The organism is Stutzerimonas degradans, from assembly GCF_024448505.1.
Classification (GTDB): domain Bacteria; phylum Pseudomonadota; class Gammaproteobacteria; order Pseudomonadales; family Pseudomonadaceae; genus Stutzerimonas; species Stutzerimonas degradans.
Window position 1 is genome coordinate 275523 of sequence record NZ_JAMOHV010000002.1, and the last position, 110741, is coordinate 386263.

Annotated in this window: 112 protein-coding genes and 7 pseudogenes (2 of these 119 cut by a window edge); 21 read left to right on the forward strand and 98 right to left on the reverse strand. The window is 63.0% G+C overall.

Annotated features, from left to right (window positions below; all coding sequences use genetic code 11):
• From mobH to NAV27_RS04185, 3 genes are all read right to left on the reverse strand, one after another.
• Positions 1-321: the beginning of a MobH family relaxase gene (mobH, locus tag NAV27_RS04175; RefSeq protein ID WP_058147908.1), read on the reverse strand. Its footprint begins 1530 nt before the window's first position; only the first 321 of its 1851 coding nucleotides appear in the window; the start codon lies at positions 319-321; its stop codon lies beyond the left edge, outside the window.
• A 202-nt stretch (positions 322-523) separates the two neighbouring features.
• Complete coding sequence (locus NAV27_RS04180; protein ID WP_017462894.1) at positions 524-1444, reverse strand: nucleotidyl transferase AbiEii/AbiGii toxin family protein; 921 nt, start codon at positions 1442-1444, stop codon at positions 524-526.
• On the reverse strand, positions 1437-2195 hold the full coding sequence (locus NAV27_RS04185; RefSeq protein ID WP_017462895.1) for a type IV toxin-antitoxin system AbiEi family antitoxin domain-containing protein: 759 nt from the start codon (positions 2193-2195) through the stop codon (positions 1437-1439). Before NAV27_RS04185 ends, NAV27_RS04180 begins: the two co-directional genes overlap by 8 nt.
• 222 nt (positions 2196-2417) lie before the next feature.
• Between NAV27_RS04185 and NAV27_RS04190 the strand changes: the two genes are divergently transcribed.
• Complete coding sequence (locus tag NAV27_RS04190) at positions 2418-2786, forward strand: DUF3742 family protein (RefSeq protein WP_017462896.1); 369 nt, start codon at positions 2418-2420, stop codon at positions 2784-2786.
• A 28-nt stretch (positions 2787-2814) separates the two neighbouring features.
• Here the strand turns inward: NAV27_RS04190 and NAV27_RS04195 are convergent, their stop codons facing one another.
• The 19 genes from NAV27_RS04195 to NAV27_RS04285 all read right to left on the reverse strand — a co-directional run bounded on the left by NAV27_RS04195 (position 2815) and on the right by NAV27_RS04285 (position 21154).
• Positions 2815-4347, reverse strand: coding sequence for a conjugal transfer protein TraG N-terminal domain-containing protein (locus tag NAV27_RS04195; RefSeq protein ID WP_017462897.1), 1533 nt, complete (start codon positions 4345-4347; stop codon positions 2815-2817).
• 15 nt (positions 4348-4362) lie between these two features.
• Complete coding sequence (locus NAV27_RS04200; RefSeq protein WP_003292115.1) at positions 4363-4716, reverse strand: hypothetical protein; 354 nt, start codon at positions 4714-4716, stop codon at positions 4363-4365.
• Positions 4713-6119 carry an integrating conjugative element protein gene (locus NAV27_RS04205; RefSeq protein ID WP_041106825.1) on the reverse strand — a complete coding sequence of 469 codons (1407 nt, stop codon included), beginning with the start codon at positions 6117-6119 and terminating at the stop codon, positions 4713-4715. The genes NAV27_RS04200 and NAV27_RS04205 overlap by 4 nt, the downstream gene beginning before the upstream one ends.
• A gap of 10 nt (positions 6120-6129) precedes the next feature.
• Positions 6130-7074, reverse strand: coding sequence for a TIGR03756 family integrating conjugative element protein (locus tag NAV27_RS04210; RefSeq protein ID WP_031688110.1), 945 nt, complete (start codon positions 7072-7074; stop codon positions 6130-6132).
• On the reverse strand, positions 7071-7514 hold the full coding sequence (locus NAV27_RS04215; RefSeq protein ID WP_016446147.1) for a TIGR03757 family integrating conjugative element protein: 444 nt from the start codon (positions 7512-7514) through the stop codon (positions 7071-7073). The genes NAV27_RS04210 and NAV27_RS04215 overlap by 4 nt, the downstream gene beginning before the upstream one ends.
• Before the next feature lie 143 nt (positions 7515-7657).
• Positions 7658-8176: a hypothetical protein gene (locus tag NAV27_RS04220; protein WP_017462901.1), complete on the reverse strand. Its 519-nt coding sequence runs from the start codon at positions 8174-8176 to the stop codon at positions 7658-7660.
• A gap of 149 nt (positions 8177-8325) precedes the next feature.
• Entirely contained in the window at positions 8326-11289 is a 2964-nt protein-coding gene (locus NAV27_RS04225) for an HsdM family class I SAM-dependent methyltransferase (RefSeq protein ID WP_018076246.1), read from the reverse strand.
• Complete coding sequence (locus tag NAV27_RS04230; RefSeq protein WP_016446149.1) at positions 11286-11762, reverse strand: MerR family transcriptional regulator; 477 nt, start codon at positions 11760-11762, stop codon at positions 11286-11288. Before NAV27_RS04230 ends, NAV27_RS04225 begins: the two co-directional genes overlap by 4 nt.
• A gap of 190 nt (positions 11763-11952) precedes the next feature.
• Positions 11953-12447: a RadC family protein gene (radC, locus tag NAV27_RS04235; protein ID WP_003140985.1), complete on the reverse strand. Its 495-nt coding sequence runs from the start codon at positions 12445-12447 to the stop codon at positions 11953-11955.
• Between the two features lie 195 nt (positions 12448-12642).
• Positions 12643-13386: a DsbA family protein gene (locus NAV27_RS04240; protein ID WP_016446150.1), complete on the reverse strand. Its 744-nt coding sequence runs from the start codon at positions 13384-13386 to the stop codon at positions 12643-12645.
• 13 nt (positions 13387-13399) lie between these two features.
• Complete coding sequence (locus tag NAV27_RS04245) at positions 13400-16288, reverse strand: conjugative transfer ATPase (protein WP_102827452.1); 2889 nt, start codon at positions 16286-16288, stop codon at positions 13400-13402.
• Positions 16288-16722 carry a TIGR03751 family conjugal transfer lipoprotein gene (locus NAV27_RS04250; protein WP_102827453.1) on the reverse strand — a complete coding sequence of 145 codons (435 nt, stop codon included), beginning with the start codon at positions 16720-16722 and terminating at the stop codon, positions 16288-16290. Before NAV27_RS04250 ends, NAV27_RS04245 begins: the two co-directional genes overlap by 1 nt.
• A complete protein-coding gene (locus tag NAV27_RS04255) occupies positions 16703-18136 on the reverse strand; it encodes a TIGR03752 family integrating conjugative element protein (RefSeq protein WP_102827454.1) in 1434 nt (477 codons plus the stop codon). The genes NAV27_RS04250 and NAV27_RS04255 overlap by 20 nt, the downstream gene beginning before the upstream one ends.
• Complete coding sequence (locus NAV27_RS04260) at positions 18133-19047, reverse strand: TIGR03749 family integrating conjugative element protein (RefSeq protein ID WP_160524675.1); 915 nt, start codon at positions 19045-19047, stop codon at positions 18133-18135. Before NAV27_RS04260 ends, NAV27_RS04255 begins: the two co-directional genes overlap by 4 nt.
• Positions 19044-19736 (reverse strand): PFL_4703 family integrating conjugative element protein, encoded by a 693-nt coding sequence (locus NAV27_RS04265; protein WP_045633949.1) that lies wholly within the window; start codon positions 19734-19736, stop codon positions 19044-19046. Before NAV27_RS04265 ends, NAV27_RS04260 begins: the two co-directional genes overlap by 4 nt.
• On the reverse strand, positions 19733-20143 hold the full coding sequence (locus NAV27_RS04270; RefSeq protein ID WP_045633950.1) for a TIGR03750 family conjugal transfer protein: 411 nt from the start codon (positions 20141-20143) through the stop codon (positions 19733-19735). Before NAV27_RS04270 ends, NAV27_RS04265 begins: the two co-directional genes overlap by 4 nt.
• 12 nt (positions 20144-20155) lie before the next feature.
• Positions 20156-20524 carry a TIGR03745 family integrating conjugative element membrane protein gene (locus tag NAV27_RS04275; RefSeq protein ID WP_045633951.1) on the reverse strand — a complete coding sequence of 123 codons (369 nt, stop codon included), beginning with the start codon at positions 20522-20524 and terminating at the stop codon, positions 20156-20158.
• Positions 20525-20546: 22 nt separating this feature from the next.
• The gene (locus tag NAV27_RS04280; protein WP_003294214.1) at positions 20547-20786 is read right to left on the reverse strand and encodes a TIGR03758 family integrating conjugative element protein; all 240 of its coding nucleotides are present in this window, start codon (positions 20784-20786) and stop codon (positions 20547-20549) included.
• Positions 20783-21154, reverse strand: a complete 372-nt coding sequence (locus tag NAV27_RS04285) for an integrative conjugative element protein, RAQPRD family (RefSeq protein ID WP_045633952.1) — start codon at positions 21152-21154, stop codon at positions 20783-20785. The genes NAV27_RS04280 and NAV27_RS04285 overlap by 4 nt, the downstream gene beginning before the upstream one ends.
• 463 nt (positions 21155-21617) lie before the next feature.
• Here NAV27_RS04285 and NAV27_RS04290 point away from each other — a divergent pair, with 463 nt between their 5' ends.
• Positions 21618-21953, forward strand: coding sequence for a transposase (locus tag NAV27_RS04290; protein WP_081262894.1), 336 nt, complete (start codon positions 21618-21620; stop codon positions 21951-21953).
• A gap of 206 nt (positions 21954-22159) precedes the next feature.
• Here the strand turns inward: NAV27_RS04290 and NAV27_RS04295 are convergent.
• The 11 genes and pseudogenes from NAV27_RS04295 to NAV27_RS19215 all read right to left on the reverse strand — a co-directional run.
• Positions 22160-22267 (reverse strand): annotated as a pseudogene (locus tag NAV27_RS04295) (IS5/IS1182 family transposase); the annotation flags it as partial.
• Between the two features lie 118 nt (positions 22268-22385).
• A pseudogene (locus NAV27_RS04300) lies at positions 22386-23368 on the reverse strand (transposase); the annotation flags it as partial.
• Between the two features lie 222 nt (positions 23369-23590).
• The gene (locus NAV27_RS04305) at positions 23591-23944 is read right to left on the reverse strand and encodes a hypothetical protein (protein ID WP_011005926.1); all 354 of its coding nucleotides are present in this window, start codon (positions 23942-23944) and stop codon (positions 23591-23593) included.
• A 404-nt stretch (positions 23945-24348) separates the two neighbouring features.
• On the reverse strand, positions 24349-25746 hold the full coding sequence (locus NAV27_RS04310) for an OmpP1/FadL family transporter (RefSeq protein ID WP_102827455.1): 1398 nt from the start codon (positions 25744-25746) through the stop codon (positions 24349-24351).
• Between the two features lie 112 nt (positions 25747-25858).
• Positions 25859-26959, reverse strand: a complete 1101-nt coding sequence (locus NAV27_RS04315) for an NAD(P)-dependent alcohol dehydrogenase (RefSeq protein WP_045633711.1) — start codon at positions 26957-26959, stop codon at positions 25859-25861.
• A 195-nt stretch (positions 26960-27154) separates the two neighbouring features.
• Positions 27155-28204: a 2Fe-2S iron-sulfur cluster-binding protein gene (locus NAV27_RS04320; RefSeq protein ID WP_045633710.1), complete on the reverse strand. Its 1050-nt coding sequence runs from the start codon at positions 28202-28204 to the stop codon at positions 27155-27157.
• A gap of 153 nt (positions 28205-28357) precedes the next feature.
• Positions 28358-29467, reverse strand: a complete 1110-nt coding sequence (gene xylM, locus NAV27_RS04325; RefSeq protein WP_088137674.1) for a xylene monooxygenase subunit XylM — start codon at positions 29465-29467, stop codon at positions 28358-28360.
• 27 nt (positions 29468-29494) lie between these two features.
• Positions 29495-30958, reverse strand: coding sequence for a benzaldehyde dehydrogenase (locus NAV27_RS04330; RefSeq protein ID WP_045633709.1), 1464 nt, complete (start codon positions 30956-30958; stop codon positions 29495-29497).
• A gap of 31 nt (positions 30959-30989) precedes the next feature.
• Positions 30990-31598 carry a zinc-binding dehydrogenase gene (locus NAV27_RS04335; RefSeq protein WP_232249139.1) on the reverse strand — a complete coding sequence of 203 codons (609 nt, stop codon included), beginning with the start codon at positions 31596-31598 and terminating at the stop codon, positions 30990-30992.
• 39 nt (positions 31599-31637) lie between these two features.
• Positions 31638-32036: pseudogene (locus NAV27_RS19190) on the reverse strand (alcohol dehydrogenase catalytic domain-containing protein); the annotation flags it as partial.
• A gap of 744 nt (positions 32037-32780) precedes the next feature.
• Positions 32781-33072 (reverse strand): annotated as a pseudogene (locus tag NAV27_RS19215) (transposase); the annotation flags it as partial.
• Positions 33073-33132: 60 nt separating this feature from the next.
• Between NAV27_RS19215 and NAV27_RS04345 the strand changes: the two are divergent.
• Positions 33133-34170 (forward strand): IS5 family transposase, encoded by a 1038-nt coding sequence (locus NAV27_RS04345; protein ID WP_045633708.1) that lies wholly within the window; start codon positions 33133-33135, stop codon positions 34168-34170.
• A 161-nt stretch (positions 34171-34331) separates the two neighbouring features.
• Here the strand turns inward: NAV27_RS04345 and NAV27_RS04350 are convergent.
• Positions 34332-35271 (reverse strand): annotated as a pseudogene (locus NAV27_RS04350) (ISL3 family transposase); the annotation flags it as partial.
• A gap of 64 nt (positions 35272-35335) precedes the next feature.
• On the reverse strand, positions 35336-37090 hold the full coding sequence (locus tag NAV27_RS04355) for a sigma-54-dependent Fis family transcriptional regulator (RefSeq protein ID WP_256055289.1): 1755 nt from the start codon (positions 37088-37090) through the stop codon (positions 35336-35338).
• A 460-nt stretch (positions 37091-37550) separates the two neighbouring features.
• Here NAV27_RS04355 and xylS point away from each other — a divergent pair, with 460 nt between their 5' ends.
• Positions 37551-38516, forward strand: a complete 966-nt coding sequence (gene xylS, locus NAV27_RS04360; protein ID WP_045633706.1) for a XylDLEGF operon transcriptional activator XylS — start codon at positions 37551-37553, stop codon at positions 38514-38516.
• Positions 38517-38718: 202 nt separating this feature from the next.
• Here xylS and thmT read toward each other — a convergent pair whose 3' ends face one another.
• From thmT to NAV27_RS04520, 32 genes are all read right to left on the reverse strand, one after another.
• Complete coding sequence (gene thmT / locus NAV27_RS04365) at positions 38719-38910, reverse strand: 2-hydroxymuconate tautomerase (protein ID WP_004575912.1); 192 nt, start codon at positions 38908-38910, stop codon at positions 38719-38721.
• 48 nt (positions 38911-38958) lie between these two features.
• Positions 38959-39753, reverse strand: coding sequence for a 2-oxo-3-hexenedioate decarboxylase (dmpH, locus tag NAV27_RS04370; protein ID WP_045633705.1), 795 nt, complete (start codon positions 39751-39753; stop codon positions 38959-38961).
• On the reverse strand, positions 39750-40790 hold the full coding sequence (dmpG, locus tag NAV27_RS04375) for a 4-hydroxy-2-oxovalerate aldolase (RefSeq protein ID WP_045633704.1): 1041 nt from the start codon (positions 40788-40790) through the stop codon (positions 39750-39752). Before dmpG ends, dmpH begins: the two co-directional genes overlap by 4 nt.
• 12 nt (positions 40791-40802) lie before the next feature.
• Complete coding sequence (locus NAV27_RS04380) at positions 40803-41726, reverse strand: acetaldehyde dehydrogenase (acetylating) (RefSeq protein ID WP_045633703.1); 924 nt, start codon at positions 41724-41726, stop codon at positions 40803-40805.
• A gap of 14 nt (positions 41727-41740) precedes the next feature.
• Entirely contained in the window at positions 41741-42526 is a 786-nt protein-coding gene (gene dmpE / locus NAV27_RS04385; RefSeq protein ID WP_045633702.1) for a 2-oxopent-4-enoate hydratase, read from the reverse strand.
• 11 nt (positions 42527-42537) lie between these two features.
• Positions 42538-43386 carry an alpha/beta fold hydrolase gene (locus tag NAV27_RS04390; RefSeq protein WP_045633701.1) on the reverse strand — a complete coding sequence of 283 codons (849 nt, stop codon included), beginning with the start codon at positions 43384-43386 and terminating at the stop codon, positions 42538-42540.
• A 10-nt stretch (positions 43387-43396) separates the two neighbouring features.
• Positions 43397-44857, reverse strand: a complete 1461-nt coding sequence (locus tag NAV27_RS04395) for a 2-hydroxymuconic semialdehyde dehydrogenase (protein WP_045633700.1) — start codon at positions 44855-44857, stop codon at positions 43397-43399.
• Positions 44858-44891: 34 nt separating this feature from the next.
• A complete protein-coding gene (locus NAV27_RS04400) occupies positions 44892-45815 on the reverse strand; it encodes a catechol 2,3-dioxygenase (RefSeq protein WP_045633699.1) in 924 nt (307 codons plus the stop codon).
• Positions 45812-46150 (reverse strand): 2Fe-2S iron-sulfur cluster binding domain-containing protein, encoded by a 339-nt coding sequence (locus NAV27_RS04405; RefSeq protein WP_045633698.1) that lies wholly within the window; start codon positions 46148-46150, stop codon positions 45812-45814. The genes NAV27_RS04400 and NAV27_RS04405 overlap by 4 nt, the downstream gene beginning before the upstream one ends.
• Before the next feature lie 144 nt (positions 46151-46294).
• Positions 46295-47071 (reverse strand): 1,6-dihydroxycyclohexa-2,4-diene-1-carboxylate dehydrogenase, encoded by a 777-nt coding sequence (locus NAV27_RS04410; protein ID WP_045633697.1) that lies wholly within the window; start codon positions 47069-47071, stop codon positions 46295-46297.
• Between the two features lie 114 nt (positions 47072-47185).
• Complete coding sequence (benC, locus tag NAV27_RS04415) at positions 47186-48196, reverse strand: benzoate 1,2-dioxygenase electron transfer component BenC (RefSeq protein WP_045633696.1); 1011 nt, start codon at positions 48194-48196, stop codon at positions 47186-47188.
• Between the two features lie 9 nt (positions 48197-48205).
• On the reverse strand, positions 48206-48694 hold the full coding sequence (gene benB, locus NAV27_RS04420; RefSeq protein ID WP_045633695.1) for a benzoate 1,2-dioxygenase small subunit: 489 nt from the start codon (positions 48692-48694) through the stop codon (positions 48206-48208).
• Positions 48695-50050, reverse strand: coding sequence for a benzoate 1,2-dioxygenase large subunit (gene benA / locus NAV27_RS04425; protein WP_045633694.1), 1356 nt, complete (start codon positions 50048-50050; stop codon positions 48695-48697).
• Positions 50051-50230: 180 nt separating this feature from the next.
• Complete coding sequence (locus tag NAV27_RS04430; RefSeq protein WP_045633693.1) at positions 50231-50980, reverse strand: TIGR03747 family integrating conjugative element membrane protein; 750 nt, start codon at positions 50978-50980, stop codon at positions 50231-50233.
• Positions 50977-53133 carry a type IV conjugative transfer system coupling protein TraD gene (gene traD / locus NAV27_RS04435; RefSeq protein ID WP_102827456.1) on the reverse strand — a complete coding sequence of 719 codons (2157 nt, stop codon included), beginning with the start codon at positions 53131-53133 and terminating at the stop codon, positions 50977-50979. Before traD ends, NAV27_RS04430 begins: the two co-directional genes overlap by 4 nt.
• A gap of 8 nt (positions 53134-53141) precedes the next feature.
• Positions 53142-53675 (reverse strand): integrating conjugative element protein, encoded by a 534-nt coding sequence (locus tag NAV27_RS04440; protein WP_102827457.1) that lies wholly within the window; start codon positions 53673-53675, stop codon positions 53142-53144.
• The gene (locus tag NAV27_RS04445) at positions 53672-54292 is read right to left on the reverse strand and encodes a lysozyme family protein (RefSeq protein WP_102827458.1); all 621 of its coding nucleotides are present in this window, start codon (positions 54290-54292) and stop codon (positions 53672-53674) included. The genes NAV27_RS04440 and NAV27_RS04445 overlap by 4 nt, the downstream gene beginning before the upstream one ends.
• Complete coding sequence (locus tag NAV27_RS04450; RefSeq protein WP_045633807.1) at positions 54277-54996, reverse strand: TIGR03759 family integrating conjugative element protein; 720 nt, start codon at positions 54994-54996, stop codon at positions 54277-54279. The genes NAV27_RS04445 and NAV27_RS04450 overlap by 16 nt, the downstream gene beginning before the upstream one ends.
• Before the next feature lie 9 nt (positions 54997-55005).
• Entirely contained in the window at positions 55006-55653 is a 648-nt protein-coding gene (locus NAV27_RS04455; RefSeq protein WP_045633806.1) for a hypothetical protein, read from the reverse strand.
• On the reverse strand, positions 55650-56219 hold the full coding sequence (pilL2, locus tag NAV27_RS04460) for a PFGI-1 class ICE element type IV pilus protein PilL2 (protein WP_045633805.1): 570 nt from the start codon (positions 56217-56219) through the stop codon (positions 55650-55652). The genes NAV27_RS04455 and pilL2 overlap by 4 nt, the downstream gene beginning before the upstream one ends.
• A gap of 198 nt (positions 56220-56417) precedes the next feature.
• The gene (locus NAV27_RS04465) at positions 56418-58691 is read right to left on the reverse strand and encodes a helicase-related protein (protein WP_160524656.1); all 2274 of its coding nucleotides are present in this window, start codon (positions 58689-58691) and stop codon (positions 56418-56420) included.
• Between the two features lie 99 nt (positions 58692-58790).
• The gene (locus tag NAV27_RS04470) at positions 58791-59096 is read right to left on the reverse strand and encodes a hypothetical protein (protein WP_102827460.1); all 306 of its coding nucleotides are present in this window, start codon (positions 59094-59096) and stop codon (positions 58791-58793) included.
• Positions 59097-59197: 101 nt separating this feature from the next.
• Positions 59198-60307 carry a DUF6094 domain-containing protein gene (locus tag NAV27_RS04475; RefSeq protein ID WP_102827461.1) on the reverse strand — a complete coding sequence of 370 codons (1110 nt, stop codon included), beginning with the start codon at positions 60305-60307 and terminating at the stop codon, positions 59198-59200.
• Positions 60308-60372: 65 nt separating this feature from the next.
• A complete protein-coding gene (locus tag NAV27_RS04480; RefSeq protein ID WP_003141029.1) occupies positions 60373-61023 on the reverse strand; it encodes a hypothetical protein in 651 nt (216 codons plus the stop codon).
• Positions 61024-61108: 85 nt separating this feature from the next.
• Positions 61109-61474: a hypothetical protein gene (locus NAV27_RS04485; protein ID WP_041104397.1), complete on the reverse strand. Its 366-nt coding sequence runs from the start codon at positions 61472-61474 to the stop codon at positions 61109-61111.
• Positions 61475-61563: 89 nt separating this feature from the next.
• Positions 61564-62175, reverse strand: coding sequence for a DUF3275 family protein (locus tag NAV27_RS04490; protein WP_034080686.1), 612 nt, complete (start codon positions 62173-62175; stop codon positions 61564-61566).
• Positions 62176-62229: 54 nt separating this feature from the next.
• Complete coding sequence (locus NAV27_RS04495) at positions 62230-62781, reverse strand: STY4534 family ICE replication protein (RefSeq protein WP_004255052.1); 552 nt, start codon at positions 62779-62781, stop codon at positions 62230-62232.
• Positions 62782-63125: 344 nt separating this feature from the next.
• Entirely contained in the window at positions 63126-63491 is a 366-nt protein-coding gene (locus tag NAV27_RS04500) for a DUF3085 domain-containing protein (protein WP_041104392.1), read from the reverse strand.
• A 63-nt stretch (positions 63492-63554) separates the two neighbouring features.
• Positions 63555-64352 carry a hypothetical protein gene (locus NAV27_RS04505; protein WP_058147921.1) on the reverse strand — a complete coding sequence of 266 codons (798 nt, stop codon included), beginning with the start codon at positions 64350-64352 and terminating at the stop codon, positions 63555-63557.
• Between the two features lie 290 nt (positions 64353-64642).
• Positions 64643-65359 (reverse strand): DUF5983 family protein, encoded by a 717-nt coding sequence (locus tag NAV27_RS04510; RefSeq protein WP_041104388.1) that lies wholly within the window; start codon positions 65357-65359, stop codon positions 64643-64645.
• 250 nt (positions 65360-65609) lie between these two features.
• The gene (locus NAV27_RS04515) at positions 65610-66002 is read right to left on the reverse strand and encodes a hypothetical protein (RefSeq protein ID WP_023443919.1); all 393 of its coding nucleotides are present in this window, start codon (positions 66000-66002) and stop codon (positions 65610-65612) included.
• 24 nt (positions 66003-66026) lie between these two features.
• Entirely contained in the window at positions 66027-66278 is a 252-nt protein-coding gene (locus NAV27_RS04520; protein WP_023443920.1) for a hypothetical protein, read from the reverse strand.
• A gap of 480 nt (positions 66279-66758) precedes the next feature.
• Here NAV27_RS04520 and NAV27_RS04525 point away from each other — a divergent pair, with 480 nt between their 5' ends.
• Positions 66759-67817: a hypothetical protein gene (locus NAV27_RS04525; protein ID WP_162839967.1), complete on the forward strand. Its 1059-nt coding sequence runs from the start codon at positions 66759-66761 to the stop codon at positions 67815-67817.
• A gap of 545 nt (positions 67818-68362) precedes the next feature.
• Here the strand turns inward: NAV27_RS04525 and NAV27_RS04530 are convergent.
• The 13 genes from NAV27_RS04530 to NAV27_RS04590 form a co-directional block, all read right to left on the reverse strand.
• Positions 68363-70378, reverse strand: a complete 2016-nt coding sequence (locus NAV27_RS04530) for a DNA topoisomerase III (protein ID WP_023443922.1) — start codon at positions 70376-70378, stop codon at positions 68363-68365.
• 294 nt (positions 70379-70672) lie between these two features.
• Positions 70673-71056, reverse strand: a complete 384-nt coding sequence (locus tag NAV27_RS04535) for a single-stranded DNA-binding protein (RefSeq protein WP_004362284.1) — start codon at positions 71054-71056, stop codon at positions 70673-70675.
• Positions 71053-71601 carry a DUF3158 family protein gene (locus tag NAV27_RS04540; protein WP_058147922.1) on the reverse strand — a complete coding sequence of 183 codons (549 nt, stop codon included), beginning with the start codon at positions 71599-71601 and terminating at the stop codon, positions 71053-71055. Before NAV27_RS04540 ends, NAV27_RS04535 begins: the two co-directional genes overlap by 4 nt.
• Complete coding sequence (locus NAV27_RS04545; protein ID WP_058147923.1) at positions 71598-72386, reverse strand: PFL_4669 family integrating conjugative element protein; 789 nt, start codon at positions 72384-72386, stop codon at positions 71598-71600. The genes NAV27_RS04540 and NAV27_RS04545 overlap by 4 nt, the downstream gene beginning before the upstream one ends.
• Positions 72387-72574: 188 nt before the next feature.
• A complete protein-coding gene (locus NAV27_RS04550; RefSeq protein ID WP_234463209.1) occupies positions 72575-73435 on the reverse strand; it encodes an OST-HTH/LOTUS domain-containing protein in 861 nt (286 codons plus the stop codon).
• A gap of 130 nt (positions 73436-73565) precedes the next feature.
• Positions 73566-74759 carry an STY4528 family pathogenicity island replication protein gene (locus tag NAV27_RS04555; protein ID WP_058147925.1) on the reverse strand — a complete coding sequence of 398 codons (1194 nt, stop codon included), beginning with the start codon at positions 74757-74759 and terminating at the stop codon, positions 73566-73568.
• 3 nt (positions 74760-74762) lie between these two features.
• Positions 74763-75323, reverse strand: coding sequence for a DUF2857 domain-containing protein (locus tag NAV27_RS04560; RefSeq protein ID WP_010792177.1), 561 nt, complete (start codon positions 75321-75323; stop codon positions 74763-74765).
• A gap of 17 nt (positions 75324-75340) precedes the next feature.
• Entirely contained in the window at positions 75341-76996 is a 1656-nt protein-coding gene (locus NAV27_RS04565; protein ID WP_058147926.1) for a ParB family protein, read from the reverse strand.
• Positions 76989-77246, reverse strand: coding sequence for a hypothetical protein (locus NAV27_RS04570; RefSeq protein ID WP_058147927.1), 258 nt, complete (start codon positions 77244-77246; stop codon positions 76989-76991). The genes NAV27_RS04565 and NAV27_RS04570 overlap by 8 nt, the downstream gene beginning before the upstream one ends.
• A complete protein-coding gene (locus NAV27_RS04575) occupies positions 77230-78096 on the reverse strand; it encodes a ParA family protein (RefSeq protein ID WP_058147928.1) in 867 nt (288 codons plus the stop codon). The genes NAV27_RS04570 and NAV27_RS04575 overlap by 17 nt, the downstream gene beginning before the upstream one ends.
• 40 nt (positions 78097-78136) lie before the next feature.
• A complete protein-coding gene (locus NAV27_RS04580; protein ID WP_058147929.1) occupies positions 78137-78355 on the reverse strand; it encodes an AlpA family transcriptional regulator in 219 nt (72 codons plus the stop codon).
• A gap of 141 nt (positions 78356-78496) precedes the next feature.
• Positions 78497-79255, reverse strand: a complete 759-nt coding sequence (locus NAV27_RS04585; protein WP_003454930.1) for a hypothetical protein — start codon at positions 79253-79255, stop codon at positions 78497-78499.
• A gap of 539 nt (positions 79256-79794) precedes the next feature.
• Complete coding sequence (locus NAV27_RS04590; protein ID WP_058147930.1) at positions 79795-80703, reverse strand: LysR family transcriptional regulator; 909 nt, start codon at positions 80701-80703, stop codon at positions 79795-79797.
• A 139-nt stretch (positions 80704-80842) separates the two neighbouring features.
• Between NAV27_RS04590 and NAV27_RS04595 the strand changes: the two are divergent.
• Positions 80843-81272: pseudogene (locus tag NAV27_RS04595) on the forward strand (transposase domain-containing protein); the annotation flags it as partial.
• A gap of 135 nt (positions 81273-81407) precedes the next feature.
• Here the strand turns inward: NAV27_RS04595 and NAV27_RS04600 are convergent.
• Entirely contained in the window at positions 81408-81668 is a 261-nt protein-coding gene (locus NAV27_RS04600) for a transposase (RefSeq protein ID WP_139274210.1), read from the reverse strand.
• Between the two features lie 284 nt (positions 81669-81952).
• Here NAV27_RS04600 and mads1 point away from each other — a divergent pair, with 284 nt between their 5' ends.
• The 12 genes and pseudogenes from mads1 to NAV27_RS04660 all read left to right on the forward strand — a co-directional run bounded on the left by mads1 (position 81953) and on the right by NAV27_RS04660 (position 96156).
• Positions 81953-82234, forward strand: a complete 282-nt coding sequence (mads1, locus tag NAV27_RS04605) for a methylation-associated defense system helix-turn-helix domain-containing protein MAD1 (protein ID WP_058147932.1) — start codon at positions 81953-81955, stop codon at positions 82232-82234.
• A gap of 35 nt (positions 82235-82269) precedes the next feature.
• Positions 82270-82839 carry an Hsp20/alpha crystallin family protein gene (locus NAV27_RS04610; RefSeq protein WP_008906266.1) on the forward strand — a complete coding sequence of 190 codons (570 nt, stop codon included), beginning with the start codon at positions 82270-82272 and terminating at the stop codon, positions 82837-82839.
• A 94-nt stretch (positions 82840-82933) separates the two neighbouring features.
• Entirely contained in the window at positions 82934-85783 is a 2850-nt protein-coding gene (gene clpK, locus NAV27_RS04615; RefSeq protein ID WP_058147933.1) for a heat shock survival AAA family ATPase ClpK, read from the forward strand.
• Between the two features lie 16 nt (positions 85784-85799).
• Positions 85800-87230, forward strand: coding sequence for a cardiolipin synthase (gene cls, locus NAV27_RS04620; protein WP_058147934.1), 1431 nt, complete (start codon positions 85800-85802; stop codon positions 87228-87230).
• A 27-nt stretch (positions 87231-87257) separates the two neighbouring features.
• Positions 87258-89141: an ATP-dependent zinc metalloprotease FtsH gene (gene ftsH / locus NAV27_RS04625; RefSeq protein ID WP_073672020.1), complete on the forward strand. Its 1884-nt coding sequence runs from the start codon at positions 87258-87260 to the stop codon at positions 89139-89141.
• A pseudogene (locus tag NAV27_RS04630) lies at positions 89138-89266 on the forward strand (hypothetical protein); the annotation flags it as partial. The gene ftsH and the pseudogene NAV27_RS04630, both read left to right, overlap by 4 nt.
• 142 nt (positions 89267-89408) lie before the next feature.
• A complete protein-coding gene (locus tag NAV27_RS04635; protein WP_197931614.1) occupies positions 89409-90560 on the forward strand; it encodes a PAS domain-containing protein in 1152 nt (383 codons plus the stop codon).
• Positions 90484-92217, forward strand: a complete 1734-nt coding sequence (locus NAV27_RS04640; protein WP_197931597.1) for a putative bifunctional diguanylate cyclase/phosphodiesterase — start codon at positions 90484-90486, stop codon at positions 92215-92217. Before NAV27_RS04635 ends, NAV27_RS04640 begins: the two co-directional genes overlap by 77 nt.
• 186 nt (positions 92218-92403) lie before the next feature.
• Entirely contained in the window at positions 92404-92895 is a 492-nt protein-coding gene (locus NAV27_RS04645; protein WP_058147936.1) for a phosphate-starvation-inducible PsiE family protein, read from the forward strand.
• Positions 92873-93838 (forward strand): zinc metalloprotease HtpX, encoded by a 966-nt coding sequence (locus NAV27_RS04650; protein ID WP_058147937.1) that lies wholly within the window; start codon positions 92873-92875, stop codon positions 93836-93838. The genes NAV27_RS04645 and NAV27_RS04650 overlap by 23 nt, the downstream gene beginning before the upstream one ends.
• A 24-nt stretch (positions 93839-93862) precedes the next feature.
• Complete coding sequence (locus NAV27_RS04655) at positions 93863-95014, forward strand: S1C family serine protease (protein ID WP_058147938.1); 1152 nt, start codon at positions 93863-93865, stop codon at positions 95012-95014.
• A gap of 233 nt (positions 95015-95247) precedes the next feature.
• Positions 95248-96156 carry a LysR family transcriptional regulator gene (locus NAV27_RS04660; RefSeq protein ID WP_003141085.1) on the forward strand — a complete coding sequence of 303 codons (909 nt, stop codon included), beginning with the start codon at positions 95248-95250 and terminating at the stop codon, positions 96154-96156.
• Between the two features lie 286 nt (positions 96157-96442).
• Here the strand turns inward: NAV27_RS04660 and nadS are convergent, their stop codons facing one another.
• From nadS to NAV27_RS04725, 13 genes are all read right to left on the reverse strand, one after another.
• A complete protein-coding gene (gene nadS / locus NAV27_RS04665; protein WP_003286995.1) occupies positions 96443-96733 on the reverse strand; it encodes a NadS family protein in 291 nt (96 codons plus the stop codon).
• 5 nt (positions 96734-96738) lie between these two features.
• Positions 96739-97053 (reverse strand): type II toxin-antitoxin system RelE/ParE family toxin, encoded by a 315-nt coding sequence (locus tag NAV27_RS04670; RefSeq protein WP_017244792.1) that lies wholly within the window; start codon positions 97051-97053, stop codon positions 96739-96741.
• Between the two features lie 44 nt (positions 97054-97097).
• Positions 97098-98105 carry a phage integrase gene (locus NAV27_RS04675; protein WP_232249058.1) on the reverse strand — a complete coding sequence of 336 codons (1008 nt, stop codon included), beginning with the start codon at positions 98103-98105 and terminating at the stop codon, positions 97098-97100.
• Positions 98105-99382, reverse strand: coding sequence for a phage replication initiation factor (locus NAV27_RS04680; protein ID WP_102827464.1), 1278 nt, complete (start codon positions 99380-99382; stop codon positions 98105-98107). Before NAV27_RS04680 ends, NAV27_RS04675 begins: the two co-directional genes overlap by 1 nt.
• Positions 99383-99525: 143 nt before the next feature.
• Positions 99526-100710: a zonular occludens toxin domain-containing protein gene (locus NAV27_RS04685; RefSeq protein WP_102827465.1), complete on the reverse strand. Its 1185-nt coding sequence runs from the start codon at positions 100708-100710 to the stop codon at positions 99526-99528.
• A gap of 12 nt (positions 100711-100722) precedes the next feature.
• The gene (locus NAV27_RS04690) at positions 100723-101049 is read right to left on the reverse strand and encodes a DUF2523 domain-containing protein (protein WP_102827466.1); all 327 of its coding nucleotides are present in this window, start codon (positions 101047-101049) and stop codon (positions 100723-100725) included.
• Positions 101049-102512, reverse strand: coding sequence for a virulence factor TspB C-terminal domain-related protein (locus tag NAV27_RS04695; RefSeq protein WP_232249060.1), 1464 nt, complete (start codon positions 102510-102512; stop codon positions 101049-101051). Before NAV27_RS04695 ends, NAV27_RS04690 begins: the two co-directional genes overlap by 1 nt.
• Positions 102513-102662: 150 nt before the next feature.
• On the reverse strand, positions 102663-102872 hold the full coding sequence (locus tag NAV27_RS04700; RefSeq protein WP_102827467.1) for a major capsid protein: 210 nt from the start codon (positions 102870-102872) through the stop codon (positions 102663-102665).
• Positions 102873-102882: 10 nt separating this feature from the next.
• Positions 102883-103098 (reverse strand): hypothetical protein, encoded by a 216-nt coding sequence (locus NAV27_RS04705; RefSeq protein WP_015277797.1) that lies wholly within the window; start codon positions 103096-103098, stop codon positions 102883-102885.
• Positions 103095-103271, reverse strand: a complete 177-nt coding sequence (locus tag NAV27_RS04710; protein ID WP_180981387.1) for a hypothetical protein — start codon at positions 103269-103271, stop codon at positions 103095-103097. The genes NAV27_RS04705 and NAV27_RS04710 overlap by 4 nt, the downstream gene beginning before the upstream one ends.
• Positions 103272-103286: 15 nt before the next feature.
• Positions 103287-103646: a hypothetical protein gene (locus tag NAV27_RS04715; RefSeq protein WP_180981388.1), complete on the reverse strand. Its 360-nt coding sequence runs from the start codon at positions 103644-103646 to the stop codon at positions 103287-103289.
• A 489-nt stretch (positions 103647-104135) separates the two neighbouring features.
• Positions 104136-104456 carry a lysogeny maintenance protein PflM gene (pflM, locus tag NAV27_RS04720; RefSeq protein ID WP_102827469.1) on the reverse strand — a complete coding sequence of 107 codons (321 nt, stop codon included), beginning with the start codon at positions 104454-104456 and terminating at the stop codon, positions 104136-104138.
• Positions 104457-104495: 39 nt separating this feature from the next.
• Positions 104496-104711, reverse strand: a complete 216-nt coding sequence (locus NAV27_RS04725; RefSeq protein ID WP_102827470.1) for a helix-turn-helix domain-containing protein — start codon at positions 104709-104711, stop codon at positions 104496-104498.
• 102 nt (positions 104712-104813) lie between these two features.
• Between NAV27_RS04725 and NAV27_RS04730 the strand changes: the two genes are divergently transcribed.
• Genes NAV27_RS04730 through NAV27_RS04740 form a run of 3 tightly spaced genes read left to right on the forward strand, consistent with a single transcriptional unit; the run spans position 104814 to position 106773 of the window.
• Positions 104814-105236, forward strand: a complete 423-nt coding sequence (locus tag NAV27_RS04730; protein ID WP_102827471.1) for an Arc family DNA-binding protein — start codon at positions 104814-104816, stop codon at positions 105234-105236.
• 42 nt (positions 105237-105278) lie between these two features.
• Positions 105279-106037: a hypothetical protein gene (locus NAV27_RS04735; protein WP_102827472.1), complete on the forward strand. Its 759-nt coding sequence runs from the start codon at positions 105279-105281 to the stop codon at positions 106035-106037.
• 7 nt (positions 106038-106044) lie between these two features.
• Positions 106045-106773 carry a hypothetical protein gene (locus tag NAV27_RS04740; protein ID WP_146029390.1) on the forward strand — a complete coding sequence of 243 codons (729 nt, stop codon included), beginning with the start codon at positions 106045-106047 and terminating at the stop codon, positions 106771-106773.
• A 208-nt stretch (positions 106774-106981) separates the two neighbouring features.
• Here the strand turns inward: NAV27_RS04740 and pcaD are convergent, their stop codons facing one another.
• The 4 genes from pcaD to NAV27_RS04760 all read right to left on the reverse strand — a co-directional run.
• Positions 106982-107770 carry a 3-oxoadipate enol-lactonase gene (gene pcaD / locus NAV27_RS04745; RefSeq protein WP_102827737.1) on the reverse strand — a complete coding sequence of 263 codons (789 nt, stop codon included), beginning with the start codon at positions 107768-107770 and terminating at the stop codon, positions 106982-106984.
• Between the two features lie 154 nt (positions 107771-107924).
• A complete protein-coding gene (pcaF, locus tag NAV27_RS04750; protein ID WP_102827474.1) occupies positions 107925-109130 on the reverse strand; it encodes a 3-oxoadipyl-CoA thiolase in 1206 nt (401 codons plus the stop codon).
• Positions 109127-109915 carry a CoA-transferase subunit beta gene (locus NAV27_RS04755; RefSeq protein ID WP_102827475.1) on the reverse strand — a complete coding sequence of 263 codons (789 nt, stop codon included), beginning with the start codon at positions 109913-109915 and terminating at the stop codon, positions 109127-109129. Before NAV27_RS04755 ends, pcaF begins: the two co-directional genes overlap by 4 nt.
• A protein-coding gene (locus NAV27_RS04760; protein ID WP_102827476.1) for a CoA transferase subunit A crosses the window boundary here: on the reverse strand, positions 109915-110741 show its 3' portion. 25 nt of this gene lie beyond the right edge of the window; the window shows 827 of its 852 coding nt (coding positions 26-852); its start codon lies off the right edge, out of view; it ends in the stop codon at positions 109915-109917. The genes NAV27_RS04755 and NAV27_RS04760 overlap by 1 nt, the downstream gene beginning before the upstream one ends.

The following is a 110741-nucleotide window of genomic DNA, read 5'->3' on the forward strand; positions in this document are numbered from 1 at the left end:
CAGTTTCAGCGCATAGGCGACGATCTCCAGGCCGTGGTCCAGCATGCCGCCCGGATAGGCGTGGTGGTGGTTCTCGGAGGCCGGGAACTGCTGGACCAATTCGGCGTAGCGCTCCAGTGGGGCGAGGTAGAGCGTGGCGAACTGCCGGCGCGAGAGCGATGTGCGCTGCCAGATGTGTTCCAGCAGTTTCTGCCGACGCGGCGTGGTCAGCAGCGATGCGGCCGACTCCGGCCGCATCGCCCCTTTCGGAGTTTCGATGGCGGATGTGGGCGGTGTGCCGGCGGCGGGTGGCACCCTTTTGCGCTGGAACAGCGAGAGCATGGCGAACCCCGGATGACGGGCTGCTCGGGGCGCCTTTTGGCCTTTTCAGGATAGGGCCTTTCCCCTTGGCGCCCTTCCTTTGCCCCTTCCCAGCCCTTTGGCCTTTGTCGGAAGCCTTTGGGTATAGGGCCGCTGCTTCGTGGATGCCACGATGAATGCGGCATGGGGCAATCCCGGCAAGTGGGGCGCTGCGGGATGTTCGTCAGCTCTGGCCCAAGCCGGTGTCGAGGGCGGCGGATTGCGCTGCGAAGTCGTCGGGACGGCGCTTGCGGAAGGTTTCGAGATTGGCGAGCTTCCAGCGCAGTGCCGGCAGTTGCGCGGCGTGCTGGCACTGCACCAGCGACCAGTCCGGTTCTGCGCGCGCCAGCCCGCTCAGAAACTGCTTGTGCGCGGTGTTCAGTCGCTGTGGCAGCTCGCGCCGCATCCTGGCGCGAGCGTCGAGCAGCGTCTCCAGGGAGCAGTCCACTTCGGTCATGCCGACAAAGGCCCGCTCGTACTCGCCGGCGATGTCCTTGTCGTTGCCGAACAGCACTTCGTGGGGCGGCCGGTTGTGGCCCGCCAGATAGATCACGAAGCACTCGACCATGCCGTCGCTGATGTCGCCCGATTCGTAGAGCTGCCACACGTCGAACAGGTCGCGGGGGTGCTGTCGATCCAGCGCGGCCACCAGCTTGCTGGCGTACAGCTCGTCCGGTGCCAGAACCGGCAGCTCGAACTCGACGCCGAACAGATCGCTGGTCTTGGCGCTCAGCGGCCGCCGCTCGACGGGCAGCACGCTGCCGCGGAACACGACGTTGACCTCGATCTTCACCTGGCTGGCGTCGTTCTCGACGATCAGCTTGGTGTCTCCCAGGTCCTTGGCGCGAACCAGGCGTGTCTGCACGCCCAGTGGCGCAACGCGCGCGGCGATGGCGGCCAGCTCCTGGTTGATGGCTTGCAGCGCTTCGTCGCGCGGCGTCTGCCACGGGAGGTACACCACGTCGATGTCCACCGACAGGCGCGGCATGTCCCGCACGAAGAGGTTGATGGCCGTGCCGCCCTTCATGGCGAAGATGTCGTTGGCGAACACGTCGGGCGCGACGGCCAGCAGCAGGCGAACGGTGTCCGCGTAGGTCTTATCCATGAGGTCTCAGGCTCAGCAAGGTGCCGTCATCGAGCCGGCTCATCCAGCGCGTGTTGCTGCCGGTGCGAACCGGGTACTGCTCCAGCAGGGCATCGACGTCCACGAGGCTGGTCTCGCGCGCCCAGGTCAGGAACAGGCGCACGGCCTTCACGCTGGCGCAGCAGGACAGCAGTTGCCCGAGCAAGTCCTTGCGGGGGGAACGCAGTCCATCGAAGAGGTTGCGGGCCTCTTCGAGGCTCTGCTTGACGCCGGCTTCGTACAGCAGCTCCAGCACGGCACGCTCGGGGGCTGCCACCCGCAGATCCTCGGGCAGGCCAGGCGGCGTGGTCAGGGTCTTGCCGGCCAGCGCCGTGTCCGGCCAGTCGAACAGGCGGGCGTGGACGTAGCGGGCCGGAAAGCGCGAAGTGAACCAGGCCGGCAACGCGAAGCGACCGTCGCCCCACAGCACCAGCGCCTCCCGGCTGCCCAGGTTGTGCCGCACCCCCTGCAGGGCCAGGGCGCTCTTGCCGCCGACGTGCAGGCCGGGCACGCGCTGTTGCAGGAACTTCAGCGCACCGTAGACCCCGAACTCATCGTTCGGGAAGGCATAGACGCCATGGGCCAGGCGCACGAGCCACCCGCCGTCGGCATAGTGGGCGGCGAGCTGGGGCGACACCCCGAACTGGCTCAGGGTGGCAAGGTCGAACGGCGCCCCACGGGGGAGTCCCGCCTGCAGTCGCTTGATTACCTGGTGCCGAGAATTTCCATTCATGCTATAAAAATAACACAGAATCCAATCGACCCTAGAGCCATTGCAAGAACGTGCAGGGAAAGTAGCATAAGGTTTGATTTATCGCTCAGAATCTAATCGACCTGCGGCCCGAGCCAACCCGGCTCCGCCGGCCGCAACCCGCCCTCCTGATCGCGGTCTATGCTGGAGGGCAGGCCACGACCGGCCGCTCCGCGAGGTGAGGCACCACTGAAGCCGAGGCATATGAGCATGAGCACCAACACGCACAACGGGCGCTGGAGCCACCGGCTGGGCCGGGGGGCTGGCCGTGCCTGGCGTGGATACCTCCGCCGCGAGCAGCGTGTCGCCGGCTGGCTGGTGACGCGCGGGGTACCCGCGGGCGCGGCGACGGCGGTGCTCTGGATCGTCAAGCTGGCCGTACTTGGCATGCTGCTATACACCGTATCCTGGCTCGTCCTGCTGCTGGCCTTTGCGGTGGTCGCCGCATGGCTCGCGCGGAACGCCGACGAGGACGACGAGAAGCAGCCGGAACTTAGAGACGGACACTCGGGCGTCGGCCTGTACGACAAAGATGACTGGCGGATCGACATGGGCGATCCCGACGAGCCGTAGCTGCCGCATCAACGCGAGAGAGTGCTCCTTACTTCGCAGCACCTTTCGATACAGCCGTCATCGCAAGGCGAGAGCCACTACCCCCAGCCGACTTCGCATCGGACGTGCCAGTGATAAGACCGCCCAGGAAGTTTCCGGCGCGAACGCCTGCCCATCCGAGTGCCATGACCCAGAACGTCGGCAACACGATGAACATCGTTGCCATGACGAAGTTCAGCAGCATGTCACCGAACGCATTGTTCAGGCCGATCAATGGGTCGAAGTTGGCGTGCGGCCTGTCCGCGCCAAACCCCCAGCCGTAGAGCGCATCCAGGATCGTGCTGTCGATCCAGCGCGCGAGCTGGAACCAGAAGTCCACGAAGAACAGCGCGAACTGGACGCAGCTCACCGTCACCACCGTCTTCAGGTCGTAGGTGCCGATCAGCAGCACCAGTGGGATGCAGATGACGAGCGCCATCTTGAGCATGGTCAGCACCATCGGCAGCGCCTGGCGCACCACGTCCATTGCCGGAAAAAAGCCCAGCGAGCCGACGGTCAACCCCAGGTCGCTCGCGCCGCGCGTGACGACGTTCGGCAGCGTCTTGTCGATCTGGCCGCCGTAGTCGGTGTAGACGGCGCCCTGGTTCATCTTCTGCTGCCTCGGTGAGACCACGGCGCGGATCACCGAGTCATTGACCTCGCTCTGCGACAGGAATCCCACCCAGCGCCCGATGCGGGTCAGCAGGTCCGGGTCGACCTGTGCCAGCAGCCGGCTGCGCAGTCCCTGGCCGCCATCGGCCCACCACTGCCGGCAGGATGGATAGCCGCCGCCGCTGCCCACCTGTGCCAGCCCCGCATCGCGGGTCGCGTCGTAGGGCCAGGCCGTGCGTGGGGTCTTGGCGCGATAGGTGTCATAGAAGCCGGGCGTGTCGAGGAAGTAACTCGATCCGATCCAGGTGACGTCGTTCATCTGCTCGTCGGAGAGCGTCGGCCGGTTCATGAACAGCTTGGCGCGCGACGGCCCGTAGCAGTCGTGCGTGAAGTCGGCGACCTCCTGTGCCAGCACCGGATCGTCGATGCGCGTGGCATCCACATCCATGCGAATCTGACGCAGGTCCGTGCCGCAGGGAATCGCCGCCACCGCGGAGCCCGTCACGGCTTTCGACAGCGCGTGCATGAAGAACCACCACACCGGCACCAGCGCGCTCTGGTCGTTGAGCGCCGTGTAGACGTTGGACCAGCCCGTGTCGTTGGGCAGCGGGACACTGACCTGGCATTGCGCGGAGCGCGTGGTGTCGAACCTGATCGTGGCGAGATCCACCGGGATGAACGGGATGCCGGCGAACATGATGACCACGATCGCCACCCACACCCGGTTCTCGATGCGCATCGACGACAGCACGCCCTTGTTGCCTTCGTCCGCACCTTCGCTGCGGGCCTTGAGCCACTCCTGGATCACGATGGCCACGAACGGCAGCGCGAACACGCCGCTGGCCACGAGGATGCTCCAGATGCCGTTGTTGACCACCCAAGCCACCAGGGTCAGGTAATACTCCAAGTAGTCCGTGGTGTAGAGCGTCATGCCTGCCTCCCGGTCTCAGCCGTGCCGCAGCAGCTGGCTGGCTTCCAGCGCGACCACGGCGATGACGGCCGCGATCTCCGTGCGCAGCAGGCGCTGATGCGTCTCGCGGGACGGCTCCCGCCGCAACAGGCGCCGACGCATCCACCACCAGCCGTAAGCCGTCGCTCCGTAGAGGCACAGACGCCACACGAAGAAGTGGCCGGCGTGCGCCTGCAGCCAGTGCTGCCAGCCCTCGACGCCGCCGACCACGTGGATGCCGGCGATGTTCACCGCCACCGCGGCGGCGACCACCAGCAAGGTCCACAGCAGCGCCACGCCGACGCGGCGGTTGAACAGCCATGGCAGCCGCAGCCAGGCGAGCCGGCTCATGGCGTACCGCTCCGCGGCTTCTGGACTTCCCGCAGACGGTCGCGCGTGGTGTCGCCCTCGAAGACGCCGCGCGAGCCGGCAGCGCGGGTACTGTGGCGCTGGATGATCGCCATCGCCGAGTTGCCGGCCAGCGTGCGGCGCAGCTCCAGCTCGGTCTTGAGGTTGCTGATCTCCTGCTCCAGCGCGCTGTTCTCCTGGTCCACCGCCTGCACGGCGAGCTCGTTGGCGGCGACGTTCGGCTCCTTCTTGCCGGTCAGCAACGTGCGTTGCAGCAGCAAGGCCTTCTCCAGCACGCTGGACAGCGCAGCCTCGGACGCGAGGCGCCGGCCCAGCACGTCCTGGTCGGGCTCGTCACGCAGGGCCTCGATCACGCCGCGGGTGATCGGCAGCGAGCTGCTGCCGGCCGCGTCGAGATTGGCCAGTGTCGTCGGCCGGGCGCCCGTCACCAGTTCCTGCAACACCTGCAGCTTGGTCTCGTACTCTTCCTGGATCACTGGCGTGAGCCCGACGCCAGGCGTGGTCTGGGTCTTCGTGCAGTTTTCGCAGGTGCGTTGCTCGCGTTCGCCCAGCACGCGGTTCGCAAAGGCCGCGGCCGCGCCAGGCGACGACCAGGTCTGGCAGGTCAGGCGGTTGCCGCAGGCGCTGCGCGCGATCGACGAGGTATCGGTGGCGCTGCGCCCGTTGAGCAGGTTGTAGCCCGCGCGCGTCACGTCGCCGACCACCTTGATCGAACTCTGGCCGGAGCCGCCCGCGTTGCCGCCGCCGACCCAGGGCACGCCGTTGTTCCCTTTGTTGGACTCGGCCTGCTCGATGGCGGAGACGGCATCGGTGCTGCTGACCGCATCCCGCAGCGCCATCCCTTCGGCGAGCTGGTCCCAGCCGGCCTGGCCGCCGGCCATGTCCGCCATACGATTGGCGATGGCGCGGCAGGTCATCTTCGAGCGGTCGAAATCCAGGCGCGCCTGCAGGATGCCGTTGGTGAGCAGGTTGTACAGGCCCGGGTCGGCGCGCTGGATGATCAGGGCCGGCAGCGAGGCCACGGCGCTGGTGGCGTTCTGGATCACGTTGCTCATGATCGTTTGGAAGCCGTTGGTGATGCCGTTGAGCTGGTTCTGCAGCGTCGTGGTGATGCTCATGTCGCCGCAGATCAGGTTGCTGTTCCAGCCGACGCCGACGCCGATGCTCTGCATGTTGCCGGCACCACCCATCGACACGGCCCGGCCGCCGCCGATGCTGTAGAGCACGTCGTCGCCGATCACGCTGCCGCTGACGTTCACGCCATTGGGATCGATGCGCGTCTGCCCCCAGGCGACGCCGACGACCAGCGTGATGGCCGCCACGAGCAGCGTGGCCCCCAGGGGCGATTTCGCGCGGCGGAGGAAGTCAGAGAGGGAGGCGTTCATCGTGGGTTCCTCACATGAAATCGACGCTGCCGAGGAAGACCTGGCCACGGCGCCGGCAGCAGGAGTACGGCCGCCACAAGGCCCAGGCGTAGTCGCCCTGCTGGGCCTGCACGCGGGTGCGGCTGTGCGGGAAGACCACGCAACTGTTCGAGAGCGTGGGCGTCAGCTCCTGCCACTTGCCCGTCGAGGCGTCGGTCTCCATCAGCGCGCCGGCCGGCCAGTAGCCGTCGCGGGCGTTGGCCAGCAGGGGCTGATACACGTGAATCTGGTTGCGGCGCGTCACGATGTCGCCCGCGCGCTGCGCGACCACGGCGCCGCTCTTGTGGTCGTCGGTCTGGTGCAGGAAGCCACCGCGGGGATACACGTTGCCCCAGAGGTTCAGGCCGGTGCGCGTACCGATTTCGCGCCGGCCGGGGATGAGCGCTTCGGGGTAGAACGCTTCCGGGATGTTGTAGCGCCAGGCGATCGTGTCGAGCGTGCTCAATAGATACGGCATGAAGGCCGTGCCAGCGCCTTCGCAGGTGTAGCCGGAGGCGCTGGCGAACTGGCTGAACACCATCCCGGCCGGATGGCCGATGACATCGGCGTTCTTGAACTTGGCGAGGTTGTTCTCGTTGTCGTGATTGGTCGTGCCGTCACCGCCAGCCTTAGCACTTGGGTTGGGCATGCTCATCGCCCTGACTTCCAGCCACGGGTTTTCGCCAGTGTTCGAGTAGCTCGACACCACCGCATCGGGGACGTAGTGGCGCACCTTGACGGAAGTGCGAACCGAGCAGCCGAAGGGCGTGCAGTACAGCCAGTAGCAGATACCGACCACGCGGTATTCGAGGCAGTCGGGGGACAGCGCCGACGAGACGATGGTGGCGGTGTCCAGGGCGAACGTCGACGTGGCCGTGCTCAGCAGCAGCGAGGCGACGGTGGCGCGCAGGCGCCGGGATGCCAGCAGGAGGCTCATGGCTGCGTGCTCCGGTAGGCGTTGATGCGCGCGACGGCGCGGGGCACGTCGGGCTCGCCGTAGACCACGTAGCGTCGATCGACCACCACGGCGGGAATCTTGGCGATGCCCAGTCCCCAGGCATCCGCGACACCTTGGTAGGCGTGGCCGATGCGGCGTTGAAGGGCCTCGCCGCCGTCATGCAACCGCTGCCGCACCAGGGCTGCAGCCTGTTGCGGGTCGGCCGGTAGGTGCGCGGCGAGTTCGACCTCGATGCGCGTGGCCTGGTCCAGCTCGATGATCCGCACGCCGGCTGGAGCCTGCACCGGATGACGGCTGTCGGTGACGACGAGCACGTCGGCTGCTGCAGTCTGGGTAAACATGAACAGCACTGCCCACAGTCCGGGCGCAATGCTGATGGTCGGCAGCCGGGGCGAAGCCTTGAAGACGGGGGCCGGCATATCGGGCGTCCTTGGAGTCGATCAAAGTCACAGTCGACTTCAAGTGCCGATCTAGCGCGACAAAGAAACCGCATCCGGCCCCTGCCGGTTTCATACCCTATGCCGTTGTGAGCGTTGTGATTGCCTCCTGTCGGAGGCGGAGATCAGGTGCGGGACGCTGAGGTGCCCGCGAACCCAAGAAACGCATGCTGTAAGCGAATCGGCATCGACGGCTTGGAGCGTGCATGTAGGCTCTGCCAAGTCCCGTCACTGATGTCGCTCGGGGCGAGGCGATCTACCGAGCGCGAAACTCTTCTCAAGTAAGCGTTGACGCCATCCGCGGATTCCGAAGGAGCGCCGGCAAGAACGTACCCCACCATGAAGCCGATAGCATGGTTCTCGCCGTACTTCTCCTGGATGAATCGATCCATGCCCTCGACGACGTACTCTCGACACAAGTGAGTGTCCGACCCGGCGATTCGTTTGCATTCGATGATCGCGTGCGGATCATGCTCCTGCGTGCGCAAGAAAATTTCGACGAACGCCAGCGGGATGTCGGTACGTCCGTCTGGCAGCATCACGTTGCTTTTGGATCGCGATTCCGTGCCAGGCAGCACCATGATCTGCTTCCACGGGGAGTTCTTCAGCGCAATGCGCATCCCGTCCCGCAGGCGCTCGGTCATGATTACCTCTCCAGCGTTGGCATTCACGTCCTCGGCTGCGCATGCTCGCTGCCAACCTGCGGCCAGTGTCAGCAGAATGACCGCCACAACCTCGGGCTCAAGTTCAATGAACTCTCTGCCCAGTGCAGGAGGTGCCTCATAGGGGATCCTCAAACTTTGCCCCCTGAAAAGCTCTCCGCGACCACTGCATCGGCATCTTCCAGTGCCGCTATGCCCATCCAGTAGCGCCGCGCTGCTGGCTTGATGATCACGACTTCGTTGCGTCCGTGTACTCGCAATTCCCGCTCTGCACTGAGCGCGGTCGCAATCTTGACTTTCAGGCGCCTGCCGATACGTGCCAGTACTTCACCCAATTCGCCTTGTGGTGCCACGACGCTCACGCTCGCATTACCCGGCCCTTCTTCCAAGACAAAGCGCACGACGCGCAAGGCCGAACTGCTTGGCAAGTCGAGCACTTCGGCGCGCATGTGCCGCTTATTGCGAACGGAAAGCCAATCCTCGATAACGGACAGGAACGTCTTGGCATACGCCGTGACCTCAGTACGACTGTCCGATGGCTCCACGGATGATTCGCGGCCGGTTTCCCATTGCCACCCGGCGCGAAGGAGGCCGTCTCGAATGACAGTTCGGTCGGCATCGTTCAGTTCGTACAGATCGAAGACAGCTTCGTCCAGTTCAGCCCATCCCCTCTCGTCGGTGCCGTTGGCGCGCAGATTCTTCTCAATCTGCAGCAGGCGCTGGCCAGCCTCAGATTTCACTGCGCTCGTGAAATTAGGCACCGGTAGGAAGCTGAGGTCGCGAGCCAGCAGCTTCCTCTTGTAGATTCCAAACTCTGCAGCGGTCAGATAGAAGAACCATGTCGCAAAAGCAGAACTCAACACGGTGGCAAGCAAATGTGCCGTCCGCGTGTGCCCTCTCGGAAGAGACACTGCGAAGTATGAGTTCGTGAAGACGAGATCCCGCTCGGAGACGGCCGCCAAGACGCGTGGACTCCCCAGAAGCATTTCCTTCACGATGAGAAGCGGGGCTTGATATATCTCCCGCGATCGTGGCCATTGTGCCTTCGATTGGCTGAAAGTCGGCAAATCATCGGGAATGTTGAAGTGCTGCATGTCTTTGACTTGCAGTACATCCAATCCTTTTAGCGGGCGAGCATCGCGCGTCTGATTCTCTGGGGCCCCGCGAATCAATCCAACCTGGAAGGTAGTGTCGAGTAATGAGAGTTGCTCGCCCAGATTTCTGTGGGCCGAAGTCAAGTCATCCAGCAATAGGAGGTCACGGCGCCGGCCAACGGCTGCTGCCTTGAGCTTCAACGGCTGTTCTTGGATTTCGTCGAGTGTCAAAGTGATGACGTCACTCGGCGCCACCTCGAACGAATGAGTCCTTGCACCGCTGGGCGTCCACGGGATCTGAACGACCGTGACCTGATCCGTTCGCTGCTTCGGTCGATGACGGGCAAAGAGAACCACTGCGGGCATGGCCGCTGTCGCGAAGAGCCAACTGCACAAATTGGACAGATTTACCAAGGTGATCGGAGCCACGGCTCGCATCACATGCTGAGCTGCTGCCATGCCGGTGCCGCTGCGGCTGAAGAACGGCATCGCGCTAAGAATGATGCCGAAACGGGTCTTCTCATGTGAGAACTCCGCCGCTCGCAACACGAAATCCAAGCCTTCACCGCGCGGTTGCGCAGGTACGCCCGCAACCCTGGTCTTGCGCCGCGCTTCGGTTCCTGTCTGCCCCCTAAAGCTCCAAGGGGGATTGCCCACGATAAGGTCGAACTGCTTCAGCCCTGTCGGCGTCGCCAGCACGGCCTTGCCATCTCCATCACGTTCGACAGTACGAGCGTCACCGACGAGCAATGTCCTGCCGATCAATGGCTGGAACTTCAGGGACTGCGGTGGTTGCGGGTCAGGGTCCAGCTCAAGCGCAGCCAGGTACAGGCTGAACGCAGCGACGCGAATCGCGGCTTCGCTAATGTCTACGCCATACACCTGCCCGTAGAGCGTCGAGCGGATCAGCTCCCTCGTGGGCGGCTGACCTTGCGAGCGAAGATGAACCAAGCGCCGCAGCGCTTCGACCAGGAAGACACCGGAGCCGCACGTCAAATCCAGCACCGACTCCCGTCCAGATAGACCATCCATGACCTCATCGAGGACCAGCGAGACGACGGACAGTCGCGTGTAGTGCACGCCGTTTCGCAACGCTTCTGTGCGCTTTCCTCCAGTCTGCGGCTCAGCATGTGCAAACTGCTCGTAGATCGAGCTGATGAGCTCGACCGGAATCACGTCGAACTGGTACGGGAAGAAGCTGAGTTGCCCGCTTTCAGGATCGACAGCCTCCAGGAACTCCGCAACCCGCGTCAAATGGTGAGCTGCTGGTGTCGTTTTCACCGACGAGGGCGGAAACATATCGCCGTTGAAGGTCTGGGCCAGCCATGCGAACAGCTTGCTGGTCGCTGGCCGGTCGTGCAGGATCGCCGGCAACGCCGTGCGGCCGCATACCCGCTTCAACCGCGCCGCACTGACGATCTCGCGGTCAATCAGGTACTGGGTGAAGATCACGCGCCCAATCAAGGCCTGCGCCGCATCGCGCGCGAGATTGCCTGCGACCAAATCGCGTTCGAGACATCCAAGGTCAGACAGGAGCTTCTGATCGACGCTGGTCTTGCGATCGATGGCCGGCACCTGGGCCCAGAATTGGCCCGTCTCGATCGCCAGTCGGCCGGCCAACTCGTCCAGTTCATGAAGCGAACCTTCGATGTTCTCGAAACGCCGAATCAAATGTCTCTGGGCATCGCCTTCTTTCGCGGGTGTGCCGAAACCGTTGTACAGGTCGATACGCTGCGGCGAGATCACCCACAGCAACGGCGCGAACCCCTCGTTCCAGACCTCTCGTCGCCACTGGCTGACCAGATCGTCTGCAGGCGCGCTTTGCTCAAACTTGAAGTAGACGGTCAACGACGACGCGCTGCGCCACAATGCGTCCGGAACAAAAACGCGGCCGTGGCGCGAGGACTGCGCCTCGGCCCCCAACCGAAGACCGGGCGCGGGTTGCCCGTCCGGCAGGTAGCCGGTTGCGGCGAGCACCTGTTCCAGCGTGGCAGTGTTCACGCCCTACTCCGGATAGCTTCGGGTGGAAACGGCAACGCTGCCTGGCTCGGCGTCGGGACGATCGGCAGCATGTGCTGCTGAAGCCGCATGATCAACGGATCGAGCGGGATGACGAGAGTCGGTTGCGTCGGCGCCGGTCCAATCCCCTCGGGGCCGATATCGCACAGGGTCGCCGAAGTGGCCGTCACGAACGCCACGGACCCATTCAGCGCCAATGCGCTACTCGTGCCCAGCAACCGAAAGAGCGCGTCAACGCCGACGCTGACGGTGGCGATGTGCACTCCCAACGAGCTGACCAACTCATTGGTAACGGCCAAGCCTAGGAGATCCGCGAAGGTGAATCGGGCAGCCTTCCCGGTCTTGGACGCCAAGTAGGGCACGGTCTTGCGCCAATGCCGCACCGTTTCGACGGACACGCCGGTTAGCGTGCGCATCTGGTCCTGAGTGTACTGGATGGCGGTGACGGCAGACATTCGCGTTGCTGGCAACTAGAAAATATGCAGATTCTGCCATGCAAAGGTGTGCTTCTCAACAGGTAAAGGCCGGTTCAGCCGCCTATCCCACAAGCCTTCCAAGCTTCCGAAAGTCGCGACCATCAGAGCGCATCGCGAACGTGTGGATAGGGGCAAGACGCAAGGCGCCCCCGGAAGGGGCGCCTGCGGACTACAACAAGCCGGCTTCGGCGAACGAGTACGGGCTGCCCTTGCCGACGATGAAGTGATCCAGCACCCGGACATCGACGGTGGCCAGGGCGCTCTTCAGCCGCTCGGTGATCACACGATCAGCGGCCGAGGGCTCGGTGTTCCCCGAGGGATGCTGATGCGCCAGGATCAGCGCCGAAGCGTTGAGCGCCAGCGCACGCTGGACCACCACCCTCGGATACACCGAAGTCTGGTCGACCGTGCCCTTGAACAGCGGCTCGTAGGCGAGCACCTGGTGCTGGTTGTCGAGAAACACGACGGCGAAGATTTCGTTCGGCTCCGCGACCAGTTTCAGGCGCAGGTAGTCGCGCACGGCGGCGGGACTGCCCAGCGCCGGACCGGCCTTGAACACGCGGTTCTCCAGCAGGGTGATGGCCTGCTGGATGATCCAGTCTTCGTGCTGGGCGGCGATCAGGGTGAGCGACTCCGGGCGGGAGTCGGCGATGGCAAGAGACATGGCGAACCTCCAATGGATGAGATCGGAGGGCGCCTGCCCCAGGAGGGCAAACCCTCCGGGGGACGATGGGGATGGAACAGGTGACGAGCGGGCATCCACCACCGCGGATGCGGTGGCTGTTCGCGTCAAGGGATGCGATGCGAACGGGTTTCGATCAACGCGGACGAGCCGCGCCGCAGCCTTGAAGATCGATGGCTACCTGGGCATGTCACCGGCGACGCCGGCGGGCATGTCTGGGGAATGGGCGGGTTCGGCCGCGGTCGTGCTGCCGGCGGCGAGCAGGTCGATGGCCGACAGCAAGGCATCGCCTTCGACGGGACCGTGCAGCAGGAGGGTCTTGCCGGACTCGCGGTCGCGCAGTTGCAGGGCCGGCGTGGCCGCGATGCCCTGCTGTGCTGCTTCCGCCGCCTGGGCACGGATGACGGCATCGGGGCGCTCGCTGTCGAGACAACCCTGCATGGCCGGCGTGAGGTCGGGATAGCGCAGGCCCTCCGGCAGGCCCTGGCCGTCGCCACGGGTGTTTGCGTAGAGCCAGGCCACTGCCTGCCAAAGCGCGGCGTGTCCGCCCGTCTCGCCCGCGCACTCGGCCAGGCGTGCCCCGGCAGTCGCGGCCGGCTCGTGCATGGACAGCGGCAGGTGGTGCCACTGCCAGTTCACCTCGGGATGGGCGTCGATCCAGCGCTTGAGTTCGGGGAAGTAGGCCCGGCAGTACGGACACTCCAGGTCGGCGTAGCCGACCACCGTGAAGCGCGCATCGGCACGGCCATACAGCCAGGGCGGGCCAGCCGGTTTCGGCCCCTCGGACCCGGCGGCGGCCAGGGGCATGGACTCGGTTGCCGGATGCGGCGCGCGCAGCAGCATCCACGAGGCAACCGCAATCGTCACCACGATCAGCAGACCGATCCAGGGATGACGGCGGGCGAATGAGGGCAGGCGCATCGTGTCGCTCCCGTCAGGCCAACGTATCCAGCGCCAGCGGTTCGATGCCCCGCGCACGGTCGATCTTCTCGGCCACGCGGAAGGCGGCGTCCAGCTCGCTGATGCCGTGCTGCTGCATCAACTGGAAGCGTTCGGCCTTCTCTTCGGGCTCGGTCATCGCCATCGCCAGGTAGAGGCTGGGCGGCACGGCGCGGAACAGCACTTCCATCGACTTGGACAGGATGACGCCCTCGCTGAACTTGCCGGCCTCCTTGCGGGCCGAGAGCATCAGCGCCTTCTGCGAAGCGTTGAGTTCGCGGAAGCGCGCGATCTTCTCGACTTCATCGGGCGGCATCGACAGGCAGATCCACCACTCGATCATGTTGAGCATGGGCTCGGCCGCTTTCGGCAGGTCGTCCAGGTTCTGCGTGGCGAGCCAGAACCAGGCGCCGAGCTTGCGCCACATCTTGGTGATCTTGACCACGTAGGGCGCGAGCAGCGGGTTCTTCGTGATGATGTGGCCTTCGTCCGTCACGTTGATGATCGGGCGGCCCAGGAACTGGTCGCGCTCGGCGATGTTGTTGACGGTGTTGATGAGCGAGATGTAGGCAATCGAGAGTTGGGCGTTGTAGCCCTCGCGCGCGAAGGTGGCGAGATCCACGATGGTGATGTCCGCCTCGGGCCACGGCGTGCCGGACCGGTCGAACATCTCGCCGTCCACGCCTTGGCAGAACATGTCCATGGCGTCGGCCATCTCCAGCAGCCGTGCGCGCCGCATCTCAGGCAGCGTGGCGTCGCGGGCGCGCTCGCGCAGCGCCTCGCGCACGTCGCGGGTCAGTACCGTGCGCTTCTCCGCTACGCAGCGCTGGGCCGCATCGAGGATGCACTGGCGGATCAGGCTGCGGTCGGCGCGCGTCATGCGCGCTTCTTCCTTGTCCTCGCCGCCGGTGATCATCAGCCGTGCAGTGATCTCCAGTTCGCCGAGCACGTCACGCTGCTCATCGCCTTCCACGGCCATGCCGGCATCGGGCTGATCTTCGTCGAGCGCATCGGCGTCCAGCGTCTGTACCTGGCTCGGCGTATCGACCAGGCGCCAGGCGTCGGCGAACGGCGCCAGACTGACGCCCGCGCCGGGCGCGAGCTTCACCCGATGCACGGTGAGGCCCAGCCGTGCCGCGAAGTCGCCGAACAGGCCGAAGCTGTTGCCCGCCTCGACGATGAACAGGCGCGGCCGATAGATCGCCGTCACCTGGTTCAGGATGTTGTTGAGCGTCGCGCTCTTGCCCGAACCCGTGGGGCCGAACAGGAACAGATGCGCGTTCATCTGCCGGTCGAGGCGGTTCAACGGATCGAAGGTGATCGGACCGCCGCCGCGGTTGAAGAACGTGATGCCCGGATGCCCGGTGCCCTGGCTGCGGCCCCAGACCGGCGCCAGGTTCGCCGCATGTTGCGCGAACATGAGCTGGGTGTACCACTGGCGCTTGTCGGCAGCCGGATCGAACACGCACGGCAGCCAGCGCAGATAGCTGTTCAGCGGCGCCACCTCGTCTTCCTCGCGCACCGGCTGCAGGCCCGCGTTGAGCATCACGTTGACGAGTTGCAGGCCGCGCGCGTCGAGCTGGGCCAGGTCGCGGCCGCGCAGGTAGAACGCCAGTGCGCCGCGGTAGAGCTTGTGCGCGCTACCGATCAGGCCGCGCGCCTGCTGCACGTCCTGCCGGGTCTGCTCCGAGGCCAGGGTCTCGCCAACGGCCTTCCTGGCGAGGTGGTTCAGGTGCGCCTCCAGCACGTCCTGGGGCGTGGCGACCAGCGTCAGGCACATCACCGTGTCCTCGGGCATCTGGTCGAGCAGCGCGTTCATGGCGTCGCCGCCTTTGCGCGTCTCGCCCGTCAGATGGCCCGTCACGGGTGGCGTGCGCAGGCGATCCATCACGATCACCCGATGCGGCATGCTGTCGAAGAACCAAAGGCCGTTGGGCACGTCCGAGCGTGGCTTGCCGAAGAACAGGCGCTGCGCGAAGTCGGTGCCGCTGGCGAGTTCGATCTCGCCCTCTTCCCGCTCTTCCGGGTAGCGGGTCAGCGCATAGAAGCGCTCGCGGTCTTCGGCGCTCGGGCCGAGCAGGGTCGGATGCGGGTTGAACCAGCGCAGCAGCCAGGCGTGGATGTCCGTCGCGCCGAGACGCCGGGCTTTCACGCCGGCATTCGCCAGCACGCCGACCAGGCGGTCGCAGGTCGTGGTCAGCGCCTGCTCGGGCGACTGGCCGCGCCGTGGGGTCGGGGCCGCGGACGTGCGGCGATAGACCACCATGCGCACGCGCCGGACCAGGCCGCGCCACGGCAGGCGCGTCACCGTGGTGTCCTCGAACAAGCCGCCCGGCTTGGCGATGGCCTGCAGGTGATGGGCGAAGAAGCGCAGGTAGAAGTCGCTGAACGCGCTGCCCTGCGCACGCGGCTGCAGATAGTTCGCCAGGGAGCGCAGATAGTTGTTCCAGTCGGCCTCGTCCTGGGCGTAGAGCTGCACCACCCAGGGGTTGTCGTCCAGCTCGTCGAAGGAGTCCTGCAGGGCGTTCTCCAGCGCATCGCGCGCCTGCCATAGCCAGGCCATCTCGCGGCCCTCGGTGCCGACCGGCGCCAGCTCGAAGAAGGCCGCCACCGACTGGCCGTCTTCCAGCAACATGCACTTGCTGCCGGGCAGGTACTCGACCCAGGGCAGCAAGTCCGCGAACGACGGCGCGACGCCATAGAGCGCATCGTGGTCGGCCTGGGTGGCCGGCCTGCGCCGGCCCCGGCCGAGCGCGCTGCCCGGCTCGGCGACACCCTGTGCCGCCAGCGCCGTTACGTGCCGTGCCCAGGCATCATCGGCCGCATCCACGGCGTCAGCAGGCGAAGCGTCGGGCTTGCGTGACCACGGCAGCGACCAGGCCATCAGTAGTCCTCCACGCGCTCGCCCGGCATCGCGTACTGCACGCGCTGGTAGAGCGGGAACACCGTGCTGTAGCCGGGCACCGGCACCGGGTCGGTGCCCGCCAGGTGCGGGAACACGTACATCACCAGGTCGGGGTTCGGCAGGCGGTGGAACTGGCGGTGAATCTCGTTCTGCGCGGTACGGGTGTAGCGCTCTTGCACGGCGGGTGTGGCCTGCACGTCGGCTTCGGTCAGCGGCCGGCGCAGGCCCTGGCGTGCGTCGAGCAGTTGCCGTGCGGCGGGGCCCCCGCCTTCGCCGCCGCCGGTCTCCCGATGCCAGATGTCGAGCATGGTGTTGTGGCCGTGGGGCAGGAGCTTCTCCTTGCTGGTCGCGCAGCCGCCGAGCAAGACGGCCGCCAGCAGCACGACGGCCGCGTCAATCCAGGTCCGAGGCATGGGCTTCTCCGATGCGGTGGTTCACCCGACGCCCCTGGGCGTCGCGGTCGATGTTGAGCGGCTGCTCCAGATGCACGGCGACCCTGGCGCCGGGCTGCACGTAAACGGCCGCGAAGGCCTGGCCATACAACTTGTTGACCCAGTCGGCCATGTCCCGCACGCCACCGGCCAGGATCCGGCCCATCGCTTCGTTGCCGCCGATGCCGACCGTGCCGAGCGAGCCATTGCCGTTGGCGACCACGGCGACGCTGCCGTTGTCGGATTTGATGAGCGAGGCCGCGCCCGCGCCGGCCGCGGTGATCAGCGCCTGGCTGCCGAGGTACTGCTGCGCGTTGCTGCGCCGCTCGCCGCTGACGCAGGGAATGCCGTAGGGATCGCTGATCCAGCCCAGGCCGGGCGTGGCACTCGTCGTGCTGTTGGCACTGGCTTGCCCGCCGCGCTGGTCCCGGTTACCGTCCTCGGGCACGGTGCGGATGGTGCCGTCGTGGAACACGAAAGTGACCGAACGGATTTGCCCGCGCACGCACGAAAGCGTCCAGTCCCCAGAGGCCGTGCCGCTGACCACGGCGCCGGCCACGTCGGGGATGTCGATGCCGTTGGCCGTGAGGTTGTCCGGACCGATCAGCACCTTGAACGGGTACGGGTCGTTTACGGTTCCGTCGATCGGCACGCGCCCGATCAGCGCCGTCATGGCAATCGACCCCATGAGCGTCGAGTTCGACGGCACGGTGTAGACAGCCTGCGCGGATGCGCCCACCGCGCTGCTGCCGACGTCGGCGACGGATTCCACTGCGGCCGACAGGCTTTTCTGGGCCGGCACGAAGCTCTGGGGAAAGCTCGGCTCCTTGCTGCCGTTTGTGGCGTCGACCTTGGCATCGTCGGGCTCGACCCACTGCGTGCCACTGGTGCCGCGGTCGAGGCGCTGCCCGTCGCCCTCTTCCAGCCCCAGGCCGACGGGCAGGTCGGACGGGCCACCCTTGCCGGCAAGGCCGTCCAGTTGCCGCTGCAAGTCCTGCAGTAGCCCCTGGGTCTGCTGCCTGTCGCTGGCCACCTGGGTGCGCTCTTGCTCCAGGCGGTTGCGCTCGCCTTCCAGCGCGCTCTGGATGCGCTGGTCGATCGCGCTTTCCCGCGCCCGCAGACGCTCGTTCTCGGCCTTGTGCTGCCTGTTGTCGCCGAGCGCGCTCTGCAGCTCGGTGCGCAGCTGCTTGACCTGGGCCACCAGCGTGGCGACGGTATCGCGCGGCGTGTCGCCGGCGATGCCCAGGGCCTTCATCTCCTCGGGCGTGAGCGTACCGGCCGCGCCCTTGGGGGCGGGCTGGCCGCCCGGGGCGCCGGAGAACAGTTTGATTCCGACGAACACCAGTAGCAGCGCCATCGGGATCAGCAGCCACTTGAGCAGCGGATTACTCTTCATCGCGCGCTCCTGCCGTCGAGCCGGCCGCGGCGGCCGGCGGCCGGCGGCAGGTTCACGGTGGCGTCGATCGGGCTCAGCGCCGGCAGCAGCGATTCGGCCAGGCCGTGGCCGCGCGTGACCAGGTAGAGCACCGTGGTGTCGGACGGGGTGCCGGCCGGCCCCAGGTTCGGATGCTGGAAGGTCGCCGCCACGAAGTTCCCCTGCAGCGCGCGCGGGTCGAGGTCGAGCCAGCGCGCGGCGGTGTTGGTGAGTCGCACGGCCGTCACCCACTGGTCTTCCAGGCGCCACGCGGCCAGCGCCCGCGCGTGCACCGGCAGCGTCGGCAGCAGGGTGTCCAGCGCGAGGTCGCGGCGCAGGTTCACGCGCCCGATGCCGGACACCGGCTCGACGGTGCGCAGCGGCGCGTACAGGTTCTGTGCGGCATGGCGCGTCAGCACGACCGGTAGCGGCGTTTCGCGCCGGGGAACGGATTCGTCCGCGGGTGCATCGGCCTGCTCGTCCGCGCCGCCTGTCGTACCGCCGCCGTAGCGCTTGGCGGGGGCTTCCGCTGCCACGATGCGCACCGGCTCCAGCGGCGCCTGGCCGTCCTGCGCCGGCTCGGCGGCGATGTCGAGCAGGATCAGCGCGCCGGATTCCACGTCCTGCAGTTGCAGCCGCGTCGGCGGAATCGGCTCGCTCGCCCGCAGGTAGATCGCGCCGCCCGTACTCTGCACGCGCAGGTGGTCCCCAACGCCGGTCGGCACGCCGACGCGCACATTGCGCTCGATGAAGACCACGCGCTCTTGGCCGACCACCAGCGGCACCGGCAGGGGCAGGCGCTCCCAGCGCAGGATTTCCACAGCCTGGCTGGCCGGCACGACACCGAGGATCAGCAGGAAGGCGGCCAGGGCCGACAAGGCAACGGGCTTCATGGGGAGTCTCCCTGCAGATGGCCGGAGGTGTTGGCGGGCGCGCCGGCCTGGGTCAGCGTCGGCGGCGGTTCGATGCGCTGGGGTGCGCCGGCGTAGCAGTCCAGCACCAGGCCGAAGGGGTTGCGCTCGGGGTCAATGTCCAGCCGGACGACCTTGATGGGGTAGCGCACCAGGGCGCGCTTGACCTGCTCGGAGCCGTAGTATTCGTCCGCGCTCACGTCGAGCGTGACGATCCAATCGCGGTCGGAGACCACCTTGACGCGCGTGGCCGGATCGTCGCCGTAGCCGCGGCCGGGAATCTCGTAGATGCCGCGCACGCGCCGACGCAGCTCGCCACTGGCGCGCCGGTATTCGTAGTCCTGCTGCAGGAAGGCCCGGCAGCTCGGTGTCAGGTAGGCCGACAGCGCGCGCAGGTTGCGTGGATAGTCTTCTTCGCCGTTCGTGGGCCAGCGCTGCACCTGCTGCCAGATGTAGAACGAGAAGGCATACACGCTCTCGGGCGGCACGTCCCACCACTTGCGCGTGCTGCCCGAGCGCAGGTCCGGCGGCACATGGATGGTCAGACTCTTCGGCGCACTCCACCAACCGAAGCCGAGCAGCAGCGCCACCGCGAACAGCGCGCCGGCGCCCAAGCGCAGCGTCTTCACGTGCGCCTGCAGATGCGCAACCTCGTTCTTGAAACGACTCATGGCGCACCTCGATCGGCATTGCGCCGGGTCGTCCAGTAGCCCGAGCGGGTGACGAGGCGCTGGCCGCCCAGGAGCGCTGCCAGCGCCGGATTCCGCAAGGCCAGCCGCCACTGGAGCTGCCGGTACAGCCAGGTGTCGGGCCGACCGCGCTTCTGCGCGCGCAGGAAGCCGCCGCCGACGAAAACGCCCAGCGCGATGCCGGCGACGATCAGCGTGGGCACCATGGCGATGCTGTGCGTGAGCCAGGCCAGCGGCAGGCCGAGCGCGAACCCGGCTGCGGCAGACAGGCCGGCGCAGATCCACAACTCATCGGCGGTCAGCCCGCGCACGACCACCGGCTGGCGGTTCAGCCGGTGCGGCAGGAAGGTCACCAGCGTGTCGCGCGGGGTCTCCGAAGGATCGGCCATCGCTTGCCGCCCTTACAGCACGCCGGTGGCTTTGGTGAGCAGCCAGATGCCGACCACCAGCAGGATCGCGCCCACGGCGACCGTCAGGCCGAACTGGCCCCAGGTGGCGCGGCCGGTGTGGATCTCCGAGTAGCGTGTGTAGGCGTGATAGCAGACACCGATGAACATCGAGGCGACCACGAGCAGCGCGATCAGCAGCACGATGTCGTAGCCGTAGTTCTGCAAGGTCTGCAGGATGCCGCTGCCTTGGCCGCGCGATGGGTCTTCCATGGTCGGCAGGCCCTGCGCGAAGGCCGACAGCGGTAGGCCCGCGAGCGCCAGCGGCAGCAGCGGTGCGGCGATGCGGGACGGGATGCGATGGGATGTCGTTGGAGTGTTCATGGCGCATGGCCCTTCGTGACGGTCAGGAGAGGAGGAAGAACGTCAGCACCAGGTACATCGCCACGAAGCGCACGACGACGGCGAGGAACTGACGTTCAGTGATGCGGTGCTCGGCCCAGCCGACGTAGGCGGTGCGCATGGCCCACACGCCCCACAGCAGCAACACGGCGAACACGAAGCCCAGCACCACGGCAGCGACGGCCGAAGGCGCAAAGCCGCCGTTGGCCTGGAAGGCGGCGACCTGATCGGCAGAGGGCGTCATGGCGACGGCTCCTCGTCGTCGGCGCGGTCACGGCGAACGTAATCGCCGGCCAGCGGGACGGGATCGCGCGGCTGGGCGCGCTGGGGCACGAGGTAGTCCTGCACGCCGGTACGCACGCGCGTCAGGTCGGCACGCAGCCGGGCGTAGTCGAAGTGGTAGCGGGCGCGCGCCTGCGGTGTGGTACTGGCGGCGTGCTCGGCCAGGCGGTCGATCAGGTCGAGTTGGCGGGCGAGCGCGGCCAGTTGCTCGTGTTCAGCGGCAGCATCGCCGGCCGATGCGGGCGATGCGCCGGCCAGCGCGATGATCAGCGCCAAGGCCAAGGCCGGCACACGGCGGCAAGGGGGCAGCGGGTTGCCAAGGGGTATCATCACGCCGTTCCGCAGTCGTCTGGATGGTGGGATGCTGCGGTGGTCGGCTGGAATCTGCCGCAAACAATCGGAACGGGCTGCGAACCGGATTCACGTGATCTACTTCGTAGAGTACCAAGCTAGCGCTTGCCGTGTCCGGCGTGCCCTGCGCCGGAGCAGCCAATCCACGACCGGGGCGAGCGCCGTTGGCAGCACCTGCACTTCTTCCAGTTTCGCGTCTCATCGATGCCCACCGCCGTGGGTGGGGTGCACGCGGTGAACTTCAGCGCGGCGCGGCGGCCGTGTGTGGACGAGACTAACGCCCGTCGCGGCCAGCGCTCTACGTGACGTTGTTCCATAATACCGATGCGCGGCGCTTGCTGTTCGCCACGCCGGGCCGGGATGCCCAGACCTTTGCGACGTTCGCAGCCGATCTGCGTGCGTATGGTGGCGAGCCCGACGCGATCACCGACATTGGTATCGACTGCCCAGGGCCTTCCAGGCGGGCGCGGCCAAGCAGCATCCGCAGGCGCGCCTCGCCTTCGATCCATTTCATGTGGTGGCGCTGGCCAGTCGGGCGCTCGACCAGGTTCGGCGTGCGGAAGTGAAGCTCGCGCCGGAGCTAAAAGGCAGTCGTTGGGCGTTGCTCAAGCGCGCGGCGCACTGGTATCGCAAACAGATCGACAGCATGCATTGGCTGCAGCGCAGCGGCCTGAAGACAGCGCGTGCCTTGCGCCTGAAAGAGGCATTGCGCCAACGCTATCAAGCACGCCCCGCACCGGATGACGCCGCTAGCCTGCTCGACCGCTGGATCTCGTAGGCACGTCGCTGCCGGCAGCGGACGAATGGCTTCGCCTTCGCTCCTGATGCCCCTCTCGTGAACTCAAGTCCGACAGGCTACTAGGCAGCGGTGCTAAGGATCCTCTGAAGTAGCCATGCATTTCTGGCTGACTTCAGCCTCCGCTGATTTTAAAAGCGGCAAATCAATCAGCCGCCGCGAGCAACTCGCGGTAGCCATTCCCCTCACTACAGGTGCACCTCTCCTGCGTTCGTCAGTAAATGCGGGCGTGCCATCCACCGATTCGACAGCGCGAATAGTGTCACCAGTTGCGCCGTGTTATTCGCCAGACCCCTCCTGCCGTCTCGATGGCATACACAACTTAAACTTTTCTGCAGCGCTCTTGGTGGGCGCCACAGCTCCGGCGTAGAGGCTGAGCAGCAGGCTCACCTCGTTGCGGGCCATCGCGTCCTAGACAGTGGAGGCGCCGCGATCAGTCGATGAGAGGTGTGCGTCGAGCGCCGACTTGACCTTGCCCATGTACGCCTCGGCGCTGCCTCGCTTGCGGAGAGCGCCAGGATCTTCTCCGATGGCCAGTCGAACTTGCCGAGGTTGGTGACCAGGAAGAAGGCATGCACCAACAGGTCATCGGGGCGTTCCTGCACCACCAGCACCACGCGCCGTGGCGTCGGCCAGGAACCAGCCTGGTACTCAAGGTCGTGGCACCACTCCCGAGGCTGCTCGGGTTGACGGCCCGGTGGCCGCTTCAGGTGCGGTGCCGCCAGCTTCTGCAGGCCGATGTGGCTGCGCAGCAGGCCACCCACCATGTCGCCCGTTTCGGCCAGCGAAGCCACCAGCGGTGAGTAAATCCGTGCGCTGTAAAGCCCATGAAACGCCGAGCCACCCTAGTGGCCGTGGACATCGATCGGCACGCCGTCGATGTCCAGCGTCAGCTGCTCGGGGCGTTGGCCATGCTTCAGCGAGGTCAGACGCCAGACCACCAACAGCAGCAGGTCTTCATGCACAGCATCGATGTTGTCATTTCGCCCCATGCAGGTCAGCAGCCGCGACAGCGTGGCTTGAGACAGCCGACCCTGAGCTAGGGGCTTCATGCCACGCGCACCGCTGCAGGCCAACTGCCAGAGCGGGTCACGGCGCAGCGTGCCGGTATCGCTGAGATCGATCCAGCCCATCGCGCGCTGCAGCACCAGAGTGCGAAGCTGGCTGGCCAGCGAATGACGGATGCGCAGCGGGTTGCGGAGGTCGATCAGATTGTCCTCCAGCGCCTCGATCACGCCGCTGTTCGAGGGTTTCACGCAACAACAGAGCACCGCTGTCGCTGGTGGTGCGCTGGCCGCTCAGCTCGACACGAACAGCGCCGTTTCAGGAGGGCGTCCAGGCGGAAGGCTTTCACCCATAGCGGATGGCTCTCTTGGTTCATGTTCTTGGCGGAACACACTGAATTTCCGAGAGAATACCATCCGCTATCTTCGTTTTCAGGTCGGCCTCATGAATAAGCCGGGTTAATTCATGAGGTGCGCTTACTGGTCCCCCACCTGAGTCGGCTCTTTATACCCCCAAAAAAAACTGATGCGCCCACGTCCACACTATCGGAACTGTCGTGCAGCTATAATCCGCGCCACCAAACAGACGGTGCAGGTGCAAGGCACCCTCGCGCCTTAATAGGCGGCCATAAATAGCACGACAACGCCCGCCAACGCCAAGCCGCCGTGCCCGATGATCGCCCACCAAGGCTTGGCGTTACGGAACAGCACCCCAAAAAACAACGCCCCTCCCAGAAAGGCTGCTACCAGCAGGCCCAGCGCCCAGAAAGCGGCCTGCGGAATCGAAGCATCGGGCCCGCCGCTAAACAACGCATAGACCAGCGTCACGAGTCCCGCGAAGGCGAGCCCACCGTGCGCCAACCTCAACCACGAAGGGTAACGCACCTTTATAGCCGTCAGCAGGGCTAAAAGTAACCCGCCCGAAGCAGCCGCTACCATCCACCAGAATATCCACTTCACAAGCTCCATCAGTTGCTCCTCAATTTGGTGTCTTTATAGAATGACGGCCGCCACTCGCCGCCCCCAATAATGTGGCATTGCTAGAATATAGCAACGACGAAAACCAGCGGTCTTCCAGTAAGCTCATTCCATCGATAGCACATTGACTTACTTGCTCGCTCAAAGACGGTCAAGAAGTATCGCTAACGAATACGCAAGTGCAACTTTCAGTCCGCCTCCTTGCTAATATTATGATCTTAAGCCAGCATCAAGACTTATCGCCACCAACCTGACCTGCAATGCACATCTCAGTAGCCACTCATGCCTACCAGGCTAGTTAACCAGATAGCTATTGAACCCGAAGATTGAGCCAACAAAGATAGCGGCTCAAATTGATCAGTTCGAACTTCAGAGGCTTACGATAAGCGTTTTAATCAGAATGAATAATTATAGGCCAGGACGAAATTATCTTGCGCTATGGACGATTTCACGGGCGATGAGGTGTTGTAAGCCGACCGGTTGGTCATACTTTCCTTGAAGGCGTGCGAGTAGGCAGCATCGAATCTGCCTGATTTGGATAACTGATAACTAAATCCTAAAGAGGCATGATCCTGTAGCACTGCTGGAATCAGCGCCAGCAGCCCTTCGTCATTGAATGGCTGCGTGGCATGACGGTATCCTGCTCGCAGGGTTAAACGCGGGGTTGCCGCATACGACGTGCCAATCGCCATGATCGTTTGATCCTTGGCATCCTGCGGCAGCTTTAAGTCAACATCGCCCATCCCACTGGCGAACCCCAATTTAATGTCCTTCAAAGCATCCTTCCAGAAAACGCGAGAAACATCAAAAGCGATCAACCATTTATCCGTGACCTGATGGCTGATACCCACATCAAGCTTGGCTGGCGTATTGAAGTCCAAAACCCGAACCTCGCCTTCGATAGGCACATTACCGGCAATACCGTCCACCGCTGTAACAGTCCCCTTCCCTTTCAAGTCGTTCATGTGACTTTTGAACATGTAGGAGACACCCACATTCGTTGTGGGGGCCACCTTGTACAATAACCCTAATCTGCCCGAATACCCCCACCCATCAACGCCACTCGAAATCTCTTTGTTTTTGCTAACGCTCAAATGGACACCCCGTGGGTCGGGCAAGGTTCCAATCACCCCCATTAAGGAGCCGGACGCTCGCCCATCCCCCGCTAGACTACCTAGCTGGTTCATTCCAAGTAAATAATCAAGATTCAAGCCAGTCCACTTGGCATCAAGTGAACCGCCAATGGTCAGGCGATCGTTAACTTTAAAGCTCGCAGCAAAAGGTATATCAAGGATAAACAAACGGCTCGCATTTTCAAGACCGGTATCCGCCCCGGCAGCATAACCCTTTCCACCAACATCACCGCGCGACAAAAAACTGTCATCCCCATATTCCACCCCTACACCGGCTTGTGCAAACACGCCCGCACCGAAGGTCCAGTTGGAAACCTTGTGGATATAAGCAAACTGGGGGGCAACATAGGGTCCTCTGTTGTTCGAATGGTCACTCGACGACACATGCTCCCCGGTCTCCAGGTTAGTGGCGCCAATGTCTGTAGTGATAAGATCGAATCCGAGCAACAGTTCGCCGGCAGAATCAGATAAATCCATGGTCGCTGGGTTGACCATCATCGACGCGGGCCCGACATAATGCGCAACAGCCGTTCCACCCATGCTCCTAGAAATTGCTCCAAAGCCCTCCAAGAACAAACCATCCGTCGCTATCGCATGGCTTGATGCGATACCCAAGATCACACCACTAATTACCTTATTGGGTAAATTTTTTATTTTCATATGCTTCACCGTTTATTAACGTTTTTATATGGGGAAAACAACATCGAACAACACATTCTCTACGCTACGTTGGAAAAGTTCCGCACGGGCCGCGCATTTCTACCAGCACGCGTCAACCAATCCGGAGTACCGGCTTAAGCGTCACGCCTTTTTCCGAATCTTCGGCGGCTCGATTGATTTCATCAAAAGGATAAAACTTAATCAGCTTGTCAAACGGAAACTTCCCCTGACGATAAAGCTCCACCAGCCTGGGAATGAAAATATCCGAGATCGACTGACCCTCAACGATTCCACGAAGCTTACGATTGAATAGCAGGAAGTTAATGTCAACGGGAACTGTGGCCCCCATAGGTGGCGCACCTACAATACCGATCTCACCGCCTATAGCAGAGCTGTGGATCGCCTGCGTAAGCACGGCGGGCAAACCGCTAGTCTCCAATACATACGGAACACCGTCAGCGAATATCTCTTTGATCGCCACAATGGGATCGTTAGCGGCCGGGTTAATAATGTGCGTCGCCCCAAGTTCACTGGCTAGTTCCAGCCGGTTTTCCTTAACGTCGACAGCGATGATGGTGGTACAACCTGCTACAACGGCAGCCATCACGGCCGAAAGACCAACTGCCCCAGCACCAAAAATTGCGATAGCAGAACCCGCTGGCGGATTAAGCGCATTCAGAACAGACCCTGCGCCAGTTTGAATGCCACAACCAAGAGGCCCAAGCAACTCAAGCGGTACGTCTTTTGTAACCTTCACAGTGTTGCGTTCATAAGATAGCGCATATGTCGCAAAGGAGGACTGCCCAAAAAAGCTTGCTCCCACCTCTGCCCCTTGGTGATCGTGGATGGTGCACTCCCCGGTTACCGAGCGCCCCATAAAGTTAGGGCCAAATGAGTTTGCACAACTAGTAGGGTCTCCGGAAAGACAAGCATCACAGCTCCCGCAGGTATAAAATGTCAAAACAACATGATCGCCCGGCTTAACCTTTTTGACCGCGGACCCAACACGCTCAACCACACCAGCCCCTTCATGCCCAAATACCATCGGTAGTGGAACCGGATAATGCTGATCGCGACAAACCAGATCCGTATGACACAGCCCGGTTGCAACCAATCTAACGAGAACCTGATCTTCAGCTGGCTCATTAAGAGCTACATGCTCAAGTAAGAACGGGCCATTTTTTTGGCGAACTATTGCCGCTTTGATTTCCATTTCCATCTCCTTCTTTATTCCAGACTAAAGCTATAAACCGATATTTACCAACTTTTGGACAACAACCTATTTATCTCACCGCCATCAATTTTTTGCCGAAAGACGATTCCAATCATAAATTTACCGATTAGCTCGAATACCCGTAAGCTCGACTATGCATCGAACCACAGTTAAACTTGTAAACTTCTGCTACTGCTAGCAAGGAGGTCTATTATAAAAACGGTCCGCAAACACTAATTCCCGCGCAACACCAAGTCGAACGAGCTCGGTCTCGGCAGCGTCCACCATAGGGGGCGGCCCGCAAAGGTATCCTTCATAAGGCTGCCCCGTGAGGTACTCCTTAAAATACTCGGTTACCATGCCACGTTTCCCTTTCCATGACGACGTAGAAGACTCTTCGGACAAAACTGGAATAAGCTCGAAGCGCCCACCCCAATCGAGTTGCAGCGCTTCTATTTCGTCGAGGCAATATAGGTCACGTTGTTGACGAGCTCCAAAGAACAACAACACATCACGCTCTCGCTGGGCCTGGGTCATGCTCTGCAAAACACATTTAATTGGAGCAAGCCCCGTTCCGCCGGCTACGCAGACCATCGTCGCATTGCTCTCATGGAGCCCGAACTGTCCATAAGGCGCTCGCAGGGTTAGTGTCGCTCCCGTACGATCGCCACCAAATAGCCAACCACTGAAAACTCCACCTGGGACAAGGCGAACATGGAAGCTCAGGGAGCCGTCAGGTTGGGGCGGAGCGGAAAAAGAATAACTCCTTACAGCAGAGCATTCTGCACATTCTACATCTGCATACTGGCCGGGGTAGAAGGCTATCTGCTTATCGGGCACTACTTCCATCTCGATTATATCGTGCGCCAGCCGTTTCTGCTTACTAATCAAGGCACTCGTTTCTATTGGAACTAACGCCTGCCCGAGCACTGTGTCTAGCTCTATCTCGAGATCTTCTTTTGGTATGCATTGACAACCCAAACGATAGCCGGACTGATACAGATCGCCACTCAGACCCATAGCAGAAGATGTCAACTCATTCACCCTGCCAGATATCAGTTTATATTTACATGTCCCACAAGATCCGACTTTGCAATCATGCGGAAAGGCAATTCCTTGATGCAGAGCGCTTTCCAGAATGGTTTGCCCGCGTGGCACCTTAAACTGAAACCCCTGCCCTCTAACTGAAACGGTAGATTCCCGAGGCGGCAAAAATAAACCAGAGATTTTCTTAAAAAAACTCATTCATAAACCCATCGCTCAGTTAGACGCCTGTTAATTAGAAAAAACGGAAACTTTGTCCCATTTGGAACGTTTTTTTCAAAAAGAGACCGTAGAGTTCGTTCGCTCTTCGCTTATCTACGGTCTCAGTCGAAACGGTTTAGACTGCCTGTATTATCAAATGCTAGCCACCCGACCCAGTTCACTTTCACACCACAGTGGCCATCCCGCTTTTTTATTTGCAGCCATAGCCAGTTCGCGCTCACCTGGAGTTGCGTACCGCTGGTCCCAGTCTCTCAACTTTGGTTTTGCAATGAGAGCGAACCAAAGAGGCGGAATAAGCCCTAGAAGGAAACACACAAAGAGCGAAGGCATCTGCGGGGCTTCTTTTTCCGGACGCAACTCATAGAACCGTGTATAGCCGTCAATATGATGATTGATATGGTTAGTAATTTCGCAACCCAGCGGGCGCACAATTGTTCCCATATGATTCCACGCGTGGTGCAGGAGGATAGGCTGATCTAGATCGCGTACTAAACCATAGTGCTGAAAGTAATTAAAACCCTCGACTATCCCTTTCGCAATAATCATCGAAGCAATCGTAACCAACCCTAATGCTGGCCCGCCCAGATAAGCAACCAGGCCAGGCAGAGCGAGCAGGAGTGCGACATATTGATATGTTTTGTTTGACAAATTCCACGGTGACTGTCCTTTTCTACGTAAAGTTTCAGCCTCAATCTTTATCGCATCTTTGACGGAACCAACTGTCGCACTGATCACGAAACTGTAAATTGTCTGACCACGGTACGGAGTATCGCTATCGAGAGGCGTATCTAAGTAAAGGTGATGCGTGTTGACATGGGCAATGTCTCGGTTCGGATCACCATAAAACGTAGCCAATAGCTGCGCCATCTTCCGAGGCAACCAGTGGCGACGATGCATCAACTCATGCGAAACCGGAAGAGTTGGCACACCACTAAGCCAAGCCAAAGAAAGAATGCACCCTGCCACTTGTAACGGCTCACTAAGTTCGATACGCCCGTTTTCAACTCCAAAGACAAGGAGCCCATATAGACCGATCATTAACGGTAACTGCAAATACTGGGTAAGGTCTGCGAAAAAGGGACTGACCTTTCTGGACGAAAAATCCTTCGGTAAAATGACATCAAGCACCATCAGTGCAGGGAATGTTGCCGCCCCAAGCCAAACCCAATAGCCACCATAGTAAAATCCGATCAGCCCGCAAGCAGTAACAACAGGAATCAGGTAATAACGAAGCGTGTCCATATATCCTCCTACTTTATTATTGTCGACTCAGAATGGGTAATTAGCTGGCTTCTCAACCATACTAATCCATTGAGATTGAGTAAATTCTTCAATACTTGCAGGTCCGCCAAACCGGCCTCCGCTACCCGAGGCACCCATTCCTCCGAAGGGAACATGCGGCTCACAGTTAATTGGCTGGTCATTAATATGGACCATACCGGTATTTAGACGCTTTGCGATGTCTAGACCAGTCGCCAACGCCCTAGTATGGATAGATGCGGCCAACCCATACTCCGAACAGTTTGCTAATTCAATCGCCTCTTCAATACTGTCAAATACAGTGATCGGAGCCACCGGGCCGAAAATTTCAGATTTGAAAACCTCCATCTCCGGCTTCACATCCATGATTACGGTAGCTTGGTAGTAGCGATCTTGATATGTACCTCCCGCCAAAACCTTAGCACCGGCGCTTTGTGCAGATTCGACGAGCGCGTGGACGCGAACTACCTGTTTATCATTGATAAGTGGGCCGAGATGCACTCGATCCGAGTTTGGATCCCCCACCACTAAGTTCTTCGCACGTAGCGCCAGTTTCTCTGCATATTGCTGAGCAACGTCCCTATGTACTAAATGACGTCCGGCGGCCATGCACACTTGGCCCTGATGCAAGAACGTACCCCAAGCAGCGCAGCTGACAGCCCCATCTAAATCGGCGTCAGGCAACACGATGTGGACATTGTTACCACCCAGTTCAAGCGCAACCTTTTTCAGCATTCTCCCGCATTTCTCTCCGATCAACCGGCCCACCTGTGTGGACCCGGTAAAAGAAATCATGTTAATTCCGGAGTTCGCAACCATTGACTCTCCTACGTCCGCTCCACCAGGAAGAACGTGAAGAACACCGTCCGGCATGCCAGCGTCGGAAAAGATCTCGGCAATGAGCGCCCCCCCGGTGACAGCAGTCTGAAGGTCGGGCTTTAAGATCACCGCATTACCCAACGCTAAGGCTGGTGCTACCGAACGCATTGCTAAAAACAACGGGAAATTCCAAGGTGCAATTACACCGACCACGCCAACTGGAACGCGCTGACAAAGATTCATGCGCCCTGGAACTGCCGATGGAAACAACGTACCGTTAGGCAAAGAAGCTAAACCCGCAGCTTGATGCATTTGCTCATACGCAATTCCGGCCTCCCATAAGCCCTTCGGACGAATTGCGCCGCATTCCCGCACGTTCCAATCGGCGAACTCATGTTCGCGCTCCTTTAGTTTTTCGGCAGCCTTGCGGACAATGGCGGCTCTTTCACTAAATGATATTGCGGCCCATTCCTTTTGCGCTCTCTTAGCTGCGTTCACAGCAGCATCGACATCTTCGCCGTTAGCAACGCCCGTAATGCCAAGAATATCTCCATTGGACGGGTCGACAACATTGGCAACACCTCCCCGCGCCTCCACCCAATTAGAACTAAACACCTTCCCGTACCAGATAGGCTGCTCTTTTGTTTCCCGCATAATTATGCCTCCTTAACTTCAAAATTATAAATTAGATACATGTGCCATTGGGCTCAAACAGGATTTTCAAGGACTGACCATTTAGGGCCATTTCGAACGCATCCTCTGCCGCCGATAGTGGCAATCGATGCGATACGAGCGAAGACAAATCAACACGCCCTGTAACCAGTAAGCTAGTTGAACGCTCCCATGTTTCATACAGACGCCTGCCATGCAGGCCACGTACAATAAGGCCTTTGAAAAGCCACTCCTCTAAGTTGAGCAAAATATCATGTGACGGGACGCCCATCAGTCGCAACTCACCACCATGGGTGATGGATTGAATAAGCTCCTTTAACGCCGCTGCTTGCCCAGAATAGTCAATTGCAACATCTACTCCCCTCTCACCGAGCAGCGAACGCACAGTCTTATAAACGCTCTCTTCAGTTGCATTAATGCATTCATCCGCCCCCATTTTGGCTGCTGCAGTGAGGCGCAGAGGATGAATGTCAGTTGCAATGACCTTGCTTGCTCCCAGTGCTTTGGCGGCTGCAATGTTCATAAGTCCGATCGGACCGCAACCAGAAACAAGAACATTCAATCCCGAAACCCCAGAACCCTCCAGACTTGCATGCACCGCAAGCCCGAACGGCTCCATCATTGCCGCCTGGAGCGGAGGAATTCCGCACGGCACCGGCCAACACACGCTTTCCGGAACCACAACGAAAGACGCGAAGCCTCCATCAAAGTCGACCCCCGGATACCGCGTCTTAGGACAAACATGCGCCCAACCGCGTCGACACGTGTAGCACGTTCCACAAGGGAGATGACTCTCCAGACTGACGCGCATCCCAGGCCTTAGACCTTTAACGTCAGATCCGACCTGTTCAATCACCCCGCTAACTTCATGACCCAAGATAGTGGGGAGTTTCATTCTTTTGGCGAACTCGCCCCATTTATAGATCAACAAGTCAGTACCACAGATACCGGCCGCTTCAACTTTCACCAGCACGTCAGTACTGTGGGCCTCTTTAGGGGCGGCCACATCATCGACAGATAGCCCTCCTGGCCCTGCTTTAGTTTTCCTTATCGCGAGCATTGAATCACCTATGTAGACGTCAAATGTTATAGGTAGCAAGGACGGCGATATCAAATCACTTAATGCATCACATGCAGCCAAGTTCTCGGCAACAAACGCATAGCTTCCGAGATCGACACGACTAGTTAGTAATGTCGCTGCAGCTGTGACTGCGGTAGATGACTAAGGCTCGAGCGAATGCGCGACAGGCTGGATATATCGTTGCAGACCTGGGCATATAGTCGGTTGAGGTTAGCGATGAGATTGAAGATTGATGCAGCCGCACCGTTGGACTGGCATCTATGACCCCTATCACGAGAGATGAAGCCGATAACTGCGACGAAAATGGTGCGCAAAGTCGCACGCACGCCAATGACCTTGGCCTCACCAAAATTGGTGGTCGGGCTAGCCTGCTTGGGCTCGCCCTCAGAAAGCACTAGGCCAGCGTCACAGACTCCAGGCGTAACGGCTACGGCTGGCCCGCTTTGAGGATATACATGGCGAAAGCAACCAATCTGAACAGAGTTGAGAAAATACAACATTGAAGGGTCACCACTATTTTTATTTTAAGTCTCGTATAGCTAGCAACCGCCATGCCATTGCTTATACCGATCCCCTTATTTCATCTAAATTATTGATTTTCTTTGTAAAAAAGAAAGGGGGGGGGGTATGAGAGAAAATCTACAGCACGCTGGCTGTATTTGAGCAAATCATCAATCGCGCATAACCACCTGTCGATTTGATCAAGGCAGCGATAAAAAAGGTTCATCGCGCTTTCCCGGGGAAGGCAGCCTTGACTTTCAGGAAGAAGTAGTCCGAGCCCCGGAAACCATAGGCCATGCGCTTGATCACCTTGATTCGGTTGTTCACGCCCTCCAGCAGGCTGGTATGCATGGGAAAACGGGCGCTGGCGAGGATGCCGCGGATATAGCGCCTGAGGTTTTTGGCGAAGCGCTAAGCCCCTGTCACGGGCATGCCGTAGCCAGGCCCGCCAGCGTTGCCAGCCTTCCCATACGCTCGGGGCGTAGCAGACTTCCTTCAGGGCACTTCGAAAAACCTCGGCCCCCCTGCGATTGGTAAAATTGCGTTGTCCTGATTTCGTTCTCTGACACCAGCCATGAAGAAGCGCACTGCCATCAAGACGGACCTGTTCGCTGACGAACATCATCGGAAGAAGATCGACACGCTTGGAGATCCGCTGGCCGAGATCGAGTCGTACATCGATTTTGCGGCACTTGCGGCGGAAGTCGATCGGGTAGCGCCGCGTCCGGTGAGTCCGCAAGGCGGTCGCCCGCCGTATCCGACGGAGACGATGGTGCGGATTCTGGTGCTCAAGCGGCTGTACAACCTGTCGGATGAACAGATGGAGTACCAGTTGCTTGACCGGATGAGCTACAAGCGATTCTGCGGGTTGGCCAGCGCGGTCAATATTCCGGATCGAACGACCGTGTGGACGTTCGAGAACCGCATCGGCGACGCCGGCGCGAAGGTCCTGTTCGACGGTGTCACGGCCCAACTGCTCCGGCACGGATTCATCGCCCGCGGCGGCCAAATCGTCGATGCCACGCTGGTGCCTGCTCCCAAGCAACGTAACAGCCGTGAGGAGAACAAGCTGGTCAGGGAAGGCGCGATGCCGGCTGACTGGAAGCCGGCCAAACGGCGCCAGAAGGATACGGATGCCACCTGGACACAGAAGCACGGCAAGAACCACTTCGGTTACAAGCTCTCGATCAACGTGGACAAGAAGTACAAGATCATCCGCAAATTCGAGACTGATACGGCCAGCGTCCATGACAGCAAGCACTTCGATGCGCTCATCGACCGGAGCAACACGAGCCGCGATGTCTATGCGGACCGAGGCTACACCAGCGCAGACCGGGAGGGCTGGCTCAAGGATCACGGCTATCGTAATCAGATCCAGAGGAAGGGGTACCGCAACAAGCCCCTTTCCGAGTGTCAGCAACGGCGCAACCACCGCATCGCCAAGACGCGTGCCCGAGTGGAGCACGTGTTCGCGAGCATCGAGCAGATGGGCGGCAAGTTGATCCGTACCATCGGACAGGGGCGCGCGAACTTTGCGATGACGATGATGGCGGCCTGCTACAACTTGAAGCGGCTGGTGTACTTCCAGAAGGCGGGAATCAAGGCCTTCTGACGCCCGGAGTGGGCCGAATCGCCGCTGCAGAGGGCGATTCGGAAGAAAAACGGGGCGACACCGCCCAGGAAAGCGGTGATTCGCCGCAGAAATCGAACCGAATTCGATCATGGCCATCATTTGGCGGTCGGATTCACTGAAAACCTCGCGTTATTCGAGGTGCCCTTCAGTGCGTCCTTGAGCAGATAGACCGTAGCCAACGGCTGGTTGGCGGCGAGCAACTCCTGCAACTGCACGGCTTGGCCGTCCTTGAGGTTCGCAGCGTTGCGTAGCAGCAGCCAGCGGCTGCGCTTGACCACCTTGCGCGCTGGTTTGTCATCGCGCAGGAGGTTGGCCTGGTCGACGAGGATACGGTCGATCACCTCACGACCGTAGCGCGCCACCACATGGAACAGGTCGTACACCACTTCGGCTTGAGGGCAGTGCCGCTTCACTTCCAGGTCGAAAGCGGTGTTCATGTCCATGGCGACCGCCTCGATGTGCTGGCAATGCTCACCGGGCCACTCGAAGAATGGGCGAATCGCCTGGCGACTGGTGCCGTGGCCGACCCACAGCACGCGTGTTCGCTCCGCATCCATGATCACCGTGGCGTAGCGATGGCGCTTGTCCAGGGCGAACTCGCCCATCCCCAGGCGCCGGACGTCGCCCGGCTCGATGGCGCCTGCCTCCGCTTCCAGACGGCGTTTGTCGAGGGCCTTGAGGGTGTGCCAATGCACGCCGGTGAATTTGCTGACGTGGCTCATGGGCAGTATCCGCAACAAGCCCTCGAGCCAGGCTTGCAAACGTCGAGTCAGGCGGGAAGCCGGCTCCAGCCAATGGATCCGTTCGGTCACCCGCCCACAACAACGCAGGCAGTCGACGCGACGCACGGGCAATTGAATAATTGAATTGGAGCAGCACCCGCTGATCCAGCAGGTCGCGGTCACGCACGTGGCGTAGACGCCGTTCGTGAATCAACGGACAGGGCTCTAGACAGCGCCCACGCCGGGGCACTCGCGTGGCCTGGGGTTCGAGCTCGATCAGCAGGGTATTTTCAGCTACGGGGCGAGAGGCGACAACGTCGTAGCCTGGCCAGAAAGCGGCAAGATCAATAGGATGCACGGCGACAGCAAGGTGTGGGGGTTGGGATGTTGAGCGACTGCCAATTTACCCACTCCCCTGCCTGTCAACTCGCTCTTTCCCCAGAATCCGCGAAGGACCTTAGAAAGGCCCAAACCTGGCGCAAGGCAGCTATCGGCCCGTTGCTTTCACAGATAAGCTTCTTAAGTCGATAGGCCATTGCCGGGCGGGTCAATCCCAGCAACCGCGCCGCCTGTGAGATATTCTGCCCACAACGGTCCATGGCCGTGCGCATTAAACCCGCCTCGAGATCCTCGAGACTGACGCCCTGGTCGATAATTTGCCTAAACCAACTGTCACCGGACTCCTCCTCCAACCGGCCCTCGCTTGATAGCCTGTCGCCTTCGGTAGCCATCGCCAACCCGGGGAACAGCGACTCGACATTGATGCTTTCGTTGCTCTCGGTGAGAATCACCCCGCGCTCAAGGGCGTTCTCCAGCTCGCGGATATTGCCTGGCCATTGGTAGTGGAGGCAGGCCTCCATCGCTCGATCAGACAGGCCAAGAGTCTTCTTGCCGTATTCCTTATGGTGCCTTCTAAGAAAATGCTCGACCAGCAGCGGGATATCTTCCACGCGCTCGCGCAACGGCGGGATATGCACGGGAAAAACATTCAACCGAAAGAACAGGTCTGCGCGAAAGCGCCCCATCTTGACCGCCTCTTCCAGGTTCTCGTTTGTTGCGGTGATTAACCTCACGTCGACCTTTCGCGTGCGGTCGCCGCCGACCCGCTCTAGCTCTCCTTCCTGCAATACCCGTAGCAGGGTGGCCTGAGCCCTCGGCGTCAATTCGATCACCTCATCAAGAAAGATGGTGCCGCCGTTGGCCCGTTCAAAACGTCCAGCGCGTGCATTGACCGCGCCCGTATAGGCGCCCTTATCGACACCAAACAGTTCCGACTCGATCAGATCCGGCGGAATTGCCGCACAGTTCACCGCGACGAAGGGTTGCTCTGCGCGCTCACTGCGCAAATGCACGCTGCGCGCGATTACCTCCTTGCCCACCCCAGTCTCACCCAGTAGCAGAACCGAAACCTTGCCGCGTGCAGCCTTGTCGATGGTCTCACAGATGCGCTTGTAGGCTGGCGAATGGCCAATGCCGTAATACTGCCCATCGTACTGCTTCAGGCGGTTGCGCAGGTTGGCAACCTGGGTCTGCAGCTCGTAGCGCTCGTCTACGATCGGGTCGCTTTTGAAGTAGGCTTCGAAACTGCTGACATCGCCCCACTCTTCTGCGGTCTTGCCTACGATAAGGCATTTATCGTCACCGCACCCGCGACAGCTAGTTTCCTGGAAAATGATTCTGCGGCCCATGAATGCCGAACCATAGCCGCTAGCATAGCCTAGCACCGTCCAGCAGACGGGCTCATTCATCAGGCCCAGCTCAGTTCGGCAGATATCCACTTCAAAGGAATCAATCCACTCGGCCTCCACGTTGAAACGTCCGTCCCGGATGGCGATATCCATCGTCAGCAAGCGTACTTTGACCATCCCCTTGAGCGCGTACAATTGAGGCCCAGCCAGGAACACCTCCTCCTCGCGCATGGCCGGCCGCAGCTTGCGTGCCAGCTCGGCATCCATCAGGCCGGACTGATAGCCCAACCGCAGGAAGAAACCCTTGGCCCGCTCGATGCCGATCAAGCTGATAATTTCGCGGCGGAAGCTGGCCAGCGTAGATAGCTGCATTAGCAGCATGCGCTGCTCTCCCAGCCAGATCTTGCCTTCGGCGGCAACGAAACGGATCTGGCTGCTAAGGTCTTGCATATCCTCATGCTGCATCTTGGGTTTGTATATAAGCGACATTGTTTTTCTCTTGTTTTTATCGGGATGATCCGCCCCGCAGCACATCAGTGGCTCACTGCGGTCATGACTACCTTGCAACGTCAAGGCCTGTGCTTGCCGGCTTGCCGGCTCAGCATTCCATTTGCCACTTTAGCATTTGCTTAGGTGGTCCTGAAAAATTAACCAATTGATTAACTGAAATCCACCTCAACGCCGATCCCTTTATCCGCCAATTCGTCGCCGTATGCCCCGACAGCACGAACTGAATGTTTTCTGGTGTTCTCGCTTCTTAAAAAGAACGTTTTCGTTCTGCTTGGCATTATTTTTGCTTGGCAAAGTGGTCACTGATTGCAAAAAGGATGGCGCAACGTGGCAATGGGGGTAACCCGTATACGCATCACGTCGAGATGCATTTTCATCGACCTGGCGCCTTTCTACATCACACCAAGCAGCCCACATTAAAATAAGAGAACCGTGAGCTATGGATTTTTGCTTATTGAACGAGAAAAGTCAGATCTTCGTCCACGCCGAGCCCTATGCAGTCTCCGATTATGTTAACCAGTATGTCGGTACGCACTCTATTCGCCTGCCCAAGGGCGGGCGCCCGGCAGGCAGGCTGCACCACAGAATCTTCGGATGCCTCGACCTGTGTCGAATCAGCTACGGCGGTAGCGTGAGGGTAATCTCGCCTGGATTAGAGACCTGTTATCATCTGCAAATAATACTCAAAGGCCATTGCCTGTGGCGTGGCCATGGCCAGGAGCACTATTTTTCGCCGGGCGAACTATTGCTGCTCAATCCGGATGACCAAGCCGACCTGACCTATTCAGAAGATTGCGAGAAATTTATCGTTAAATTGCCCTCAGTGGTCCTTGATCGGGCATGCAGTGACAACAATTGGCACAAGCCGAGGGAGGGTATCCGTTTCGCCGCGCGACACAATCTCCAGCAACTCGATGGCTTTATCAATCTACTCGGGTTAGTTTGTGACGAAGCGGAACATACAAAGTCGATGCCTCGGGTCCAAGAGCACTATGCGGGGATCATCGCTTCCAAGCTGCTCGAAATGCTGGGCAGCAATGTCAGCCGTGAAATTTTCAGCAAAGGTAACCCGTCTTTCGAGCGAGTCGTTCAATTCATTGAGGAGAATCTCAAACGGAATATCAGCCTTGAGCGGTTAGCGGAGCTGGCGATGATGAGTCCACGCTCGCTCTACAATTTGTTCGAGAAGCATGCCGGCACCACGCCGAAGAACTACATACGCAACCGCAAGCTCGAAAGCATCCGCGCCTGCTTGAGCGATCCCAGTGCAAATGTGCGTAGTATAACTGAGATAGCCCTAGACTACGGCTTCTTACATTTGGGACGTTTCGCTGAAAACTATAGGAACGCGTTCGGCGAGTTGCCTTCCGACACCCTGCGTCAATGCAAAAAGGAAGTGGCTTGATTACGAACGTAGCCGAAGAAGGGATGGGTTGAATCGCCCCGGCTTTCTTAGACACTCTCCAAGCTCTGAAATAGCGTTTCTCAAACTCCACTGGCGATAGCTGCATAGCGCTGCTGTGCCGGCGTTTGCCCGCGCTCTTTGTGGCCGCCTGCCAGTCCAGGTCGGGTTTTTCGACCCGAAATGCCTTTGCGCATCTCCACTTTCAGCGTCTGACCTTGCTGGCCAGTTCGCCGCCGATGCCGAAGTGGCCTTTGGGCATCTCGGTTATGATCACTCGTACGCTGGTCAGCGGCGCATCCAGGGAGCGCGAGATGGCCTCGCTGACTTCCCGAATGAGGGTTTCCTTCTGCTCGTCGCTGCGGCCTTCAAGGATGTGGATCTGGGCAATAGGCATGGTGTGCCTCCTGAAGAAGAGGCCGCCCGGGCAGGGCGGCCGGATGGCTCAGACGAAGCGCGCGGAGACGCTGCCAAGCCCCTGGTAGCGCACGGTGATGTTGTCGCCCGGCGCTACTGCGACGGCGGCGGTGATGCCGCCGGTCATGATGAAGGTGCCGGCCGGTATGTGCTCGCCGCGCTCGGCCAGCAGGTTGGCGAGCATCGCCACGCTGGACAGCGGATGGCCGAGCACCGCGGCACCGGCACCGAGTTCCACCACCTCGCCGTTCTTCTCCATCACCACGCCAAGAGTGCGCAGGTCGACATCCTCCAGGCTGGCCATGCGACCGCCGGTGATATAGCGGGTCGAGGAGGCGTTGTCGGCCACCACGCTGATCAGGTCGAACTTGAAGTTCTCGTAGCGTGAGTCGATCACCTCGACGGTGGGGATCACGTAGTCGACCGCGGCGATCACGTCGCCGATATGGCAACCAGGCCCCACCAGCGGTGCCTTGGTGACCACCGCGATTTCCGCCTCGATCTTGGGGTGGATCAGCTTGGAACACTCCACCGTGCCGCCGTCGGGCACGCTGAAGTAGTCGGCGAGAAAGCCGTAGATCGGCGTCTCCACGCCCATCTGTGCCATCTTCGCCCATGAGGTCAGGCCCATCTTCAGGCCGACGATCTTGTTGTCGCGCTCCTCCTTGCGCCGGCGGATTTCCCACTGGATGTCGTAGGCATCGGCGAAGGTCATCTCGGGATAGTCGTTGGTGACCTTGTGGATGTCATGGGCCTGCAGTTCGGCGTTCTCGATGTGCTCGGCCAGGGCCAGCACCTGCTCGGGGCTGAGGGTACGGTTCATGCGCTCACCTTCTGGTTCTGGCGGGCCCGGGACATATCCAGGGCGAGGTCCTCGATCATGTCTTCCTGGCCACCGACGGTGCCGCGGCGCCCCAGCTCGACCAGAATGTCGCGGGCCGGTATGCCGTACTTCTTCTCGGCGCGCTGGGCAAACAGCAGGAACGAGCTGTACACCCCGGCATAGCCCAGGGTCAGCGCATCGCGGTCGACGCGGATCGGCTGATCCATCATCGGCACCACCAGGTCCTCGGCGACGTCCATGATCTTGTAGAGGTCGATGCCGGTTTCCACGCCCATGCGCTTGCACACCGCGACGAAGACTTCCAGCGGGGTGTTGCCGGCACCGGCGCCGAGACCGGCGACCGAGCCGTCGATGCGTGAGGCACCGGCTTCGATGGCGGCCAGCGAATTGGCGATGGCCATGCCCATGTTGTGGTGGCCGTGGAAGCCGATCTCGGTGGCCGGGTTCAGCTCGGCGCGCAGCAGGCCGATCTTCTCGCTGACTTCATCGGGCAGCATGTAGCCGGCGGAGTCGGTGCAATAGATGCAGTTGGCGCCGTAGCTTTCCATCAGCCGCGCCTGCTCCAGCACTTTTTCCGCGCTGATCATGTGCGCCATCATCAGGAAGCCTACGGTATCGGCGCCCAGCTTGCGTGACATGCCGATGTGCTGCTCGGAGACATCGGCCTCGGTGCAATGCGTGGCCACTCGAATGGTGGAGACGCCACAGTCGAGCGCCATCTTCAGGTGGTCGACCGTGCCGATGCCTGGCAGCAGCAGGGCGGATACCTTGGCCTGCTTGAGGCGCGGGATCACCGCACGCAGGTATTCCTCGTCGCTGTGCGCGGGGAAACCGTAGTTGATCGAGCGACCGCCGAGGCCGTCGCCGTGGGTGATCTCGATCAGTGGCATGCCGGCAGCGTCGAGGCCGGTGGCGACCGCGATCATCTGCTCGAGGCTGATCTGGTGGCGCTTGGCGTGCATGCCGTCGCGCAGGCTCATGTCGTGCAGGGTGACGTTCTTGCCTTGCAGATTCATGGTGCGACTCCTTTAGGCCAGTGCCGCTTCACGACGTGGCAGTTGAATGGTGCCGGCGGCGATTTCCTCGGCGAACATCTCGCCGGTGCGCAGGGCGGCGGCGGTCATGATGTCGAGGTTGCCGGCGTACTTGGGCAGGTAGTCGCCCAGGCCCTCGACCTCCATGAAGATCGAGACGCGGTTGCCGTCGAATACCGGGCCATTCTTCAGCCGGTAGCCGGGCACGTACTTCTGCACCTCGGCGATCATCGCGTGGACCGATGCGGTGATCGCACCCTGGTCCGGTTCGGTTTCGGTCAGGCAGTGGATGGTGTCGCGCATCATCAGCGGCGGCTCGGCCGGGTTGACGACGATGATCGCCTTACCTTCCTTGGCCCCGCCGACCTGCTCGATGGCACCGGCGGTGGTGCGGGTGAACTCGTCGATGTTCTTGCGGGTGCCCGGGCCGATGGAGCGCGAGGACACGGTGGCGACGATCTCGCCATAGGCCACCGGCTGCACGCGCGATACCGCGGCGACCATCGGGATGGTGGCCTGGCCACCGCAGGTGACCATGTTGACGTTCATTTCCAGCGTGCCGACGTGCTGCTTGAGGTTCACCGGCGGCACGCAGTACGGGCCGATGGCGGCCGGGGTCAGGTCGACCATCAGCACGCCCAGCTCGTTGAGCTTGCGGCTGTTCTCGGCATGTACATAGGCGGAAGTGGCATCGAAGGCGATGCGGATATCGTCGTCGAGCACGTGCGGCAGCAGGCCGTCGACGCCTTCGGCGGTGGTCTTCAGGCCGAACTCGCGGGCGCGCTTGAGGCCGTCGGACTCGGGGTCGATGCCGACCATCCAGACCGGCTCGATCCACTCGGAACGCAGCATCTTCATCACCAGATCCGTGCCGATATTGCCCGGGCCGATAATCGCCGCTTTGAGTTTCTTGTTCATCAGGCTGTCCTCGATCAGATGAAGCGCACGGAGGCGCTGCCGATGCCGCCGATCTCGACGCGCATGAAATCACCGGCCTTGACCGGTTCCAGCGGAACCAGCGAGCCGGACAGGATCACTTCGCCGGCCTTCAGGCCGATGCCGAAGTGGCCGAGGGTGTTGGCCAACCAGGCGACGCAATTGACCGGCGAGCCGAGCGCAGCCGCTCCAGCGCCGGTGGAGAGCAGCTGGCCGTTCTTCTCGACCAGCATGCCGCAGGTGACCAGATCGACCTGGCGCGGTGAGACGGCCTGGTCGCCGAGCACGAACAGCCCGCAGGAGGCGTTGTCCGCCACGGTGTCCTGGATCTTGATCTTCCAGTCCTGGATGCGCGAATCGACCACTTCGAAGCAGGGGATCACGCATTCGGTGGCAGCCAGCACGTCGGCGTTGGTCACGCCCGGCCCCATCAGGTCCTTCTTGAGGATGAAGGCGATCTCGCCCTCGGCGCGCGGCTGGATCAGCTTCTCGCTGATCGGCATGGCTTCGCCGCTGTTGTAGACCATGGCATCGGTGAGGTAGCCGAAGTCCGGCTGGTGCACGCCGAGCATGTTCTGCACGGCCTTGCTGGTGACGCCGATCTTCTTGCCGATCACCCGCTCGCCGGCGGCCAGGCGCCGTTCCAGCATGCGCAGGGAAATGTGGTAGGCGTCCTCGACGCTGATGTCGAAGCCGCGGCTGGTCAGCGGCGTGACGGTCTCGCGCTGGACCATCGCCTGGTAGAGCTCGTCGCCGAGTTCGTTGATCAATGTCTTGTCCATATCGGTCTCTCTCAGGAATGGAGGGCGTCGGCCTCGGCGAGGAAATTCTCGACCAAGCGGGCGAAACGCTCGGCGTGTTCGATCTGGGTCCAGTGGCCGCACTGGCCGAACACGTGTAGCTGGGCGTTGGGAATCCACTGCGCGAGGGTCAGCGAAGCCTGCAGCGGGATGATCCGATCCTCGCGGCCGTGGATGACCAGGGTTTCGTTGGGCAGGGCGCGGATATCGGTCTCGTTGCTGGCCAGATCGTCGACTCCGTTCTGCCGTGGCGGCGGGAACATCGCGGCGAACGACTCCTGAAAGCCGGGGCGGATGCTGGCCTGGTAGCGCAGCTCGGCCAGCTCGTCGTTGACCAGGGTGCGGTCGTGGGCGAACAGATCGAGCAGCCTGCGCATGTTGGCCAGCGACGGCGTGTAGCCCCAGGCTGTTTCCAGTCCTGCGGTGATGGGGAAAGACACACCGACGCTGCCCATCAGCACCAGCCGGCGCACACGCTCGGGGTGACGGATGGCCAGTGCCAGTGCCAGCCCGCCGCCGAACGAGTTGCCGACGATGTCGGCCTGCTGGATGCCGAGGGCGTCGAGCACGCCGATGGCATGCTCGACCCAGCGCGCCTGGCTGTACTTGCCATCGGCCGGACGTTCGCTGTAGCCGAAGCCGAGCATGTCCGGGGCGATCACCCGGCGCGTCTGCGCCAGCTGCGGAATGATCCCGCGCCAGTTGGCCCAGGCGGTGACGCCGGGGCCGGAGCCGTGGATCAGCAGAGCCGGGAAGCCTTCGCCCTGATCATGCAGGTTGGTGCGGTAGCCGGCGGCGAGGATTTCGCGACCGATTTCAGGGCTTTGCTGCGGTGCGTTCATGACCAGGTCCTCAAAGTTTCACACAGATGTTTTTCAGCTCGGTGTAGAACTCCAGCGAGTGCACACCCCCTTCGCGCCCGATGCCCGACTGCTTGCTGCCGCCGAAGGCGGTGCGCAGGTCGCGCAGGAACCAGCTGTTGACCCAGACGATGCCGGCCTCAATCTGCCCGGCGACGCGGTGGGCGCGCGAAGCGTTCTCGGTCCAGATCGCCGAGGCCAGGCCGTAAGGCAGGCTGTTGGCCAGTTCAATGGCTTCCTCCTCGCTGTCGAACGGGCGGATATGGCAGCAGGGGCCGAAGATTTCCTCGGTGACCACCGCCGAATCGTCGGCCAGGCCGGTCCAGATAGTCGGCTGCACCCAGGCGCCGCCGGCCAGGTGCGCCGGCATCTCCGGCACGCCGCCGCCGGTGACAACGGTGGCGCCGTCGTCGACTGCCTGCTGGTAGTAACTGAGGACTTTTTCACGGTGCTTGTGGCTGATCAGCGGGCCGAAATTGGCCTCTGGATCGTTCGGTTCGCCGATCTTCAACGCTTCGGCGCCGGCCTTCAGGCGGGCGACGAACGCGTCGAAGATCGGCCGCTCGACATACACCCGCTCGGTGCCCAGGCAGACCTGGCCGCAGTTGGCGAAGGCCGAGCGCAGGGTGCCCTCGATGGCCTTGTCCAGGTCACAGTCGGCGAAGACGATGCCGGCGTTCTTGCCGCCCAGCTCCAGCGACACCTGGCGCACGCCCTTGGCCGCGGCGCGCATGATGGTTTCGCCGGTGCCGGTCTCGCCGGTGAAGGTGTAGGCGTCGACGTCCGGGTGCTCGGTGAGGAAGGCCCCGGCCGAATCGCCGCCGAAACCGTGCACCACGTTGTACACGCCGGCCGGCACACCGGCGGCCTGCATCACCTCGCCGAGCAGGGTGGCGGTCAGCGGGGTTTCCTCGGATGGTTTGACCACCACGCAGTTGCCGCAGGCCAGGGCCGGGCCGACTTTCCAGGTCATCAGCAGCAGCGGCAGGTTCCACGGGCTGATCACCCCGATCACCCCCTTGGGCCGGCGCACGCCGTAGTTGAGTGCACCGGCGCCGTCCGGGGTGGCCATCTCGAAGGCTTCATTGGCAACATTCTTGAGCAGGTCGGCGAACACCTTGAAATTGGCCGCGCCGCGCGGAATGTCGATGTGGCTGGCCAGGGATTTGGGCTTGCCGGTGTCGAGGCATTCGGCCTCGAGAAACTCGTCGAAGCGCGCCGTGATGCCATCGGCCACGCGATGCAGAATCTCAGCGCGCTCGGCCACCGTCATCTTCCCCCAGGGTCCCTTCAGCGCGGCACGGGCAGCTTTGACCGCAGCGTCGACCTCGGCGCGGCCGGCCTCGTGGACGCGGCCAATCACCTGGCCGTTGGCCGGGCTGACATTGTCGAACAGCTTGCCGCTGGCCGAACCGACGAAGGCACCGCCAATGAAATGCTTGATTTCTTTCATCTGCGCAATCTCTGCAATAAGTCGAACCGGACCATCAGGTCAGCACGGTCATGAATCGTTCGTTGAGAATGCGGTCGTGGTAAAAGATCGCCTTGCCCAGCTGGTCGGTGGTCCAGGTCACCGGTTTGTGGTCCGGGTAGTTGTAATCTCCCCCGCAGAACACTTCGTTGCGGTTACCGGACGGGTCGAAGAAGTAGATGGTCTTGCCGTGAGTGAGGCCGTGGCGGGTTGGGCCGATGTCGATAGAGGTATCGGTCATGGAGATCAGGTCGGCGGCGCGAAGCAAGTCTTCCCAGGTATCGAGGTGGAAGGACACATGATGGAGGCGGCCTTTTTCCGGATGGTGAATGAAGGCCACGTCGTGGGCCTTGGTCGACAGACTGAGGAACTGGGCGACGCGCGTGCCATTTTCGTCCAGCACCTGTTCGGCCAGATAGAAGCCGAGCACCTTGGTGAACAGGTCATAGGTCGCCGGCAATTCGTCGCCATACATGAGGGCGTGGTCGAAACGCACAGCCGCCATACCTTTCAGATCGCGCGGCCATGCCTCGGGATTGACCTCATTCACACCCCACTTTCCAGTATATTCCTTGTCTGCATACAACTCGAAGTGATGCCCGGAAGGTGCCTGGAAGCGCACGCGCCGGCCACAACTGTTCAGTTCACCTGCGGGTAGCTGCTCAACGGCACAGCCATATGCCATCAGATCCCGCTCCAGTTGCCGGAGAGCATCCTCATCCACAACCTTGAAACCCATAAAATCCATGCCCGGCTCGTCAGCCTCGCGTAGCACCAGGGAAAACTTATCCACTTCGGTCCAAGCCTTCAGATAGACACGGCCCTGGTCGTCACGGTCCATCTCGATCAGGCCCAGCAACTCGACGTAGTGTTCCAGGGCCTTGCTCATGTCCAGTACACGCAGCTGCACATGGCCCGGTCGCATTACACCTTTGTTCATGACGTCACCTCTTCATAGTTCTTGTTGTCAGGTTTGTTTCCGCCAACGTGGCGAAAGTACTCGATGGTCAAGTCGGTTTGCGGAAACACTTGACAGGCCAGGGCCAGGCCTTCGGCGGCGGCCTTGGCCGGCACGTGACCGCGGCTCATGCGTCCGCTCCGGTAGGCTCCGCTGAGCACCCGCACTCTACAAAGGCCGCAACCGCCGCCGCGACAGCCCACCGGAATGCAGCGTTTGCCCTGGGCTTCCATGGCGCGCAGTACCGACTGGCCCTCCGCACAGCGGAATGACTGGCCGCTTAGCACTTCGAACACCTCGTAGCCGGCACTGTTCATATTCATCCCAGATACACTAAACATGACGGAAGTATCCCCCAACAGCTCTGGGTGATGCCGCCATAACCCCGAAAATGAGCCTCAGGGGTCTTATGTACGTTGCTTCTTCGCATGTCGATTTCTCTTCTTAACCAGACATAAGGGTCAGCCGAGGTCTCCCCCTGCCACCGGAAGAGTTATACCGGTGATGTAGGAGGCGGCGTCAGAAGCAAGGAACAGAATTGCCTCGACCTGCTCGTCAATGCTTCCGTAGCGTTTCATAAGGCTGCTGTCGAGGGACTGGTCGACGATCTGCTGGTACCAGACCTTCTCCTGCTCACTCGGCTCGGCGCTATTGCGCGGAATCCGCCGTGGCGGCGCCTCGGTGCCACCCGGTGCGGTGGCGTTGACGCGGATGCCGCGCTCGGCGGTTTCAAAGGCCAGACAGGCGGTAAGGGCGTTAACGCCACCCTTCGCCGCGCCGTAAGGCACGCGATGGATCCCGCGCGTGGCAACGGAGGAAACATTTACGATGGCGCCACTGCCCTGCTCGATCATGGGCGCCAGCGCGGCGTGGCAGCACCATAGGGTAGGAAACAGTGAACGCCGCACTTCGGCCTCGATCTCGCGTTCCTGGTAATGCTCGAATGGCTTAGCCCAAATGGTGCCGCCAACGTTGTTGATCAGAATATCCAGACGACCGAAGCGCTCGAGCGCCGCCGCCATCACCCGTTGGCACTCGGCGAACTGCTCAAGGTCGGCGGTCAGGGTCAGCACCTCAGCGACTCCGACCAGTTCGTCGGCCAGCTCATGTATTAGCTCGGAACGGTCGACCAGCAGCAGCCGACCGCCTTCGGCCGCCATCCGTTCGGCCACGCGGCGACCGATGCCCTGGGCGGCGCCGGTGATAACGGCAACCTTGCCCTGGAAACGTTTGTTCATGAACCACCTCGGTTGTGTAGCCCGGATGCAATTTGGGAAAGTTCGCAGAGAACCTGGGCCCTACTGCCCGAATAAAACAGGCCCGCTCACCTAGTAAGCGGACCAAAGGAGCCTCTAGGCGCTGGCGGCGAACTTCTCATAATAGAAATTGGCCGGCTGGATGCCCTGTGCCCGGATGTACTGACTGACCGCCTCGACCATCGGTGGCGGACCGCAAAGGTAGATATCTACCTCACCGCCGTTGAGGTGTTTGGGCTCGATGTACTGGGTCACATAGCCCTTTTGCGGATAGGCGCTGTCTGGGCTGGCGACGCAGGCGCTGTAGCTGAAGTTGGGAATGCGCGCGGCGAATGCCTCTAGCTTGTCCATTTCAACCAGGTCGTGGTCATGGGTGACGCCGTAGATCAGATGGAGCGGGTGCTCGCCGCCCTGCTCGGCGATCTTCTCCAGCATCGCGGTGAACGGCGCTAGGCCGGTACCGCCCGCCAGCAACAGCAGCGGCCGCTTGATCTCGCGCAGATAGAACGCGCCCAGCGGTCCAGCCAGACTGACGCTATCGCCGACCTTGGCGAGGCTGGTCAGGAAGCTGCTCATCAGCCCGCCCGGCACGTTGCGGATCAGGAAGCTGACTTCGCCATCCTTCTGCAACGAGCTGAAGGAATAGGCGCGGGTCTGGTCGCTGCCGGGCACCTGCAGATTGACGTACTGCCCTGGCAGGAAGGCCAGCTGGTTCAGCGATTCGCCCTTGATCGACAGAACAATGGTGCTCTCGGAGAGCTGCCGCACATTGCTGATCGCTGCCTGATAGCTGGCCTGCTGGGTCTTGCAGATGTCCGAGGCGGCCGGAACGCGAATCACGCAGTCGCTTTCGGCGCGCATCTGGCAGGTCAGCACGTAGCCCTGCTCGGCTTCGGCTTCGCTAAGTGCATCCTCGATATACTCCTCGCCGAGGCTGTAGCGGCCGCTCTCGGCGAAGCATTTGCAGGCGCCGCATGCACCGTCTCGGCAGTCCAGGGGTAAATTGATGCCTTGGCGGTAGGCTGCATCAGCAACAGTCTCGCCAGCATTAGCATCGATGAAACGAGTGACGCCGTCTTCGAAGTTCAGTGCAACCTTGTGTGTCATGGCGGCACCTCAGACGTGGTATACATCGATAACTTGGCGGATGTAGTCGTTCTTCAGCACGACCTTCTTGGCCTTAATCAGCGGGGTCTCGCCACATGTGTCGAGGGTGCAGAAGTTGGTGCCAAAGAAGTGGTCCACCGTCTTGTACCGATAACTCATGGTGTGCCAGTTGTAGCGCAGCTTACAGAAGCCGCCGGACTGCTCGAGCAGCTCCAGATTGCTGATGTTGTGGCTGGTTCGGGTGTCCGGAATGGTGGCACTGGAGCGCTCGGTCTTGATGCGGAACACCCGATCCTCTAGGCCACCGCGATTGCCGTACCAAATCAGCGAGATCTGGCTCTGCGGGTCTTCGGTCAATTGGTCGCGGTCGTCCCAGGCCGGCATCCAGAAAGTGGCGTCCGGCGCGTACATTTCCAGCCAGCTTTCCCACTGCTTGTCGTCGAGGTAGCGTGCTTCGCGGTAAAGGAAATCGCGCACGGCTTCGTAGGAGATAGTCATTTACACGCCCTCCGCATGGATCAGCCGATCCTGTTCTGCCTTGACGGCCTTGATCATCTGCTGTTGCCAGTACTTGTGCTGCATGACGAACAGGCCTTCGTCTTCCGAGCGGACACCGCTCAGCTTCGGATGCAGATCGATCTCCTTCGCGCCCTCGTCCGGCCCCTCGATCCAGTGTTTGGCGCCACGGGACATGTCGTTCATCCCCCCGCCGGCGAAGCCCTCCTGGCAGGCGCGGAATTCCTCCAGGTCGTCCGGGGTGGCCATGCCGCTGACATTGAAGAAGTCCTCGTACTGACGGACACGGCGGGCACGCGCCTCGGCGCTTTCGCCTTTGGGCGCGATGCAGTAGATGGTGATTTCGGTTCTATCCACCGACAGCGGACGGGTGATACGCAACTGCGAGCCGAACTGGTCCATCAGGTAGAGGTTCGGGTAGAGGCAGAGGTTGCGGGAGACGCCGATCATCCAGTCGGCACGGGCTTCACCAAACTCGCTGGCTAAGCGATCTCGCTCGGCGAACAGCGGGCGGTTTTTCGGGTCACCCCAGCGTGCCCAGACCATCTGGTGGCCGTTTTCAAAGGAGTAGAAACCGCCGCCATCCCCGCCCCAGCTACTGGCGCTCATGGCGCGAATATCATCGCCCGCTTCTCTTAGCTTGCGCTGCTGCTGGGTGGCGGCGTAGTTCCAGTGAACAGTACTGACGTGGTAGCCGTCGGCACCGTTCTCGACCTGCACTTTCCAGTTGCCTTCGTAAACATAGGTACTGGAACCGCGCAGCACTTCCAGACCTTCGGGCGACTGGTCGACGACCATGTCGATGACCTTCCTCGACTCGCCGAGGAACTCTTCCAACGGGGCGACGTCCTCGCGCAGGCTGCCGAATAGAAATCCGCGGTAGGAAGCAAAGCGCGCAACTTTCTTCAGGTCGTGCGAGCCGTCACAGTCGAAGCTGTCCGGATAGCCGGCGCCCTTGGGGTCTTTGACCTTGAGCAGCTTGCCCGAATTGCTGAAGGTCCAGCCGTGGAACGAGCAGGTGTGGGTGGCCTTGTTTCCACTCCTAAAGCGACAGAGCGTGGCGCCGCGGTGACTGCAGGCATTGATGAAGGCATTGAGCTCACCATCTTTGTTGCGTGTGATGAATATCGGCTGCCGGCCCATCTGCGTGGTGTAATAGTCGTTCTTCTCGGGAATCTGGCTCTCGTGGGCGAGATAAATCCAGTTACCCTCAAAGATGTGTTTCATCTCTAAATCGAACAGCCGAGGGTCGGTGAACATCTCGCGCTTGCAGCGGTAGATGCCCTCATCCTCATCTTCTTCAACGAGACTATTTATATAGTCGAGCCCCAGGTGCATTGTCATGGTCATGCCTCCATTATTATTGTTTCTGTTGCATAAAGCCTAAGGGGTAGGCCTTTCTAGAGATATCCATTTTTTGCACTCCTGTATCCGCCTCTTGCAAGACTGGACTTATCCCTATCAAACCGGACACTGCAGCCCGTTAAGGAACTGCTGACCAAAATTAACGTGTCGCACCTACAGATACTTCTTGAACGTCGCCGCCGCAATGCACACCGCCACGCCGAGCAGTGCCGCGCTGGGCAGCAGGATCAGCAGCGGGTTTACGCTGACCGGCAGTGCCAGGTAAGTCACCCACGGCAGCACGGCCAGCGGGGTCAGGCTGGCCCGGGCGCGGTGATAGATGAACCCCGACTCGCGTCCCGCGCCGAAGCGGCGCACATCCCGGCGCACCAGGCCGTCCACCAGCCCGACGAAGGCGGCCATCAGGAACAGTGGCAGGGTCAGGCACAGCACCAGCAGCCGCACGAGGAAGACCAGCGTCGTGTAGGCCGCCGCGATCAGGTAGCTCTCCACGTTCACGTAGACCAGGGCGATGTAGTAGCGGAGATCCTTGCTCGGGCGATGGCTGCCGGCGCTGGCCTGCGCCGAGGCATCGCGTATCCGGTCCAGCAGACCGCTTTTCACGAACAGCCAGTCGTAGCCCTGCTCGACCAGCCGGTGCGCGGTGCGCCCCGGCTCCTGCACCAGCGCGCTGCGCGTGAAATGCGTGGAAAGCTGATCCAGCTCGTAGTGCAGCATGCCCTGCGCGTGGCGCCAGCCCTGCTCGGGCCAGAACAAGTGCATGCCGACGCATTCGATCAGGATGCACAGCAGCAGCGCGCCGCACAGCACGCCGAAGAAGCGGAACGGCAGCGTGACCAGGCCGGCAATCAGCCCCTGCTGTCGTTGCTGCTGGCGCTGGGCCGCGAGGGCCGGATCGCTCATGCTTCGGCCTCTTCAGCGGCGGCCATCTGCTTGAAGCCGTCCAGCAGGTCGTCGGGCAGCGCCTCGTCCTGCAAGCCGGGGATGCCCTGGTTCTCCCACCAGTCTCCCGCCTCGACGTAGTGCTGGCGCATGTAGCCGGCCAGCTCCTGCAGGTCCTTCGGCATGGCTTCGTCGGGGTCGGGTGCCGGCAGCGGCATGCGGACTTTCCAGAGGTTGCCGCCCTCGGTCAGCGCGAAGCACTGCCCCTTGGGCAGCGCCACCACATGCGCCGGCTCGATCAACGGCACGCTGTTGCTGCTGATGCGGTCCTGGGTGTTGGACGTGAACGCGGTGTTGCCGCGCGGGTCGGAGCTGTCGGTGGCGCCGCTCATCAGTGCCGTGGCGTACACCTCGACCTTGGGCAGTTGTCGCGTCAGCAGCTCGGCGGTGGCGGTCTCGCGCACGCGCAGCATGAACAGATTGTTGAAGTTGCCGATCACCTGGCCAGCCTTGGCCCTGTTGCCGATGCGGGCCTCGATGTCGCTCAGGGTCTGCGTGTAGGCCGTCACCTGCACGCCGGCACCGCCGCCCTTGTTGACCATCGGGATGAACTCGTCGCCCATGAGTTCATTGAATTCGTCGGCGTGGACGTTGATCGGAATCCTGGCGCCCGCCGCGGCGCCGGGCAGCCCGTCGTCGATGCCGAACTTGTAGATGTGGCCGGCGACCGAGACGAGGTCGGAGAACATGGAGTTGCCCACCGCCGCGGCCACCTCCGCATCGGACAGCGCATCCAGCCCCACATAGACCACCGCGCGTTTGCGGATGACCTGCATCCAGTCGAAGATCGGCCGCGGGTCGGACAGGTCGGAATAGTTCGGCGCGAGCAGTTGCGCGATCTTGCCGGTGGTCAGCTTCTCCAGCAGCGGCAGCAGCGAAGCGACGATCTTGTCGAAGTACGTCCGGTCGTAACGCACGGCGCTGCGCAGGCCGTCGAGCACGGGGTCGTAGACGCGCACCTGGGACAGGTACTGTTCGAGGGCCACCACGCGCTTCTCGCGCCCGATCATGTTGCGCGGGATGTTCTTGTCGTTGAGCCTGCCTTCGAGCTGGACGATGACCTCCCAGGCCTTCGGCTCGTTTTTGGCGAAATAGTGCTGGGCGTACTCGATGAACAGCGCGTCGATGTTGATGACGTGGCGCTGGATCAGCAGGTAGTCCGGCCGCTGCCCCAGCTCGACCAGGGCGCGGGCGATGATGTTGACGAAGCGCCAGGCGAATTCGCGGAACGCGGCGCTGTTGCCTTCGCCTGAGAGCTGCCCGGCGATGCGCGTGGCCACCTCGGAGATCCGCCCGAACCGGCCCACGGCATTGTAGCGCGCCGAGATGTCCGGCCAGCCCAGGTGGAACACGTAGAACTCGCCTTCGCGCCCGGCGCGCCTGGCCTCGACGTACATGCGCTTCAACAGGTCCGCATCGCCCTTGGGGTCGAAGACGATCACCACCTCGTGCTCGCCGCGGACCTTGCGGCGGATGTCCTGGGTGATGAACAGCTCGGCCAGCCGCGTCTTGCCCACGCGCGTGGTGCCCAGCACCAGGGTGTGGCCGACGCGCTCGCCCAGCGGCAGGGTGACGTCGACCTCGTGCGGCTCGATGCCATGCAGGCGCGGCAGTCCGCCGACCGGCGGCAGCGGCCGCGCGGGATTGAGCGGGCTGTCCCAGGCCAGCGCGCGCGCCAGCTTCGGGAGCGGAAACGGCGTGAACTCCAGCCGCTCCTCCAGCCGTCGCGCCACACGGTAGATCGGCGTCGGCTCGACGTAGCGGCGGAACTCCGGCCGGTAGGTCTGCATCAGCCGGTGTGTGTGCCGCTGCTCCCACTTGAAACCCCGGCCGACGAACAGCCGTTGCTGGCTCACCGGCACGTCGCGGCTGGTCATCACGTAGCGCGGCAGGCGGCGGATGTTGCGGCGATAGCGCAGGATCGCCCAGGCATCGCGCAGGCGAATCGCGCCAAAGCTCAGGAAGGCCAGCCCCGAGCCCAGGCCGAGCAGCGGGTTCAGCGCGAGCGACCACGGTGCCACCAGGCACAGAATCGCGGCGCCGGTGCACACCGCCACGGTATAAAGCTCCACCGCTGGCCGCAGCAGAACCTCGACCGCGTGCGGCTGGGCCATTTGCGCAGCTACTGCTCGACGCCGGTGGACGTGATGAGCACCGGGTAGTGGCGCAGGCCCAGGCGCTGGGCCAGGTCGTCGCCGGAGGCCGGCGCGAGGGTCAGGCCGGGCGCCAGGTGGCGCAGCTCGACCAGCGCCGCCATCGACTCCACGTTGACCACCAGGCCCACGGCGCCCAGCTCTCGCAGCGCGGCGTGGCGCTGCCGCAGCCAGGCGCGCGAGCGTGCGTCGTCGCCGACCAGGAACAGCGGCGTCAGGCCCGGCGCGCGGATCACGCGGTGCGGCACGTCACCCGGCGACAGGTTCGCCGAGCGCACTGGCAGCATCGCGGCCTCGGCCTCGGCCGAGTTGCCCACGCGCGGGCGTGGCAGCGGGGCTGGCCGCGCGGTGTCGTCCGGCTGCGGATTCAAGGGCTGGTAGTACGGCAAGGCGGACGCGCCGCCACGGTCTTCGACGACGATCAGCGGCGCGGAGACGGTCTGGGCGAAGACGGCGGTCGTGGACAGCAGCCCGATGGCGGCGATGAAAACGATGTGGTTCATGGCGTGGTGGCCTGGAGGGTGGCAACGGGAACGCCGGGGTCGAGCACGCGGGTCAGGTGCCGACGCACACTGCGCCGGTAGCGCGCCGCGGGTGCCCCGCCGGCGGGCCGGTGGTAGCGGCCGATGGCAAGCAGCCAGTCCTCGCCCGGCGTGTGCTGTTCGCGCAGGATTTCCGCAGCGATGGCGAGGTTGCGGTACGGGTCCAGCAGCTCGCAGGGCTGCGCATAGCGCTGCGTGTGGTAGCCGAGATTGACCTGGCCGAGGCCGGCGTCGATGCGATTGGCCGGCGTGCGGGCGAGCGCCCGGCGCAGCCCCGCGCAGGCCGCGGCGCGGGTGGCGTAGCGCTGTGGCGTGCCGGCGACGTTGAGTGTCCACGGCCAGGGGATCAGGCGCCCGCGCAGCATGGCGCCGCTCTCCTGCAAGGCCACCGCGTACAGCACCGCCGCCGGCACGTCGGCACGATGCGCCGCCAGTCGATAGGCCGGCGGCGGCACTTCCCGCGCCGGCGTTGCGAAGGCCGCGGCGCCGATGGCGAGCAGCAGCACGGCGCTGGCGCAGCCGATGGCGACGCGGGATGGCCGACGCTCCCCGCCCGGAGCACCTATTGCCGCTGCCATTGGCCGTTCACCTCGCGCACCACCGCCGGCAGATCGCCGGGCAGGCCGAGCGACAGCCAGCGCCCCGCATCGTGGTTGAGCGTGATGGTGCGGGCGCGCACCCTGGCCGGGTCGATGCCCGCCCGGCTGGCCCACTGCCGGATGCGCGCGTCGTCCTGGCGGCTGCCGACCATGTAGAGGTCGAAGGCCGTGCCGGCCGCCTGCAATTGCTGCACGCGCTGCGCGCACGGTGCGCAGTCGGACTTGACGAAGACCGCCAGGCGCCCGGAGCCGCTGTTGCCGGCACCCTGCGCCTTGGCGCCGGGCAGGCTCACGCGCGGCTGGCCGGGAAACAGGCGCTGCCACGCCGCGTCGTAGGCCCGCTGGTAGGCCAGCGTCTTGCCGACGCGCCGGGCCTCGGCCTGCACCTGCAACTCGGCGTAGCGGCGGCGTTCCTCGTCCGTGCGCGCTTCGATCCCCAGGGCCGTGAGCGGGTCGAGCTGGGGCGAATAGACCCCGAGCGGCCCCTGCATCAGTTGCCGGTAACGCGCCCATTCCTCGGGCTGCAATCCCCAATCGCGCGCCAGGCGCTCGTCGAGCGCGGCATCCGCGCCCGGCTGCACCTGAGTGGGCACCACGCGGGAGTTCGTCACCGAGGCCGGCTGGGCGGATGCGCCGAAAGCGGCGAACAGGACGACGGCAGCGAGCCACGGCCGCAGGTTCATGGCGACCTCCTACGGCACCGCGACGCGCTGCGTCTGGCCGTTCACCTGGAACACGCCCGCCTGCGCCTCGATGGATTGCAGTTGCCAGCCGCCCTCGGCATCGCCCGCGCGCAGCAGCCGGGCGCCCGCGAGCAAGGCCGCGGCGGTGGAGGTGATCGACAGAAAGCGCTCGCCTCCCCGCAGCTCCACGCCGAGCACCCGGAACGGCGGCTCCGGCACCTCGGGCTTCGTCGCAACCGGAGCGCGCGGGCGAGCGACGGATGCGACCTGCCGGGCCTTCTCCAGGCGGGTCTCGATTCCGTTCACGCGCGCCTGCAGCGTCTGCAGGTCGACGGCCAGGGCCCTCGTCTCCGCCGCCTCTTCGAGGCGCGTCATTCTTTCGTCCAGCGCCTGCCGCGCGGTGGCGAATTCTGCCTGGCTGATCGGCGCCGGCCGGCGCTCGTGCGCCTCGGTCTGTCGTTCGAGATCGGCCACGCGCAGGCCCAGCGCCCTGACCTGCGCATCCTGTGCGCTGCCCTGGGTCTGTTCGGCGAGCCGCGACAGGCCGACGCTGTCGATGAGTGCCACGGCACTGATGAGCAGCAGCCAGAAGGCCGCGGCGATCTTGAGCCAGCGCGTGTGGGAATCGCGCTCGGATGACGCTTGGGGAAAGGTCATGGCTGCCGCTCCTCGGGCCGGTCTGCGTCCGGCACGGGCGTGGCGGTGCCGGGCGGGTTGGCGGAAACGAAGGTGGGAGCACCGTGCCGGCTGAAGCAGACCTGGCGGGTCACGTCATCGACCGACAGCTCCCATGCGGGACCGGCAAGGGTCAGCAAGGCATCGCGCAGCATCAGCGGACCCAGGCGCAGGTGTGCGGCAGGCAGCGGCAGCGCGTAGAGCGATGCGGCCTCGGCCGCATCGCAGAGCCGGTAGCCGGAGCGCAGCAACACATGGCGCATGGCATCGCCCACGCTGGCATCGAGCATGGGCGGAATCGAGACCTCCACCGCCTGCTGCAAGAGATCACGCTGCGCAGGTTCCGGCACCAGCTCGACCAGGGTGTAGCGGCCGTAGCGGGCCACCGGAACGAAACCCGGCTCCGGCGCGACGGCGGTTGGCGATGCGGCCGGCACCGCTGGCGCAGACGGCGCGGCGGTCGTGGCGCAGCCGGCGGCCAACAGGCTGCCGGCCAGCAAGCCAGCGACGAGGGCCAGGCGGTGAACAGCGCGGATGGATGGTTGCATGGAGGGCGCTTCCCTGGAACACGGAGCGCTCACCATCGCCGCCGCTTGGCCTGCGGGCAGCAAACAAAACGCACTGGCGCCCGCCCGAATACATGGCGGGGCGGCGCCATGGACTGCCATACGCCCAAGAAAAACAGCCCCGAAGGGCCGTGGAAAGAAGCCGGCGACCCCGAGGGGCCACCGGCATGGGCACATGGATCAGACCGTCACAAGCTGCCGGGCCAGTGCCACCTCCACCGAGTCGCCGTCCTGGTTCAAGACATCGAGTCCGGACTCGGGCACGTCGCCCGACGTGCTCTGCGACACCATGATCTTCCGGGCCATCAACCCCAGGCAGGTCATCTGCGAGGAGTTGGCGTAGCCAAGGTAGATCACGCGCACCGGCTGCTTCTGGCCGATGCGCCATGAGCGCCGGGCGGCCTGCTGCAGCGAATACACGTTGTAGCCGGACTGGAGGAACACGATGGTCGGGAACTCCAGCAGGTCCAGGCCGGTTTTCACCAGCTCGGGATTGGTGATGAGCACGTCGATGCCGCGGTCCAACTGCTCGGCGATCCAGTCCTCACGGCGGGAGGCGTCCACGCTCGCGCGCAGTACCGCCACCTTGAAGCCTTCCTGCTCCAGCAGCACCTTCAAACGCGACGTGGTGTCGCGCGTGCCGGTGTAGACCGAATAGACCAGGGTCTTGCGCCCTTCTGCCTTCTCCTGCTTGCAGATCTCGATCAGCTCGCGTTCCTTGGGCATCACCTCCAGCTCGTTGAACTGAGCCGGAGCGAACGCCAAGGTGTTGCGCGTGCGCGGATGCACCACCGTTTCCGACCGGAAGCAGCAGTCCGGCCAGGCCAGCAGCACGTTGAGGACCACACCGAGCAGCGTCGTGTCGCGCTTCGCCAGGGCCTGCTTCAGCTCCTGGGTCAGCCGACCCGCCAGATCGCGGTAGGCCGCGGCTTGCGCCGTGTCCATCGCGACTTCGCGGAACTCCTCGTCGTAGGGCGGCAACACGTTGCCACCGATGTCCTTCAACTTGAGGAAGACCGTGAACGGCAGGACGCAACGCAGCACACCCTTAGGACCGAAGCCCGGCGCCTTGACCGTGCGCACCGATACCTTGGTGCCCTTGGCCGTCTTGTGCGCCGTGCCCGTGCTCTCGGAATAGATGTCCTTGAGCACGCCGTGATCGCGCATGAACGCCATCGCGGCCGACGTCATGCTGCCGCTCTTGGTCGGGCGGTAGCCGTCTTCGATCATCCGCCCCGGCAGGGCTCGGAACAGCAGGTGGAACAGGTCGTCGCCGTAGCCGCCCATCAGCGTGCCGGTGAGCAGCAGCGTCTTGCGCGCCTTGGCCGCCAACACCCCCATGGCCTGGCCCTGTGCGGAGCCGCCGTTCTTGTACTCGTGCGCCTCGTCGGCGATGAGCAGGTCGAACGTGCCTTGGGGAAGCTGCCTCTTGATGAACTCGGACGGCTGGTAGCCGCCCTCGCCGAAGCCGAACTCCATGTTGGCCATCGCGCGTTCCATGCGATGGGCTTGCCGGTCCGAGAAGACCAGCTCGCCGTTGCCATCCATCAGGTTGATGAACTCGTGGATGTTGTCCCCGAGCATCGACGCGAGGAAGGCGTCACCGAACTTCTGCATCAGCTTCTGCGCGGTGACTTCGCCTATGGTAGGAATGCGCTTCAGTGCCTTGAGCACGGTCGAGGACTGGTCGCTGGCGGACAGGCCTCTGGGACGGATCAACGACCACAGCGGTGCACGGCAGTGGCTGCACTTGCGGCGGAACTCCTCGGCTTCCAGCTCGACCGGGTTGATCGGCTCGCCGTCGAGGTCGGTGATGACATGCCCGCAATCCGGGCAGGCCCCCACGTCGCCGTGAGGCGTGCGCCGTCGAACGAAGACAGGTTTCCAGTGGAACCCCATCCGCATCCGCACGCGGCCCAGGACGAAGAACTCCTGGCCCTGCGCCGGCAAGCCCAACTGCTCGCGAAGTTTCAGCAGCTTGACCAGCGTGTCCGGGCCGTTGAGCACCCAGACCTTGGCACCGGCCACCGTCTCCTGAATCTCGCGCCGCCACTTGTAGACCAGGTGGGGTGGCGAGAGCACCAGGGTACGGCGGTAGCCTTCGGCGTTGAGCACGGCGGCGGTGGCAATACCCACCGTCGTCTTGCCGCAGCCCATCTCGCCATTGACGATCGCGGCGCGTTCGCCGCGATCGACCAACAGCTCGGTGACGGCATGGACCACATCGGCTTGCGCCGGGAACAGCTTGCGCTTGAGCGCGGCGAGGATCAGTTGCCGATGCACCCGCACCTGGCCGGTGTAGACCGGAGGATTGGCGCGGTTGAGCGAATCGAGCAGCTCGTCGCCGAACTCGGACACGAAGTCCTGCAGGCTGAGCGTGAGAGGTGAAGCGGCCGCTTCGAGCAGGTCGCCCTGCACAGCGGTTTCGGGAACGGTTTCGAGATCGAGGGACATGGTGATGCTCCAAAGAGATGGGGCATGCACCTCCCCTACGGGGCGGTGACATGCCCCTGGGTGGGAAGAAAGAAGCGGCGTGAGGCCGCTGGATGCGGATCAGTATTCGCTGGGCAGCAGCAGTGTGATGACGCTGCGATCCCATTCGGTGATGATCCAGAGCCTCAGGTCGCGCGTGACCTGGTAGGACGAGAACAGACGATCCTCGCCGGACTTCAGCGCGGCGTCGTTCTGCCGCCGATCGCTGTCGCTCAGATCGCCCCATTCGCCATGCAGATGGCGGTGCAGGTACGGCGTGGGGTTGAGCCGGCCCTGTCGGACCAGCTCGTCGACGCCGGCGGTCATGACCACCTGCCCGGGCGAAAAGCGTGCTTGTGACGCGAGGTTGAGGATTGCGAGTGCCATGGTGGTTTCTCCTTCTGGAAGAAGGGGCCACGGCACCCCATCGGGGCAACGTGACCCCGGTGGGTGGATGAAAGCGACGGCGAACCGTCAGGGAACAGCGATCAGCGGATGGTCAGCACTTCGCCCCACGTGGGCGAGCCCAGCGTCAAGTCCCATGCACGAATGACCGGCACGAACTTGTCGGTGAGGATGCGCGTCTCGGCCACGGAGCCGTCGTCGCGTTCGGTGTATTCCGTCTGGAGGGTCTTCTCCTTGTGGGTATCACCTTTGACGACGAGCACGCGCCCGCTCTTGGACTTCACTACGCCGGAAATCGCGCCTGCGGCCAGGGCCAAGGCGAGATGCCAGTGCGACAAGGCTCGCGCGGGCGGACGCAGCGATTGCTGCGCGGCGCCCAGGTGCGTATCGAGCGCCGGCCAGAGTCCTTGCAGCCGGCCGACTTCATCGGCGAACTGCTCGGGCTCCATCGTCACGCGATAGAAGTGCTCCGGCTCGGCCGGGCTGGCAGGGACGGTGTACGGCAGGAACGGCCATTCGAGCGGCAGTTCCTCGGCTTCGGCGTCACCTTGTCCGATCTGCAGCAGCAGACCGCGCACGGCCTTGGCCGACTCCGACGCCTGGTCGCGCTGGCGAACCCGGCGACCGAAGATCACCACCTGCTTGAACTGCGTTTCCACCGCACGGTAGATGCGCAGGTCGGCGAAGTGGCGCGTCAGCCATCCGACCAGCTCGGGGTCGAGCACGTAGGACGGCACGATGAAGATCAGCACGCCGCCGTACTGCAGCAGCGGCAGCGCGCGCTGATAGAACAGCTTTTCCAGCCTCGCACGGCCCTGGCCCTGATAGCCGATGTTGCCGTTCACGTCCTTGCTCAGGTCGCCATACGGCGGGTTCAGCCACAGCAGCCCGAAGGACTGGCGCGAGATCAGCGTATCCATCAGGTCACCGTGGATGCAGCGATCGACCAGTTGCCGTGCGTGGCGGGCACGCTCGGCGTCGTACTCGACGGCGAAGGCCTGGACCTGCTCGCGCCCGAGGGCGTGGGCGGCTTCGGCGATCGCCACGCCTTCGCCGGCGCAGGGATCAAGGAGGGACATGGCGCCGGGAGACGGCGCCAGCGCGGACAAGGCCCGCTCCAGCGTCGGCTCGTCGGTGGGGAAGTAGCCGTTACGAATGAAATTGCGCGCCAGGCGCGGAAACATGAGTGCCATGGATTTCTCCTGGTGATGGATGAGGGAAGGCGGGCACGCGCGGCGCGCATGCCCGTGGGGATGGCTCACGCCACACGCCGAAGCGGTGCGTTCGCGGCCAGTTCGTACTGCGTGGCGCCGAGGGTGCCGTTGCGGATCAGCTCGCCCAGCGCCTTCGTCAGCGCCGGGACATCGAGGGCCAGCCGATGGCCTTCCAGCGGCCCGAGGGCCAAGGGAAGACCGGTCAGCATCCGCCGTGTCTGCAACAGCTCCAGCACGGTGTCGCGCCAGTGGTCGAGCAGTGGCAGCGGGCAGGTGTCCTGTACCAGCGTCCACAGCCGGTCGAGCCGGTGAGCGGAATCCCTGGGCAGAAGCGCCAGCGCGCTGGCGTTGGCCTTGTCTGGCTTCACGCAGCGACGGTCGAACAGCCACACATTCGTCAGCGAACCGAACAGCGTTCGCCGATAGGCACGGGTGATGCGCTTTTCCAGGTTCTCGACGTTGCCGACGAAGACCGGGATGGATGCGCCCTGCTCGGTGATGACGTGGAACTGATCCAGTCCCTGCTCATCCCGGCCGAGGGTCAGGCGGGCGAGGAACTCCTGAACGGCGGTGTCGCGCGCCCAGATCGAGAGAAAGACGAGATTGCCTTGCTCGTCACCGACGCAACCGTCGGCCATGAGATCGGGGCATTCGTCGATGCGGTACAGCGGTTTCGCGGAAGAAGGTGCAGGCATGGTGATGTCCTCTTGGAAATGAAGGAGCAACCACAGCCCGCGGGGCCATGCTCGCCCCGGTTGGGTGGAAGGAAGATGCGTGCCGCTAGACAGCGCGCCCCGCGTGGAAGCGGTGAACCCGCTCGCGCCACGCGGGGCTTTGCACCGGCGCCATGTCGAGATAGCGCAGCGGACACGAGTAGTAGTACGGATGCACGGACTCATCGAGGGACTTGTAGCCCCACTCGAGGCCCGCGCTTTCCAACAGATGGCAGCCGATGTAGGCGACGGACTCACCGGCCGCGAGGCCCATGACGCCCGTCTGCTTGGCGGTGACGCGAACCACGGTCCACAGAACGTCGCCGTCCAGCGTGTGGTCGATGACTTCGCAGCAAGCGCGTTCGGACGCCTGCGGAGCGATCAGCTCGCGGATCAACTGATCGCGCGTCTGACGAACGAAGGTCCAGCCCATGAGGGTCTCCTTGAAGAAATGGCCGGAGCCCTCCCCGTCGGGGGAGAACCCCGGCGGGTGGCGGAATGCCGCGCAAGGCGGCGGATGGATCAGGCAGCTTGGAGGTGCCAGTCCTGGGATAACGGAGCGAACTCGTAGCCCAGCTTGTCGAGACGGTCGCGCTGCTGACGCAGCACACGACGATCCACGGTCGCATCGAGCTTCACGGTCTCGCCCAGGGGCCACAAGGCACCGAACAGCGCCGCGTCGTCTGCCTCGGCCGAGGCCGCAGCGGACACGGGAGCCGGTTCGCTGCCGAACGGCGTGGTATCGACCAGGGGATCGCGCGGACTGCGCGGCTTCGCCTTCGGCTTGGCCGGGGGCGTTGCCGGCACGGGCGCCTGCGCCTCCTCGTCGATCGGATCGACTTCCTGCGGACTCAGCCGGCGGGCTTCGTCGCGGCTCAGGGCGTCGATGTTGGACAGTGTCATCCCGCCCAGATGGGCGCGGATCTCGATGACCATGCGGCCGTTGGCGTTGTACGTGGAGGGACGAATCTCGACGATGACGAAATCACCGTCGTACTTGCCCTCGCGGTACTGATCGAGTTCGGCGTTCTTCACGACGAACTCGCCGATCGAGGTCGCCAGGCGGCCGACGTTGAAGTCGCCGTTCCTGCCGTGGATGGTCTTGATGGCCAGTTGGCCGGGGATGGTGATCATGAAGGTCTCCTGGGACGAAGAGAAGACAAGGCCCCGGGGATGGGGCCTTGCGGATCAGAACGACTCGGCAACGGCCAATGCGGGGGCATCGGCTGCGTCGTCGGCAGCATCGGCGACGGGCTCGGAAGGCTCCGGTGCCGAGGCTTGCTGCGCAGCGGGCGCGTCGGACGTCACAGGGACTTCCGGCTCCCGCTCGTCGGTCTCGGTCGGCTTTGGTTCGGCCTTGTAGACGAGCTTGCCGTCGACCTTGATCCAACTGACGAACAGCAGGCGGGCCTTGAGGCTCACACCCTGCTCGCCGGCACGCTTGCCCTTGGAGTAGGTGAAGGTGTCGGTCCACAGGTCGCCCAGGCGAAAGCCGATCATCACCTTCTTCTCGGCGTCGACCGCCTGAATGCAGCGGCGCACCAGGTGCTGCGCTTCCGAACCCGATACGCGCGTGTCGAAGCGCACATACGAGACGTCATCGCTGGGACCGTTCAGGGCTGCGATGTCGCAGGCCAGGAACGCATCGCCTTTCTTGGGCTTCACTTCGCGGATGCGATTGAGATACCCGAGGCCGGTGATGTGCAGATCGAAGTAGGACTTTTCGGTGGAAGTGGTCATGGTGAATCTCCTGGGAACAATGAGGCGGAGACACACCCGACCCAAGGCGGGGAAGGTGTGGAACCCCCGCGTGGGTTGATGGAACAGCTTGGTGGCATCGCCATCGAGAACCGATGGCCGTTCGCGCATGGATGCCGGTGCGAACTGGAGTGATCAACGCGGCCGGAACCGCATCGCAGCCTTGAAGATCGTGGCTGCCTGGGCATGTCGCTGACGGACGTCAGCGGAACATGGCCGGAAGCGTGGCGCCAGGACGGCGCGCAGGCGAGCGGCAATCGGCACTCGCGGCTGTCCGCATTGCCGGGAAGAATGAGGCCCCCGGAGCGGGGGCCAGGGATGGGCGGTCAGTTGCCGCTGGGGGTGGAAGGAACCGCCTGCAGCGACAGGTGTGTCGCGGTGGCGGACACGTCGAGGTCGTCCTCGCTGCGCAGGATGCGCGCAAACACGCCCTCCTGCGGATCGAAGACCTCGCCGAAGTCGTCGCCACCGACCTCGGCACGCGCCAGTTCCCACCAGTCGTCGAAGGCATCGACATCCGGGTTGCAGCCGGCGGCATAGGCGATGGTCTTCTGGCGACCATCGGGTCGGCGCTCGCCGCGCTCGGCCAGGAAGTACACGCCGTGATCCTTGACCAGGATGACGCGGCATTGATTCGCCACCGCTTCGGCGAGCACGGGCCGCAGCTCCGTGCCTTTGAATCGAACAGTCATGGGTGTGATCTCCAGGGAAGGAAGAGAGGCTTCCCGCCGCGAGGGCGGGAAGCTGCTGGGAGGTCAGTGCCGGACAGCCTTGCGACCCGACTGACACTGCACGCGAATGCGTCTCCAGCTCCCGTCGTCGATCAGCCGTTCCAGCGTCTCGCCGAGGGTGTCGAAGAACACCTCATCGACCCGTTCGACCAGCTCGCCGTCGCGGCGCAGCTCCACCGCGTAGAGGTCGAGGCCACGCTCATACAGCACGGTGACGCGACCCTGGAACTTCATCGTGGCGACGGTGAAGCCGATGGCCGGCGGCGTGCGGATGATGTCGGCGGGCAGCGGATCGACCCAGGTGATGTCCCGCGCACCGGCATCCACCAGCATGTGGGTGATGCGCCGGAAGCCGTCGGGAGCAGGCAACTGCTCCAGTTGGTCGATCAGTTCCTGCAGCTCGGGGCAGCGCGGCTCGGGGATCGGCAGCTTCGCCGGTGCGGAACCGAGCACGAACCGCTTCACCGTGTAGGGCTGGCCGTCGGCGGTGAACTCGGTCTGCTCCTCGGGCGTGTCCGCCCGCTGACCGTCGAAGCGGCGTCTGACATAGGGTTCGACCTGCACCTTGGCGCCCTCGTCGGGCACTTCGGTCACGAGCGTGCGATCGAGTACCGCGAACTCGGCCCGTCCCGTCTTGACGACGATGGCCTCGTCGGTGGTGGCGATGACCTTGCCCTCGAATGGCTTCGGGTCGATGTGAAAGCCCAGCGTCGAAACCTTGGGCTGGCCGTCGAAGATGTTGAACTTGAACGAACGGACGTTGGAAGGCACATGACCGACGACGAGCGCCGGCATCTGTGCGCGGATGGCTTGCGTATCCATGGGGAGACTCCTTGTGGCAACCAAGGGACTCCCGCCTGCAAGGGAGGTCGGTCCCTTGAGGGTGAGGTGGATGGACGCGGGTGCGCCCGGAGAACGAAGCAACCAGCACGGCGAACCGCGCCGCAGTCTCGAAGGTCTCGACTGCCTGGGCATACTGCCGGCAACGCCAGCGAACATGCGGCCAGCGTGCGGCACATGGCGGCGACCGTCCGTTGGGAATCGGCAATGCGCCGGCACCGCGTTCCGCGCAAAAGAAGAGCCCCGACGTGGGGGCTCGAATGGGTTGCGGGTTACTCGTCGTCGTAGAGCGTCAGCCCGTCCAGCACGGGCGCGTCGGCATCGAACACCAACATGCGAACGTCGGCGAGCGCAGCCAGGTGCAACACTTCCACGAGGGACTCCGGCACGCCCTTGGCCCGGTGCTCCTGCCGCAGCTCTTCGGCGGTGATGCCCTCGACATGCTGCAGGTTCGCATCCGTCCAGGGCGTGGCGATCAGCTTCACGCCGACCGCCGGGCTGTAGGGAATGCGGAAGGCCATGAACAAAAAACCGCTCGGCGTGGCGATGTCCGCCAGTTCGGCGAGGAAGCGGCCGGCCTCCTCGGTGATATGCACCGAACTGATTTCCCAAGCACGGCTGTAGAACCCGGTCTCGAAGCGCAGGCGGCGTACCACCTCGCGCGCGGCTTCCTCGGAGTAGGTATCGCCGACGTGCAGCGGCTGGCCGGCTTCTTCGGCCATGACGGCGTAGACGAGGTTTCGGGCGATGCCGTGGCTGGGGCACTGCGCGTCCAGCTCGGGCGGCACGTTCTGGCCCTCGGTGATCAGCGCGAAGTCGTCGCAGAAGACGCAGGCATGGCGCTCGACCTGGCTGTCCGGCAGGTGCGACTGCGAGACGTGCAGCGGCAGATAGCTCAGCGGGCAGTCGTCGTCGTAGGAAATCGCCAGCAGCCGCTGCACGGACAGGCCACCGTAGCCGCGGACGAAGGGGTTTTTGGAATGAGACATGGGATTGCTCCAGCAGAGGATGGCCGAGGCAATCCCCTGCCGGGGATTGAACCCCAGCGAGTGGATGAAGTGGCAGCCGGTCAGCCGGCCGCGGCGTCGGGCCGCCCTGGTGGCGGGCGGTGCAGGTCAGTGGAAGATGGTGATTCGGGACATGGCCGCTCCTGCGAAAGGAAGGAGGGACATGGCCCCGAACGGGGACGCATGTCCCTCGTGGGGTGGGATGAAAGGACGGTGGGTTGCCAGGCGCGGTTCACCAGCCGTTGTAGTGCAGCGTGAGATCAGCGATGACCTGGCGCCGTTCCAGATCGAGGCCGCCGAAGTCGGACAGCCCCTCGAAGCCGCAACGCTTGAGCATCGCGCCGCCCTCGCGGGAGTTGTAGAAGCTCACCATCGCGGACAGGAACATGCGTTGACCGCTGCTCAGCACGCCCAGGGCGTCGTTGAGCATCAGCATGTTGGGCCGCAGGTCCCACTTGGTGGTGGCACGCTGCAGACCTTCGCGTGTGCCGTCGCCGAACCACTCGTGGCCGGCGATTTCGGCGCCGCGCTTCCATGCTTGGAAGAACGCTTCGGGCGCTTGGGAAAAATGCAGATCCTCCAGAGCGATCAGGTCGAGTACGTCTTGGGGCAAGGACTGGTTCATGAGGAATCTCCTGGCGAGAGGGTTTCAAGGCTTAAGCCGCTGTTGCCAGTGGCCTGTCTCCAGGGCATGGCGGGCGGCCTGGTACGAACGGAAGTACTGGACGGACTCACGCGAGACCGGACCTTCTGCATCGGTGGTGCCGATGTAGTGGCCGGCGGCGCTGTGGCAGACCTGCAGGGGCAGGCGCTTGCCGATGTGGACCAGGGCCAGATGGCCGATGGAATCGGCACAGGCCTGTGCGGGGCTGGGAAGCACCGCTGGGGGCGGACGGGGCATGGCAATCTCCTGGCGAAGGTCGGAGGCCACATCCCGAACGGGAGCGGAAACCTCCCGGTGGATGGAACAAAGCAGGCATCGGCGCCGCGAGGGCGTGCGTCCGCGGTGGTCGATGCGAAGCGGACTGGGCGGGTCGCACGGAGGAGCTCCGCGGCAGCCGGATGACCCTGGCTGCTGGCATGGTGCTGACGAGTCAGCGACGCATGATGGGAGGATCGGCGCGAGGAGGGTCGCTGTGGTCCAAGAAACAGAAATCCGTCATCACCGCAATGCCGCCGAATCCGGCTAGTGCCCTATGCACCAGGACCCGGTTGGGTACGACTGGTGCTGCGACGAAGCGATGGCGTATTGCGTATTGCGTATGAAGGCTGCGCCAGATGCTCCAGTGCTTGAATGCACCGAAAAGTCACTGCCTGACGGGATGAGATGGCTACACTGCGAGCGTTGCACCATTACGGCGATGGGGGCACATGGAGCGGAATGGACACAACGAGAGACTTCGACTTAGTGGAGCCGCTGATCGGCGAGACATGGGTGGTGGATGGGAAGGTGGCGGCCTCACCACCTGGCGAGATCGATGCGCTGTATATCCGGCCGATGCTGCACCAATGGGGATCGGTGCCATCGGGCTCGAAGGTGCTGCATTCACTGGTGCTCGACAACAATGTGCTGACCGACATGGTCGAAGGCCGTCGTTCGGCCAACACCGACTATCTGGAGAACCTTCTGCGCTCGAAGCCGTTGGAGCTGAACCCGGTGATGGCCATGCTCGAACAGCGGCAGAAGTTTGGAGGCGCCAGCCAGGCACTGCATGATTTTGCCGAGTTGCTGGGGCAGCGCTTTGGTGCCTGGGCGGCCAAGCAAAATGCCGGATACTTCGACAGGTTGCTGGAGGACGGCAAGCCTGAGCTTGCGCAGAACATAGCCCTGCTGTCGGGCTACCTGCCAGCCATTCTGTACATCTACCACCAGCCTGGCAGTGCGGAATCCAAGCTGGAGTGGTTGAGTGGCCTGATCCAGGCGGTGGATCTGCCATTCCTGCAATTGCCCTTCTATCTTGCTGCGTTGTTGTTTCTCGTGAAGGAACAACCTGCGCTGTTCCGCAACAAGGTCATCCGCAAGGTGAAGAGTGACACCAAGTTGATGGCCAGCCTTGAGGAGCAGAAGAAGGCGGTGCTGAATCTTGCGCACGATGTGATGCTGCCTGCGGTAGCGATTTTTCCTGCCGGTGTCGAGGGCACGATCGTGTTTCCATACATCGCCACCCGCGACTACTTGTTGCAGGATTTCCTGGGGGAAATCCGTTGCCGTGCCGTCGTGGCGATCCCAGGTGGTCGAGCCAATGGCGCTTGGGAGTTGAATCCAACCGGTCATATCCATGCGCGACTAGGCGAAGTCGTCGCCCGCTGTCTACCCAAACGCGCGGGGCCTGGAACTGTGGCGGAGCAGTCGGTGCGTCGCGCGAACCTGCGAGCGTTCTCGGACAGCTATCTGGCGAAATGCCTGCTGCTGAAGAAGCAGCCCGGCACGCTTGAGTGAAAGCTGGCAGGTCGGCAGATCTCCATGAGTCGTTGAGGTCATGGTGTTTCCTGTTCGGGTTTCGGGAAGGCTGGAAAAAGGCGCCGAAGACCTGCAGGTCTTCGGCTATCGAACAAGAAACCACCCGTGGGCTGGCACAGCGCCTGGCCGTCGTCGGAGCCGTCCGCTGTCGCAGCATTCACACCCGACCCGTGTCGTGGTTGGGGCCGAAATCCTTTGGCACGCATACGCGCACAAAGGGAGCCCGTTGTTCCGCCGGCGGGCACCGGCACGGAATACCCTCGGCCCAAGGGGCCTCCTCACGGCTCGCGCGGCGGCAAGGCGTCAGGAAGCCCCTCGTGACCGAGGCAAGGCACACCGATCAAGGGAATGGCGGCGGGCGCGATTCGTGGGAGCAATGACCTTCTCGCCCCGTCGCCCGATGGCGGGCAGACGGGGCGCGCACACCGTTGCAGAAGGAGACGCGCGCTTTGGAGTCCCGCGCGGTGCGGGACGTTTGCCTCGCCGCCAGTGAAGTGGCCGGCGCGGCAGGGGGAAAGCGAGGATCAGGACGCCTTGGAGGCAGCGCGCCGCTTGCGCGGTGCGCTGCGCCGGCCCGTCGGGGACTCGATCGGCAACGTACCCTTGCAGTCCGGGTAGCGCGAGCAGGACCAGAACGCGCCGCTCTTGCCCGTGCGCTGCTGCATCGGTGCGCCGCACTGCGGGCAGGCCGGCGCCGGCGGCAGCTTGAGCGAGAGCGTTGCGCCGCGGTACTGCTGCACGAGCTGGCCGACCCACACGGACTGCTTCTCGATGAAGGTGTCCAGCGCCATTTGGCCGGCCTCGATCATGTCGAGCGCCTGCTCCCACACCGCCGTGGTGCCGGGGTCGGCGATGGCCGAGGGCACCGCGTCGATGAGCGTGAATGCCGCGTCGGAAGCGCGGACGGCGCGGCCTTTCTTGACCAGGTAGCCGCGACCGATCAGACCGTTGATGATGTTGGCGCGTGTCGCCTCGGTGCCGATGCCGGTGGTATCTCGCAGCTTCTGTTTCAGGCGCGGGTCGGTCACGAACTTGGCGACGGTCTTCATGGCCTTGATCAGCTCGCCCTGCGTGTAGGGTTTGGGCGGCAGCGTCTTCAGCGCCTTGAGATCCACCTTTCCGACCGGGCAGGACAGGCCCGCATGCAGGGCGGGCAGCACCTGGCTGCGCTGCGCATCCTCGCCATCGGCATCGTCCGGCCCCGGCGTCGCCAGCACCTCACGCCAGCCGGTGACGGCGATCTGCTTGCCCACGGCCGCCAGCGACTGACTGCCGCACGAGAACTGCGCTACCGTCCGGTCGAACTCATGGTGCGGGAGGAACTGCGCGAGGTAATGGGCGCGGATCAGCCGGTAGACGGCCAGTTCCTTCTCGTTCATGGCCGACAGGTTGGCGGGCTCCAGCGTCGGGATGATGCCGTGGTGAGCCGACACCTTGCCGTCGTTCCATGCACCCGAGCGCTGTTGGCGATCCAGGCGGTCGATCAGCGGCCGCAGGCTGGGGTCGGTCTTGACCAGGCTGTCGAGTACGGTCGGCACCTCGGCCAGCATGCTCTCGGGTAGGTAGCCCGAATCCGAGCGCGGATACGTTGTCGCCTTGTGTGTCTCGTACAGCGCCTGGGCAATGTCCAGCGTCTCCTGCACGTCGAGGCCCAACTGCTTGGAGCACACCTCCTGCAGCGTGCCCAGGTCGAACGGCAGCGGCGGTGCCTCGCGCACGCGCTCGGTGTCCACCGACACGACCTGCGCATCGCGTGCCGCGCGAATGCGATCCGCAGCCTGCTGCGCCACCGGCTGCTGAAGGCAGCGACCCGCTGCATCCGTGCTGCCTTCGGGCGGTATCCAGCTCGCGGTGAAGGATTGGCCGGCATGGGATAGCAGCACATCCACGGCCCAATACGGCATGGAGACGAATCGCGCGATCTCGCGATCACGATCCACGACCAACTTCAGCGTCGGCGTCTGCACGCGCCCCACCGACAGCACGCCCGTATAGCCGGCCTGGCGCCCCAGCAGGGTGAACAAGCGGCTCAGGTTCATCCCGATCAGCCAGTCGGCACGCGAACGGGCGAGTGCGGAGAAATACAGCGGCAGCGTCTCGGCGGACGGTTTGAGCGCGCCCAGCGCCTTGCGGATCGACGAATCGTTGAGCGCCGACAGCCACAGGCGCTGAATCGGCCCGCGGTAGTCGCATAGGTCGATGATCTCGCGGGCGATCATCTCGCCCTCGCGGTCGGCGTCGGTCGCAATCACCAGCTCACCCGCCTTGGCGACGAGCTGCTGCACGACCTTGAATTGCGCTGCGGTCGCCGCCTTGGGCTCGACACGCCAACGCTCAGGAAGAATGGGCAGTTGCTCGATGGCCCAGCGCTTGTATTGCTCGCCGTAGCCTTCGGGCGGAACCGCCTCCACCAGATGACCGATGCACCAGGTCACGACGACACCCGCGCCGCTGTAGCAGCCGTTGCCGCGTTGAACGGCGCCCAGCACACGGGCGATGTCCTTGCCCTGGGACGGCTTCTCGCACAGGAACACGCGCATGAAGCCTCCTTGGAAATGTGCGGTTCATCGGATGGGCGTCAGCTTGGCGGCGCCAGGAGATGCCGACAGCAAGGAAGCCGATTGATGCAGACACCGCTTTGTGATCGGCAGGCGGGCCGTTGCCGCAGCGGTGCGCATGGACCGCAGGAGCTGGCGCAGCAAGAGCGTCGTTTGGGGAGGGTGGCTGGAACTCCGTGGACGACCTTGGAGCTATCCCCCGGGGATAGCTCGCTGGTGCATCGCGGGCGTATGACGGTTGCTACAGCCGCCCTCGGGGGAGCGGCGATGGGTGAACTACTGTCCTCCGGCCGGCTTAGCGCTCAGCGCCACCGACTCGATGCGGTACGGCAGGATGCCCACGCGCCGGGCCTCGACCTTGAAGGTCACCCGTTCGTTCTCGTCGGCGTCCTCCCATTCGTCGCGCACGGTGCGGCCCTCGACCAGCACCCGCATACCTTTCTGGTACAGCGTCTTCCAGTGCTCGGCGTCGCGGTGCCACAGCTCCACGGGCGCCCAAAAGCCGCCGCGATCTTCGTACTCGCCGTCCTTCTTCGGGATCGGGTTGTCGAAATAGACATTCAGGCGAAGCAGCCGACGCGGCTCGTCGTTGCCGTTCGGGAATTCGCGGTAGTCCGGCGCAGAACCGATGTTGCCCTCGCCGACGAAGTGCGTGCTCATGGTGACTCCTTGGTGGTGGGTGGTATGGCCGCGGTATGCCCGTGGACACGCCGCAGGTAAGCCGCTTCGGCCTGTGAGGCCTTGCTGGCGCATTCCAGGGCTTGGCGAGCAATGCTGTGGGTCAGGCTGATCTGCATGTTCAGCACGATGCGCTGCAGTTCCATCGCGTACAGCTCGTCGATCAGCGAGGCCGGCGTCGCGGGGTTGGCCAGCAGGGCCTCCCACAACGCCACGCCCATGGAGGAACGGTCGAGGTTGCGCCAGCGCAGGAAGATCGTCCCTGCGCCAGTGGCCTGCTGGGCCAGTTGCACGTCGAGCAGACTGAAGGGGTAGGCGCGCGCCTGGGGCAGCACGCGCCGCTGCGCCAGGCCAATCACGTCGTCACGCAGCGCTGCGCACTGGCTGGCCCAGGTCTCCAGACTCCCCTTACCCTTAAAAGGCTGTAAAAGGCCTTTTAGGTAGCCTGCGTGTTCCAGCCGCTGGAAGTCCGCCTGTTCCAGCGCCACGAAGCGCGTGGAGTGGCTGATGGAGGGCGATGCCGTCATGCGTCAGCACCCTCATTACCCGTCGCTGGGTTGGCTGCGCCATCCGTGTGAGCCGGCGCATCGGGCTCGATGGCGGGCGCAGCAGGCGGCGTGCCGGGCTTGGTCGTCCGCCGCGCGAGCGGTGGCGCGAAGCGCGAGCGGCGCATGCCTTCCAGCACGTCCTGCGGCAGCTCGCCGAACTTCTCCAACGCCGCTCGCGCCGCGGCGTTCTTCGCCGCGAAGTCGTCGCGCGTCGTGCCCGAGTAGCGGTACTGCTGGGCCAGCGAGAACAGGCTGCGCAGCGCGTGCGCGCCATCATTGAGCCAGCGCTCCAAAGTGCTGCGGTCGATCAGCGCCGTGTGGTGCGCCAGGATGAGTTTGCGCGCCAGGTCGTCGTAGTCGGCCAGCAGGTACACCGCCATGAAGCCGAGCTGTGCATTCACGAACAGCGGCAGCTTCACCGGTTGCACATTCATGTTCTCGCCCAGCGACAGCGCCGGTGGCACGTCGGCCAGGGCCTGATCCACCTGTTCGCGCAGGGTCTGCAGGCGGGTCTTGGTGTCGGCGAGCTTGTCCTCGATCCGCAACATCCACCAGTCCGAGTACGGGTCGTCCTGCTCGGCGCCGCGCTTCATCTTGTTCATCGCACTGATGAAGCCGTTGAGTCCGATGATGCCGGCGCGTCCTTCCGTCGGCGCGCGGCCGTGCCAGATGCGCGAAGCGTGGTGCGTGTGCAGCATCAGCGACATCGCGCTGCGCAGCGATCCGAGATTCAGTTGCAGAGGTTCTGTGCGTTCGTTGGCCATGAGAGCGACTCGCGGTGAAGGGGCGAGTCGCCAGCATCGGCATCGGCCGGAAGGCTGTCAGTCAACAAACCGCAGCCCATGCGCGCCCGGTTTGTTCCGCACGGAAGGCTGTGTGTGCCGGCTATCCCCTGGGGATAGCTCGGCGGAGTTGTTTGCGGCACGCGCGGAGGTGAGACCGCGTTGCGGGGCTATGCCTCGCGAGGTCTGTACCAGGCGGCCCGTTGCCCCTCCACCTCACGGTAGCGAAGCTCGAACAGGCGGCACTCGTGCACCACCTGCCGCCAACTGCTGCAGCCGTACTTGGCTGGAAGCTGCTCGGGATGCCGGTCCGCGATCCAGCGGCCAGCGGCAGCGATGGGTGTCCAGTCCTCCATGGCCAACTGCGCGGCGGCCTCGCGCAGCGCGCGAACGATGCCGGTGGCCGGCCAGTCCACCGTGCCGTCCGGCGCGATGCCATTGACCACCAGGTCGTGGAACACATCCGACTGGACGAACTCCGCTGCCAGGCGCCGCGCCTGATCCATGTGCTCGGCCCAGCCGCGCAGCTGCTCGAAGTGTTGATCGATGCGCGTGTAGGCGGAACCGAGTTCGTCCTGTGCAGCGCGGCACCCGTCCACGGTCCATAGATCGTGCTGGTCGATGAAGTGGTGCACCAGGGTGTTGCGCAGCGATACCAGGTCTTTGAGGTCGGCCTGGGTCTTGGCGTAGTCCTGCGCAGACAGGTTCAGTTGCACGCGCGTGCGAAAGGAAATCACGTCGCCGGGAAGATCGTCGTCGCGTTCCTTGCCACCATTTCCATCGGTGATGACATACGAACCAAACAGTTGTCCGACCAACGTGCCCAGGGTCTTGGTCGCGGCATCTTCGATCCGCGCTGCGCGAATGGCCTCCTGCGAATGCGCCGGGCCTGAAATCTCGTGGTGCGCCACGATGGCTTTCATGAGGCGCTCGTATTGTTGAAGGCGCAACAGGCATCTGCCCAGCAAGCGCTGAACGTCTCGCTGTAGTGGTTGCAGTGCGTTTGTGGCGGGGGAAGTCGTCATGTCCATCGTCGGCCGGGCTCGTGCGTGGCTGTCGTCGTCTGATTCACAGGCGACAGTTTCGCCGGTGGTTCGGCGGGCGACAATCGAGCGTGGCGGAAAGGTGTCTGTTCCAACTATCCCCTGGGGATAGTCAACATCAGCGATCACGCAAGGCTTCTCGGAGCTGTGCCAGGTAGGCACGTGCCACCTCGGGGTCAGCCGCACGGGATGCCGGCGGTGACGATGGCGCAGGTGGCGGGGGCGCTGGCGGTGCCGATGCACTTTCTCCGGCCCAGGCCTTGAACTCCCCGCGGATCGCCTTCTGGATGATGCCAAACAGGTAGCCGGCCGGGTTGCGTACCGCGCTGTTGTGGCAGCGTGCCGCCCACTCGTCGAGAACGGCCTGCCGCTGCGCCTCGTCCACCTGCTGCAGCGCCACCAGCGCGCCGGCCTGCTGCTCGTCCTTCAAGCGCAGGAAACGCTCGGGCAGCCGCAGGTTCTGCAAGGCCCTCGCGCGCGGTACTGTACGTACTTCATTTATACGATCATTACGTACTGTACGGTCCTCCTTCGGAATCCGAAGAGAGCCGTCCGGCGCAGGTTTCGGCCCTGCTTCGGATTCCGAAGACAGGCGCGCGCCATTCCGAAGCAGGGCTTCCTGGCCTTCTTCGGATTCGTGGTCCGCCCCCTCCTGTGGATAACCTTGCGTCGTCCAGCCATGCCGTGCCATGCGCTGCGCGAGCACCTGCAGGCGGGTCGGCAGCGTGCGCCCGCTGAGCAGCGGGTCTTCGGCGATCTCTCGCAGCGTGTTCATGCCCACGATCTGCACTGCCTTCGCCGCGTGCGTGAGCGCCTGGCTCACCAGGCCCAGGTAGTCGGGGTCGAGCTGCATCGCCTCGAAGGGTGACAGCGGTTCGTCGTGTAACACGTAGAGGTTGCCTTGGATGCGGCCGGTCTTGGGATCGCGCCGCCGCCGCACCAGGCTGAGCCAGCGCGTCAGCCGCAGCAGCGTCAAGGCGCGCGCCACGGTCTCGTGCGAGGCTTGCGTCGCACAGGGCATGGACGCCAGATAGGGGCGGAGCTGGTCGTAGGTGGGAAAGGCGGTCACGCCGTCGTCGTTGAGCTGCAGGCGGAACACCTGCCAGGCATTGCGCTCCAGCGGCGTCAGGCGCCGGTCGAGGAACAGCGCGCGCGGCACGCTCTCGTGTCGGTTGCCGCTGTAGAGAAAACCGTCCTGGCTCGGCGCCGTGCCCTGCGCCGGTTCCTTCGGCTCAAGGTGCCGCAGCGCCTCGTCGAACAACGCCGACAGCGCAACCGGGCCATCACGCCGTGGAGCGTCGCCCGTCGTCATGGCCTACACCAGCCCCTGGTCGACCCAGTTCCGTATCGCCGACCAGATCACCGACATGGGCAGGGTCATGGCCTCGGCCAGGTCCATGGTCAGCGCCAGCATCGCCATGTCGTCGTTCAGTGCGATGTGCCGCTCCGTGATGCCGGCCTTCCAGCGTTCCCACAAGGCCACGTCCTGCGCCTCGTCGAGCACCGGATGCCGGCCCTTGCGCTTGGGCAGTCCGAGGATGTCGCGACGCAGCGCCACTTCCTGATGCGTGAGGCCGTAGAACTTGCTGACCATCTCCGTGCTCGCCCCCAGGCGCAGCATGCGGTCCACCGTGGCGATCTCCCGCTCCACGTCGTGCACCTGGCTCAGCAGCCGCTTCAACACTTCCCGGTTCACCGACACCGAGCACCACGACACCGTGGCATTCACCAGCATGCTCACGAGTTCGGGGTGCTTCAGCGCATCCAGCTCCTCCTCGCCGAAGCCCATCGCCTTGCAGCGGCGCAACTGGCCGTTGCGCAGGTCATGCAGCGCCTGGGCGATGACGGCCTGGTTGAGCGGGTGCGGTGCCGACATGGGAGCCTCCTGCGCGCTCAGGACTCGTGGCCCGGGTCACCGGCTTCCAGATCCAGCAGCCGGCGCGCCAGGCGCAGCAGACGGAACAGCTTTACCAGCCCGGCATCGCTCAGGCGCGTGGCCAAGCCGCCGTGACCATGCAGCAGCGGCCCAAGGTCATCGGCCAGCCGCGCGCGATCCAGCCCGGTCGCGGATGCCGGTGCGACGCTCAGCGCGTGCAGCAGGGTCAGCACCGCCCGAGCAAAAGCCGGCAGCACGTTCGCCTGGCCCACGGCCGGCGTCACGCAGACGAAGCCGATGCCGCCATCGCTGGCTTCGATGTGGTCGGCCACCGCCGCTTCCTCGGCGATCTCGCGAGCGAACTGCGCGATGTGCACGCGCAGGCGATCCGGCACGTCCAGGCCCGGCTCGATGTACCAGACATCCGAGATGGGAAAGAGCCCGCCAACCTGCACCGGGATCGCGCGCAGCACATCTGCCTTGAAGTCGGGTAGCTTGTCGCCGAGCTGATCCGCGACCATCCGCTGGATGGACTGCAGGCGCTCGGTGGTCGGGGCCGGCGTCACGATGTGCCCCTGCAGGCGCTCGTCGCGCTGCCCGTCCCGGTCGTTTGGTGCAGCGGCAGGTGGTGCCGAGGGTGTCTCTGCCGGTGGCGCGGCGGGCGAGGTGCCCCGTGGCGTCGGCGCCGCGGGCGGCAGTTGCGGCGTGATGGCTGGCGCCGCAGGTGCGACAGGCGTTGCCGGGTTCGGCGCGGCCGGCTCGCTGGTCAATGCTCGCTGACGGCTTTCGCTGTCATCGACCTCCAATGCCAGCGTGTCGTAGTCCGCTTCCAGCAGCTCGGCCATCTGGCCGACCAGCTCGTCCTGCACCCGCTGCGGTGAGAAGTTGTCGGGCTGCGTGTCGAACTGCGCCAGCACGTCCTGGAACAGCGTAGCGAAGTCCATCGACAGGTTGCGCCTCAGGGCACGCCGCTCCCAGGTGCGTTCGCAGGCCTTGCGCAGCACCGCGAGCCGTTCCACCTGATGCCGGCCGAGCCCGCCGTACAGCAGCGTGGGGATCGCCGGGAGCAGGTAGTGCACGGCGTCCTGCATGCGGCTGATGTGCGACTGCGGCAGCGGGAAGCCATCGGCCGTAAGCCGCCGCGCCAGCTCGCTCTGCGACAGCGGCTGGCCGCTGTCCCGCCCCATTTCCTGCTCGTAGAACTCGCGCGCCTTCTCCACGCCCAAGGCCCGCTCGATGAAGCTGAGCCCGCCGCGCAACTCGTTCTCGGCCAGGTGCCCGGTCAGCATCACCACTTCGCCGCGCTGCGGCCACGGGCGGAACAGGCAGGGGATGCGGAAGAACCGTTCGTCTTTCGTCTCGCTCCACAGCTCGCGCAGGATCGCCAGGCGCGTGTTGCCGCCGTTGCGGATGATGTAGTGCGGTTCGCCGGGCCGGCGCGTGATCGCGGGCGGCGCATCGAGCCCGCGTTCGCGGATCGAGGCCTTGATGTCCTCGTAGGCCGGGTTGCGCGTCACGCGCGGGTCGTGGTCGTAGGGGCGCAACTGGTCCAGCGTCACCACCATCGGCGTGTCGGCGATGGGGTCGCTCAGGGCCGCGACCGAAGGGCCGTTGCGCTCGAAGCCCGAGGCCAGCAGATTGGCGGCCATGTCCTGCGGCGTCAGGTCAGCCACGGCCGTTCTCCTGAGATGCTGCAACACCCTGGGCCGCCTGTCGGTCGGCGCGGCGAAGCTGCGCACGGGCGTTGCGCTCGGCGCGGTGGTCGCTCGCCGTCGAGCTGGTGTAGATCGGCGCGCAGCCTTGCTTCGTGAACAGCAGGTGCCCGCCGCGGGTGCGCACCACCCTCCAACCTTCTCCCAGGGCGAACTCGATCAGCCCTCGCAGCCGCTTGTGGCCGCGGGCCAGGTCATGTGCGCTGGCCATGGCCGGCCCCTCCCGCGTCGCCTCGGCCGGTGACGAGCGCAAAGCGCTCCTGCCACGCCGAGAACAGCTCGCCGGCCAGCGCGCGCATGGTCTCCAATGCGGCAGGTGCCGTGCGGCCCGCCGGCTGGCGGTATTCCACCCGATGCACCGGCAGGCCGCGCGTCGCGGCGCGCGGATAGGCTTCAATCGCCGGCACGTCGGTGTCCAGCACGCGCACGCCAGGCTGCTCTTGGAATACCTGACGCAGCGCCTGCTGGATCAGCCGCGCATTTGACGACACCGGATGCACGCGGTTGATGAGCAGGTGCAGCGGCGGCGGCTCGATGCCGAGGTGGCGGTACGGCGCGATGTCCTCGATGAGTTGCAGCGTGCCGCGCCGCAGCTCGCGCGCCGCGAGGATTTCCGGCGTCACCGGCGAAAGCGCCAAGTTCGAGGCCAGCACCGCCATCTCCAGCAGCACGCTGCGCGCGCCCTGGGTGTCGATCAGCAGCAGGTCGTAGTGCGGCGCCAGCGTGGGCAGCAGGTGGCGCAGCCGCAATCTGCCATCGGGCGCGTGCAGCAGCAGCGTGTTCAGCTCGCCGCGGTCGTCGTTCGAGAGCACCAGGTCAAGCCGCTCGATCGCGGTGCGCGACACCAGTTGCTCGGCGCGCTGCTCGTTGTAGGCCAGCATCTCGTAGATGCCGGCCGGCGCGCGCTCGGCCAGCGTGAAGTAGCTCGACAGCGTGGGCTGCACGTCCAGGTCCAGCAGCAGCACGCGCAGCCCGGCGTCGGCTGCGAAGCCGCCCAGGTTGGCCGCCGTCGTGGTCTTGCCGACGCCGCCCTTGGTCGAAATGATGGACACCACCTGCATGGGCTTCTCCCGGTTGAATGGCATGTACCGAGGAAAAGCGTCAGGCGCGCTCATTGAGGCGATCGGCGATCCATTGCTCGACCTCCGCCGAGTCCCAGCCCACGGCGCGCACGCCCAAGCGCAGCGCCTTGGGGAACTTGCCTTCTTTCATCAGGCTGTAGATGTGCGCGCGCTTGAAGCCGGTTTTGGCCTCGACTTCGGCGCGACGCAGGATGCGGTGCTCGGCCGACACTGCCGGCGCGGTGGTCTGCGAAGACATGAGAGACACTCCTTGACGCTCACTGGCGCTGTTCGGAAAGTGCCTCGTATTCAATACACCGCGGTCGCCGAAATCACTGCAATTGCAGAAGCAGCGACTGCAATTGCAGTGCGCCGCATCGGCATCATGCTGGCCGCGTCGTCAGCGCGACGCCTCCAGGTGGCGCCGCGCCTGCGCGAGCTTGCTCCACAGCGTCCGCTCGCTGAGACCCGGCCGCCCCTCATGGTGTGCGATCAGCGCGCTGACCACGGCATCCATGCTGCGGAACGACGAATAGGCCGCGCCTGACGGCGAATTGCCCAGCAGCAGCGTCAGCAGTCCGCCGATGATGTTGAGGTAAGTCGTCTCGCTGCGCAGGCCAGGCTCGCGCGCCTGTTCGTCGTTGGCCGCGCGCGTGGCATGTTCCTTCGCCAGTGCTTCGTGCGCAGTGCGCAGCGTTTCATGCACCAGGGCAAGTTCGGCAAGTTGCGACTTCGCTGCTTCGCGATCGGCCAGCAGAATGTTGAGCGTGTCCACGCTCACCGCCGGATGCACCGCGCGTTCGATGCCGTCAAACAAAAACCCCGGCCGATCGCCGGGGTAGAACTGCGACATCCACGCTTTCAAGTCCACGTGGCGCACGGTCAACTCGGGGTCGTCGAGCGCCGGCCGCTGCGAGTCCAGCACGATGCCGGCCTTGCCACCGGGCAATTCGCCATGCGTCAGCGCGTCGAAGATGCGCTCGGCATACAGGCGCAGCAGCGGCCAGCGCGGGAATTCGCCGGGCTCCGGCATGGCACGCTGCTCCAGCGCTTCCAGAATACGCTGCTCGAAGCGCAGGAGACCGCACCAGCGGACGGCCGCCTCGATCGGTCGGTAGTACGTCTTTGCGCCAAAGGCGTGGCTGCTCGATTTCGGCATATCGCGCTCTTCCCATCGTCGGATCGACACATGGCAAGCGCGCGCGGCCCACATGGGCGCAGCGATTGCCCAAAGAACCCGATGAAGCGCGAGCCGGTCGGCATCGTGGTGGACGTTGGGTGCGGCGATGTCGCCGAGCGTTACGCAGGGGGCAAACCTCCTTGCGGTGCCCGCTACACCTCAACCATAATGCACCTGCGAAAAATCTTGTTACCGGCGCAACGGTCTGAAAAGCCGCGCATCCAAGTTCGATCAGGAAGGGATGCCGCGCTTTACCGGAAAACCAGGGCAAAGTTTTCGTAGGAATACGGGCGGGGTAAAGCGCCAATGCGACTTCCGGCTGAGCCGGTTTGCATCCAGCAAGGGCTCATGCGTTCTGCGTCACTGCAGTGACCTCGACAGCTTGAAGGTGCCTTGCTTGATGCCGGGTGGATAGGCCCGATTCGCCATCCATTCCCGTGACGCAAAAGGTCGGCCGCCGATGCAATGCGGGTCAAGGTCCAGACCGAAAGGGAATCGTACCGTCCAAAATCCCCGCGTCACATCGGGCGTTGATCGGTGCCTTGCGGGCGTCCGACACGCTCCACGCGGTCGATGAACTGCCGCAGCGGCTCCATGATTTCGCCTTCGGGTCGCAGTAGATAGGTCGTCAGCGAAGCGGTCTCGTCGGCCAGCGGCCGCACGACGACATCGGCCTGATGGCAACCCGCCAGATGCGCCGCGCTCGAAAAGCCCACGCCGTAGCCGGCGGCCACGAGGGCCAGCATCAGGGAATGGGTCTTGACGTACTCGGCTACCGTCGGCTGCGCATCCACCGTGCGGAGCAGCCGTTCGCGCTGCCGGCTGCAACCTTCGCAGACCTGGGGATCGCACAGCACCAGCGGATAGCTCGCCACTTCCTCCAGCGGCACTTCCTTGAAAGCCAGCAGCGGATGCCTGGCGGGCAAAGCCACCACCAGCGGGTCTCGCCACACCGGCATGGCGACGATGCCGGCGTCCATTTCACCAGCCAATGCAAAACCTGCGTCATACAAGTCGTTGCGCAGTCCAGTCACCAACTGCGCCAGTGGCGTTTCAAGTATCCGAATGCCGACCTGTGGTGCCTCCTCGCGGCAAAGCGCAAGCAACGCCGACAAGCGGGCCTGCCCCATGTCACCAGATAGTGCGATGCGCAGCGTGTTCCGCTGGTTCGCTGCGGCGCGTGCCTTGGTCTGCGCTTGCTCGAAGGCCAGCAGTACGCGCCGGGCTTCTTCGAGGAAGACCTGTCCCGCCGGTGTGAGACGAACACTGCGTGGCAAGCGGTTGAGCAGCGGCACCCCTAAATCCGCCTCCATCTGGCGGATCGTGCGCGACAGTGGAGACTGTTCGATGTGCAGCCGTCGAGCAGCCCGGCCGAAGTGCAGTTCCTCGGCTACGGCGATGAAGCAGCGAAGATGGCGTAAGTTCATGCTTTCTCCCTACCGATGTGATCAGTCCATATCATCGTAGGGAGCCGAATAGTGCGGAGGATTCACCTCTGTATCGAGATGAGAGCCATCCTGGGGGGTGATGCTCGGATGCTTTTCGCCCATGTCAGCGCCTACGGCGAAGCTCTCGTTCGAGATCGCCCAGCTGCGACGCCTGAAGTTCGGCAAGAAGAGCGAGCAGCTCGATGCCGAACAACGCGCGCTGTTCGACGAGGCTCTGGACGCCGACCTTGCCGCGGCTGAGGCGCAGCTCCAGGAACTGCTGGGCAAGAAGAAGCCGCCGGCTACGCCTGGCGCGATGCCTAAGCGCACCGCCTTGCCGGCGGACCTGCCGCGCGTGGACCGCCACCACGAGCCCGAGAACACCCGCTGCGCGTGCGGCTGTGCGCTCAAGCGCATCAGCGAGAGGCTGGACTACACGCCGGGCGTGTTCACGATAGAGTGCCACATCCGCGGCAAGTGGACCTGCGCACAGGTGCCGAACGCTGACCCAGGCGCCAGTCCCGGCGAAGATCATCGCCAAGGGCATCCCCCCCTCCGGGCTGCTCACGTAGGTGCTGGTCGCAAAGGACTCCGACCATCTGCGGCTTACATGGTCGTCCCTAGGTAAGCAGGAATCAGCTGCGTGAGTGAATCGGGAGGTTTGCGCAGCTGATGGGTGGTCAGCAGCGTCTGCGCCGGCGTCTTCACCGGCACGAAGCGCATGTGCGGGCGGGTTGCCCATCGGCCGAACCGTTCTTGCGTCCCTTGCCGGCCATGCGGTAGGGCGTGACGAAGTGGCCTGCGATCAGCCGCGCATCCAGCCCATAGCCGCACAGCTTGCGTGCCCAGTGATGCGCACCGCCGCAGGCCTCCAGGGCCACCAGGCAGCCGGGAGGCAACTGCGCGCATCGGGCCGCAAACTTGTCAGCGGCCAGCGCCTTGGCAACCACCACGCGCGCATCCACCGCATGCACCTAGATAACCCGCTTAGCCAGATCCACCCCGACTCGGGCAATCTCGTTCATGGACTTCCCCTTTCACATGGCTGCAGATTGATGACTTGGGGAGCACCATCGCGGCGGCAGCCAACATTTGTTGCCTCGCTGCTTACGATTGAGTCACATCAATCGGCCAGCAGATCGCTGGATGTTGACTCTTGACTTTCTGTATGTTAGGCCCAACATCTTGCAAAGTCTTGCAAGAATTTCCTCGAGCGAGGCCGCGTGACGACGGAACTTGTGGGGGTGGTATGACAGCGCGCCAGCAGGCGATCTTCACACTCGACGAGGTGGCCGCCTACTTGAAAGTCGGCAAGCGGACGCTTTACCGGCTCGCCTCGCACGGGGAGATTCCGGCCTTCAAGGTCGGCGGGACGTGGCGGTTTCGTCAAAGTGAAATCGATCGATGGATCAATGATCAGATCCAAGCAGGCAGAAAGAAGGAGGTGATACGCACAGATGAGCAGCCAAAGTCAGCGGAACACTCCGTGTCGTCTGGGCGCGCTGTCCGTCGCCGCAGGCAAACGGAGTGAGCGAGAGTCTTCAATTTTTCTTCTGGAGGTGTGACATGGACATTGATTTCAAGAAGTTGGCTCCCTGGAACTGGTTCAAGAAGGAGCAGGAAGAACAACAGAGCACTGCCTCGCTGCCGGTGCAGCGCAATGACCTGCCGGTGGCGGGTGGGCCGGTCAGCCCCATCCTGCAATTGCATCGCGAGATCGATCGCCTGTTCGACGACGCATTTCGAGGCTTCGGTTTCCCGACGCTGGCCATGCCACGCTGGCCGTCGGAGTGGCCGGGCCTGCTGAAACCGGCGCTGGACATCCAGGAGACCGACAAGCAGTACAAGATCGCCCTGGAAGTGCCCGGCGTCGAGGAAAAAGACATCCAGATCACGCTCGACAACGACGTGCTGCTGGTGCGCGGTGAAAAGCGTCAGGAGCAGGAAACGAAAGACGGCGGTTTCCACCGGGTGGAGCGCTCCTACGGCAGCTTTCAGCGCGCTCTGAACCTGCCGGCCGATGCCAACCAGGACACGATCAAGGCCGCTTTCAAGAACGGCGTGCTCACGATCACGATGGAAAAGCGCGAGGCCAGTACGCCCAAGCAGGGGCGCTCGATCCCGATCAACGGTTGACGCCGATCGGCTCGTCCTCCGAAAAAACCAGATGAAGGTCGAGGCGCCGTGATCGGTGGCGCCTCGTCAAATCAATCTTTACAGGAGCATCAGCATGGCCAGAAAACAATGCCAAGTCTGCGGCCAGCCCGCCACGGTGCGGGTGGAAGCCAATCTCAATGGTCGCCACAGCACCATGCTGTTGTGTGACGATCACTATCGCCAACTGGTGCGCCAGCAAAAGCGCACCGTCTCACCGCTGGAAGCCTTGTTCGGCTCGCGCAGCGGGCTGTTCGAAGACTTCCTTGGCAGCGACTTCTTCCGCATCGGTGACGACGCACCGTCCATGGCGGCCGATACCGACGAGGTCGTCGATGCCTCGTTCGGCGAACCCGCCCCGGCCGGTACGGGCACCGCGCGCCGTCGCGGCAGTGGGCTCGCCAGCCGTATCAGCGAACAGTCCGAGGCCCTATTGCAGGAGGCCGCCCGACACGCTGCAGAGTTCGGGCGCGCCGAAGTCGATACCGAACACCTGCTGCTGGCGCTATCCGACAGCGACGTGGTCAAGACCATCCTGGGGCAGTTCAAGATCAAGGTCGATGACCTCAAGCGACAGATCGAATCCGAAGCCAAGCGCGGCGACAAGCCGTTCGAGGGCGAGATCGGCGTGTCGCCCCGGGTCAAGGACGCGCTCAGCCGTGCTTTCGTGGCCTCCAACGAACTCGGCCACTCTTATGTCGGGCCGGAGCATTTCCTGATCGGGCTCGCCGAGGAAGGCGAAGGCTTGGCGGCCAACCTGCTGCGCCGTTACGGCCTCACGCCGCAAGCGCTGCGCCAGCAGGTAAGCAAGGTGGTCGGCAAAGGGGCCGAGGATGGCCGCGCCGAGACGCCGACCAACACGCCCGAGCTGGATAAATACTCGCGCGACCTCACCAAGATGGCGCGCGAGGGCAAACTCGATCCAGTCATCGGCCGTGCGCAGGAGATCGAGACCACCATCGAGGTGCTGGCCCGGCGCAAGAAAAACAACCCGGTGTTGATCGGTGAGCCCGGCGTCGGCAAGACCGCCATTGTCGAAGGGCTGGCGCAGCGGATGGTCGCCGGCGAAGTGCCCGAGACGCTGCGTGACAAGCGTCTGGTCGAACTCAACATCAACGCCATGGTGGCAGGCGCCAAGTACCGCGGCGAGTTCGAGGAGCGCGTGCAGAAGGTGCTCAAGGAAGTGACCGAGCACCAGGGCGAGCTGATTCTCTTCATCGACGAAGTGCACACCATCGTCGGTGCAGGCCAGGGTGGCGGCGAAGGCGGGATGGACGTGGCCAACGTGTTCAAGCCGATGATGGCGCGCGGCGAACTGAACCTGATCGGCGCCACCACGCTCAACGAGTATCAGAAGTACATCGAGAAGGACGCCGCGCTGGAGCGTCGCTTCCAGCCGGTGATGGTGCCCGAGCCGACGGTAGCGCAGACCATGATGATCCTGCGCGGCCTGCGCGACACCTTCGAGGCGCACCACAAGGTCAGCATCACCGAGGATGCGATCATCGCCGCCGCCGAGTTGTCGGACCGCTACATCACCGCGCGCTTTTTGCCTGACAAGGCCATCGACCTGCTCGACCAGGCGGCCGCACGCGTGAAGCTGTCGGCCACGGCCCGCCCGGTGGCGGTGCAAGAGCTGGAGTCCGAACTGCACCAGCTGCGGCGTGAGCAAGACTATGTGGCCTCGCGCAAGCAGTACGACAAGGCCGCCGAGCTGGGCAAGCGCATCGAGGCCAAGGAGGCAGAGCTCAAGAAGCTCGTCGAGGAATGGGAACGCGAGCGCGCCTCGGGCAGCGCCGAAGTCAAGGCCGAGCATGTCGCGCAGATCGTCTCGCGCCTGACCGGCATTCCGGTCAACGAGCTGACGGTGGAAGAACGCGAGAAGCTGCTGCATCTGGAGCAGCGGCTGCACGAGCGCCTGGTGGGTCAGGACGAAGCGGTGCGCGCGGTGGCCGATGCCGTGCGGTTGTCGCGCGCGGGCCTGCGCGAAGGCGGCAAGCCGGTGGCGACTTTTCTGTTCCTCGGGCCGACCGGCGTGGGCAAGACCGAGCTCGCCAAGGCGCTGGCCGAGTCCATCTATGGCGATGAAGGTGCGCTGCTGCGCATCGACATGTCCGAGTACGGGGAACGCCATACCGTGGCACGCCTGGTGGGTGCGCCTCCGGGTTATGTGGGCTATGACGAGGGTGGCCAGCTCACCGAGAAGGTGCGTCGCAAGCCCTACAGCGTGTTGCTGCTGGACGAGATCGAGAAGGCTCACCCCGACGTCTACAACATCCTGCTGCAGGTGTTCGACGACGGGCGGCTCACCGACGGCAAGGGCCGGGTGGTGGATTTCACCAATACCATCATCATCGCCACCTCGAACTTGGGCTCGGACATCATCCAGCGTCGGCTGAAGGCCCGTAGCGCCGCCGGCGAGGAATACGAGAAGACCAAGTCCGAGGTGATGGACGTGCTGCGCGGACACTTCCGCCCCGAGTTCATCAACCGCATCGACGAGATCATCGTCTTCCATGCGCTGGGCAAGGAGGAGATCCGCCATATCGTCGGTCTGCAGCTCGATCGTGTGGCCCGCAACGCCGCCAGCCAGGGCGTGACGCTGACCTTCGATCAGACCTTGATCGACCACTTCGCGGAGGAAGGCTACAAGCCCGAGTTCGGCGCGCGTGAGCTCAAGCGGCTGATCCGCAGCGAGCTGGAAACCGCGCTGGCACGCGAGATGCTGGGTGGCGGTATCGGCAAGGGCGATCACGCCAGCGCCCGCTGGGATGACAAGGCCGAACGGGTGGTCTTCGAGCGCCAGGAGCCACCCGCGAAGCCGGCTGAGCCTGAAAAGCCCGATGCCGCGAACGTGGCCGAGACGCCGCCTAGCGACGCGAGCAAGCCTGCGCGCAAGAAGAAGTCAGCGGACGGCGAATCTTGAGCGATGGGAGGCTGTCGTGTCCGACCCCAACGGGCTGACATGGGCAGCCACCCTCGTGTCGCTGGCGGTCGCTATCCCCACAGCGGGGCACGCGGTCATCTACAAGCGTGACCCTCGATCGGCCACGCTGTGGGTGCTGCTGATCGCGCTGTTGCCGCTGGGCGGTTCGCTGCTGTATGGGCTGTTCGGCATCAACCGTTACCAGCGGCGGGCGCGGCGGCTGTTTCCGGGGGCAGATCCTGCTGTTCGGCAGGACCTCGCGCCTACGATGCCCCAGGCCGTATCGGCGCCGTTTGCCGGCCTGGCGCACCTGGTGGGACGTGCCACCGGCCAGTCGCTGACCAGCGGCAACCGCATCGAGCCGCTCGTCGATGGCGAGCAGGCCTACCCGGCCATGCTCGCTGCCATCGAGTCGGCGCGGCACAGCGTCGCGCTGGCTTCGTACATCTACGACAGCCAAGGCATCGGGGCGCAGTTCGTCGATGCGCTGCGCCGGGCTCATGAGCGCGGCGTGCAAGTGCGGGTGCTGATCGACGACGTCTATGCCTGCTGGAGGCCCCGCAGCGCCTACCGCGCCTTGCAACGCGCCGGCGTTCCGGCGGCGACGTTCAACCCGACGTTGATTCCCGCGCGCCTGCATGCCGCGCATCTGCGCAATCACCGCAAGCTGCTGGTGATCGATGGCGAGACGGGTTTCACCGGCGGCATGAACATCTTCAGCCCGTATTGGCGGCCCGATGCGCCGGAGCAGGCCTGTCACGATTTGCACTTTCGTCTGCGCGGGCCGGTGGTTGCGCATCTGATGCGGTGCTTCACCGACGATTGGTGCGATACCACGGGCGAGCGGCTCAACGAGGGTTTCTGGGGCGAACCGCCCGCAACGGCTGATGAGCAAGGAACCTCTTGGGCGCGCGGCATCGAGGCCGGTCCCGATGAGGCCCTGGACCGGCTGCGCTGGACCTTCATGGGCGCTTTGAGCGCGGCGAAGCATTCGGTGCGCATCTGGACACCTTACTTCGTGCCCGATCAGCCGATGATCGCGGCGCTGAGCACGGCCGCGTTGCGCGGCGTGCGCGTCGAGGTGCTGACGCCCGCAAACGGCGACCATCCCACGGTGCAATGGGCCGCGCGCGCCCACTACTGGCAGGTGCTGGAGCACGGTGTACGCATCTTCGAACGGCCTGGCCCGTTCGACCACAGCAAGCTGATGCTGATAGACGGCCAGTGGTGCTGCCTGGGTTCGGCCAATTGGGATGCGCGCAGCCTGCGCCTCAACTTCGAGTTCAATGTGGAGGTGTACGACACCGCGCTGTCTACGCGGCTGGAATCCCTTTTTGATGCCGCCCGTGATGCATCGAACGAGATATCGGCGAAGGCGTTGCGCGCCCGCCCGCTGGCCATCCGCTTGCGCGACGGGGTGGCCCGTCTGTTCACCCCCATTCTCTAGCGGCACGACTTGCGAGGAACATTGCCCATGGAAAAGAAAGATCAATGGAACATTGGCTACTGGATCGTCGCCGGCCTGTTGCTGCTGACGCTGCAGAACTACTGGCAGGCGGCCAAGACCGTCGAGCCCGTGCCCTACAGCGAATTCGAGAAGGCGCTGGCCGAGGGGCGCGTCGCCGAAGTGCTGGTGTCGGACCGCACGGTCACCGGGCGCCTGAAATCGCCGGACAGCCGGGGCAAGACCACCATCGTGGCCACTCGCGTCGAACCCGACCTGGCCGAGCGGCTGTCCAAGTACGACGTGCCTTACGCGCGGGTGGTGGAAAGCACCTGGCTGCGTGATGTGCTCTCCTGGATTCTGCCGGCGGTGGCCTTCTTCGGCGTCTGGTTCTTCCTGTTCCGCCGCTTCGCCGAGAAGCAGGGCATGGGTGGCTTCCTGAGCATCGGCAAGAGCCGTGCCAAGGTATTCATGGAGAAGAACACCGGCGTGACCTTTGCCGATGTCGCGGGTGTGGATGAAGCCAAGGCGGAGTTGGTTGAGATCGTCGATTTCCTCAAGAATCCGCAGGAGTATGGACGGCTCGGGGCGCGCATTCCCAAGGGCGTGTTGCTGGTCGGCCCACCGGGCACCGGCAAGACATTGCTGGCCAAGGCTGTTGCCGGCGAGGCTGCGGTGCCCTTCTTCTCCATCTCCGGATCAGAGTTTGTCGAGATGTTCGTCGGCGTGGGTGCGGCCCGTGTGCGCGACCTGTTCGAGCAGGCCCGCGGGCAGGCGCCGGCCATCATCTTCATCGACGAGCTGGATGCGCTGGGCCGCGCGCGCGGCGTCGGCGGCCCCATCGGCGGCCACGACGAGCGCGAGCAGACCCTCAACCAGTTGCTCACGGAGATGGACGGCTTCGACAGCTCGGTCGGGCTGATCATCCTCGCCGCCACCAACCGCCCCGAAATCCTCGACCAGGCGCTGCTGCGCGCCGGTCGCTTCGACCGTCAGGTGCTGGTGGACCGGCCCGACAAGAAGGGACGGCTGGACATCCTGAAAGTCCACGTCAAGAAGGTGACGCTGGCTCAGGATATCGATCTCGAACAGGTGGCGGCGCTGACCACCGGCTTTTCCGGCGCTGATCTGGCCAATCTCGTGAACGAAGCAGCGCTGAACGCGACGCGGCGCAAGGCGCAGGCTGTGGAACTGCAAGACTTCACCGCCGCCATCGAGCGCATCGTGGCCGGCCTGGAAAGGAAGAACCGTGTGCTCAATCCGAAGGAGCGGGAAACCGTGGCCTATCACGAGATGGGGCATGCGCTGGTGGCGCTGGCGCTGCCCGGCACCGATCCGGTACACAAGATTTCAATCGTTCCGCGTGGCATCGGTGCACTCGGCTACACCCTGCAGCGGCCCACCGAAGACCGATTTCTGATGACACGTGCCGACCTGGAGCACAAGATCGCCGTGCTCCTGGGAGGGCGCGCGGCTGAGAAGCTCGTGTTTGGCGAGCTGTCCACAGGGGCTTCAGACGATCTCGCGCGGGCCACCGACATCGCCCGCGACATGATTACGCGCTTCGGCATGGATGAGGGCTTGGGGTACGTTGCTTTTGAGGCACAGAGGCCGCGTTTTCTTGATGCGCCTGAACTGGTACAGGGTGGCTGCCGGGTAGCCGAATCGACTCAGACACGCATCGACCAAGCCATCCGTGACATCGTGATGGGTGTGTTTGATCGTGCATACCGAATTCTCGAAATCAACCGAGAAGTGCTGGAGCGGTGCGCGCGCGAACTGCTCGCACGGGAAACGCTGGATGAATACAGCATCCGGCAACTGACGCAGGGGCTACAGCTCGAATCCCCATGTCACAGCAGCCCAACTGCCGGAGCCATGACTTCCTCTGTGTCCCAAGGACCCACCTCATGAGTGACAGCATGCATATCGTCTGCCCACACTGCCAATCCATCAATCGCGTGCCAGCCAACAAGTTGGCAGAGAAGCCCAATTGCGGACCGTGCAAGATGATGGCGCCGCAGTTCGAGCAGGCAGCCACCCTGCTTATCAGTTGTGCGATCCTTGAAGAAAGTGCGTAGCCGCGATGCATAGCGACCCCAACCACACAATCTTTGACGAAATACGCTCCGAGTTGCAGAAACGTTGGAACCTCTGTTTCACCCATAAGGAGCGTCACCTTTGAACGAGACGCCTCAAATCTCAGCCCGACACTGTGACCAGATTAACCAGAATGCCCATTCTGGCAGTTGGCATCTCGATCTTGGCTCGCAACTCCTCACTTGCTCCGATGAAGCCTGCCGCGTGCTCGGCCTGGATGTTGGTGCGCCAATAGCCTTCGAGCGATTCCTGCAGTGCATTCACCCTGAAGACCGCCCCCTCTTCGATAGGGCATGGGATGCTGCCATGTGCGGAAAGTCCCTTGATCTGTGGTATCGCATCGTCAGCGGAGGGCAGGTTCGCTGGATACACCTGCGGGCAACATTCAAGGGCGACGCCTCTGGTCGGCCCAGAGCGGCAGACGGGACGGTAGAGGACATCACCGATCTCAAGAGGATCGAGCAGGCGCTGAGCGCTATGCGCCTACAGCGAGAAGAGTTGGCCAGCCACGTTCCCGGTATGCTTTACCAATACCGTCTTCGTCCGGACGGCAGCTCGCACTTCCCTTATGCCAGCGCGAGGATACAGGAAATATACGGGGTTGCACCGGAGGATGTTGTTGAAGATGCCGCTCCTGCGTTCGCTGCGCTCCATCCTGAAGACCGCGACCGTGTGCATGAAACCATACAGGCGTCGGGGCAGTTACTCGCGCTTTGGCATGACGAGTACCGAGTGCAGTTTCCTGACGGTCGGGTGATCTGGGTCGAAGGCGAGGCGTCGCCTGAAGCCATGCCTGATGGGAGCATCCTCTGGCACGGCTATATCCATGATGTCACCTCACGCAGAAGATCCGCGGAAGAGCTTCGCCTTGCGGCTAAAGTTTTTGAGCACGCAGGAGAGGGCATCCTCGTTACGGACGCTCAAGGCCATATTGTCAACGTCAATCGGGCGTTTTCCGTGATCACTGGTTATGCGCGGGAGGAAGTAATGGGTCAGACACCTCGTCTGCTCGAGTCCGATCGCTATGACGATGAGTTCTATCAGACCGTTTGGCAGGCTCTGCGTGAGCACGACTATTGGCAACGGAGAGCTCTGGTGCCGACGCAAGAACGGCAGTCAGTTTGCCGCGCTGCTGACGATCAGTGCAGTCCCGGATATGCAGGGCAATATCGAGCATTACGCAGCCATGTTTTCCGACATCACAGCGCTGAAGGAAAACCAGCAACAGCTTGAACGCGTTGCTCATTACGACCTGCTCACCGGCTTGCCCAATCGACTATTGCTTGGAGACCGCCTTAAGCAGGCCATTGCTCAGACACGTCGGCGTGGTATGCACCTGGTGGTTGTCCTCATCGATCTGGATGGATTCAAGAAGGTCAACGACCAGCACGGCCACGCAGTCGGCGACAAATTGCTGTCCGTCCTGTCCAGGCGTATGACGCAAGTGTTGCGCGAAGGCGATACTTTGGCCCGTCTCGGTGGTGATGAGTTTGTCGCTGTTCTGGTCGACCTGCCGGATATTTCCCTCAGCGTACCGATTCTTGATCGCCTGATCGAGGTAGCTGCGCAGCCCGTACCGATTGGTGACGCATTGTGCGAAGTGAGCGCGAGTATCGGTGTGAGCTACTACCCGCAAGCCGAAGATATCGACGCCGACCAGCTACTGCGGCAGGCTGACCAGGCCATGTATTTTGCCAAGCAAGCTGGCAAGAATCGATATCACGTTTTCGATACGGAGAAGGATCGTACGCTGCGCCTCCGGCACGAAGGATTGGACAGCATAGAGAATGCACTTGCCAATGGGCAGTTCCTGCTTTATTTCCAACCTAAGGTCAACATGCGCACCGGTGAGGTGCTGGGCGCCGAAGCCTTGATCCGCTGGCAACATCCGGCGCGTGGCTTGTTATCTCCTGCCTCCTTCCTACCCCTCATAGAGAATCATCCGCTCGGGATTGCTGTGGGGAAATGGACCATCGAGGCTGCGCTGACCCAGATCGAAATTTGGCGCAAGGCCGGCCTAAATGTCCCGATCAGCGTGAATATCGATGCCGAGCACTTGCTGCAACCGGATTTCATCATGCATCTACGGGGTATGTTGTCACGACATCCCGGCGCCCAACCGCAAGACCTTGAACTGGAAATCCTCGAAACCAGCGCCGTGGAGGACTTCGTTCAAGTGTCTCAGTCGATGGCGCTGTGCGAAAGGATGGGATTGCGTTTTGCCCTCGACGATTTCGGCAGCGGCTATTCATCGCTGACCTATCTGAAGCGCCTGCCCGCGTACCTGCTCAAGATCGACCAAGGTTTCATACGCGACATGCTCGAGGACCCGGACGATATCGCCATCCTGGATGCGCTACTGGCACTGGCAAGGTCGTTTGGCAGGAACTGCATCGCGGAGGGAGTCGAATCCATCAAGCATGGAGAAATTCTGCTGCGTCTGGGATGCGAGTGGGGCCAGGGTTATGCCATCGGGCATCCGATGCCGGTGCATGAATTCGAGCAATGGCTACACACCTGGCAGGTACCCTTATCCTGGAAGGGATTCAAACCTGACAGTCGCGCCGCGCTGCCCGTGCCGTTCACATACGCCGACCACCGGGTCTGGATTTCCCAGATGATCGACTATCTGTCAGGCAAGACCCAAGTGCCTCCTCAATCCGAAACACTCCAATACTGGCGGGATCAAAGTGGTCGCCCGACGTTCTTCGGCAAAGATCCCAATGATCAGGTCGATGTCCTGCATCAGAGCATCCAGCAGTTAGCTCACACCCTGAGTGAAATGAAAAATGCCGGCCGTGTCGAGGCATTGAGGGCTGGCATCGACAAGTTGCAACATTTGCAGGCGGATCTGCTGGGATTGCTGCCGCCGGACCAGAAGCCGGATTGATACCATGCATGGGACGAAGGGTTGACGTGCAGGAGGCTGATCCACCCATCGGCGGCGCCACGGGCGCGCAGGACATTATGCGCTGGGTGGCTTCGCAACTGCCTCGGCAATCCAGGTGCAATCGAGTCGTCTTCTCGGAACTCCCCGTTCCATTAACGTTTCATTGAAAGAGAGAGCGCAACGCTTATGCATAAAGAATCTGGCCACACGGCCCTTGACGAGATGCGCTCCCAGTGGCGGTTGATGACGGTTTACGAGCGCTTCGAGCAGGTCATCGCACTCGTTCTGTCGGCGGTGATTGCCGTCATCATCGTGGTGTCGCTGTTCCAGCTTATCTCCATCGTCTTCACGCTGCTGGTCCTCGATGCCTTCAATCCCCTGGATCACAAGGTATTCCAGAGTGTGTTCGGCATGATCATGACGCTCTTGATCGCGATGGAGTTCAAGCATTCCATCGTGCGCGTGGCGCTGCGTCGGGACAGCATCATCCAGGTCAAGACCGTGATCCTCATCGCGCTGGCGCGCAAGTTCGTGATCCTTGACCCCGAGGTGAGCCCCGCAAAGATCGCCGCGCTGGCAGGCGCCACGCTGGCTCTGGGTGCAACCTACTGGCTGCTGCGCAAGCGCGACGACCGTGCCGCCGAGACCTCTGAGCATGCCCCGTCATCATCCCAGTGACCCGCGCGCGGCGTTGTTGCAACACCGCTGGCTCAACCGCCTGCAGACCGGGCTGTTGGTCCTGACTCTGATCGGGATTGCAGCCACCGCAGGAAGCCTGCTGTTCGGGGAAAGCGGCCTGTGGCTCGCGCTGTTTGCAGTTGCAGGCACGTTGTTGCTGGAACCGGCAGCCGCATCCGCCTTGACCCTGCGCCTGTACCGCGCGCGGGCCCTGCACCCGCACGAAGCCCCCGAGATTTGGGCCCTGTTGAGCGAGCTGTCCGCCCGTGCCGGTTTGCCCGCCACGCCGGTGCCGCACTACGTGCCCAGTGCCGTCGTCAACGCCTTCGCCACCGGCTCGAAGCAGCATGCATCGATCGCCCTCACCGATGGCCTGCTGCGCAACCTGAATTCGCGCGAACTGGCGGGTGTGCTCGCGCACGAGGTCGCGCACATCGCTAATGAAGATATGCGTGTCATGGGGCTGGCGGATTCCGTCAGTCGTCTCACGAGCCTGCTGGCTATGGTCGGACAGATCGCTATTGTGTTCAGCTTGCCCGCACTGCTGGCCGGCGCGGTGACGGTTAATTGGCCTGGACTGCTTCTGCTGGCCGCCTCGCCCCAGCTGGCCCTGCTCGCACAGCTCGGCTTGTCTCGCGTGCGTGAGTTCGATGCTGACCGCCTCGCGGCGGAACTGACCGGCGACCCGCACGGGCTGGCGTCCGCGCTGGCGAAGATCGAGCGGGTCAGTCGCTCCTGGCGTGCCTGGCTGTGGCCGGGATGGGGCAATCCCGAGCCTTCCTGGTTGCGCACCCATCCGGCAACGCAAGATCGCATATCACGCCTGCTGACGTTGGCGCCTGAACCAGCAACAGCCTTGCCGTTTCACGCGCCCCATTTCTTGCCGGAATCCACTGTGACGCCGCGCCCGCCGCGCTGGCGCCCGAGCGGGCTATGGCGCTGATTGCCTATCACCAGGAGACTTCTCATGGCCTACCCTGACCCGTACCCACGCCCCGCACCGGATCCCTTCATCCGGCGCTGGCTCGTCATCACTGCGTGCGTTGCAGCACTCATGCTGTTCTGGCAGTTCCTGCCCGCCATCGAAGCCTGGTTCAGCCCGCGCCAAGCCGCTGAGCGCACCGTCACGCCGCGTGGCGATCTGGCCGCTGACGAACAGGCCACCATCGAACTGTTCGAAAAATCACGCGCCTCGGTGGTCTACATCACCACCGCGCAGCTGGTGCGCGACGTCTGGACGCGCAATGTCTTCTCCGTGCCTCGTGGCACGGGATCGGGCTTCATCTGGGACGACGCCGGCCACGTCGTCACCAACTTCCACGTTATCCAGGGCGCGTCCGAAGCCACCGTCAAGCTTGCCGACGGCCGCGACTACCAGGCCGCGCTGGTGGGGGCGAGCCCAGCGCACGACATCGCCGTACTCAAGATCGGCGTCGGCTTCAAACGCCCGCCTGCCGTGCCGGTCGGCACCAGCGCCGACCTCAAGGTGGGACAGAAGGTGTTTGCTATCGGCAACCCCTTTGGCCTGGACTGGACGCTCACCACCGGCATCGTCTCCGCGCTCGACCGCTCGTTACCGGGAGAAGCGGGCGGCCCGGCCATTGATCACCTGGTTCAGACCGACGCCGCCATTAATCCCGGCAACTCGGGCGGCCCCCTGCTCGATTCGGCCGGGCGGCTTATCGGCATCAACACGGCGATCTACAGCCCCTCCGGCGCCTCGGCCGGGATCGGTTTTGCCGTGCCGGTGGACACCGTCATGCGGGTAGTGCCGCAACTCATCAAGTCCGGCAAATACATCCGCCCGGCGCTTGGCATCGAGGTGGACGAACAGCTCAATCAGCGCCTGCTTGCGCTGACGGGAAGCAAGGGCGTGTTCGTGCTGCGTGTCACCCCTGGTTCGGCAGCGCACAAAGCCGGACTCGCGGGTGTCGAAGTCACGCCGCAAGGCATCGTGCCCGGCGACCGCATCATCGGTGTTGATGGCAAGGCGACGGACGATGTGGCCGAGCTGCTCGCGCGGCTCGACGACAGGAAGGTCGGCGATGTCGTGGTCCTGTCAGTGGAACGGGCCGGCAAATCGCGCGAGGTGCGTGTGGAGCTGCAACCCGGGAATTGATTGAACTGAACCTGTGGATCAGGCGGTAGTGCAGCGTCGCGGCGATTGAGGCTCTCAGGTCTCTTCGGCCAGGTAGCGTTCCGCCTCAACCTCCGAAGTGTCGGATGCGATCTGTCTATCCGAATAGGCAAGCATGCAACGCCGGAACCTCTTGCCAATCATCGAAGGAGAAAGCGAGGCGCAATCCGCATGAGGTGGACACATGCCAGGAACGGAGCGAACAGGAGGCCGAATTGGAACTCAGATTACTGCGCTATTTCGTTGCGGTCGCGGAAGAACTGCATTTCGCGCGAGCGGCCGAGCGCCTTGGCGTAGAACAATCGCCTGTGTCGCGCGCAATGCGCAATCTCGAAGCCACGCTCGGCGTGCAGTTGTTCGACCGCAGCGCGCACCAGACGCGACTGACCTGGGCCGGTCAAGTGTTCCTCGGTGAGTGCCGGCGTGTGCTGGCCACCGTGGAGCAGGCGGTGAGTGCCGCAAAGGCGGCGGCGCAGGGCTATCAGGGTTATCTGCGCATCGCCATCTGCGACAGCTTGGCGCAGCCCCACATTGCCACCTTGCTGGCGCGCAGCCGCGAGGAAGAGCCCGAACTGGAGATTCGCGTCTTCGAGCTGCCTTTCGCGCAGCAGCTCAAGGGCCTGCACAACGATCTGCTGGACATCGGCTTTGCGCTGTCGGACGCGGTGAGCGAAGGCCTTGTCGCCGAGCCCGTGTGGACCGATCCTCTGTCGGTGATTGTGCCCGTGCGCCACCCCTTGTTGGCGCACGCGGAAGTGCCATTGGATGAAGCCTTGAAGTTTCCGTTGGTACTGTGCCATCCGGACGCGGGATCGGGCTGCCACCACCAGATCCAGGCGGTGCTTCAAGGTGCGTCCAAGCCGCTCAAGCTGGTAGATCAGGTGACGAGCCTAGGCGTGATGCTGACTCTGGTCGGTGCCGGTTATGGCCTAGGTTTCGCCATTGCCTCGCAGGTGCAGACCCTGAACCGCCCCGACATAACCGTTCGCCCCTTGGCCGGCACGCCGCCCATGCTGTCCACCTACCTGCTGCGCCGCAGCGCCGAACCCTCTGAGCCCATGAAGCGGTTTCTGCAGCGCGCCCGCGAGGAGTTCCTGCCAAAGGGAGATGAACCGGCCTCGTGACGTTGAGTGCTCGGGTACATTGGCAATCGCTGGCTGTCCATGGCTCGCACTGGACCTGCTCGGAGCGTGCGTTGACCAAGGGTGGTTTTTCAGTCCATAATTATGTCCATCTCGGTTCGCCGAGTGCGGAAAACTCGTTATCAATCAACGAGTTAGGGACACGATGATGTTCCCTTCGCCCGCTCCAGACACCACACGCTAAAGCCCTGTTTTTACAGGGCTTTTTCGTTTCTGGCTTTTGGTGGTGTCGAAGAAGTGTCGAAAAGGACCAGCCGCTAGGCCGAGATCAGACGGACGAAAGCGCCTGGATAACGTGCTTCGGATCGTTATGAATAGCGCGCAGCAGCGCCTTGGCCGGACCGGTAGGTTCGCGTCGGCCTTGTTCCCAATTGCGCAGCGTGCCGAGCTGAACATCGATCATCGCCGCAAACTTGGCCTGAGTCAGCCCGGTTGCCTTGCGGATTTCCTTCACCTGCAGAGCATCCACGGTGAACTCCCGCGAAGGCTGTCGCTCGCCTCGCCGGATCTCGTCCATCTGCTGGACGCTTTCCAGAAGGTCTTCAAAGAATTTGCTCATGGTGATTACCTCCACCGTTCGATGATTTGCTTGAGCACCTTGCGCTCGTCTGCCGTCAGGTCGTCCTTCTCGTTCTTCGGATAGATCAGCAGCAATGCGATCTGCGAAGCCGCCGTGAAGTGGTAGTAGATGACCCTGGACCCGCCTCGCTTGCCGTGACCGCTAGACGCAACGCGGACCTTGCGAATGCCGCCAGTACCTTCAATCACATCGCCCATGTCCGGCCGGTCAGCCAGTTGGCGCTGAAACTCCGCGTAGCTGTCATCGCTAAGCAGATCCCGCAGGCGCTTGGTGAAGATCGGTGTCTCGATAAAGATCATAAGCGAATAGTACGCCAGTGGCGCACCCCCTTCAATTGATTCGATTACTGGCTGGCGAGCGGTAACGTGATGCCGGCCAACGGTCCTAACCTGATCGCATCGTTCAAATGCTCAGGCGCGAGGTGGGCATATCTCATCGTCATGTTCAGCGAGGCATGGCCCAGGATCTCTTTTAGCGTCACGATATGGCCACCGCCCATGATGAAGTGAGCCGCGAAGGTGTGGCGCAGGATGTGGCTTGCCTGTCCGCGTGGTGGCTTGATCGAGGTCGAGAGCAGGACCAGCCGAAACGCGCCAATGCAGTTGGTGAACGGCCCGTAGGTTTGCCAGTGCATCTTGATCGCCGCCACCAGCTCGGGCGTTACCGGAACCATCCGCACCCGTTTCGACTTGGTATTGGCGAACACCAGGGCGTTGCCTCTGATCCGCTCCGGTCGCAGCGCTTGAGCCTCACCCCACCTCGCCCCGGTCGCCAAGCAGATCCGCGCCACCATCGCCGGATGTGGAGACGTGGTCCGCGCCTGGAGTGCATCGAGCAGCTCGGAGATCTGCGGCTTGGTCAGGTAGGCCAAGGGGCGCTCCTGCAACCGAACCGGACGAATACGGGTGAACGGACAGGGATAGTCGATCACATCGAGTTTATGCAGCTCGTTGTAAACCGCTTTCAGATAGCCGAGGCGATTGTTCGCCGTCTTGCCGGTGACGCCTGCTGACATCCAACGCGCGCGTGTGGCGGCGATCTTTGCGCCATCAACCATACGAGCTACCGGATCACCCATCGCCTTTGCACACGCCCGCAGGATCGCCACACGTCGAACGCCATCGGAGAGCGAGACGCCGTGAAGATCGAACCACAGCTCGACCAGCTCTGACAGCCTGCGCTTGTCCTTTGGCCGCGGTGCCCAATCGTTGGATTCGCTGCACTTGGCTCGACAGGTCGCCTCGAAGCGCATTGCCTCGGCCTTGGTCTTCAGCGTCTTGCGGAAGCGCTTGCCTTTGACCGGCTCAACGTCGACCCGCCAGCGACCGTCAGGGAGCTGCTGGATCGCCATCAGACCGCTCTGCCCCATCGAACGTGGCGCTCTTGAAGCAACGTCTTGATGTGCTTGTACAGATCGCGCTCGCTCATGTCCTTGGCGGCGTAGTGGTCACGAATGACCGGCCAGCATTCCCATTCCTTCAGTCGATCAAATGCGGTTTTAGCGCCCACTCGCTCCCGTGCCAGCAGGCTTACGAAGTTTCCCAGGAATAGCTCGACGTTCTTGCCGGAGAAGCCTCGCGAGGTCTTGTAGTAGCGCTTGTACTCGGTTTCATCGACCAGGGAGTCGACCGGCACATCGACACGAATATCGTCGCGAATCAGCGTCCAGATCGGCTCGTACTGCCCCGGACGATGCAGCAACTTGAACTGGCACAGCCCGTAGCGCCACAGGCCGTCGAGGTGGCCCGAAAACGCTGCGTATGAATCCGTCTCGATGGCCTCGCCGGTCTTTGCGCTGATCGACCCGCTGGCGAACTGCTGGATGACCGAATGGTGATAACGCAGCTCGATCCGCCACACGTCCGCTTCCGGATCGTAGTTATCAGGATCGGCGGGATCGAACGAGTCCCGACGACGCCAGACGCTTTCCCAAAAGTCGAGCTTATCGGTCGCGCGGGCCTGTTCGGTCTTGTTGTAGATACACAACTGGACGCCACCAGCCGAGCCGAACATGGACGTTTCCCCGCGCCCGTAGACGCTGGACTTGGTCGCCCAGTTGATTTCGTTGATGCCCGAGATATCCCGATGCGTCCGCGCGCGGCAGTGCAGTCGCGCCACCAGATCCACCGGAGGCTTCCAGCCTTGGAGATCCAACGCCAGATGGACAGCGCACTGGTTGCGTTCGCGGTGCGTCATAACGGCTGCAGCGTAGTAGTCCATCCGCTCTTGCAGGCGCTCAGGCGACAGCGCGTCGATCGCGTGCGGCGACACCTCGATTTTCAGGTGTGGGCCGATCTGTTCCAGCTTGGCGTTGAAGTTTTTGATGAGCAGCACGAAGCCGAGATCGGCGTTCTGCAACTTGTACTGGTAGCCCGAGTCCCGCCCTACCCGTCCGGCATGCCAGAACTCGCCAGCGAACTCGACCATGACGCCCGGTTTCTCGAACAGCGCCATGATTTCCGGGCGGATTAGCCCGCGATACAGCTGGCGGACCGTATCGACGCCGCAACGCAGCAAGCGAACGCCCGACAGGTCGGTCAGCTTGGCCGAATGGCTATCGAAGAACAGTCGCCCGGTCGGGGTTTCCTGAAAGTTTTGGTCAACACGAATCTGATCTTTAACGCTCATTTTCTAATGCTCCAAATTGCAACGAATCGACACTGTTCAGTTGGGTTTATCTGACGTGTTACAGGAACGTCAGCGCGCGCGTTTGCACGCCGGCTCGTGCCTCGCCGCGCGTGCAAAGAGCGCAAGCGCCCGCGCGCTGACGGTCACCACAGGAATTGCCCCTTCTGGTACGGCACGACGGTCAAGCTCGGACTGTTGACGGGCTGCGCGGCCATCGGCTGAGAGGCCTGCATCGCTGGAGGCGGGGCGTTCTGGACTTGCTGGGTTCGCTCGCGAGCGGAGCGGTCGGGAAGGGTCGGATCGAAGAAGCCGTTCTCCACCACGCGTTTGCAGAAGGCGAAGTCGGTTTCCACTCGCGTGCTCTGCTGCGTGTAGCACTGGCACACCGTAGGCGTTCCGTTCACCACGGCGTGCGCCATTCGGCCGAACTCGCGGGCATAGGTGGCGGGGTCGGTGCTGGACATGCAGTAGAGCCGTGGGAACGACACGGGCTGGGTCAGCTCGTCGTAGATCGGCGCCGACGCCGGCACCTGCGGCACGCGGGGAACACGGCGGCCGATGTAGCTGGCGGTGCTTTCTGGCGCTTCAGATTTGCCGTCACCGACCGGCTTGATGAACGCACCAACCGTATCGCGCACCTGATCGACCATGCTCCCGGCCGGCGCGCTGCTGGTCGTTTCGAGCGCGGCTTTCTCAGTGTTGTAGCGCTCATAGGCGCGGTAGACGAGGATGCCGGCGCCGACGATCACGCACATCGCCAGGATGAACTTGGTCGGCACCTTGGTCTGGAAGTGGTGCTTTGCATTGGTGCTGGTGTAGGCGCCGAAGTAGCGCTTATCCAGGCGCAGCGATTTCTTGTCGGCGTCCTTGAAGCTCGTTTTCAGCTCGACTTTCTCTACGACGACTTCCGACTCGAAGCGCAGCAGCTGAGCGGACTTGAACACGCGCCAGTAGTGAATGTGCGCATTGCACAGCCGGCGAAGGTGCACATCGAGGTAGCGCGGGTCCTGGGTGACGAGGTGCACTTCGTGACCCTGGTGGCGCATGGTCTCGAAGCGGGTGATGTGCTCCGGTGGCCGCGCGCGTGGATCGCGTGCGCCGAACCAGCCCTGCGCTTCGTCCACGACGATGATCGAATCGTTCGGCAGCTCGAACCACTTTTCCGGGTCCTCGAACGCAAACCACTGCGCTTGCAGTTGATCGGGCTTCAGGCCGTTGATGTTGTGGAAGTAGACGACGCGGCCCTCGGCGTGAGCCTTCTGATCGACTTCGCGGATCGTGTTTAGGGTCTTGCCGTGGCCGGGCTTGCCGGTGCGGATAACGAGCATGACGGCGCCTCCTTAGGCTTCGATGGAGGTGCCGCCCGGCTTGTGCCAGACCTGTGCACGTTTGCGGTCGGTGGCTTTGTCGATCCCGGCCAGGAGGAAGCGCGTCGAGATCGCGGCGAAGTACAGGTTCACCACCACATCGAACTTCGCCAGCCCGAGAATCCCCTGAATCACCGGTCCTACGTTGCCCATCTGGGCAAACAGGTAGTCCTGCGCCTGACCGATGATCAGGTTGAAGCCCATGTAGGTGACGAAGCCGAAACCGATCATCTTGAGGACCATCTTCACCAGCGGCCCGAGCACGATCACCAGCATCTGCACGACGAATAGAAACTGCATCATTGACCTCCTACAGCGCGGCCCACGTAGAGGGCGGCAAGAACGGTAGCCACGGCCACGAACAGGCCGCTCAGGTCACTGGCGGCGCGGCACAGGGGTTCGTAGCTGAGCTGGAAGGTCCGCCCGCCTGCGGTGGTCAGGCTGAAGCTTTCGGCGGTCGGACAGGTGGACGGGAGAAAGCGGGTGCCCTGGTTGATGAAGGACGGCACGTCGATCACGCCAGCCCCCTCATTGAGCTGGAACTGATCGCCGGAAACCGCCGCTTCGATGGCGGGCTTGTGCTTCGGAAAGTCGGCCATTTCCTCGGCGTGGCAGAGCTGTTCTTTCTGCTGGCGCAGTACCTCGCAATCGATCGCGTCGCCACTGCATAAGAACGCTGCATCGCAGGATCCGGCAGACGCCGCACGCTCCGGCCCTTCTTCGTCTTCGCCTTCTTCGCCGCCATCCGAGGTGCAGCCGGAGCCGGTGCACTCCTTACTTTCATCGCCGGGAGTGCCATCGGCATTGGTGCCAGAGCTTGAGGTTTCTTCGGCGGTGGTCGAGGTACAGGGCTTGGTGCCGACGCAGACGGTCTTGTCGGTGGTGGTGCTGGTTTCGGTCTTGCTGGAACCATCCGGGTTGGTGGTCTTGGTGGTTTGCTCGGTCTTCGAGGTGTCTTCAAAGCGCGGCGCCGGCTTGCCGGTGGTGCAGTGCAAATAGTCACCGGCATTGTCGCAGTTGAGCTGGCCCGGCTCTTTCAGCGTCTCGGTACTGGTGCAGTTGCGCGACTGCGTGCCGTCGGCGTTGGTGATCCAGTCACCACACTGATTGTCGCTGGTGAACTGCGGCGTGGCGTCCGCTGGCGGCTTGGCCGGTGGCTGATCGAAGACGCTGCCGGGTGGCGGGTTGTTCGTGGTGCATTGCGAGCCGACACCCTGGTAAACAACCTGGCAGTAAACGGAGTTCAGGTCCTTGCCGGTGGTGGTTTCCAGGAAGCGGTTGCAGCCTTTGACGGTTGCGGTGCGGTTGTACAGGCAACCGCTTTCGCAGACGGAGGACGGAGGCAGCGAAGGGGGAACGGACGGATCGAGGGAGCCGGCGTTGTACTCGTGGACGAACTCACTGGTTGCGGTGGCGCACTGGTCGGGTTCGGGGGCGACGCATTCGCCAGTTGCGGAGTTGTATTCATAGTCAGCAGGGCAAGAATCTCCATAGCGCGCCAACATAGTGGAAAGGAGATTGGGAGAACCATTACGCAATAGTTTACAAGTGGCAGAGGTATCGGAATTAAACACAAGTTTATCGACGGTAACCGTATAACTAGTAGTTGAGGAGTAATGATCAACGGCACCGTGACAGGCTGCTACAGCCGAAGAATAGTTAATAGCGCCCTGAACACCGTTTCGCCAATAAAAGTCAACTGCAAACGCAGGGGGCGCTAGCAACGAAACCAGCACAATGAATACGCTGACGATTCGCTTCATTACTAGATCCTCCCGAAGAACACGAGATAGAACGCCAGGGTGGTGAGGATCAGGACGTACAGTTCGTAGCTCATTGGCGTTTCCCTGGAAGAGAAAACCCCGCCGGAGCGGGGTTTGTTTGCTTCGGCACATGCAGTGCGCTAACCCCGATTACAGGGCGCGGCGCATGTACTTGAACGCCATCGCGGCGATGATCACGGCGAAGACGGCCCAACCGATGGTGCCGACGTCGGTGCCGGCGGTATCCAGCGCGCCGGTGGCTTCCGGTGGAACAGCGGCGTAGACGGAGCCGGCAGCAGCCGAGAGAGCCACAGCAGCGCCGAGGCCGATTTTCTTGATGAAGTGCTTGTTCAGTTGCATGGGTGATACCTCACTGTTTCAGGGCTTTTTTCAGGACCAGGAAGCCGAACACGGTAGCGAACAGAACGATCGCTTCGCCTTGCAGCTCGGAGACTTGGTCCCAGGTCAGTGCAGAGCCGTAGAGGCTTTGCATTTCCTCGACCGTGAGGGCGACCAGCGAGCCAGAGCAGATGGGTGAGCCATCGGCGCCTTGCAGCCAGTCACCGTCACAGGCGAGGAAATTCATTCGCCGGCCTGCTCGAGGTCGGCGGATTCGGAAGGTTCGCAGTCAGGGCAGACGGCGAAATGGGGCGGCAGGCTGAGGTCGGGCAGCAGGTCGCTTTGCGGCGCGGGCAGCGCCATGAGCTTGCCCATGTCGTTTCCGCAGCAGTCGCAGTACACCCGGTCATCGATCAGCATGGCCGCCCCTCCCGGTTAGTTGGCCTTGGCCGGGTCGCCGGCTTTGGCCTGGGGTTGAGCTGGGGTGCGCGGGGTTTCGGCAGCGGCGCGGCTCTGGACGGCTTCGAGCTGGAGCGCCAGATTCTTGCCCTTGTTCTGCCCACCACGGGCAATCTCGAAGTGGATACGCACCAGTTGCAGCGGCTCGAACTGCGCGCCGGCTGCGAAGATCTCGTCGGCTACTTCGTCCGCTGCTGCCATGCCGATAATCGACAGGCCGTGTTCGGTCTTGCCGTCCGGCTCATCGCCGTAGAAAACCTTGATGTACTTCTGGCCCGCTTCACCGTCGAAGCGTTGAGTGCCGAGAAATGCAACTTCCATAGTCGAACGTGCCATTTGTGTTTCCTCTCTCTAATTGCGCTTTATTGCGCTGCTTTGCTTTCTGCAGGCCGAGCGATCCCGAGCGAGTGAAAAGGCAATTTCACTGCGACCGGCTTGTTACTTGGCTTGCGGGTTAATCCGTGGCTCTAGTTATACGCGCTTGAAACGGTCTTTTTTCATACTCAAGGAATTATCAAGTTGCATGGTTTATTGGCATGAATAGCGACGAATCGACACTTACCCACCACGCTCAAAACAAAATTAATTAATAAACCTCACTCTCTAAACACCAAGGGCTTCGCCCTTGTCATCCCACTCTCACCGCCGAGGGCTCGGGAGCGCGGGAGGGAAAAGCGCTCCCGCACTCACGAGCGGAGGCTGTTTCGGTTCGTGCGGGGTCAAGGGTGCGCTCCGCCCGTGCTTCCGTTCGCCGGATCGGTGAAGCGTGATCCGACGAGCCGGGAGCGCGGCCCTGGACCTGCTCGGCTTCGGTCAGGGTTTCGCCTAGAACGGAAATTGCTCGCTCGGCGCCGAGGTTGAATCTTGGTAGGCAACGCTCCACCACTTCGCGGGGCGTTCGGGTGGCGTGTGCTTCTCGCAGATAAAGGCCGGCTCCACTGTCCACTCCGAGAGCAGAGGCTTCCAGGTTCCACCGACGCAGCCCATTTGCAGCGTGCGAATCGGCCGCGCATACGCGGGGCGGCATTGGACGCATGGTGTGGACCGGGAGAGAGCGGGTTTCGCCATTTCGCGTCTGGACCAACAGACAGAGCAGTCGCAGTCCTGGACGTGCGGAAGGCGTTGATAGCTGGCCGGCTTCTGCATAGGTCATCCCCTCCCCTGGCTTTCCGTAGACGGTGCGGATCATGCGGTCCACTCCTGTTCCAACAGCCAGTGACGGAGCATTGCGCTGTTGACCATGCGCCGCTTGCCGAGCTTTACGGTCGGTATCACACCCCGCGACGCCCAGGCACGGGCCATACCAGGGCTGATGCCGTTACGGTCAGCCCAGCATTCGACGGTTTCTACGTCCTGCTGTGGGCCGATCAGCATTGAAGGTTCCAGCTCTTCCAGTTCCATGGATTACTCCAGCCAATCAATTGGACCACGGTGGTCCGTCGAGAAAAATGAAACCACGGTGGTCCCATTGCTGTCAAGACCACGGTGGTCCATCATCCGCCAATGAGCAGAGAAGACCCCCAATTCAAGTTACGTATGCCGCCAGAGCTACGAACTCAGGCCGAACAAGCAGCTAAAGCAGCTGGTCGGTCTTTGAACGCAGAGCTAGTTGCCCGCATAGAAGCAAGCTTCATATCCGATGCAGAAACGGAGAGACTGCTGCCCGCCAAGCGGGCACGTGAGTTGTCGCTAATGGCACGAGCAGAAATTCCGAACGAAATACGTAGGCGAGCAATTTCAGCTATTGGACGAGCTATAAGGCTTGGACATAGCGAAGCGATAGCAAGCCTTGAAGATCTAAATTTAGAATTTGGAATTCCAGACAACGAACTTGACGATCTCACCTCGAAGGTTATCGAGGAGCTTGAGAAAAGTGGCTATAAAGCCAAATGGGATGACATCGCAACGCTTTGGATTGAGTTCTAAAAAGACTCAACCAAAGACTAAGCAAAGTTGCATGGAGGCAACATGAAATCGGATTGGGACGACGCCCCCGAATACCTACGCAACAGAAAGAAGCCAAGCCCTTGGCGGTTCCTTGCGTTCCTAGGTCTCGGCTCGGCTGTGATCTCGGCGCTAGCGCTTACATTCGGCAAACCGATCGCGCTGGACGTAAACCAGATCAAGCAGGGCATCCATATCGACGGCAAGCCTTGGTTTAACCAAGAACCAGAGCAGCCCATGCAGCCGGTTAGCCAGCCTTCTGTTGCAAGCTATGAAGCCCCAGCAGCAGAACCGACACCAGTTCCCCAGCAGCGACCGCTGACCCAGGAAGAAATCGACTGGTTCGCAGAGCGCACAGCGGAAGCAGTGCAGTCCCGGCAAACATCGTTTAACGATGATAACTACACGCCCAAACAGCCGGCCAGCATCTACACCCCGCCCGCAGCCCATCGGATTGCCGCAGCGACGCCCAGCACTAGCGCACCCAGGTCGCGGTCGGTGAGCCGAGAACATACGTCGAAATGGATCAAGGGTTGGAACGGCGGAATCGACTATCTAGCCGAATGGGTATCCGTCAATAACTACATCGACGGAACCAGCGTATGCGCCAACCACCGCCGAGGCTCAATCGACTACCGCGAATGCCGCAAAGCCGCTAAACAGCACTTCCACGAGCAATGCCGTGCATGGCGCGCACGTTTCGATAGCGACCGCAAAGATCATAGCGACCGGATGAAGACGCGCTATTGCGGAGCAGCTAGTAGCTTTAACCCGATGGGTTGACTTTAATATGAAAATTTCGGATTTTGTTGTTTTTTTAAAAGCAGAGGCATTTGTACTAAGTGCAATCCCTGCTGCCGCTATTGCTGTTACATTTATTTTTGAAATGGGCTATCTGAGTTTTTATGGCGCACCCTTAGCCGCAATCGAAGTTGATGCTTACAAGGTTATTATTTCTTGCGTATGCTTGATCGTGCTGTTTTACTCAATCATTGAGATTTTTTCAATTTTATTGGGATTAGCAGGAAAATTCAATAAAATTGTAGGAGCTTTTTTTGTTTCGCTAATCCCCGGCGTCCTGATTAGTTTGTTTGCTGTTCTTTCCAAGATTTATTTTCTTTTCTGGATTGCCGCCGGCGTCGTGGTTTTGTTCTATATTTTTGTGATTATCGAATTGCGCCGTGAACGCTCGACTGATGAGAATCTCCCAAAAAGTGAAGAGCATGTTTTGGCTGGCAAAATAAAGGAGTTTCTTTTCTTCGCTTTTATCGTTGCAGGGCTTAGCTTTAGCGTTGGGTACAATATTGCAATGGAGAAAATTAAGTATTTCGTGGCCGATGAAAATAGAGTTTTGGTCGAGATTTATGGTGACAAAGTTATTTTGGCTTATTTTAAAATTCAAAACAAAGAACGCGCCCTTACCGGGGAAATAGAGCTAGCAAGCCTATCTGACTCCCAGTTAAAAGGTAGGAGCCAGCGATTGGGTCCGCTGTTACCTGCCAAAACAACAACCCCTTAAAATGGGTGTCGATAAAGTGTCGAAAACACTGTGCCGAATTGCGTCGAAACGAGCAGACGGCTCAGCCCGGAAACCACATAACGACACGCATTGCGCCGAATCGACACACTAAGCAAAAGGGTTCGATTCCCTTCGCCTCCGACACCACACAAAAAAGCCCTGTTCTACAGGGCTTTTTTCTTTCGTCGATCCCTTTCTCCTCACTGCCTCACCCGACCAAGAATTCCAGCACGCGCTGGGTGAAGGCTTCGCCAGCCTCGACGTTCGAGAGGTGGGCGGCTTCGAAGACTGCCAGTTCCGCGCCGGCAACTTGTGCTTGGATGAACTGGCCATGGTCCACGGTCGTCACCGGATCCTTGGCGCCGCAGACCACCAGGGTGGGCACTGTGATGCCGGCTAGTTGCTCACGGAAATTGGCGTCGCGCACGGCGGCGCAGTTGGCGGCGTAGCCGTCCGGCGAGGTGCTGGCGATCATGTCGGTGATGCGGCGTGCAACGTCAGGCTGCTGTTCGGCGAAGCCAGGAGTGAACCAGCGCGCGATGGAGGCGTCGCGCATGTCGCGCATGGCTTGCTGCTGTCCGTTTAGTACCGTCTTGATGCGGTCGTTCCAGACCTGTTCGGTGCCGATCTTCGCAGCGGTGTTGCACAGCACCAGGCGCTGCAGCCGCGGGCCGGCATGGAGCGCCAGCCACTGGCCGATAAGGCCGCCCATCGACAGCCCGCAGAAAGAAAAACGCTCGATTCCCAGCCCATCGAGCAAGCCCAGCACGTCGCGACCCAGCTGTTCGATGCTGTAGGGGACAGGGCTGATGCTCGACTCACCATGGCCACGGGTGTCGTATCGCAGCACGCGAAAATGTCTGGCGAAGGCCGGAATCTGCTCATCCCACATGCCCAGGCTGGTGCCCAGCGAATTGGAGAGCACCAGCACCGGCAAGCCTTCGGCGCCATCGAAACGGTAGTTCAGGCTGGCATCGGCCAATTTCATGATCGGCATGGTCATTTACTCTTTTCAAACGTGATGTTCGGCCGACGTATCGTTCAACGATGCGGCCGGCCGGGATAAAGATGCGTCGAATCCGAGACTCGGCTGGGGCGCGCCCACTCAGCCGTGAGCGCTCACGCCAGAGCAGACTCTAGCGTGCCTGCGCTCAGACCCGCTCCACCGCCAGCGCCAGACCCTGGCCGACGCCGACGCACATGGTCGCCAGGCCGAGTTTGCCGCCGGACTTCTCCAGCTGGTGCACCGCGGTCAGCACCAGGCGCGCGCCGCTCATGCCCAGCGGGTGGCCGAGGGCGATGGCGCCGCCGTTGGGGTTGACCCGCGCATCGTCGTCGGCCAGGCCGAGCTCGCGAGTCACCGCCAGGCCTTGGGCGGCGAAGGCTTCGTTGAGTTCGATCACGTCGAACTCGTTCACCGCCTTGCCCAGGCGCTCGCAGAGCTTCTTCACCGCCGGCACCGGGCCGATGCCCATCACCCGCGGCGCGACGCCGGCACTGGCCATGCCGAGCACCCGGGCGCGCGGCTTGAGGCCGTACTTGTGCACCGCCTCGGCGCTGGCGAGGATCATCGCCGCCGCGCCGTCGTTAACGCCCGAGGCGTTGCCGGCGGTGACGGTCTTGCCCTCACCGTTGACCGGCTTGAGCCTGGCCAGGGCCTCGGCAGTGGTGTCGGCGCGCGGATGCTCGTCGGTGTCCACCACGCTCTCGCCCTTGCGGGTCTTGATCACCACCGGGACGATCTCCTCGGCGAAGAAGCCGGCCTGCTGGGCCGCCGCGGTGCGCTGCTGGCTGCGCAGGGCGAAGGCGTCCTGGTCGGCCCGGTTGACGTGCCAGTCATCGGCGACGTTGTCGGCGGTCTGCGGCATGGCATCGACGCCGTACTGCGCCTTCATCAGCGGGTTGATGAAGCGCCAGCCGATGGTGGTGTCCTCGATCTTCTGGCCGCGGCCGAACGCCGTGTCGGCCTTGCCCATCACGTAGGGCGCGCGGGACATGGACTCCACGCCGCCGGCGATGGCCAGTTCCAGCTCGCCGCTGGCGATGGCGCGGAAGGCGGTGCCCACCGCGTCCATGCCCGAGGCGCACAGGCGGTTCAGTGTCACGCCCGGCACGCTTTCCGGCAGCCCGGCGAGCAGCGCTGCCATGCGCGCGACGTTGCGGTTGTCCTCGCCGGCCTGGTTGGCGCAGCCCATGAACACCTCGTCGATCGCCGCCGGGTCGAGCTCGGGGTTGCGTTCGAGCAGGGCCTTGAGCGGGATCGCCGCCAGGTCGTCGGCGCGCACCGCCGCCAGCGCACCACCGAAGCGGCCGATAGGCGTGCGCACGGCATCGCAGATGAAGACGTCGCGACTCATTCGTCACCTCCCGCCTGGCCGTGGGCGGCGGCGGTGCGCGCTTCCAGGGCGCGCAGTGCAGCCAGTTCCTCGGCGCGCGGCGCCTCGGTGGTGGCGACCACATCGGCGAAGCGAATCGCCCAGCCGGTGTTCTCGATCACCTGCTCGCGGGTCACGCCCGGGTGCAGCGCGGTGACGACGAACTCGTGGGTACCGGCTTCGGGCTCCATGATGCACAGGTCGGTGATGATCGCCACCGGGCCCTTGCCCGGCAGGCCGAGCTGCTTGCGGTGCTCGCCGCCCTCGCCGAAGCCGACCGAGGTGATGAAGGCCAGCTTGTCGACGAAGGTGCGGTGCGACTGCTTGAGGATGATCAGCACTTGCTTGGCGCTGCCGGCGATCTCCGGCGCGCCGCCGGCGCCCGGCAGGCGCACCTTGGGCTGGTGGTAGTCGCCGATCACCGTGGTGTTGATGTTGCCGTACTTGTCCACCTGCGCCGCACCGAGGAAGCCGACGTCAATGCGCCCGCCCTGCAGCCAGTAGCGGAAGATCTCGCCGGTGGGGACCACGGTGTCGGCGGTCTCGGCCAGTTCGCCGTCGCCGATCGATAGTGGCAGGACGCTCGGCTTGGCGCCAATCGGGCCGGATTCGTAGATCAGCACGACTTCCGGCGCATGGGTCAGCCGCGCCAGGTTGGCGGCCTTGGACGGCAGGCCGATGCCGACGAAGCAGACGCTGCCATTGCCCAGGCGGCGGGCGGCGGCGACGGTCATCATTTCATTGGTGCTGTAATCGTGAACGCTCATCAGATGGCCTCCCCTGCGAGCTTTTGCTTGAACTCGGCGAAATCGGCCGTGCCGCGGATATACGTGTCGATCCAGGCACCGAACGCCGAGCGATCACGGGCGATCGGGTCCCAGGCTTGGTAGAAGCGGTTGTCGCGCTCGTAGTAGCCGTGGGCGTAGGATGGATGCGCGCCGCCCGGCACCAGACAGACGGCAGTCAGCGCCCAGGTCGGCAGCACACAGGCGTTCATCGGCGCGTTGAGGTCGTCGACGATTTCCTCGACGGTGACGATGCAGCGTTTGGCGGCCAGGGCGGCCTCCTTCTGCACGCCGAGGATGCCCTGGATCAGCACGTTGCCCTTGCGGTCGGCCTTCTGCGCGTGGATCACGGTGACGTCCGGGCGCACGCTCGGCACGGCGGCCAGCACTTCGCCGGTGAACGGACAGGTGACCGACTTGATCAGCGGGTTGACCTTCGGCAGGTCGGAGCCGGCGTAGGCGCGCAACACTGCGAACGGCAGGCCCGAGGCGCCGGCGACGTAGGCGTTGGCGAGGTCCGCGTGGCTGTGTTCCTCGATCTCCAGCGGCTGCGGCCACTGCTTCTCCACCGCGTCGCGCAGGCGGTGCAGCGAGCCGACGCCGGGGTTGCCGCCCCAGGAGAAGATCAGCTTCTTGGCGCAGCCGGCGCCGATCAGCAGGTCGTAGACCAGGTCCGGCGTCATGCGCACCAGGGTCAGCTCCTGCTTGTTCTGGCGGACGATCTCGTGGGCGGCCGCAGTGGGAATCAGGTGGGTGAAGCCTTCCAGGGCAACCGTGTCGCCATCCTGGATGAAGCGCTCGACGGCTT

What these genes read in the sequence shown, in the direction of transcription:
- NAV27_RS04180 (WP_017462894.1), bottom strand. Translation starts at nt 1,444, where the DNA reads ATGGATAAGACCTACGCGGACACCGTTCGCCTGCTGCTGGCCGTCGCG.
- NAV27_RS04185 (WP_017462895.1), bottom strand. Translation starts at nt 2,195, where the DNA reads ATGAATGGAAATTCTCGGCACCAGGTAATCAAGCGACTGCAGGCGGGA.
- NAV27_RS04190 (WP_017462896.1), top strand. Translation starts at nt 2,418, where the DNA reads ATGAGCATGAGCACCAACACGCACAACGGGCGCTGGAGCCACCGGCTG.
- NAV27_RS04195 (WP_017462897.1), bottom strand. Translation starts at nt 4,347, where the DNA reads ATGACGCTCTACACCACGGACTACTTGGAGTATTACCTGACCCTGGTG.
- NAV27_RS04200 (WP_003292115.1), bottom strand. Translation starts at nt 4,716, where the DNA reads ATGAGCCGGCTCGCCTGGCTGCGGCTGCCATGGCTGTTCAACCGCCGC.
- NAV27_RS04205 (WP_041106825.1), bottom strand. Translation starts at nt 6,119, where the DNA reads ATGAACGCCTCCCTCTCTGACTTCCTCCGCCGCGCGAAATCGCCCCTG.
- NAV27_RS04210 (WP_031688110.1), bottom strand. Translation starts at nt 7,074, where the DNA reads ATGAGCCTCCTGCTGGCATCCCGGCGCCTGCGCGCCACCGTCGCCTCG.
- NAV27_RS04215 (WP_016446147.1), bottom strand. Translation starts at nt 7,514, where the DNA reads ATGCCGGCCCCCGTCTTCAAGGCTTCGCCCCGGCTGCCGACCATCAGC.
- NAV27_RS04220 (WP_017462901.1), bottom strand. Translation starts at nt 8,176, where the DNA reads ATGACCGAGCGCCTGCGGGACGGGATGCGCATTGCGCTGAAGAACTCC.
- NAV27_RS04230 (WP_016446149.1), bottom strand. Translation starts at nt 11,762, where the DNA reads ATGTCTGCCGTCACCGCCATCCAGTACACTCAGGACCAGATGCGCACG.
- radC (WP_003140985.1), bottom strand. Translation starts at nt 12,447, where the DNA reads ATGTCTCTTGCCATCGCCGACTCCCGCCCGGAGTCGCTCACCCTGATC.
- NAV27_RS04240 (WP_016446150.1), bottom strand. Translation starts at nt 13,386, where the DNA reads ATGCGCCTGCCCTCATTCGCCCGCCGTCATCCCTGGATCGGTCTGCTG.
- NAV27_RS04245 (WP_102827452.1), bottom strand. Translation starts at nt 16,288, where the DNA reads ATGGCCTGGTCGCTGCCGTGGTCACGCAAGCCCGACGCTTCGCCTGCT.
- NAV27_RS04250 (WP_102827453.1), bottom strand. Translation starts at nt 16,722, where the DNA reads ATGCCTCGGACCTGGATTGACGCGGCCGTCGTGCTGCTGGCGGCCGTC.
- NAV27_RS04255 (WP_102827454.1), bottom strand. Translation starts at nt 18,136, where the DNA reads ATGAAGAGTAATCCGCTGCTCAAGTGGCTGCTGATCCCGATGGCGCTG.
- NAV27_RS04260 (WP_160524675.1), bottom strand. Translation starts at nt 19,047, where the DNA reads ATGAAGCCCGTTGCCTTGTCGGCCCTGGCCGCCTTCCTGCTGATCCTC.
- NAV27_RS04265 (WP_045633949.1), bottom strand. Translation starts at nt 19,736, where the DNA reads ATGAGTCGTTTCAAGAACGAGGTTGCGCATCTGCAGGCGCACGTGAAG.
- NAV27_RS04270 (WP_045633950.1), bottom strand. Translation starts at nt 20,143, where the DNA reads ATGGCCGATCCTTCGGAGACCCCGCGCGACACGCTGGTGACCTTCCTG.
- NAV27_RS04275 (WP_045633951.1), bottom strand. Translation starts at nt 20,524, where the DNA reads ATGAACACTCCAACGACATCCCATCGCATCCCGTCCCGCATCGCCGCA.
- NAV27_RS04280 (WP_003294214.1), bottom strand. Translation starts at nt 20,786, where the DNA reads ATGACGCCCTCTGCCGATCAGGTCGCCGCCTTCCAGGCCAACGGCGGC.
- NAV27_RS04285 (WP_045633952.1), bottom strand. Translation starts at nt 21,154, where the DNA reads ATGATACCCCTTGGCAACCCGCTGCCCCCTTGCCGCCGTGTGCCGGCC.
- NAV27_RS04305 (WP_011005926.1), bottom strand. Translation starts at nt 23,944, where the DNA reads ATGGAGCTTGTGAAGTGGATATTCTGGTGGATGGTAGCGGCTGCTTCG.
- NAV27_RS04310 (WP_102827455.1), bottom strand. Translation starts at nt 25,746, where the DNA reads ATGAAAATAAAAAATTTACCCAATAAGGTAATTAGTGGTGTGATCTTG.
- NAV27_RS04315 (WP_045633711.1), bottom strand. Translation starts at nt 26,959, where the DNA reads ATGGAAATCAAAGCGGCAATAGTTCGCCAAAAAAATGGCCCGTTCTTA.
- NAV27_RS04320 (WP_045633710.1), bottom strand. Translation starts at nt 28,204, where the DNA reads ATGAGTTTTTTTAAGAAAATCTCTGGTTTATTTTTGCCGCCTCGGGAA.
- xylM (WP_088137674.1), bottom strand. Translation starts at nt 29,467, where the DNA reads ATGGACACGCTTCGTTATTACCTGATTCCTGTTGTTACTGCTTGCGGG.
- NAV27_RS04330 (WP_045633709.1), bottom strand. Translation starts at nt 30,958, where the DNA reads ATGCGGGAAACAAAAGAGCAGCCTATCTGGTACGGGAAGGTGTTTAGT.
- NAV27_RS04335 (WP_232249139.1), bottom strand. Translation starts at nt 31,598, where the DNA reads ATGATGGAGCCGTTCGGGCTTGCGGTGCATGCAAGTCTGGAGGGTTCT.
- NAV27_RS04345 (WP_045633708.1), top strand. Translation starts at nt 33,133, where the DNA reads ATGAAGAAGCGCACTGCCATCAAGACGGACCTGTTCGCTGACGAACAT.
- NAV27_RS04355 (WP_256055289.1), bottom strand. Translation starts at nt 37,090, where the DNA reads ATGTCGCTTATATACAAACCCAAGATGCAGCATGAGGATATGCAAGAC.
- xylS (WP_045633706.1), top strand. Translation starts at nt 37,551, where the DNA reads ATGGATTTTTGCTTATTGAACGAGAAAAGTCAGATCTTCGTCCACGCC.
- thmT (WP_004575912.1), bottom strand. Translation starts at nt 38,910, where the DNA reads ATGCCTATTGCCCAGATCCACATCCTTGAAGGCCGCAGCGACGAGCAG.
- dmpH (WP_045633705.1), bottom strand. Translation starts at nt 39,753, where the DNA reads ATGAACCGTACCCTCAGCCCCGAGCAGGTGCTGGCCCTGGCCGAGCAC.
- dmpG (WP_045633704.1), bottom strand. Translation starts at nt 40,790, where the DNA reads ATGAATCTGCAAGGCAAGAACGTCACCCTGCACGACATGAGCCTGCGC.
- NAV27_RS04380 (WP_045633703.1), bottom strand. Translation starts at nt 41,726, where the DNA reads ATGAACAAGAAACTCAAAGCGGCGATTATCGGCCCGGGCAATATCGGC.
- dmpE (WP_045633702.1), bottom strand. Translation starts at nt 42,526, where the DNA reads ATGGACAAGACATTGATCAACGAACTCGGCGACGAGCTCTACCAGGCG.
- NAV27_RS04390 (WP_045633701.1), bottom strand. Translation starts at nt 43,386, where the DNA reads ATGAACGCACCGCAGCAAAGCCCTGAAATCGGTCGCGAAATCCTCGCC.
- NAV27_RS04395 (WP_045633700.1), bottom strand. Translation starts at nt 44,857, where the DNA reads ATGAAAGAAATCAAGCATTTCATTGGCGGTGCCTTCGTCGGTTCGGCC.
- NAV27_RS04400 (WP_045633699.1), bottom strand. Translation starts at nt 45,815, where the DNA reads ATGAACAAAGGTGTAATGCGACCGGGCCATGTGCAGCTGCGTGTACTG.
- NAV27_RS04405 (WP_045633698.1), bottom strand. Translation starts at nt 46,150, where the DNA reads ATGAACAGTGCCGGCTACGAGGTGTTCGAAGTGCTAAGCGGCCAGTCA.
- NAV27_RS04410 (WP_045633697.1), bottom strand. Translation starts at nt 47,071, where the DNA reads ATGAACAAACGTTTCCAGGGCAAGGTTGCCGTTATCACCGGCGCCGCC.
- benC (WP_045633696.1), bottom strand. Translation starts at nt 48,196, where the DNA reads ATGACACACAAGGTTGCACTGAACTTCGAAGACGGCGTCACTCGTTTC.
- benB (WP_045633695.1), bottom strand. Translation starts at nt 48,694, where the DNA reads ATGACTATCTCCTACGAAGCCGTGCGCGATTTCCTTTACCGCGAAGCA.
- benA (WP_045633694.1), bottom strand. Translation starts at nt 50,050, where the DNA reads ATGCACCTGGGGCTCGACTATATAAATAGTCTCGTTGAAGAAGATGAG.
- NAV27_RS04430 (WP_045633693.1), bottom strand. Translation starts at nt 50,980, where the DNA reads ATGAGCGATCCGGCCCTCGCGGCCCAGCGCCAGCAGCAACGACAGCAG.
- traD (WP_102827456.1), bottom strand. Translation starts at nt 53,133, where the DNA reads ATGGCCCAGCCGCACGCGGTCGAGGTTCTGCTGCGGCCAGCGGTGGAG.
- NAV27_RS04440 (WP_102827457.1), bottom strand. Translation starts at nt 53,675, where the DNA reads ATGAACCACATCGTTTTCATCGCCGCCATCGGGCTGCTGTCCACGACC.
- NAV27_RS04445 (WP_102827458.1), bottom strand. Translation starts at nt 54,292, where the DNA reads ATGGCAGCGGCAATAGGTGCTCCGGGCGGGGAGCGTCGGCCATCCCGC.
- NAV27_RS04450 (WP_045633807.1), bottom strand. Translation starts at nt 54,996, where the DNA reads ATGAACCTGCGGCCGTGGCTCGCTGCCGTCGTCCTGTTCGCCGCTTTC.
- NAV27_RS04455 (WP_045633806.1), bottom strand. Translation starts at nt 55,653, where the DNA reads ATGACCTTTCCCCAAGCGTCATCCGAGCGCGATTCCCACACGCGCTGG.
- pilL2 (WP_045633805.1), bottom strand. Translation starts at nt 56,219, where the DNA reads ATGCAACCATCCATCCGCGCTGTTCACCGCCTGGCCCTCGTCGCTGGC.
- NAV27_RS04465 (WP_160524656.1), bottom strand. Translation starts at nt 58,691, where the DNA reads ATGTCCCTCGATCTCGAAACCGTTCCCGAAACCGCTGTGCAGGGCGAC.
- NAV27_RS04470 (WP_102827460.1), bottom strand. Translation starts at nt 59,096, where the DNA reads ATGGCACTCGCAATCCTCAACCTCGCGTCACAAGCACGCTTTTCGCCC.
- NAV27_RS04475 (WP_102827461.1), bottom strand. Translation starts at nt 60,307, where the DNA reads ATGGCACTCATGTTTCCGCGCCTGGCGCGCAATTTCATTCGTAACGGC.
- NAV27_RS04480 (WP_003141029.1), bottom strand. Translation starts at nt 61,023, where the DNA reads ATGCCTGCACCTTCTTCCGCGAAACCGCTGTACCGCATCGACGAATGC.
- NAV27_RS04485 (WP_041104397.1), bottom strand. Translation starts at nt 61,474, where the DNA reads ATGGGCTGGACCTTCGTTCGTCAGACGCGCGATCAGTTGATCCGCGAG.
- NAV27_RS04490 (WP_034080686.1), bottom strand. Translation starts at nt 62,175, where the DNA reads ATGATCACCATCCCCGGCCAACTGGCCATCAAGACCATCCACGGCAGG.
- NAV27_RS04495 (WP_004255052.1), bottom strand. Translation starts at nt 62,781, where the DNA reads ATGACCACTTCCACCGAAAAGTCCTACTTCGATCTGCACATCACCGGC.
- NAV27_RS04500 (WP_041104392.1), bottom strand. Translation starts at nt 63,491, where the DNA reads ATGACTGTTCGATTCAAAGGCACGGAGCTGCGGCCCGTGCTCGCCGAA.
- NAV27_RS04505 (WP_058147921.1), bottom strand. Translation starts at nt 64,352, where the DNA reads ATGGATACGCAAGCCATCCGCGCACAGATGCCGGCGCTCGTCGTCGGT.
- NAV27_RS04510 (WP_041104388.1), bottom strand. Translation starts at nt 65,359, where the DNA reads ATGTCTCATTCCAAAAACCCCTTCGTCCGCGGCTACGGTGGCCTGTCC.
- NAV27_RS04515 (WP_023443919.1), bottom strand. Translation starts at nt 66,002, where the DNA reads ATGAACCAGTCCTTGCCCCAAGACGTACTCGACCTGATCGCTCTGGAG.
- NAV27_RS04520 (WP_023443920.1), bottom strand. Translation starts at nt 66,278, where the DNA reads ATGCCCCGTCCGCCCCCAGCGGTGCTTCCCAGCCCCGCACAGGCCTGT.
- NAV27_RS04525 (WP_162839967.1), top strand. Translation starts at nt 66,759, where the DNA reads ATGGACACAACGAGAGACTTCGACTTAGTGGAGCCGCTGATCGGCGAG.
- NAV27_RS04530 (WP_023443922.1), bottom strand. Translation starts at nt 70,378, where the DNA reads ATGCGCGTGTTCCTGTGCGAGAAGCCGTCCCAGGGCAAGGACATCGCC.
- NAV27_RS04535 (WP_004362284.1), bottom strand. Translation starts at nt 71,056, where the DNA reads ATGAGCACGCACTTCGTCGGCGAGGGCAACATCGGTTCTGCGCCGGAC.
- NAV27_RS04540 (WP_058147922.1), bottom strand. Translation starts at nt 71,601, where the DNA reads ATGACGGCATCGCCCTCCATCAGCCACTCCACGCGCTTCGTGGCGCTG.
- NAV27_RS04545 (WP_058147923.1), bottom strand. Translation starts at nt 72,386, where the DNA reads ATGGCCAACGAACGCACAGAACCTCTGCAACTGAATCTCGGATCGCTG.
- NAV27_RS04550 (WP_234463209.1), bottom strand. Translation starts at nt 73,435, where the DNA reads ATGGACATGACGACTTCCCCCGCCACAAACGCACTGCAACCACTACAG.
- NAV27_RS04555 (WP_058147925.1), bottom strand. Translation starts at nt 74,759, where the DNA reads ATGACGACGGGCGACGCTCCACGGCGTGATGGCCCGGTTGCGCTGTCG.
- NAV27_RS04560 (WP_010792177.1), bottom strand. Translation starts at nt 75,323, where the DNA reads ATGTCGGCACCGCACCCGCTCAACCAGGCCGTCATCGCCCAGGCGCTG.
- NAV27_RS04570 (WP_058147927.1), bottom strand. Translation starts at nt 77,246, where the DNA reads ATGGCCAGCGCACATGACCTGGCCCGCGGCCACAAGCGGCTGCGAGGG.
- NAV27_RS04575 (WP_058147928.1), bottom strand. Translation starts at nt 78,096, where the DNA reads ATGCAGGTGGTGTCCATCATTTCGACCAAGGGCGGCGTCGGCAAGACC.
- NAV27_RS04580 (WP_058147929.1), bottom strand. Translation starts at nt 78,355, where the DNA reads ATGTCTTCGCAGACCACCGCGCCGGCAGTGTCGGCCGAGCACCGCATC.
- NAV27_RS04585 (WP_003454930.1), bottom strand. Translation starts at nt 79,255, where the DNA reads ATGCCGAAATCGAGCAGCCACGCCTTTGGCGCAAAGACGTACTACCGA.
- NAV27_RS04590 (WP_058147930.1), bottom strand. Translation starts at nt 80,703, where the DNA reads ATGAACTTACGCCATCTTCGCTGCTTCATCGCCGTAGCCGAGGAACTG.
- mads1 (WP_058147932.1), top strand. Translation starts at nt 81,953, where the DNA reads ATGACAGCGCGCCAGCAGGCGATCTTCACACTCGACGAGGTGGCCGCC.
- NAV27_RS04610 (WP_008906266.1), top strand. Translation starts at nt 82,270, where the DNA reads ATGGACATTGATTTCAAGAAGTTGGCTCCCTGGAACTGGTTCAAGAAG.
- clpK (WP_058147933.1), top strand. Translation starts at nt 82,934, where the DNA reads ATGGCCAGAAAACAATGCCAAGTCTGCGGCCAGCCCGCCACGGTGCGG.
- ftsH (WP_073672020.1), top strand. Translation starts at nt 87,258, where the DNA reads ATGGAAAAGAAAGATCAATGGAACATTGGCTACTGGATCGTCGCCGGC.
- NAV27_RS04640 (WP_197931597.1), top strand. Translation starts at nt 90,484, where the DNA reads ATGCAGGGCAATATCGAGCATTACGCAGCCATGTTTTCCGACATCACA.
- NAV27_RS04645 (WP_058147936.1), top strand. Translation starts at nt 92,404, where the DNA reads ATGCATAAAGAATCTGGCCACACGGCCCTTGACGAGATGCGCTCCCAG.
- NAV27_RS04650 (WP_058147937.1), top strand. Translation starts at nt 92,873, where the DNA reads ATGCCCCGTCATCATCCCAGTGACCCGCGCGCGGCGTTGTTGCAACAC.
- NAV27_RS04655 (WP_058147938.1), top strand. Translation starts at nt 93,863, where the DNA reads ATGGCCTACCCTGACCCGTACCCACGCCCCGCACCGGATCCCTTCATC.
- nadS (WP_003286995.1), bottom strand. Translation starts at nt 96,733, where the DNA reads ATGAGCAAATTCTTTGAAGACCTTCTGGAAAGCGTCCAGCAGATGGAC.
- NAV27_RS04670 (WP_017244792.1), bottom strand. Translation starts at nt 97,053, where the DNA reads ATGATCTTTATCGAGACACCGATCTTCACCAAGCGCCTGCGGGATCTG.
- NAV27_RS04675 (WP_232249058.1), bottom strand. Translation starts at nt 98,105, where the DNA reads ATGGCGATCCAGCAGCTCCCTGACGGTCGCTGGCGGGTCGACGTTGAG.
- NAV27_RS04680 (WP_102827464.1), bottom strand. Translation starts at nt 99,382, where the DNA reads ATGAGCGTTAAAGATCAGATTCGTGTTGACCAAAACTTTCAGGAAACC.
- NAV27_RS04685 (WP_102827465.1), bottom strand. Translation starts at nt 100,710, where the DNA reads ATGCTCGTTATCCGCACCGGCAAGCCCGGCCACGGCAAGACCCTAAAC.
- NAV27_RS04690 (WP_102827466.1), bottom strand. Translation starts at nt 101,049, where the DNA reads ATGCAGTTTCTATTCGTCGTGCAGATGCTGGTGATCGTGCTCGGGCCG.
- NAV27_RS04695 (WP_232249060.1), bottom strand. Translation starts at nt 102,512, where the DNA reads ATGAAGCGAATCGTCAGCGTATTCATTGTGCTGGTTTCGTTGCTAGCG.
- NAV27_RS04700 (WP_102827467.1), bottom strand. Translation starts at nt 102,872, where the DNA reads ATGCAACTGAACAAGCACTTCATCAAGAAAATCGGCCTCGGCGCTGCT.
- NAV27_RS04705 (WP_015277797.1), bottom strand. Translation starts at nt 103,098, where the DNA reads ATGAATTTCCTCGCCTGTGACGGTGACTGGCTGCAAGGCGCCGATGGC.
- NAV27_RS04710 (WP_180981387.1), bottom strand. Translation starts at nt 103,271, where the DNA reads ATGCTGATCGATGACCGGGTGTACTGCGACTGCTGCGGAAACGACATG.
- NAV27_RS04715 (WP_180981388.1), bottom strand. Translation starts at nt 103,646, where the DNA reads ATGGCACGTTCGACTATGGAAGTTGCATTTCTCGGCACTCAACGCTTC.
- pflM (WP_102827469.1), bottom strand. Translation starts at nt 104,456, where the DNA reads ATGCAGAAGCCGGCCAGCTATCAACGCCTTCCGCACGTCCAGGACTGC.
- NAV27_RS04725 (WP_102827470.1), bottom strand. Translation starts at nt 104,711, where the DNA reads ATGGAACTGGAAGAGCTGGAACCTTCAATGCTGATCGGCCCACAGCAG.
- NAV27_RS04730 (WP_102827471.1), top strand. Translation starts at nt 104,814, where the DNA reads ATGAGCAGAGAAGACCCCCAATTCAAGTTACGTATGCCGCCAGAGCTA.
- NAV27_RS04735 (WP_102827472.1), top strand. Translation starts at nt 105,279, where the DNA reads ATGAAATCGGATTGGGACGACGCCCCCGAATACCTACGCAACAGAAAG.
- NAV27_RS04740 (WP_146029390.1), top strand. Translation starts at nt 106,045, where the DNA reads ATGAAAATTTCGGATTTTGTTGTTTTTTTAAAAGCAGAGGCATTTGTA.
- pcaD (WP_102827737.1), bottom strand. Translation starts at nt 107,770, where the DNA reads ATGCCGATCATGAAATTGGCCGATGCCAGCCTGAACTACCGTTTCGAT.
- pcaF (WP_102827474.1), bottom strand. Translation starts at nt 109,130, where the DNA reads ATGAGTCGCGACGTCTTCATCTGCGATGCCGTGCGCACGCCTATCGGC.
- NAV27_RS04755 (WP_102827475.1), bottom strand. Translation starts at nt 109,915, where the DNA reads ATGAGCGTTCACGATTACAGCACCAATGAAATGATGACCGTCGCCGCC.